At 61.2% G+C, this 115343-nt stretch carries 91 protein-coding genes, 1 tRNA gene, 1 pseudogene and 2 riboswitches (1 of these 95 running past the window's edge); of the genes and pseudogenes, 47 read left to right on the top strand and 46 right to left on the bottom strand.

All coding sequences use genetic code 11. The annotated features are described in order from the left end of the window. The 8 genes from BGC09_RS05255 to BGC09_RS05220 all read left to right on the top strand — a co-directional run. Positions 1 to 85, top strand: the 3' end of a protein-coding gene (locus tag BGC09_RS05255; protein WP_069802816.1) for a class I SAM-dependent methyltransferase. 848 nt of this gene lie to the left of the window's left edge; 85 of the gene's 933 nt are visible here — the last part of the coding sequence; the start codon falls outside the window, past its left edge; the stop codon is at positions 83 to 85. A 65-nt stretch (positions 86 to 150) separates the two neighbouring features. Beyond that, complete coding sequence (locus tag BGC09_RS05250) at positions 151 to 1089, top strand: class I SAM-dependent methyltransferase (protein ID WP_069802814.1); 939 nt, start codon at positions 151 to 153, stop codon at positions 1087 to 1089. Between the two features lie 69 nt (positions 1090 to 1158). Beyond that, the gene (locus BGC09_RS05245) at positions 1159 to 2088 is read left to right on the top strand and encodes a class I SAM-dependent methyltransferase (RefSeq protein WP_069802812.1); all 930 of its coding nucleotides are present in this window, start codon (positions 1159 to 1161) and stop codon (positions 2086 to 2088) included. A 77-nt stretch (positions 2089 to 2165) separates the two neighbouring features. Further along, positions 2166 to 3086: a class I SAM-dependent methyltransferase gene (locus BGC09_RS05240; protein ID WP_069802810.1), complete on the top strand. Its 921-nt coding sequence runs from the start codon at positions 2166 to 2168 to the stop codon at positions 3084 to 3086. 47 nt (positions 3087 to 3133) lie between these two features. Further along, positions 3134 to 3700: a class I SAM-dependent methyltransferase gene (locus BGC09_RS22495; RefSeq protein ID WP_141727649.1), complete on the top strand. Its 567-nt coding sequence runs from the start codon at positions 3134 to 3136 to the stop codon at positions 3698 to 3700. Continuing rightward, a complete protein-coding gene (locus BGC09_RS05230) occupies positions 3652 to 3933 on the top strand; it encodes a hypothetical protein (protein WP_141727648.1) in 282 nt (93 codons plus the stop codon). Before BGC09_RS22495 ends, BGC09_RS05230 begins: the two co-directional genes overlap by 49 nt. 508 nt (positions 3934 to 4441) lie before the next feature. After that, positions 4442 to 5389, top strand: a complete 948-nt coding sequence (locus BGC09_RS05225; protein ID WP_069802805.1) for a class I SAM-dependent methyltransferase — start codon at positions 4442 to 4444, stop codon at positions 5387 to 5389. Positions 5390 to 5494: 105 nt separating this feature from the next. Then, entirely contained in the window at positions 5495 to 5914 is a 420-nt protein-coding gene (locus tag BGC09_RS05220; protein ID WP_069802803.1) for a hypothetical protein, read from the top strand. Between the two features lie 218 nt (positions 5915 to 6132). On the opposite strand, the gene BGC09_RS05215 is transcribed toward BGC09_RS05220, so the two are convergent. Then, the gene (locus BGC09_RS05215; protein WP_069802801.1) at positions 6133 to 6315 is read right to left on the bottom strand and encodes a hypothetical protein; all 183 of its coding nucleotides are present in this window, start codon (positions 6313 to 6315) and stop codon (positions 6133 to 6135) included. Positions 6316 to 7917: 1602 nt separating this feature from the next. Between BGC09_RS05215 and BGC09_RS23370 the strand changes: the two genes are divergently transcribed. Next, positions 7918 to 8046: a hypothetical protein gene (locus tag BGC09_RS23370; protein ID WP_275935491.1), complete on the top strand. Its 129-nt coding sequence runs from the start codon at positions 7918 to 7920 to the stop codon at positions 8044 to 8046. Between the two features lie 52 nt (positions 8047 to 8098). On the opposite strand, the gene BGC09_RS05210 is transcribed toward BGC09_RS23370, so the two are convergent. After that, positions 8099 to 10825, bottom strand: a complete 2727-nt coding sequence (locus tag BGC09_RS05210; protein ID WP_069802799.1) for a tetratricopeptide repeat protein — start codon at positions 10823 to 10825, stop codon at positions 8099 to 8101. A 493-nt stretch (positions 10826 to 11318) separates the two neighbouring features. Here BGC09_RS05210 and BGC09_RS05205 point away from each other — a divergent pair, with 493 nt between their 5' ends. Next, positions 11319 to 11846 carry a hypothetical protein gene (locus tag BGC09_RS05205; protein WP_218103966.1) on the top strand — a complete coding sequence of 176 codons (528 nt, stop codon included), beginning with the start codon at positions 11319 to 11321 and terminating at the stop codon, positions 11844 to 11846. Positions 11847 to 12156: 310 nt separating this feature from the next. Here the strand turns inward: BGC09_RS05205 and BGC09_RS05200 are convergent, their stop codons facing one another. Both BGC09_RS05200 and BGC09_RS05195 read right to left on the bottom strand, forming a co-directional pair. Continuing rightward, positions 12157 to 12642, bottom strand: coding sequence for an NUDIX hydrolase (locus tag BGC09_RS05200; RefSeq protein WP_069802795.1), 486 nt, complete (start codon positions 12640 to 12642; stop codon positions 12157 to 12159). A gap of 160 nt (positions 12643 to 12802) precedes the next feature. Next, complete coding sequence (locus BGC09_RS05195) at positions 12803 to 13390, bottom strand: hypothetical protein (RefSeq protein WP_141727647.1); 588 nt, start codon at positions 13388 to 13390, stop codon at positions 12803 to 12805. A 513-nt stretch (positions 13391 to 13903) separates the two neighbouring features. Between BGC09_RS05195 and BGC09_RS05190 the strand changes: the two genes are divergently transcribed. Further along, on the top strand, positions 13904 to 14590 hold the full coding sequence (locus tag BGC09_RS05190) for a sigma-70 RNA polymerase sigma factor region 4 domain-containing protein (protein ID WP_069802791.1): 687 nt from the start codon (positions 13904 to 13906) through the stop codon (positions 14588 to 14590). A 192-nt stretch (positions 14591 to 14782) separates the two neighbouring features. Here the strand turns inward: BGC09_RS05190 and BGC09_RS05185 are convergent, their stop codons facing one another. The 3 genes from BGC09_RS05185 to BGC09_RS05170 all read right to left on the bottom strand — a co-directional run bounded on the left by BGC09_RS05185 (position 14783) and on the right by BGC09_RS05170 (position 17349). Further along, positions 14783 to 14980 (bottom strand): hypothetical protein, encoded by a 198-nt coding sequence (locus BGC09_RS05185; RefSeq protein WP_052890818.1) that lies wholly within the window; start codon positions 14978 to 14980, stop codon positions 14783 to 14785. A 398-nt stretch (positions 14981 to 15378) separates the two neighbouring features. Next, on the bottom strand, positions 15379 to 15783 hold the full coding sequence (locus tag BGC09_RS05175) for a DUF488 domain-containing protein (RefSeq protein WP_069802787.1): 405 nt from the start codon (positions 15781 to 15783) through the stop codon (positions 15379 to 15381). A 45-nt stretch (positions 15784 to 15828) separates the two neighbouring features. Next, a complete protein-coding gene (locus tag BGC09_RS05170; RefSeq protein WP_069802785.1) occupies positions 15829 to 17349 on the bottom strand; it encodes a gluconokinase in 1521 nt (506 codons plus the stop codon). Between the two features lie 418 nt (positions 17350 to 17767). Between BGC09_RS05170 and BGC09_RS05165 the strand changes: the two genes are divergently transcribed. Beyond that, positions 17768 to 20122, top strand: a complete 2355-nt coding sequence (locus tag BGC09_RS05165; protein WP_069802783.1) for a xanthine dehydrogenase family protein molybdopterin-binding subunit — start codon at positions 17768 to 17770, stop codon at positions 20120 to 20122. 204 nt (positions 20123 to 20326) lie between these two features. On the opposite strand, the gene BGC09_RS05160 is transcribed toward BGC09_RS05165, so the two are convergent. Both BGC09_RS05160 and BGC09_RS05155 read right to left on the bottom strand, forming a co-directional pair. Next, positions 20327 to 20902: a thiamine pyrophosphate-dependent enzyme gene (locus BGC09_RS05160; protein WP_069802781.1), complete on the bottom strand. Its 576-nt coding sequence runs from the start codon at positions 20900 to 20902 to the stop codon at positions 20327 to 20329. A 93-nt stretch (positions 20903 to 20995) separates the two neighbouring features. Further along, on the bottom strand, positions 20996 to 21517 hold the full coding sequence (locus BGC09_RS05155) for a thiamine pyrophosphate-binding protein (RefSeq protein ID WP_069802779.1): 522 nt from the start codon (positions 21515 to 21517) through the stop codon (positions 20996 to 20998). Between the two features lie 503 nt (positions 21518 to 22020). Between BGC09_RS05155 and BGC09_RS05145 the strand changes: the two genes are divergently transcribed. Beyond that, the gene (locus tag BGC09_RS05145; RefSeq protein WP_069802776.1) at positions 22021 to 22818 is read left to right on the top strand and encodes an SDR family NAD(P)-dependent oxidoreductase; all 798 of its coding nucleotides are present in this window, start codon (positions 22021 to 22023) and stop codon (positions 22816 to 22818) included. Between the two features lie 203 nt (positions 22819 to 23021). Then, a complete protein-coding gene (locus BGC09_RS05140) occupies positions 23022 to 24371 on the top strand; it encodes a hypothetical protein (protein ID WP_069802774.1) in 1350 nt (449 codons plus the stop codon). 73 nt (positions 24372 to 24444) lie between these two features. Here BGC09_RS05140 and BGC09_RS05135 read toward each other — a convergent pair whose 3' ends face one another. The 6 genes from BGC09_RS05135 to BGC09_RS05105 form a co-directional block, all read right to left on the bottom strand. Then, positions 24445 to 25662, bottom strand: a complete 1218-nt coding sequence (locus BGC09_RS05135) for an acyl-CoA dehydrogenase family protein (protein WP_069802772.1) — start codon at positions 25660 to 25662, stop codon at positions 24445 to 24447. 99 nt (positions 25663 to 25761) lie between these two features. Next, positions 25762 to 26484 carry a dienelactone hydrolase family protein gene (locus BGC09_RS05130; protein ID WP_084657964.1) on the bottom strand — a complete coding sequence of 241 codons (723 nt, stop codon included), beginning with the start codon at positions 26482 to 26484 and terminating at the stop codon, positions 25762 to 25764. Positions 26485 to 26954: 470 nt separating this feature from the next. Further along, the gene (locus BGC09_RS05125; RefSeq protein ID WP_069802770.1) at positions 26955 to 27308 is read right to left on the bottom strand and encodes a MauE/DoxX family redox-associated membrane protein; all 354 of its coding nucleotides are present in this window, start codon (positions 27306 to 27308) and stop codon (positions 26955 to 26957) included. An 85-nt stretch (positions 27309 to 27393) separates the two neighbouring features. Continuing rightward, positions 27394 to 27690: a hypothetical protein gene (locus tag BGC09_RS05120; RefSeq protein ID WP_069802768.1), complete on the bottom strand. Its 297-nt coding sequence runs from the start codon at positions 27688 to 27690 to the stop codon at positions 27394 to 27396. 739 nt (positions 27691 to 28429) lie between these two features. Further along, positions 28430 to 28795 carry a TlpA family protein disulfide reductase gene (locus BGC09_RS22765; protein ID WP_176728847.1) on the bottom strand — a complete coding sequence of 122 codons (366 nt, stop codon included), beginning with the start codon at positions 28793 to 28795 and terminating at the stop codon, positions 28430 to 28432. 246 nt (positions 28796 to 29041) lie between these two features. Further along, positions 29042 to 29257, bottom strand: coding sequence for a hypothetical protein (locus BGC09_RS05105; RefSeq protein ID WP_069802762.1), 216 nt, complete (start codon positions 29255 to 29257; stop codon positions 29042 to 29044). Between the two features lie 220 nt (positions 29258 to 29477). On the opposite strand from BGC09_RS05105, the gene BGC09_RS05100 reads away from it, so the two are divergent. Next, the gene (locus BGC09_RS05100) at positions 29478 to 30686 is read left to right on the top strand and encodes a helix-turn-helix domain-containing protein (RefSeq protein ID WP_069802760.1); all 1209 of its coding nucleotides are present in this window, start codon (positions 29478 to 29480) and stop codon (positions 30684 to 30686) included. 196 nt (positions 30687 to 30882) lie between these two features. Here the strand turns inward: BGC09_RS05100 and BGC09_RS05095 are convergent, their stop codons facing one another. Continuing rightward, entirely contained in the window at positions 30883 to 33441 is a 2559-nt protein-coding gene (locus tag BGC09_RS05095) for a DNA polymerase domain-containing protein (RefSeq protein ID WP_218103965.1), read from the bottom strand. A 473-nt stretch (positions 33442 to 33914) separates the two neighbouring features. Beyond that, positions 33915 to 35408, bottom strand: coding sequence for a hypothetical protein (locus BGC09_RS05090; RefSeq protein ID WP_176728846.1), 1494 nt, complete (start codon positions 35406 to 35408; stop codon positions 33915 to 33917). Between the two features lie 920 nt (positions 35409 to 36328). On the opposite strand from BGC09_RS05090, the pseudogene BGC09_RS05085 reads away from it, so the two are divergent. After that, a pseudogene (locus tag BGC09_RS05085) lies at positions 36329 to 36634 on the top strand (zinc-ribbon domain containing protein); the annotation flags it as partial. 560 nt (positions 36635 to 37194) lie between these two features. On the opposite strand, the gene BGC09_RS05080 reads toward BGC09_RS05085, so the two are convergent. Further along, positions 37195 to 38289 carry a phospholipase D-like domain-containing protein gene (locus BGC09_RS05080; protein WP_069802751.1) on the bottom strand — a complete coding sequence of 365 codons (1095 nt, stop codon included), beginning with the start codon at positions 38287 to 38289 and terminating at the stop codon, positions 37195 to 37197. A gap of 314 nt (positions 38290 to 38603) precedes the next feature. Beyond that, a complete protein-coding gene (locus tag BGC09_RS05075) occupies positions 38604 to 40889 on the bottom strand; it encodes a protease pro-enzyme activation domain-containing protein (RefSeq protein ID WP_069802749.1) in 2286 nt (761 codons plus the stop codon). 626 nt (positions 40890 to 41515) lie between these two features. On the opposite strand from BGC09_RS05075, the gene BGC09_RS05070 reads away from it, so the two are divergent. Beyond that, positions 41516 to 42829: an MFS transporter gene (locus tag BGC09_RS05070; RefSeq protein WP_084657961.1), complete on the top strand. Its 1314-nt coding sequence runs from the start codon at positions 41516 to 41518 to the stop codon at positions 42827 to 42829. Positions 42830 to 42866: 37 nt separating this feature from the next. On the opposite strand, the gene BGC09_RS05065 is transcribed toward BGC09_RS05070, so the two are convergent. Then, the gene (locus BGC09_RS05065; RefSeq protein ID WP_069802747.1) at positions 42867 to 45038 is read right to left on the bottom strand and encodes a BACON domain-containing protein; all 2172 of its coding nucleotides are present in this window, start codon (positions 45036 to 45038) and stop codon (positions 42867 to 42869) included. Positions 45039 to 46144: 1106 nt separating this feature from the next. Between BGC09_RS05065 and BGC09_RS05055 the strand changes: the two genes are divergently transcribed. Then, complete coding sequence (locus tag BGC09_RS05055; protein ID WP_069802743.1) at positions 46145 to 48169, top strand: serine/threonine protein kinase; 2025 nt, start codon at positions 46145 to 46147, stop codon at positions 48167 to 48169. 106 nt (positions 48170 to 48275) lie between these two features. Here the strand turns inward: BGC09_RS05055 and BGC09_RS05050 are convergent, their stop codons facing one another. The 8 genes from BGC09_RS05050 to BGC09_RS22490 form a co-directional block, all read right to left on the bottom strand. Continuing rightward, on the bottom strand, positions 48276 to 51527 hold the full coding sequence (locus BGC09_RS05050; protein WP_069802741.1) for an ABC transporter permease: 3252 nt from the start codon (positions 51525 to 51527) through the stop codon (positions 48276 to 48278). Positions 51528 to 51673: 146 nt separating this feature from the next. Beyond that, positions 51674 to 52363 carry an SGNH/GDSL hydrolase family protein gene (locus BGC09_RS05045; RefSeq protein WP_069802739.1) on the bottom strand — a complete coding sequence of 230 codons (690 nt, stop codon included), beginning with the start codon at positions 52361 to 52363 and terminating at the stop codon, positions 51674 to 51676. A gap of 470 nt (positions 52364 to 52833) precedes the next feature. Continuing rightward, positions 52834 to 53196 carry a 4a-hydroxytetrahydrobiopterin dehydratase gene (locus tag BGC09_RS05040; RefSeq protein ID WP_069802737.1) on the bottom strand — a complete coding sequence of 121 codons (363 nt, stop codon included), beginning with the start codon at positions 53194 to 53196 and terminating at the stop codon, positions 52834 to 52836. 356 nt (positions 53197 to 53552) lie between these two features. Then, positions 53553 to 53978, bottom strand: coding sequence for a flagellar biosynthesis anti-sigma factor FlgM (locus BGC09_RS05035; RefSeq protein WP_069802736.1), 426 nt, complete (start codon positions 53976 to 53978; stop codon positions 53553 to 53555). 269 nt (positions 53979 to 54247) lie between these two features. Further along, positions 54248 to 55231, bottom strand: a complete 984-nt coding sequence (locus BGC09_RS05030) for an ABC transporter substrate-binding protein (protein WP_069802734.1) — start codon at positions 55229 to 55231, stop codon at positions 54248 to 54250. A gap of 147 nt (positions 55232 to 55378) precedes the next feature. After that, positions 55379 to 55667, bottom strand: a riboswitch (cobalamin riboswitch). A 100-nt stretch (positions 55668 to 55767) separates the two neighbouring features. Then, positions 55768 to 56535: a DUF72 domain-containing protein gene (locus tag BGC09_RS05025; RefSeq protein WP_069802732.1), complete on the bottom strand. Its 768-nt coding sequence runs from the start codon at positions 56533 to 56535 to the stop codon at positions 55768 to 55770. A gap of 350 nt (positions 56536 to 56885) precedes the next feature. Further along, positions 56886 to 58439 (bottom strand): PP2C family protein-serine/threonine phosphatase, encoded by a 1554-nt coding sequence (locus BGC09_RS05020; protein ID WP_069802730.1) that lies wholly within the window; start codon positions 58437 to 58439, stop codon positions 56886 to 56888. Between the two features lie 88 nt (positions 58440 to 58527). Next, positions 58528 to 58725 carry a hypothetical protein gene (locus BGC09_RS22490; RefSeq protein WP_141727646.1) on the bottom strand — a complete coding sequence of 66 codons (198 nt, stop codon included), beginning with the start codon at positions 58723 to 58725 and terminating at the stop codon, positions 58528 to 58530. 53 nt (positions 58726 to 58778) lie between these two features. Between BGC09_RS22490 and BGC09_RS05015 the strand changes: the two genes are divergently transcribed. From BGC09_RS05015 to acpP, 9 genes are all read left to right on the top strand, one after another. Further along, positions 58779 to 58866: transfer RNA gene (locus tag BGC09_RS05015), tRNA-Ser, on the top strand. A gap of 1137 nt (positions 58867 to 60003) precedes the next feature. Continuing rightward, positions 60004 to 60519 (top strand): pantetheine-phosphate adenylyltransferase, encoded by a 516-nt coding sequence (gene coaD / locus BGC09_RS05010; protein ID WP_069802728.1) that lies wholly within the window; start codon positions 60004 to 60006, stop codon positions 60517 to 60519. 310 nt (positions 60520 to 60829) lie between these two features. After that, a complete protein-coding gene (locus BGC09_RS05005) occupies positions 60830 to 61507 on the top strand; it encodes an ATP synthase subunit B family protein (RefSeq protein ID WP_069802726.1) in 678 nt (225 codons plus the stop codon). A gap of 162 nt (positions 61508 to 61669) precedes the next feature. Beyond that, positions 61670 to 62209, top strand: a complete 540-nt coding sequence (locus BGC09_RS05000; RefSeq protein WP_069802723.1) for a YceD family protein — start codon at positions 61670 to 61672, stop codon at positions 62207 to 62209. A gap of 80 nt (positions 62210 to 62289) precedes the next feature. Beyond that, positions 62290 to 62481, top strand: coding sequence for a 50S ribosomal protein L32 (rpmF, locus tag BGC09_RS23460; RefSeq protein WP_081839034.1), 192 nt, complete (start codon positions 62290 to 62292; stop codon positions 62479 to 62481). A gap of 234 nt (positions 62482 to 62715) precedes the next feature. Next, complete coding sequence (fabD, locus tag BGC09_RS04995) at positions 62716 to 63762, top strand: ACP S-malonyltransferase (RefSeq protein ID WP_069802721.1); 1047 nt, start codon at positions 62716 to 62718, stop codon at positions 63760 to 63762. A gap of 105 nt (positions 63763 to 63867) precedes the next feature. Then, the gene (locus BGC09_RS04990) at positions 63868 to 64200 is read left to right on the top strand and encodes an Asp23/Gls24 family envelope stress response protein (protein WP_069802719.1); all 333 of its coding nucleotides are present in this window, start codon (positions 63868 to 63870) and stop codon (positions 64198 to 64200) included. A 211-nt stretch (positions 64201 to 64411) separates the two neighbouring features. Then, positions 64412 to 64864, top strand: coding sequence for a transcription antitermination factor NusB (gene nusB, locus BGC09_RS04985; RefSeq protein WP_069802717.1), 453 nt, complete (start codon positions 64412 to 64414; stop codon positions 64862 to 64864). Beyond that, on the top strand, positions 64864 to 65124 hold the full coding sequence (gene acpP, locus BGC09_RS04980) for an acyl carrier protein (RefSeq protein ID WP_069802715.1): 261 nt from the start codon (positions 64864 to 64866) through the stop codon (positions 65122 to 65124). The genes nusB and acpP overlap by 1 nt, the downstream gene beginning before the upstream one ends. Before the next feature lie 323 nt (positions 65125 to 65447). On the opposite strand, the gene BGC09_RS22760 is transcribed toward acpP, so the two are convergent. Then, entirely contained in the window at positions 65448 to 65606 is a 159-nt protein-coding gene (locus tag BGC09_RS22760; protein ID WP_176728844.1) for a hypothetical protein, read from the bottom strand. Between the two features lie 105 nt (positions 65607 to 65711). On the opposite strand from BGC09_RS22760, the gene BGC09_RS04975 reads away from it, so the two are divergent. The 4 genes from BGC09_RS04975 (at position 65712) to tatC (ending at position 68352) form a co-directional block, all read left to right on the top strand. Next, on the top strand, positions 65712 to 66533 hold the full coding sequence (locus BGC09_RS04975) for an RNA polymerase sigma factor (protein ID WP_069802713.1): 822 nt from the start codon (positions 65712 to 65714) through the stop codon (positions 66531 to 66533). Beyond that, positions 66511 to 66813, top strand: a complete 303-nt coding sequence (locus BGC09_RS04970; protein ID WP_069802711.1) for a hypothetical protein — start codon at positions 66511 to 66513, stop codon at positions 66811 to 66813. Before BGC09_RS04975 ends, BGC09_RS04970 begins: the two co-directional genes overlap by 23 nt. Before the next feature lie 207 nt (positions 66814 to 67020). Next, complete coding sequence (locus tag BGC09_RS23455; protein WP_069802708.1) at positions 67021 to 67398, top strand: Sec-independent protein translocase subunit TatA/TatB; 378 nt, start codon at positions 67021 to 67023, stop codon at positions 67396 to 67398. 117 nt (positions 67399 to 67515) lie between these two features. Beyond that, positions 67516 to 68352, top strand: coding sequence for a twin-arginine translocase subunit TatC (gene tatC, locus BGC09_RS04960; RefSeq protein WP_084657957.1), 837 nt, complete (start codon positions 67516 to 67518; stop codon positions 68350 to 68352). 178 nt (positions 68353 to 68530) lie between these two features. Here the strand turns inward: tatC and BGC09_RS04955 are convergent, their stop codons facing one another. The 3 genes from BGC09_RS04955 to BGC09_RS04945 are packed head-to-tail and all read right to left on the bottom strand — an operon-like array spanning position 68531 to position 71089. Next, positions 68531 to 69946, bottom strand: a complete 1416-nt coding sequence (locus BGC09_RS04955) for an MFS transporter (protein WP_069802705.1) — start codon at positions 69944 to 69946, stop codon at positions 68531 to 68533. Continuing rightward, positions 69930 to 70604, bottom strand: a complete 675-nt coding sequence (locus tag BGC09_RS04950) for a hypothetical protein (RefSeq protein WP_069802703.1) — start codon at positions 70602 to 70604, stop codon at positions 69930 to 69932. The genes BGC09_RS04955 and BGC09_RS04950 overlap by 17 nt, the downstream gene beginning before the upstream one ends. A 2-nt stretch (positions 70605 to 70606) precedes the next feature. Beyond that, positions 70607 to 71089 (bottom strand): hypothetical protein, encoded by a 483-nt coding sequence (locus tag BGC09_RS04945; protein WP_069802700.1) that lies wholly within the window; start codon positions 71087 to 71089, stop codon positions 70607 to 70609. Positions 71090 to 71443: 354 nt separating this feature from the next. Between BGC09_RS04945 and BGC09_RS04940 the strand changes: the two genes are divergently transcribed. The 3 genes from BGC09_RS04940 (at position 71444) to BGC09_RS04930 (ending at position 74417) form a co-directional block, all read left to right on the top strand. Then, on the top strand, positions 71444 to 71827 hold the full coding sequence (locus BGC09_RS04940) for a hypothetical protein (protein ID WP_218103963.1): 384 nt from the start codon (positions 71444 to 71446) through the stop codon (positions 71825 to 71827). Between the two features lie 192 nt (positions 71828 to 72019). Beyond that, on the top strand, positions 72020 to 72655 hold the full coding sequence (locus BGC09_RS04935; protein WP_069802699.1) for a MarC family protein: 636 nt from the start codon (positions 72020 to 72022) through the stop codon (positions 72653 to 72655). Positions 72656 to 73202: 547 nt separating this feature from the next. Further along, positions 73203 to 74417, top strand: coding sequence for a rhomboid family protein (locus tag BGC09_RS04930; protein WP_069802696.1), 1215 nt, complete (start codon positions 73203 to 73205; stop codon positions 74415 to 74417). Positions 74418 to 74951: 534 nt separating this feature from the next. Here BGC09_RS04930 and BGC09_RS04925 read toward each other — a convergent pair. Further along, complete coding sequence (locus BGC09_RS04925; protein WP_141727645.1) at positions 74952 to 76394, bottom strand: hypothetical protein; 1443 nt, start codon at positions 76392 to 76394, stop codon at positions 74952 to 74954. 88 nt (positions 76395 to 76482) lie between these two features. Further along, positions 76483 to 77496 carry an alpha/beta hydrolase gene (locus tag BGC09_RS04920; protein WP_069802692.1) on the bottom strand — a complete coding sequence of 338 codons (1014 nt, stop codon included), beginning with the start codon at positions 77494 to 77496 and terminating at the stop codon, positions 76483 to 76485. A 334-nt stretch (positions 77497 to 77830) separates the two neighbouring features. Here BGC09_RS04920 and BGC09_RS04915 point away from each other — a divergent pair, with 334 nt between their 5' ends. The 7 genes from BGC09_RS04915 (at position 77831) to BGC09_RS04885 (ending at position 87514) form a co-directional block, all read left to right on the top strand. Continuing rightward, on the top strand, positions 77831 to 78970 hold the full coding sequence (locus tag BGC09_RS04915; RefSeq protein WP_069802690.1) for a cystathionine gamma-synthase: 1140 nt from the start codon (positions 77831 to 77833) through the stop codon (positions 78968 to 78970). Between the two features lie 444 nt (positions 78971 to 79414). Continuing rightward, positions 79415 to 80929, top strand: coding sequence for a L,D-transpeptidase (locus BGC09_RS04910; RefSeq protein WP_176728843.1), 1515 nt, complete (start codon positions 79415 to 79417; stop codon positions 80927 to 80929). A 687-nt stretch (positions 80930 to 81616) separates the two neighbouring features. Then, the gene (gene rpsT / locus BGC09_RS04905; RefSeq protein WP_052890862.1) at positions 81617 to 81892 is read left to right on the top strand and encodes a 30S ribosomal protein S20; all 276 of its coding nucleotides are present in this window, start codon (positions 81617 to 81619) and stop codon (positions 81890 to 81892) included. Positions 81893 to 82303: 411 nt separating this feature from the next. Then, positions 82304 to 82768, top strand: coding sequence for a 50S ribosomal protein L19 (rplS, locus tag BGC09_RS04900; RefSeq protein ID WP_069802685.1), 465 nt, complete (start codon positions 82304 to 82306; stop codon positions 82766 to 82768). 194 nt (positions 82769 to 82962) lie between these two features. Then, on the top strand, positions 82963 to 83736 hold the full coding sequence (gene rnhB, locus BGC09_RS04895) for a ribonuclease HII (RefSeq protein WP_069802683.1): 774 nt from the start codon (positions 82963 to 82965) through the stop codon (positions 83734 to 83736). Positions 83737 to 83929: 193 nt separating this feature from the next. After that, entirely contained in the window at positions 83930 to 84685 is a 756-nt protein-coding gene (gene rlmB / locus BGC09_RS04890; protein ID WP_069802681.1) for a 23S rRNA (guanosine(2251)-2'-O)-methyltransferase RlmB, read from the top strand. A 240-nt stretch (positions 84686 to 84925) separates the two neighbouring features. Then, positions 84926 to 87514, top strand: coding sequence for an ArnT family glycosyltransferase (locus BGC09_RS04885; RefSeq protein WP_069802679.1), 2589 nt, complete (start codon positions 84926 to 84928; stop codon positions 87512 to 87514). A 12-nt stretch (positions 87515 to 87526) separates the two neighbouring features. Here the strand turns inward: BGC09_RS04885 and BGC09_RS04880 are convergent, their stop codons facing one another. Together BGC09_RS04880 and BGC09_RS04875 are read right to left on the bottom strand one after the other, a co-directional pair. Further along, complete coding sequence (locus BGC09_RS04880; RefSeq protein WP_069802848.1) at positions 87527 to 88264, bottom strand: SDR family oxidoreductase; 738 nt, start codon at positions 88262 to 88264, stop codon at positions 87527 to 87529. 8 nt (positions 88265 to 88272) lie between these two features. Next, complete coding sequence (locus BGC09_RS04875) at positions 88273 to 89634, bottom strand: FAD-binding oxidoreductase (protein WP_069802677.1); 1362 nt, start codon at positions 89632 to 89634, stop codon at positions 88273 to 88275. Between the two features lie 360 nt (positions 89635 to 89994). Here BGC09_RS04875 and BGC09_RS04870 point away from each other — a divergent pair, with 360 nt between their 5' ends. Further along, positions 89995 to 90642, top strand: a complete 648-nt coding sequence (locus BGC09_RS04870) for a thiamine diphosphokinase (RefSeq protein WP_069802675.1) — start codon at positions 89995 to 89997, stop codon at positions 90640 to 90642. A gap of 70 nt (positions 90643 to 90712) precedes the next feature. Here BGC09_RS04870 and BGC09_RS04865 read toward each other — a convergent pair whose 3' ends face one another. From BGC09_RS04865 to BGC09_RS04850, 4 genes are all read right to left on the bottom strand, one after another. Continuing rightward, positions 90713 to 92959, bottom strand: coding sequence for a WD40 repeat domain-containing serine/threonine protein kinase (locus tag BGC09_RS04865; RefSeq protein ID WP_069802672.1), 2247 nt, complete (start codon positions 92957 to 92959; stop codon positions 90713 to 90715). 282 nt (positions 92960 to 93241) lie between these two features. Next, complete coding sequence (locus BGC09_RS04860; RefSeq protein WP_069802670.1) at positions 93242 to 94315, bottom strand: ABC transporter substrate-binding protein; 1074 nt, start codon at positions 94313 to 94315, stop codon at positions 93242 to 93244. A gap of 46 nt (positions 94316 to 94361) precedes the next feature. Next, the gene (locus BGC09_RS04855) at positions 94362 to 95153 is read right to left on the bottom strand and encodes an ABC transporter permease (protein ID WP_069802669.1); all 792 of its coding nucleotides are present in this window, start codon (positions 95151 to 95153) and stop codon (positions 94362 to 94364) included. Then, positions 95150 to 95920, bottom strand: a complete 771-nt coding sequence (locus tag BGC09_RS04850; RefSeq protein ID WP_069802667.1) for an ABC transporter ATP-binding protein — start codon at positions 95918 to 95920, stop codon at positions 95150 to 95152. Before BGC09_RS04850 ends, BGC09_RS04855 begins: the two co-directional genes overlap by 4 nt. Before the next feature lie 431 nt (positions 95921 to 96351). Then, positions 96352 to 96466, bottom strand: a riboswitch (TPP riboswitch). A gap of 487 nt (positions 96467 to 96953) precedes the next feature. Here BGC09_RS04850 and BGC09_RS04845 point away from each other — a divergent pair. Beyond that, entirely contained in the window at positions 96954 to 98300 is a 1347-nt protein-coding gene (locus BGC09_RS04845) for a hemolysin family protein (RefSeq protein WP_069802665.1), read from the top strand. 198 nt (positions 98301 to 98498) lie between these two features. Here BGC09_RS04845 and BGC09_RS04840 read toward each other — a convergent pair whose 3' ends face one another. Next, positions 98499 to 99476: an NAD(P)H-quinone oxidoreductase gene (locus BGC09_RS04840; RefSeq protein WP_069802663.1), complete on the bottom strand. Its 978-nt coding sequence runs from the start codon at positions 99474 to 99476 to the stop codon at positions 98499 to 98501. A gap of 295 nt (positions 99477 to 99771) precedes the next feature. On the opposite strand from BGC09_RS04840, the gene BGC09_RS04835 reads away from it, so the two are divergent. The 3 genes from BGC09_RS04835 (at position 99772) to BGC09_RS04825 (ending at position 103642) form a co-directional block, all read left to right on the top strand. After that, positions 99772 to 101241: a UDP-N-acetylmuramoyl-tripeptide--D-alanyl-D-alanine ligase gene (locus BGC09_RS04835; RefSeq protein WP_084657954.1), complete on the top strand. Its 1470-nt coding sequence runs from the start codon at positions 99772 to 99774 to the stop codon at positions 101239 to 101241. Between the two features lie 29 nt (positions 101242 to 101270). Then, positions 101271 to 102428 (top strand): D-alanine--D-alanine ligase family protein, encoded by a 1158-nt coding sequence (locus BGC09_RS04830; protein WP_069802661.1) that lies wholly within the window; start codon positions 101271 to 101273, stop codon positions 102426 to 102428. A gap of 113 nt (positions 102429 to 102541) precedes the next feature. Further along, the gene (locus BGC09_RS04825) at positions 102542 to 103642 is read left to right on the top strand and encodes a dipeptide epimerase (RefSeq protein ID WP_069802659.1); all 1101 of its coding nucleotides are present in this window, start codon (positions 102542 to 102544) and stop codon (positions 103640 to 103642) included. Positions 103643 to 103707: 65 nt separating this feature from the next. Here the strand turns inward: BGC09_RS04825 and BGC09_RS04820 are convergent, their stop codons facing one another. From BGC09_RS04820 to BGC09_RS04810, 3 genes are all read right to left on the bottom strand, one after another. Continuing rightward, on the bottom strand, positions 103708 to 105510 hold the full coding sequence (locus BGC09_RS04820; RefSeq protein ID WP_176728842.1) for an ABC transporter ATP-binding protein: 1803 nt from the start codon (positions 105508 to 105510) through the stop codon (positions 103708 to 103710). A 105-nt stretch (positions 105511 to 105615) separates the two neighbouring features. After that, positions 105616 to 107676 carry a GMC family oxidoreductase gene (locus tag BGC09_RS04815; protein WP_069802655.1) on the bottom strand — a complete coding sequence of 687 codons (2061 nt, stop codon included), beginning with the start codon at positions 107674 to 107676 and terminating at the stop codon, positions 105616 to 105618. 496 nt (positions 107677 to 108172) lie between these two features. Then, complete coding sequence (locus tag BGC09_RS04810; RefSeq protein WP_069802653.1) at positions 108173 to 108748, bottom strand: ribonuclease FAU-1 family protein; 576 nt, start codon at positions 108746 to 108748, stop codon at positions 108173 to 108175. A gap of 296 nt (positions 108749 to 109044) precedes the next feature. Between BGC09_RS04810 and BGC09_RS04805 the strand changes: the two genes are divergently transcribed. Further along, positions 109045 to 113082, top strand: a complete 4038-nt coding sequence (locus BGC09_RS04805; RefSeq protein ID WP_069802652.1) for an adenylate/guanylate cyclase domain-containing protein — start codon at positions 109045 to 109047, stop codon at positions 113080 to 113082. A 32-nt stretch (positions 113083 to 113114) separates the two neighbouring features. On the opposite strand, the gene BGC09_RS04800 is transcribed toward BGC09_RS04805, so the two are convergent. Both BGC09_RS04800 and BGC09_RS04795 read right to left on the bottom strand, forming a co-directional pair. Beyond that, positions 113115 to 114104, bottom strand: a complete 990-nt coding sequence (locus BGC09_RS04800; protein WP_069802650.1) for an MBL fold metallo-hydrolase — start codon at positions 114102 to 114104, stop codon at positions 113115 to 113117. A 111-nt stretch (positions 114105 to 114215) separates the two neighbouring features. Beyond that, positions 114216 to 115073, bottom strand: coding sequence for an amidohydrolase family protein (locus tag BGC09_RS04795; RefSeq protein WP_069802844.1), 858 nt, complete (start codon positions 115071 to 115073; stop codon positions 114216 to 114218). Positions 115074 to 115343: the final 270 nt, after the last annotated feature.

The following is a 115343-nucleotide window of genomic DNA, read 5'->3' as shown; positions in this document are numbered from 1 at the left end:
CGAACGGGCTAGCCAGGAGTGGAATGAGTTCCGAACAAAATGGCCTTTTGCCATAGCCTATGGTCAGAAACTCTTGACGCATTGAGACCGCCTGCACTCAGGCTTTCGGCCCCTCGACTGCCCAATCGACTAGCAAGGAGGATCGTGATTATGCCCTGGTGGTTCTTCCGTCGCCGCTCCCGCGACATCGCTCCCGCAGCGACCTCGGCCCCACCCTCTTCTGGCTGGCGCCTGGGCGAGGTCGCCCTCCCCCGCCTGCAGGGGTCCCGCCGCTACCTGCAGGAACAGCCCTACCTGCTCCCCAAGGATCTGGGCGAAGTTAACCGCCTCGACTTCCAACACTATATCTTGCGTGCCGCCCTACACGGCAACTACCTGGCCCCCATCGAGCAGCCGCGCCGCATCCTCGATGTCGGCTGCGGCACCGGCCAGTGGGCCTTCGAACTCGCCCACCAGTTCCCTCACGCCGAGGTCGTCGGCCTCGACCTCGAACAGGTCAAACCCTCGGCTTCCCCACCTCCCAACTACCGCTTCGTCCAGGGAGATATTTTGCAGGGCCTCCCTTTCGACAACAACTCCTTCGACTTCGTCCATCAGCGCCTGCTCATAGCTGCTATCCCGCAGCCCGCCTGGCCGGGCGCCGTCCAGGAACTCGCCCGCGTCACCGCCCCCGGCGGCTGGGTCGAACTCGTCGAGACTGGCACCGCCTTGGAGGATTGGCTCCCCTCTGGCCCTGCCACCCAAGAGATCTACACCCTCTCAGCCCAGCTCGGTGCTCTCAGAGGCCTCGATGCAGAGGGTCTTGTGATGCGCTCCCTAGCCCGCTATCTGGAAGAGGCTGGCCTCGTCAACACTCATTATTACCCCTTTGCCGTTCCTCTGGGCGAATGGGGCGGACGTATCGGCTCCCTGATGGCCCTAAATGTGTATGAAGGCTGGAAGGGCATCAGTGCCCCTATCGCCGCCCGCTTCGGTCGCTCTGAGCAGGAAATCTTACAGCTCATTGAGCAAGCCTATCAGGAGTGGACCCAGTTCCGCACACAACTTCACTTCGCCGTCGCCTATGGCCAGAAGCCCTTGTCACACTGACGCTGCCTGCTTCCAGCACTCAGCCTGGCCGGCTGCTTTCATCGACAACAGAGAAAGGAGGTTTTGCATATGCCCTGGTGGTTCTTCCGCCGCCGCTCTCGCAATACTCCCCCTGCTGGTACCTCTGCCCAGTCCTCTTCTGGCTGGCTGCCCGGTGAGGTCGCCCTCCCCAACCTGCAAGGCTCCCGCCGCTACCTGCAGGAACAGCCCTACCTGCTCCCCAAGGACCTGGGTGAGGTCAACCGCCTCGACTTCCAACACTATATCTTGCGTGCCGCCCTGCACGGCAACTACCTGGCCCCCATCGAGCAGCCACGCCGCATCCTCGATGTTGGCTGTGGCACCGGCCAGTGGGCCTTCGAACTCGCCCACCAGTTCCCTCACGCCGAGGTCGTCGGCCTCGACCTCGAACAGGTCAAACCCTCGGCTTCCCCACCTCCCAACTACCGCTTCGTCCAGGGGGACATCCTGCAAGGCCTCCCTTTCGATGACAACTCCTTCGACTTCGTTCATCAACGTCTCCTTGTTCTGGCGATTCCTCAAGCAGCCTGGCCGGCGGCTGTTCAGGAGCTGGCCCGGGTCACCGCTCCCGGCGGCTGGGTCGAACTCGTCGAGACAAGCATCCATATCAGCAACCTTACTCCCTCTGGGCCAGCCAACCAGCAAGTGGCATCTCTCATAGGTCAGCTCGCTGCTCTGCGAGGCTTGGATAGCGAGGGCGTCGTCGCACGTTCCCTCGATCACTATCTGGCCCAGGCTCGTCTGAAGCAGATCCAATGTCATCCCATCAAGATCCCTGTAGGCGAATGGGGGGGCCGCATCGGCTCTCTACTCGCTCTTGACTTCCGCACGATGTGGACAGCAATCAGTACCCCGCTGGCGGCTCGCTTCCAGATCCCTGAGCAGGAGATTCTCCAACTCATTGACAGGGCCTGCCAGGAATGGAATGAGCTACATTCCAGCTGCTCTTTCACAGTGGCTTACGGTCAGAAGCCTTGACCCGCTGACGCTGCCTGCTCCCAGCACTCAGCCTGGTCAGCTGCTTTCACCGACAACAGAGAAAGGAGGTTTTGCATATGCCCTGGTGGTTCTTCCGCCGCCGCTCTCGCAATACTACCCCTGCCCAGTCCTCTTCTGGCTGGCTGCCCGGTGAGGTCGCCCTCCCCCGCCTGCAAGGCTCCCGCCGCTACCTGCAGGAACAGCCCTACCTGCTCCCCAAGGACCTGGGCGAGGTCAATCGCCTCGACTTCCAACACTATATCTTGCGTGCCGCCCTGCACGGCAATTATTTAGCTCCCCTCCAGCAGCCGCGCCGCATCCTCGACGTCGGCTGCGGCACCGGTCAGTGGGCCTTCGAACTCGCCCACCAGTTCCCCCAGGCCGAGGTCGTCGGCCTCGACCTCGAACAGGTCAAAGCTACTACCTCTCCCCCTCCCAACTACCGCTTCGTCCAGGGGGACATCTTGCAGGGCCTCCCCTTCGACAACAACTCCTTCGACTTCGTTCATCAGCGCCTGCTCTTCCTGGCCATTCCTCAAGCAGCCTGGCCAACAGCTGTTCAGGAGCTGGCCCGGGTCACCGCTCCCGGCGGCTGGGTCGAACTCGTCGAAGCCAGTATTGCACCAAAAGACCTCACTCCCTCGGGTGCTGTTACTCAGCGACTCTTCACATTGGGAGGACAGTTAGCAGCTCTGCGAGGGATCGATAGCGAAGGAGTGGTAGCCAGCTCACTGGACCACTATCTCTCAGCAACTGGCCTCATCCACATCGAGCGTCGTCAGATCGAAGTCCCAGTCGGTGAATGGGGTGGACGTCTCGGCTCTTTAATGGCACTGAATTTCCGGGAAGGAGCGAAAGCACTCAGCGCGCCAATTGCTCATCGGTTCACTATCACAGAGCAGGAGGTTGCTACAGCTATCGAGGAAATGCTGCAAGAATTCAACAGGTATCACACAAAATACAGCTACATCGTAGCTTATGGTCAGAAACCGTACTAACTAACCCAACTAGAGTGATTTGACAAGACTAGAAGGAGCCATGTTTCATGCCCTGGTGGTTCTTCCGCCTCTGCGCAACGAACGCTTCCGCCAATGCCACCGCTCCCAAACCGTCCGTGGTCAGCCCGTCTCACGATGAGACAACCCTGCCATCCTTTGCTGCCTCCCGTCACTACCTTGACGAGCAGCCCTATCTGCTCCCCAAGGACCTGGGCGAGGTCAACCGCCTCGACTTCCAACACTATATCTTGCGTGCCGCCCTGCACGGCAACTACCTGGCCCCCATCGAGCAGCCGCGCCGCATCCTCGATGTCGGCTGCGGCACCGGCCAGTGGGCCTTCGAACTCGCCCACCACAGCAGTTCCCCCACGCCGAGGTCGTCGACCTCGACCTCGAACAGGTCAAAGCTACTACCTCTCCTCCTCCCAACTACCGCTTCGTTCGGGGAGATATTTTGCAGGGCCTCCCCTTCGACAACAACTCCTTCGACTTCGTCCATCAGCGCCTGCTCTTCCTGGCCGGGCAACTGGCAGCCCAGCGCGGCCTTGATACCGAGGGAGTCATCATGCGTTCCCTCGACCGCTATCTGCGCGATGCCAGACTGGCCAGGGTAGAATACCAATGCTTCGAGGTGCCTCTGAGCCAGCGGGGTGAACGCCTCGGTTCCTTGCTGACCCTCGATTTCCGGGAGAGTTCAAAGGGACTCAGCAGCGCCATAGTCGCCTGCCTCCAGATCCCAGAGCAGGAAGATCCTGATTTGATTGAAGAAGCAACAAGAGAATTAATGAATTTTGATACGCGCTACCGGCTTGCCGTTGCTTATGGAAGAAAACCACCGACCACCTAGACCCATGCTCATCAGAGGGCAGTGGGGACTGATCGGCGCCTCCTCGACAGAATCACATACGCTCAGGTCGCAGGACCTGAGCGCCTGCCCTGGTGATGCAAGACCCAGCTCCCTGCTTGTGCAGGTACAGCCAGCCAGTGGGAGGGGAGCACACACACTCTCTCATCCCCTGGCTCGCCCCCAGAGGCAACACAGCCGGCTTCACAGGGGAGCTTGTTCTACTCTCCTGAAGCAAGTCGGGAATGCCTCAGTTTCTTGACAGCTTTCGCCTGGAGTAGTGAAGCCCGAGAGGTAATCAGAGCTTCCGTGTGGCTCGTTTCGAGAGGTCTGAGCAGGAAGTGCTAGCCATCATTGACCATGCCCGTCAGGTCTGAAAGCCCTGCTGGACACGCCGTGACTTCGCTGTGACCTAGGGCCCAGGGCCATTCACGCGATGAACAAGCCATTGCCCAATGCTGTACTATTTAGCTCGTATGAGCATTAACTTGCCCGCAAGGAGGAATCTCTCATGCCCTGGTGGTTCTTTCGCCAGCGCCGCGAGACAAACGCATCTATCACACCTGCTGACTCTGTTCGGCCTGCGCCTCGTCCAGCAGTCAGCGAGCCACCCCAGCCAGGTTCACCAGCCTCGCGCCGCTATCTGGACGAGCAGCCCTATCTGCTCCCCAAAGACCTGGGCGAGGTCAACCGCCTGGACTTTCAGCATTATGTCCTGCGTTCCGCACTGCGTGGTAACTATTTAGCGCCCATCGTCCAGCCGCGCAGCATCCTCGACGTTGGCTGTGGCACCGGCCAGTGGGCCATTGAACTCGCTCAGCAATTCCCCCAGGCCGAGGTCATCGGCCTCGATCTGGAGCCTGCCAAAGCTAAAGCTACTACTCCACCAGCTAACTACCGCTTCGTCCAGGGCGATGCCCTGAAGGGCCTCCCCTTTGAGAACGAGACCTTCGATTTTGTCCATCAACGCCTGCTCGTGCTGGCTATTCCTCTCGCGGCCTGGCCGAATGTTGTGCGAGAACTCGTGCGCGTCACCGTCCCCGGCGGCTGGGTCGAGTTGGTCGAGGCGGGCACCCATGTCAGTCATTTCAATCCAGCCGGACCAGCTACCCAGCAATTTCTCTATCTCATGGGCCAGCTAGGTGCCCTCCGTGGCCTCGACAACGAGGGTGGGGTCCTCCGCTCCCTGGACTCTTTCCTGCATCAGGCCGGGCTGATACAGGTCAATCGCCAGGACATCGATATTCCACTGGGCGATTGGGGCGGGCGCGTTGGCTCCCTGCTCTCCCTGGATTTGCGCGAGGCCGGTAAAGCGATCAGCTCCCTCATTGCCGCCCGCTTCCAGATGTCGGAGCAGGAGGTCCTGGCCCTCATCGAACAGGCCGGACAGGAGTGGAACACCCTGCAGACGCGCTACCACGTCGTCGCCGCCTACGGCCAGAAGCCTTATAGCAGCTGAGGGAGGCTCGCAACTGGCTCTACCTCTTGCTTCAGCAGCTCTCATGCCAGAGCCTGACTGAGCGAGCGCTTGCCCTATTTCACCAGAAAGGAGTGAGTAGCCCTTATGCGCTGGTGGTTCTTTCGACGCCGCTCGTGTCCGGCATCTATCCGCCGAACAGGCCTCGAGGAGAGTGTACTCCCATCTCGGACAAGCTCGCGTCGCTATCTGGGCCAACAGCCCTACCTGCTTCCCAAGGACCTGGGCGAGGTCAACCGCCTCGACTTCCAGCATTATGTGCTGCGCGCTGTCCTGAACGTCGAGCGCCACATGATCGATGCCCCAATCAGCGCATGGGCGGGTCGCCTCGGCTCCCTCTTCTCTCTGGACATCCGCGAGGGCTGGAAGGCTATGACGCCTCCCATCGCTGCCTATTTCAAAATGCAGGAGCAAGAGATCCATAACATTATAGAGCAGGCTGGTAAAGAATGGGATGCTCTAAATACTTGCTACTGCTTTGTGGCAGCCTATGGGCAAAAATTATGAAGTCAGGCCACGAGCGAACAGGGCTGGCGGGTCGCTCACCGCTGCCCGTGCCCGGGACCTCTCCGGCAAGCTTACAAGGTGAGACCGCACGATGCAGGAGAAGGGAACAGAGGACGGGGGAGCTTCCTGCAAAGAAGCTTTCCCGTCCTCTCCAGTCATCCCTATGCGCGAGAGGAGCCGAAGAACCAGAATACGTGGCTGGCTACGACCATCCGTACTCAGCGTGGCAAGTTGAAAAGTGTCTTGATACTGTTAGTGGTAATGGTCACTCGCTGATCAGTGGCGACATCGTCACGCACAAGATGATCGTGGAAAGCCGGGGTCTGCGACTGACCCTCGTCATAGATGTAGACAAGGCTCTGGTGGCTCCCAGAGGCAACAGGCGCATGATCGCAGCCCATGTGCCAGGGGGATTGCTGGGCAAGACACTGGGACAGGAGGTCTGGATCACTGGCACGGGTACGCTTCGCCGCGGTGCAGTCGCAGTCGTGGGTGGGAACCGACGAGTGTGTCCACGAGGGAGGGGTTACTGCCGCCTGGCCCGGTCTAGCGCCTCCTCCGCCTTCGGCGCTGATGAGTACAGTGCAGGCAGTCGGTATAAGACAGAGAACAATCGCTAGCCAGCGGCTTCGTCTGACTATGCCCCGGCGATGACGCGCATTGCTTCACCTCTGGAATGCTACTCAGATCACAGCTTTGTCCCTGTGAGAGTCAGCACCCTGGCCCGCTCTCTCTTTGCATCTACTAGCAGCTCCCAGAGGGAGCCGGCAATGAGCCGGTTCACGGCGAGACTGTCGCCTCATTCATAGCTGATTGGGCCAGACCGCCGGCTTTTTGCCGGGGTGCAAGCAACCTCCTTTGAGGTCACACCTCCTCGACTCCTCCCGCGCCTCTCTCGTTCAGCCTGGCAGGCCAAAGGAGCGGGCAGTGATACCAGGCTGTCTTCTTCAAGACTCTTCGTGAAGACGATAGTACTTTCGATGGATTCTTTGAGGGAGTTCCTGAAGGTTGGCGAATCTTCGGGTAATCTTCCCGAGTGTGAGAGATGTGCGTATCGGGAAAACGATACGCCAAGGTTGTCAGGAAGGACTGAGCGGCCCGGATCTACCGGTGGGGAGGAGAAGGACCGCTCGTGCTGGTCGGTCAGGGCCAGCTATCCAGGGTGCAGCGCTTGTAGCACTGCCCCACCCGCTCGGGATGGCCGGCTCGCTCGGACCAGGGTACCTTGAACAAGATTAGACGATTGCATCGCTGTGGCTCAGTTTGCAGGTCGGTCGTCGGTGGCGCGGCGGCTAGCTCCCCTCGCAGGGGCGGTCGGTCGTCAGCAACTCGCGCCGTGGCGGCACAGGACCCCATCCCAGCGGCCCAGGAGCAGCCAAAGGGCAGCTCAGATCAGGTTCACCGTAAAGGGCCTGGTCAGCCAGCTGAACAAACGGGGTGAGCAGGTCAGTCGGTTCTCATTCGCGACTGCAGCCACGTCTGTCAGGCCATCACGTAACCAGGGGCTTGCCGTAAGTTAGTTCGTTGGTTGGTTAATCAGTCGGTCGAGTCGCCTGAACCAGTCAGTTGTAAGCCAGCGCCAGTGCATCATTACCACAGAATGGCCCGAAGGTTACGGAAAGCAGTAGGATGCGTCTCGACAGCATGACAGGGCAGTTTGGATGGTCGCCGTCAATGGCAGCTACCTCCTCTTCTGCCCGCCCCGGCTCAGCTTAGCTCAATTGATCTGCCCATCCAGCTCCGTTCGCCAAAGGGGCCGAGAGCCTGGGACGTGGGACGAACCAGGCCGGGCTGGACGCTATCCACCGCTGCGAGGAGGGCTATCTGCGCGCGCCACCGCCGCCGACCCGGGCCAGTGCCTGGATCAGGCAGGCCAGTCATAGCTCGCTTACTCACTAGGTACGCCTGTTTGCCATACTCCTCACCTCGCCTTTCGGCGAGGGTTCGCAGTTCACTTTGCCGAGGCTCACTTATTTGATGATTTCGATTGGGGAGGTTTCACAATGCTGAAGAAGAATCTGCGCTGGATCGTTCCACTGGTCGTCCTGCTGGCCGTCGTCGCTCTGGCTCTGACGATTACTCCACTGGCCACCCACGCGGCTAGCCCGAATATTTACTGGTGGCCTCTCTAAAGCAAGCTTGAAAGATCTGTAAGGGGCTTGAGAAACCGGTGACAGAAGCTGCTTATTGTTCACCTGTCTCGATAGCCCCTTCGCCATTATCTTCCAGATGCACAAGCCAATCTTCTATTTCCGCTATAGATCGATGTCCTATAGATCGCAAGATTACTGAACTTTTTCGAGCCATTTCCTTAGCCTCATCTTTCTTTCCCTCTAATGCCGCTATTCTAGCCAGTCCATACTGAGCAAGGGCTACCAAATCTTGTGCCCCTCCTGGTATGGTATTCATCATATCCTGAAAAGTTTTTCTAGCATCTTCAATCTGATTTCTTTGTATATATATATTGCCATATTCATTTAAGACATGACAAATAAAATAAGGAACTCCTAGTTCTTGTGCTAGTATCAAACCCTCTTTCAGAAGCATTTCAGCCTTTTGAAGCTGAAATCTTCTCCTATTAATTATAGCCTCATTAATAAATATAGCGCACATTAATTCCTTGTGATCTATATTTCTTGCAAGCATCAATGCTTCATCGAAATACGCATCAGCCAATTCATAGTTTCCTAACTCAGTTTCAGCTTCCCCTAAATTGATAAGCAATAGGCTCATCCATTCGAAGTGGCTCATGAGCCTGGCCAATGACAAGGCTTCCTGAGCGTACTCCTTGGCCAGAAGATGCTTCCCCTGCTCTCCGGCAGAAGCACCCAAGCTAGCCAGCATCAAGCAGATACGCTCACGATCTCCAATTTCCCTGGCCAGAGCCAGCCCCTCCTGGAGATAGGCATCGGCTTGGCCATAGTCTCCAAGGCGAGCAGCAATCTCCCCAAGCTTGCCCAGTAGCTCGCAAATCTGCTCCTTATGACCGATCTGCCGCGCTATCTGCAGCCCTTCTTGCAGATAGACTCCAGCCTGCACATAAATTCCACGCCTTGAAAAGACCGTTCCCAAATCCGTCAGCAGGGCACAGATACGCTCGGGATCGCCCAGGGCGCGGGCCAGCTGCAGCCCCTCCTGAGAATAGCCCTCGGCAGCGGCATAATCCCCCTGGCGCAGTGCGATCTGCCCGCGGTAGAGCAGCACCCCTGTCATCCCGTGCTGATCGCCCAGGGCCTGGGCCGCCGCCTGAGCACGCTGCAGCCACAGCTCGGCCACCCCATACGAGGCCCGCACCAGCAAGAACGGCGCAAACGTCACCGCCCCGCGCACCAGCTCCGCCTGTCGTCCCAGCATATAGGCCGCCTCCAGACCGGCCACAATCACCGCACTCTCCCGCTCCAGCAGCTCGTAATCCGTCCGATGCTCCTCAGCATAATCGATTGCATACTCCATCAGGCGGGCAAAAGGGGCCTGCACCGCCTCCTCACCCTGGGCCTCCAGGCGCGTCCGCGCATAATCCGCAATCACCTGATGCAACAAATAGCGATCGCCGCCATTGCTCTCCAGCAAACCCGCATCCACCAGCGCATCCAACTCATCCGTCGAACAGGCCGCCACCGCCAGGGCCGCCTCCTCCGAAAAGCTCGCCGGCTTCGGCGGAAAAACCGAGAGCGCATACAACGCCGACCGCGCCGCCTGGCTCAGCTGCTCATCCGAGACTGCAATCACCGACTGCAGCGACAGCACCGGCTCGCCTGGCAGGCTCGAATGCACCTCCACCGGGCCCCGCGACTCCGTCAAACCCAGCCTCACCCGCGCATCGCTCAGCCGCTGCAGCGCCGCCCGAATACGGCGCACCTGACCTGCATAGCTCTCCTTACGCAAATAATTCCCAATTAACGTCAAGGCCAACGGCAACCCGCCAACCGCCCGCACCAAAACCCGCACGCGCTCCGGCTCCTGCTCCACCGCCGTCGGCGCCAGCAAGCGCAAGAGCTGCACACTATCCTCCTCGCCCAACTCCGTGATCGCCGCCGCCCCCTCCACCGCAAACTCCGTCGCCACATGTGCAAAGCGCGTCGTCAACAAATGAGCGCACTGGGCGCCGCCCACCTTCAACGCCAGCGCCTCCTCAATCCGCCAGGCGTCATCAATGACCAGCAGCATCCGCCGCGGCCCGATCGCCGTACGCAAAGCCCTGGCCCAGGCCTCCAGACTCGTCAGCCCGGCCACCTCCGTCGCCGGCAAGCCCAACAAAGCCCCCCAACGGCTCAAGAGACCCGTCATATGAGGACGTGGCCCCAGCGCCGCCCAGAGAATGCCATCCTTGAAATAGGCCCGCACCTCGGGATCATGCGCCAGGGCCACCGCCAACGAAGTCTTGCCCACCCCAGGCAACCCATTCAAAGCGCTCAGAGCCACCGCCTCACCGGCAAAAAGACGCCCCTTAATACGCTGCAACTCAGCATCGCGTCCCACCAGGCGCACCGGCGGCGGCAAAGGAATCATCGGATCAATAATCGTCTCAGCCGGACGCCCGCCCGTCACCTCCCCCAGCGGACCAGAGTCACGGCCACCTCGCAGCAGCTCCTGCTCGCCCTGCTCCGGCCCACCACCGCCAGCCATCCCCTCCGCTCCACCCCCCACTCCTGCCTGCGCCTCCCGCCCCGACGCCTCGCTCACAGCGGGCGCCAGGTCCAGCTCCTCCTCTGTCAACCCAAACAGCCGACACAACTTGCGTCGAAAATACGGATTGGGCTTCGTCACCCCGCGCTCCCAGCGGCTCACATTGACATGCGTCGTCCCCAGTCGCTCAGCCACCTCCTGCTGCGACCAGCCACGGCTCATGCGAGCCTCCACGAGACGCACGCGGGGCCGCGGTGGCTCCTCCACCGATCGGTTGCTGCTCATGGATAGGCCTCCCCCGACGCCCAAAAGAAGAGAACCCCTCGAAATGATAAAGATGTCTAGGGAAATGATAACATAAGTACTTTCTGATGTACATGGTCACTCGGCATAATAAAGTAAAGAACACGTAGGGAAACGGTGGAGGCCCTTTCAGGGACGGGGCCCCCGCCGCCAGGTGAGGCCAATGCCACCCGCCGCAGGACCACGGCGCGTCTCACCCCAGGGACCCTACCATTGACCTCGCCCCCTGCGTGCTCTTCTTTTCTCGTGCTTACTTACTTGTCCGCTTGCTTATTTGCTTGCATTCTGGCGCAGCCCAGCAACCTGGCGGCTCGCCAGTCACCAGGAGCAGAAGCGGATCGTACCCGTAAGCATGGCCACACGCCGTGGCCCAGTGTTCGGCCAGCCACCAACGCGAGGGATCGCCGCCGCCGCCACACCAACCATGCAACGGCCCGGCCCGCGCGTCCACCGGTCAGGGAGCACTGTCAGTCATATGCAGCAACGCACAAGGAGAATCGCCATGCAAATGATCGCCTGCCGAGAAGAGGCCCGCGTCGCACGCAAACTGATTCACGATCGCGAGCACATCAAGCACTATACGCTGCATGGCGTGCTCCCAGAAGGGTATGTCCTCGCCCTCAATACGGCCTTCGGCACCCTCTCCTGCCTCACTTATCTTGACAAACAACCAGCCCTGGTACTCCAGCAGCAATTTACCAATAACGAAATGAACGTCCTCCGCCCGCTGCTGGACTCCTACCCCTACTACTGCCCATACGAGGTGCTCTTCGCCCACTTCTATCACGGCGAGGTTACCGAGCGTACCATCGAGCGCTGTCGTGCCAACCTGCTCAAGGCCCTTGAAGACGGCACCTGGGAGCAGGCCACGCGCCCTATCCGCAACGTACTCTCGCGCGTGCGTATCAAGCTGCGCATCTTTGGTATCAACATCGTCTCGATCTTGGAGACTGGCTATATTCTCAAAGCGGCCCCAGCACCGGTCTCTAGTACCGTTGCCTGAGCGGCCCCACTCGTTCACTACCCAGCTAACAGCAGCGCCAGCTCCGCTGGCCACCCTGGGGAGAGAAGAGCGATAAGGCACCAGCCAGAAGAGGAACGAAGTTCCTCCAGGTGCCCAGCAGATACTTCTCCCTTCTCCCCCGACGACCCGAGGCAGAAGGCTGCTCACCTCGCGTTCGGCCCCCCGCCGAACCGATGGGGAAGGTGAGCAGCCTTCTGTTGGCTCTTTCCGGCTCTCCTCCAGCTACACCAGCCCGCCGAGAGCACCAGCCTGACCCACACAGCAGAACAGCACAAGGCCAGACGAGAGACTAGACCCGCACATACGACCAGCTCTGCGGCTGACCGCTGGCATAAGGCATGCAGCCATGAAACGGACGCGGATCATCATCAAAAACCATCGACAGGAAGTAGCGGTCGCCAGGCCAGAGCGGCACCTTCTCCAGCTCGGCCAGCGGCACCCAGACCAGCGTCCCCTCATGGTTGCCAGCATGCGGCTGCCCAGACCAGCGCTCAATGCGGAAAATAAAGCCAAACCAATCCTCGCCGTTCTTCCCAAACCCCGGCCAGGAGATCGTTCCCCGCAGGACCAGCTCCTCCGCTTCCAGCCCAGACTCCTCGCGGATCTCACGCCGCATGCCGCTCACAATGTCCTCATGCGGCTCCAGCCGCCCACCCAGGCCATTGTACTTACCAAAATGCAGGTCGTCAGGACGCTTGTTGCGCTGAATCATCAGCACCTGCTGACGATCCGGCGACAGAATATAGCCGAGCGTTGCCAAAACCGGTCGAAACAAGGTCAGCTAGCTCCTTTACTAGAGAGAATCTGGGCAGCGAGCGCCCCACTCAGCCAGCCAGCCGGCCCTTGCTTTGCTCTGCTTCCATCCCTACCTGCTCCCCCGAGGCCAGCAGCGCCTGAGTCCTAGCAATGAATACCAGCAGCGACGCCACCCCGGCTTAGATTCTATCAAGCGAGGCAATCTTCCAACTCCCACCCAAATCCTTGAACACCAAATGCGAATGATAGGCCGCCAGATTGCTGCGGGAAATCGTCATGATAATGAGCGCAGGGCTGCCGGCATCGACCTCAGCCGAAAAAGCCGTGACCTTGCCCATCGTCTCGTCAAGCGAGCGCGCCGTCTGAACAAAGAGATCCCTGGTCAGGGGCTGAGGGCGATCACCGGTGGGATTAATGGTCACATCGTTCGCCAGATAACCATAGGCCCGAGCATAGTCTTGGGCCTGGACAGCAGCGTAGAAGCTGAGAGCCACACTGACAATCGAGGTCTGCACCGGCCTGGTCGGCGCCACTGTCGCCGTTGGCGAGGCCCCAGGAGCCGCAATCGGGGCCGCAGTCGGCGTCGACTCCTCTCCCCCCCCAGGAGCAGAGGTCACAATCTTCGGCCTCATGCCCACACCCGCCGTCGGCGACACTCCCCCCCCAGATCCACGCAAGGCAGGCAGCGCCGCACTACCACAACCACTCAAGAGCACAAGACTCGCTACCCAGCAGAAAAGCACCAGGCACAGGTTCCACCATCGCATCGCTCTTTTCCACCCTTCTTTCCTTCCTCAGAATCACCAAACCAGATTGACGCTCCCCGACTCAGTTCCAAGAGCGCCAGACACTTCCAACCATAATACGATTTTCTCACAAAATACTGCTAAAGTACAATATCCTACCAAGGCCCGGTAGTCCCCAAATAGCTCCAGGCAAGAAAAGCGTTATTTCCTGCAGACAGCCCTCGCTTGACAAGCTCTTGCACATTCGGTTATTCTCGAAGAAAGCTCTGTCGCTACCTTGCCGAATACCAGAGCAGGACCGGGGGCGCCGCCTCGTTCTATCTTTCCTCAAAACCTGGGGTGAGTACTATTATGCTTGCTTGTAAAGGATGAGCTATTGTCTCCTGGAAATTGTCATCTTCGAAGATCTCTATATGTAGATGTTTATTAACGGTATGTCCTCCAACTTTACCGAACCAGCCAGGAAGAAACTGCTGGCCCGGGAAGCACATCGTACCGTAGGGCTGCTGAGCGAGAACAGCGGGGACAACAAACATGGAAGAAACGCTAAGCGAACTCAATCTTACAGTGCTGGCCAACTACTGCATTCTCGAATTGCAGCGCTCGCGCCGGCACGAGCCAGTCGATGGAGGCTACTGCCTGGAGCTATTTCGCCGCGCAGTTGAGCAACAAACCGATCAGGCCTGGACCCTGCTACAGCAATGTCTGAGCGAGACCATTCGCCTCTGGCTGCGTACCCACCCCGGCATGAGCCAGGCACTCCAGCACGATTCCGAAGAAAACTATATCGCCTTGACCTTCAGTCGCTTCTGGCAGGCAGTACAGGAACATCCCCCCGAGTTCCCAAGTCTGAAGGCCGTGCTGAGCTACTTGCACGCCACACTCCACGGCGTCATCATCGACGTGCTGCGCAGCTATCAACGCCGGCAGGAGATTTCCCTGACCCCCTTCGAGACCCCGTCCCTGCACAAGGAAGCCGAGGAACCTGGCGATCAGGAAGACGACTATACCTGGGAATCGATCGAGAGTCTACTGCCACACGCACGCGAGCGGCGCCTTGCTTACTTACTCTACTATTGCGGCCTGAAGCCTCGCGAGATCGTCCTGCGCTGCGCCGATGAGTTCAGCGATATCAAGGAGATCTACCGCCTGAATCATAATCTGGTCGACCGCCTCCGCCGCAACCGCGAGCGCCTGCGCTGGCTGTTAAGGGTCGAATAGGTGCAGTCAGACAGACCCGGCAATGGAGGCACCGCCAGCGGACGCAGACAGAAAAGAGACGCGCAGGGCCGGACGCTCAGCCCTGCGCATCGGCTGTGTGGCCAGAAGTGGGTGTGGTGTGGCGTCTGTAATGGGTGAGAGATGAGTCTTCTTGGCCCTTGCCCTGCTGCTGTAGACCTGAAAACCTGGGCTTTACTCGTCATCCAGGAGGCTCTGCATGATCAGCCCATTCATATCGGAAGAAAATACGTGCTGTCCTCCCATGCAATAATAGAGTACATTCCCACGCTCATCGGTGACCGGAATCGACTCGGTCTCTGGATCAACTAGAATAATGCCTTCCTCATGATCCTCTGAGCAGTGGAGGTACTTGAATTGCTGGATTTTCATAATTTTCTCCCTTTCGTGCTGTTGCTTCACCAGTGCATCAACCACATTCTCTCTGGCGCCACTCGTGAGTCTACCGAGAGAAATTCCAGAATCCAACATCTGACCGGTCAGAGGGATAACAGTACTATCTCTCTCTAAGAAGGACGTCGTCACCACCCCACCACGCCAATCTTCACACCGAAGGAGCAGGCCCTTTGGAGCAGCGGCCAAAACAAAAGAAAAGCCTTACCCTGGTGGCAAGACAGCAGAGGAGCACAAAGGCCCAGATCAAAGAGCCAGCAATCACCCTCTCGTCCCTTGGCGAGCTCGAGCACCGCCATACTACGCTGCTCCGGCTGCGCGCCTCGGTTCAGGATCAGGCATCGGCAGCCAGCCGCTCAGCTGGCCAGGACTTGTCTTCAGCCGCGCTGAGCTGAGCTCGGCGAGGCGAATCCGCCACGCCCTAAGAGATCGCGCAGCACGACCGCATTGTTATGCTCACGATCTCGCGCCGAGTAGACAAGGGTCAGCGGCCCTTGCCGGGCCAGTTCCAGAAGACGGGCCAGCGCGGCACGAGCCGTCTCCTGGTCGCGCAGTTCCTGCTCATAGCGCCGACGAAACTCGGGGAACTTCTGGGGATCATGGGCAAACCAGCGGCGCAGTTCATCACTGGGAGCCACATCTTTGAGCCAGAGATCGATCCGCGCCCGCTCCCGAGAGAGGCCACGCGGCCAGAGTCGCTCGACAAGCACCCGCGTTCCATCGCTCTCCAGCGGCTCCTCGTAGACACGCTTGAGCTGAACCCGCAGCGTCTCTCCAGACATGGCAGGACCCTCCTTTCCTCGAAGCAAGTCAGGGCTGTGCCAGGGTCAGGCTGGGCCACCGCCGGCCAGGAGGAGATCATAGAGCTGCTGCTGGCGTGCGATGGCCTGACGATAGCGCTCGCCGCGCGCACGATCGGGAAGCACGGGGGAGGCCAGGGGTGGCGCGATCTGAGCTACGTCGGGGACAAGCCCCAGGGATTCGAGGGCCAACAGGGCCACACCGCGCACGGCGGCCTCGCGCACACGTAAAGGATAGAGCGGTTCGCCCAGCACATCAGCAATGATCTGTTGCAGCGTCGGAGAGCGCAGGAGCGCCCCCCCACTGCCAATGATTTGCGTTCCTCCCTCACGTAGCTGCGGCTGGGTATTGAGGCGCTCGTAGACAACCGCCAGGCGATAGGCCAGGGCCTCCATCGCCGCTCGCAGCAGATCTACAGGACGCAGCTTCAGATGCAGACCGCCTATGGTCATGCGCGCCTCAGCATGCCAGCCAGGGCTGCGCTCGCCCGCCACAAAGGGCAAGATGGTGAGGCCGTGACTATCAGGCGGCACCGCCGAGACCAGCGGCTCTACTTCGTCCAGCGGCGGCAGACGTAGCAGCTCCGTCAACCAGGACAACAGGTTACCACCCTCGCTCAGCGCCCCTCCCAGCAAGGCCCGGCGCGCATCAAGTAAATAGAGCCAGAGGCCAGGCGGCGGCTCAAGGCCGTCCGCCGGCACCGTCACCCGCAGCGCGCTGGAGGTACCAATGGTCAGAGCATAGCGCGCACTCACGACACAGCCCGAACCAACATTCGCCGCCGCTCCATCTCCAACGGCAGGGAACCAGAGCACATCTTTGAGCAGCGGCCAGCGCTGAGCATAGGCAGGACGCAGCCCCTGCAAGGCATTGCGCAGATCAGCAAGCACCGGAAACTGTTCCCGACGCACCCCGAGGGCCTGCAGCAGATCCTCATCCCAGCTGAGGCTCCGCAGATTCAGCAGGCCCGTTCCCGAGGCCATCGAGAGACTGCAAACCGAGCGCCCCAGTAAGCGCCGATGTAGAAACTCGCCAAAGGAAAGCCATTGGACGCTTTCTTGCAGGAGCGCAGGGCGCAGCTGCGCCAGCCAGCGTAGCCGGGCCGGCCAGTAGCTGTTTTGCAGCGGGGCCCCTGTGCGACGATGAATAGCTCGCTCGTCAAGTAGCGCACGTAGCTCAGCCGCCGCCGCATGCGCGCGCGTGTCCTCCCAGGTAATGAGCGGTAGCAACGGCCGCCCCTGGGCATCAATGGCAATCAGACTGTGCCAGAAGGTGTCGGTCGCCACCGCAGCAATGGTCTGTGCAATCACTCCCGCCGCTTCGAGTACCCCATCGATGGTCCTGGCCACCAGCTCAACAAGCCTGTCACCGTCGATCGTGGCTTCCCCTTCGGCTGAAGTGTTGAGCTGGTAACGATACTGGGTCAGGGTTCCCGGTACCGCTTCACCTCGCGCATCAACAAGCATGGCTCGTACAGAAGAGGTTCCCACATCAATGGCCAGTACTGTCGGCTCGACCAGCGTATCTCTCGATCCGGCACCTTTCACGCTTCCTACGCTCCTTTTGCTGTTCTATTCCCTTTTCTGAATGCTGCTTTTACAAACAGTGAGCAGGTCTCGACTCGGCCTCACGCCACAGAGAAGCGGGAGGATGGACAAAAGGCTGCTCCTTCTCTCGCGGCTCCTGCGGTGGCACCTCCACAGGAGTAGCCCCTATGCTGACACGTTGCAGTGGCCGAAAGATGTGTCAGGATTCCTGTTCTTCCCGTGGATCAGTTCGATCATATCATACGTTTCAAGATGCAGTACCCCGCTACCACCAGGCGGCGCGGCGGCAGGGAGCAGAGGGTCCCGCCCAGGCGGGTCGCAGCGAAGAAGGAAGCGAGCTGATATCTTATAATAGACTACAGCCCCTGGATGGATTCCACCTCTGGCCAGAGAATCATCACGCAGAAGGACTATTTGCATGAGCACGACCATGAAACAGCCGGCAGAAATCCGACGCCGCGTAGAGGACTACGACCTGATTACCGGGCGGGCGCGCTTTGTAGATGACATCAGGCTGAATGGACGCCCTCCCATCCTGCACGCCGTTTTTGTTCGCAGTCCTTACGCCCATGCAACCATCGAGGGCCTCCAGCTCGACGAAGTGCGTGGTCTGCCGGGCGTGGTAGCGGCTTTCAGCGCCGCTGATCTGACAGAGCTGCCGCCGATCTTTGCTGTACCTGTACCTGGCGTCAAGCGCCCGGAGAAGCACCCACTGGCCAGGGACAGGGTACGCTACGTTGGTGAGCCGGTGGCGGTCATCGTCGCCGAGAGCCTGGCTGTCGCCACCGATGCCCTTGACCTGGTCGAGGTCGACTACGAGCCGCTACCGGCGGTCAGCGATCCCGAAGCCGCTCTGGCTCCCGATGCACCCGTATTGTACCCTGAGTTTGGCAGCAATGTGGCCTTCGAAATGCCGCTGAAGGCCGGCAACGTTGAGGAGGTCTTTGCCCGCGCCAGCCATGTCACCCAGCTGCGCCTGGAGAACCAGCGTCTGGCCCCTTCCTCACTAGAGAACCGCGCCTGCCTCTTCGACTACGATCCAGAGACAGGCCAGCTGAGCGCCTGGCTCTCTTCGCAGGCGGTTTATCAGGCTCACCAGGTTCTGGCGGAAGCCCTGGGCCTGGATCACCGTCAGGTTCATGTGCACAACGCCATGAGCGGCGGCGGCTTCGGAGCGAAAACACGCCTCGGCGGAGAAGAGCTGGTCTGCGCCGTCCTCGCTCACCGACTGGGCCGCCCGGTGAAATGGATTGAAACGCGGCGCGAGAATCTGCAAGCTCAGACCCACGGGCGAGGCCAGATCAACTATGTGGAGGCGGCCTATCAGGACGATGGGCGGCTGCTGGCCCTGCGTCTGCGCAACATCGCTGACCTTGGCGCCTTCCTGCTGGGGATCACGGCCCTTGTGCCGATCCGCACGCCGCGCCTGGTCTGCGGTGCCTATCAGCTAGAGGCTGTCGAGAGCACGGTGATCGGCGTCTTCACTAACAAGGTCCCCACGATGGCCTACCGCGGCGCGGGTCGCCCCGAGGCAACCTATATCATCGAGCGCGTCATCGACCGCATCGCTGCTGAGCTGGGCCTCGACCCCGTCGAGGTGCGACGGCGCAACATGATCCCATCCGGGTCCTTCCCTTACGAGACCGTCACTGGCCAGCGCTACGATAGCGGCAATTACCAGGCTGCCTTCGACCGCCTGCTGGAGCTGGCGGACTACGAGGGCTGGCGGGCCCGCCAGCGCGAGCGCCGCGCCTCCGGCGACCCGCGCTTGCTCGGCATTGGGCTGGCGACCTTCACCGAAATCTCTGGCGATGAGGGAGCGCAGCCGCGCGAGGCAGCCACGGTGCGCATCCGATCCGACGGCACCGTTGTGGTGGAAAGCGGCGTCTCCTCAACCGGCCAGGGCCACGTGACCGCCTTTACACAGATCGCCGCCGAGGTCCTGCAGGTTGCGCCCGAGCACGTCGAGGTACGCCTCAACGATAGCCGATTGCCGGCCTTCAGCATCGGCACCTTTGCCAGCCGCGTGACACAGATGGGCGGCTCCGTCGTGCTGCTGGCCGCGCAGGCTGTGCGTGAAAAGGTCCTGCGTCTGGCCGCGCAGGCCCTGGAGGCGGCCCCCGCCGATCTGGTCCTCCAGAATGAGCGGGTGATGGTCCAGGGGGCGCCCACGCGCGCCGTGACCCTGGGAGAGCTGGCGCGCCTGGCCGAGGAGCAGCCCACCCTGCTTGAGCCAGAGCCTCCCGACCCGCTGACCGGTCAGCTAATCACGGGCCTGGCCGCTCGCCGTGACTTCGCTTCCGGTCCCACTTTCTCTTTCGGAGCCCATATGGCCGTCGTCGAGGTCGACAGCGAGACCGGCGAGGCGCACCTGCTGAGCTACGTGGCCGTCGACGATGCGGGCCGCATTCTCAACCATACGCTGGCCGAGGGCCAGCTCCACGGCGGCCTGGCTCAGGGTATCGGCCAGGCTCTGTATGAGCAGGTCCTCTACGATGAGCATGGCCAGCTCATTAGCGGGACCCTCCAGGATTATGCGCTACCGCTGGCAACGATGGTCCCCTCCTTTACCAGCGATTTTGTGGAATCGCCTTCGCCGAATAATCCGCTCGGAGCCAAGGGTATCGGCGAATCGGGGACGATCGGCGCCCCACCGGCCATTGTGAACGCGGTCCTCGATGCCCTGGCCCCGCTCGGCATCAAGGAGATCGATATGCCTCTCACGCCAGAAAAGATCTGGCGCACGCTGCAGACGGCGCGCTCGTCAACCTGAGCCGGCCCCCGCTCCCAGGTCACCCGTGAGAATACGGGGCACCAGGGCGGGCGCGCTCACACGTGGTCATCAGAACGGCACGCGCGGGCGCGCCCCTTTCCTTCTGGCCTGGCGCCACTGCCACTGCCTCCTTTCTCCCGGCCTTCGCCTGAACCCCTTCCTCAACGATCTCAACCCAACGGATGGCGCAGACAGTCGGCCCGGTCAAGAGGAAGAGCGCAGCGAGTCGAGATAGCGCTTGAACTGAAAGCGGTTCTCCAACAAGTCCAGGTCGAGACGATAGGAGGCCGGGCCGCTCGCCTCCACTTTGGCCACCAGGGTGGTCATTACCCGGCGTGTCAGGGCCTCAGTCACCGCCCGGCGGAACTGGGCGGGCGTCTCCGCCTCCATCACGAGCGGCATGCCCGCCGCCCGCGCCATCGCCGCCAGATCGGCCCCGCTGGCGGTCGCCGTGGGGAAGCCCCCTATGGAGACCAGGCTGCTGTTGTCAAAGACAATGTGAAGCAAATTGGAGGGCCGATAACGGGCCAGCGTCGTCAGGGTGCCGAGATTCATCAGCAGGGAGCCATCACCGTCAAGGACAATCACCTGCTGCTCCGGGAGCGAAAGGGCCAGCCCCAGGCCCAAGGACGAGGCCAACCCCATCGAATGCTCCATATAGAAAAAGTTGGGTCGGTGGCCAAGCGCATACAGCTCGGCAGCGACCGCCCCCATAATCGTGACCACAATATGCTGCTCTAGCTCGGGATAAATCTCCCGCAGGGCGTCCGCGCGCAACATGCTCTTCGCTTCCCCTCCTTCTGCACATCATCTGAAAGAAAAGATTGCTGACCCAGGTTGTGCCTCAGTACGCCTCAGTAAGAAGGACGCTGCTCAGGCTTCCTCATCGTCCCAGAGCACTTCACGGGTCAACAGGACCGCCACCGGATGTAGGGCCGAGAGCGCCAGCGTCTGGGCCTCCTTGAGACGTCGGGCCAGATCATCTTCACGGCGCAGGCAGTAGTAAGGGATCGTTAGCGCTCGCAGCACCGGCTCCGTGACCAGTCCTCCCTGCGTCTGCCAGGGGTCCCTTTCGCCCCAGGAGCCACGATAGCTGACGAGCAGTAACACAGGAATTTTGTACAGCATGGCCAGTGAGACCAGTGGATTAATGGCCGCCAGCAAGCCGTGGTTCTGCATCACATGAACCGAAGGCAGGCCAGCAAAGTAGGCCCCTGCCGCAATGCCGATCGACTCCTCCTCTCTCGCCACCTGTACCAGGCGCATCTCCTGATCCGCCTCTACCAGACGCAGCAAAGGAACAAGCCAGGTCTCAGGCAAAGCCGAAACCAGCCTGATATCGCAAGCCTTGAGGGCCTCGTGGAGGCGGCGCGCCCCCTCCAGAGAGACTGGCATCGTGCTTATCCTCCTCTCTGACATTCAAGCCTGAGTGAGCAGAGAGTCTGCGAGCGAGCTGCATGCATAAAGGATAGAAAGGAACATCAGCTTTCAGCTCTCGCTTTCTCTCAGGCTAGTATAGAACATCGGCGAATGAGCCTGCAGTGTAGGAGACACAGCGTCCAACCAGAGCCAGGCGCCAACTGGAAAAGCAGCGATCCCTGTGGCATACTGCAAGAGGAGCAACCGCGAGCGCCGCCACAGAGACAGAGGAGGAACTGGCCTGCCTGACATGGCCCTCCTCTCCCCAAGCTCACCTGGCCAGCAGACAGGACGCGCAGCGCAGGCGGCTCCCCGCACTTTTGTCCGGTTCGGTTCGGTTCGGTTCCCTACCTCGCCCCGCATCGCCAGCGGGCAAGACCAACGAGCCGAACCGAACCAGCCCTAGCTAGTCCAGAGTGCCTGCTTCGTCGAGGCACATCACAGCGACTACCCATTGGACAGGAGAGGTTCAGCCAACGATGACTGAGTTACTGCAGCACCTTCCACTGGCCGGCAAGCGAGCCGTTGTCACAGGAGCCAGCAAAGGCATCGGGCGCGCCACCGCTCTGGCCCTCGCTGAGGCTGGGGCCGACGTGGGCATCTGCGCGCGCAATAGCAGCGAGCTAGAAGAGCTCGCGGCTCAGATTGAAGCCCAAGGTCGGCGCTGCGTCTTTACGACCTGCGACGTCACCGACCCGGCCCAGGTTGAGCGCATGGCCAACGAGCTGCGCACAGGTCTGGGCGGCGTCCATATTCTGGTCAACAACGCCGGCATCGCCGGCAGTCACAAATTCCTGAACCACCCCGATGAACTCTGGCATCGGCTGCTCGCCGTCAACTTGACCGGGGTCTACTACGTCTGCAAAGCCTTTGTGCCAACGCTCGTCGAGCAGCGCTACGGGCGCATCATCAATATCGCCTCCATCGCCTCGCGCGTCGGCGGACGCTACATCGCCGCTTACACGGCCTCCAAGCATGGTGTTCTTGGCCTGACCCGCGCCCTCGCCGTCGAGCTGCTCCCCTACAACATCACGGTGAACGCCATCTGCCCCAGCTACGTCAATACGCCAATGACAGACGCCAGCGTCAGCAACATCGTGGCCCACACCGGCATGAGCGAGGAGCAGGCCCGTCAGAGCCTGGCGCGCAGTAGCCCCCAGAACCGCCTCATCGAGCCAGAGGAAGTGGCAGCAATCGCCGTCTTTCTGGCTCTGGACAGCAGCAAGGGCATCAACGGGCAGGCCATCAACATCGACGGCGGCGGCGTTATGTCCTGAGAGACGCCAGCTCCCCGGGCAGGCATCCCCAGAGGTCTCAGCCCTTGGGGATACCTGCCCTCTGAGGCCCTGACCCGCCCGGCGCCTTGCAGTGAAGCAACCAACCGCCACAGAGCACGCACAGCCAGACAATCCATCATCCTGCGAGCGATGTCATCCCACTCTGCCAGCTAGCTAGCTAGCTAGAGAAGCAAGGAGTCATCATGAGACATCTTGCAGCAGTGCTGGCCGCCTGCAGCCGGGTTCTGATCGCAGGCATCCTCTGGGTAGGTGTCCGGCTCTTTCACAAGATCGAATTTCACGGCCTGGAGCACCTCCCTGGGCGTGGGCGACCAGTCTACTTTGCAATGGCCCACAAACGCGACGTTGACCCGATGATCGAGGTTCCTACCATCCTGGCGCGCTGGAGTTGGCGAGCCATCACCCGAGACGTCCTCTTTGCCATTCGCAGCGACGCCTTCGCGCCGTGCTTTCTCAGCCGCATTCTTCCAGAGCCAGGCTGGTTCTCGCGCCTGCTGGGGCTGCTCCCGCTGGGGAGCCTCCTGCGCTTCATCGGCCTGCGTCCGATCGAAAACATCCACTTGCGTCCGATCGAACTCTGGCTGCGCAACGCCCTTCAGAGCGAGGGAGACCGTCCGGCGAGCGAGATTCTCAGCCCGGCCTTCCTCCAGCAATGGGCGCACAGCGCCGGCGAGCAGGCGCAGCGTCTTGCCAGCGTCCCCTTATCGCGGCTGCTTTCCTGGCATTATCGAACCATCTTGCGCCGTCTCAGCGGAGCTGAAATCTTCCAGCCGGCGGTCTACCTACGTGTCAAGAACCTGGTTCTGGAGGAACTGAGGCAACAGCTCAACGTTCTTTCAGCCTGGCTCGCCCGCGGTGGCTCGCTCTGGGGAGCGCCGGAAGGTCAGCTCACACCTGATGGCCGCGTTGGTCCAATTACTGCGGCCCCTCAGCGCCTTCTACGTGGGGGCAGGCCCGAAACCTGCGTGGTGCCCATTGCTATCATGTATGATTTTATGACCGTGCGCCGCCGCAAGCGGGTCTTCGTCAGCCTGGCCCCAAGCATCGAGCGTGCCCCCCAGCTGCCGCAGCGCGAGCTGCACGAGCGGCTGCGCCGTGCCTGGCTCTTGAGCGCGCACTTCACCTGCACCCAGCTCGCCAGCGGCTTCCTCGTTCAGCGCAGCAAGGAAGGCCACCCCTCCTTTACCCTGGATGAGCTGGTCGTGGCAATTAACCGCCAGGCGCAGCAGCTGAAGCGAGCAGGCAGACAGGTCGACCGGCGCCTGCTCAAAGCTCGCAGTGTGCGCCGGCTCGCTCGCCGCTATCTCAAGTATGCCGCACGCCGCCAGCTCGTGCGCCGGACTGGGCGGCGTACCTGGAAGGCCACCATCGGGAGCCTCTCCATCCAGGTGGGACGCGGCGAACCCGGCTATCGTCAGGCCCCCCTGGCCTACGCCTGGAACGAGCTACAGGATCTGCTTAGCGTCGGCCTGGCCAGCCCGCCCTCGGTCTCCGCAGCCAGTGCCGCCCGCCAAAGTGGCCAGGCCAGCTGAGATCGGTGGAGGCACCAGGCGCAGCACCAGCAGGAGTGTCGCTAGCGGCTCCGGGCGCCTCCGGTCAGCTCAACTAGTCCTGCGGAAGACGCTGTTCGCGCAGGAGCAGGCGCGCCAGTGAGCGCTTGTGGACCTCATCGGGACCGTCGACAATATGCAGGGTACGCCCGTGGGCCCACATGGAGGCCAGCGGGAAGTCATCGCACAGCCCCGCCGCGCCAAAAACCTGCATCGCGCGATTGACGACGTTGGTCATGACAGCAGGAGCGACAATTTTGATCATGGCGATCTCTTTCTGGGCCGCTTTCTTGCCCAGGGTATCCATCATCCAGGCCGCCTTGAGCGTCAGCAGGCGCGCCTGCTCAATCTCCAGGTGCGACTGGGCGATCCATTCTTGAATGACGCCCTGCTCCGCCAGCGGCTTGCCAAAGGCAACCCGCGCCTGGGCCCGGCGACACATCAACTCTAGGGCATACTGGGCCGCTCCGATGGCCCGCATACAGTGATGGATGCGCCCCGGCCCCAGGCGCGCCTGAGCGATGGCAAAGCCGCTGCCCTCCTCGCCCAGGAGATTGCTCGCTGGCACACGCACGTTCTCAAAACGGACCTCGCAATGGCTCTCGTTATCGAGATAGCCCATCACCGGCAGGCTGCGCACAATGGTCACTCCCGGCGTGTCGCGCGGCACCAGGATCATGCTCTGCTGACGGTGACGGTCGGGATGATGAGGATCGGTCTTGCCCATGACAATGAAGATCTTGCAGCGCGGGCGCGCCGCCCCCGAGATCCACCATTTGCGCCCATTGAGGACATACTCGTCTCCCTGGCGCTCAATGGTCAATTGGATGTTGGTGGCGTCCGAGCTGGCAACGTCCGGCTCGGTCATGGCAAAGGCCGAGCGAATCTCTCCCTCTAGCAGCGGTTTGAGCCATTGCTCCTTCTGCTCCGGCGTGCCGAATTCCGCCAGGATCTCCATGTTGCCAGTGTCAGGCGCCGCACAGTTGAAGACTTCCGAGGCCCAACTGACGCGCCCCATGATCTCGGCCAGCGGGGCATATTCGAGGTTGCTCAGGCCCGGCCCGTAGCGCGGATCGGTCATGAACAGGTTCCAGAGACCCTCGGCCTTCGCCTTCTGCTTGAGTTCATCGACGATCTCGGCATGGTGATGGGGATTACCCGAGGCCTCTATCTGCCTTCGATAGGTCTCTTGATTGGGATAAATAGAGCGCTCCATGAAGTCAAGGAGTCGCTGCCGTAGCTCATTGACTCGCTCAGAGTAGGTGAAATCCATCGCTTTCTCTCCTTCGTTGGGGATGACAGAAACAGACCTATCCAGTCCGCAGACGCACGCTTCGATCCAGGTCTGATCAGCCGTTCGCCGTTAGAGCGTTCAGGCCCCCGGCGCCAGAACATGCTCACGGAAGAAGGCTAGCACACGCTGCCAGGAGTCCTGCGCCGCTTCGGGGTGATAGTTGGGGCCACGATCGTTAAAGAAGGAGTGTCTGGCCCCCGGATAAATTTTGATGTCGTGCGGAATCTGGTAGGTGTCCAGGACAGCATCAAGCTTGCGACCAGCCCCGGCAGTGAAGTCTTGCTCGGGATAGGAGCCAACCACCGGACAGGCGCGCTTGACAGCTTCCAGAGGCCGCGGATTCATGCCATAGAAAGGAGCAATGGCCCGCAGACGTCTGTCAGCGCAGGCCCAGGCAATGGCCAGACTCCCCCCCATGCAAAAGCCAATGGCCCCAAGCCGCTCACTGTCAACCGCCGGTTGCTGGGCCAGGAAATCAAGGGCATGGCGCAGATCACGCACTCCTCGATGGTTGAGCGAGTTGAAGACGAGACCGCTCATCATACGAAACATGCAGACGGTGCGGTTCCCGGTCGAGAAGAGGTCGACGGCCAGGGCCGCATAGCCCTCGGCAGCCAGACGCAGGGCGATGTCTTTGATGTTGTCGTTGAGACCATAGATCTCGTGGATCACCACGACACCGGGATAGGGTCCCTTCCCTTCCTCGCTTTGCTCGCTGCCGGCGGTCGGCAAGGCCAGAAATGCAGCGAGCTGCCTCCCTTCCGAGGGGAATGTGACCATCTGCGTCACAGGTTGAGCCATCTGGGGTCTCCTTTGCGTGGCCGTGTACTTCTTTGCCTGCTCAAATTATAGTCTCTTCCCGCTGACCGGCTTCAAGCCCGATGGCAGTGCTTGCTTGTTATAAGCATCAGGGAGAAGAAGAGTAGAAAGAGCAGGAGAAAGTTGGACCAGGCCGCCAGTGAGACCAGAGAGCTTCCGGCTAGCGTGATACGCGGCTGCTGCGTCCATCAGGCAGGCAGTCAAGTAGGTCAGCGCAGCCGCTTGAGCGTGGTCCGTGTGGCGCTAACCAGGCTGCTAATGATTACCAGGCTCAGGACCAGTAGAGCGATGGGAAGGGCGCCGTCCTGCCAGAGCTGGCCCTCTGCCAGAGCCTCGCCTGCCAGGAGTCTATCCAGGCTAAAGGGATCAGCAGGCGTGAGGTACAGGAAGAGAAGAAAAGAGTACCAGGAATAAATTGCGTGCGATTGCTGACCAGGAAAGAGGCCGATCTCCTAGAGGACCGCCACAATGGCAGCTAAGATCACGGCGTCCACGGAAGAGATTGGACTGAAGAGCAGCAGCAGACCAGCAGCGCTGCAGGATACTGGCATGCTCCAGACACCCGCGAGCAATAGCAGCGCCAGGCAGCACTCTGCCAGAGCAATGGTGAGCGCCAATAGCCCGATTAAGGATTTCCGGGTCTCCAGCCAGGCAGGCAGTACCTGATAGGCCCGGAGGCCTTCGCGAAAGGCAGACAGATCTCTCAGCTTCTGGGAGCCGGTCAGTAGGAGCAGGACACCAATGACCAGGCGCCAAAAGAGACGCAGCTCAGCCCTAGCCAGGACTGTGCTCATCCCCTGGCTCATAGCTGCTCACCTTGCCAGGACTGTCAGCGCTAGCGGCAGGCAGAAGAGAAGGCTTGAACCCTCTTCCTTACTTCACTTCTTGACTTCACTTCTTGCGACGGCGCTCCAGCTCCGTATTCATAGCCCGCGTTGCGCGAAGCAACAACTCGTCATTGGAGACTCCGCGGGCCGGACTAATAATATAGGCCATCTCCTCGGGATGCTTGCCTGCTCGGAGCGGCTCCCAAACCTCAAGCACAATGCGCCCCAGATAACGCTGATTAGGGGTGCTGCCAATGATCGGTTTCCCTTCCAGGCCGCGAAAGAGGTCGTAGCCGCGCGTAAGATAGGCGGTCGGTCGTGGTCTCTGCGACTCAGGCTCGGGCTGTTGCTGATTGGACATACGGCCTTCTCCTTTCACATAACTCGCTCGTGAGCCTTACCAGCCTGCGGCCTGCCAACTGGCTCAGCCACAGGGTGAGCCAGGCCGGGCGACGGGGCCTGCGCGCTGGGTGTCCGTCACTAGCCTTCTCTTTTTGATTGAAGAGGGGCGTGTTACGTGACAGCGTCTCTGTCTAGCAGGCCTCGCATACACAGTTCGGAATATAGCCAAGAATCCACAGAAGATGCGAGCGAAAAGCGACTGGAATGCAGGCAGCGCAACCCGCCAGACAGGTACAGACACAGCCCGTATCGCAAGGACAGCAACAGGCGGAGAAGCACGGGTCACAGATACCTGTACATTCGGGACAGCCGAGATCTGGCGTTACCGCGCCAGGCTGAGCATAGGCCAGTGCTACGGCGGCAGATGCCGGTTGCAGCCACTCAAGCTCAAGACCAAGGAGGGTGCCTACGAGAAGAAGCCCAAGACGAGACAGCCCCCCTAAAAAGCCCCGCCGAGACTGCCGCATCAGTCCCTCGATCAGGCGGTCATTGAGCCGCCGCCTCTCGCGAGGCGCTTGCCGCTCTTCAGACATATCACGGTCTCCTTTCGCCTGGTCTTATCTCTCTCCCTGTTCATTGGATCTGCGCTATCGGTATGCGTGGAAGGAGCGAGTGATCAGGCGGTGCGACCTGCAAGGTCAAGTACAGCCAGTTCGGTCCAGGATTGCGCGACTGATCCAGTACGCGCCCATTCTCATCTAATGCCAGGCCAATGGGAATGGAGGCCACCAGATAGCTCCCGCCACCAGGGCCTCACTATCAACAAGTACCACTATGCCTTCGCGCTCTCGCAACGTCTCGGCCATCAGCCGCACCTCAGCCGGCTGGCCATAAATCACAGCGACAACCATCCACCCCAGCGCCGGCACCCCTCCAGGACGGCTGGCCAGCTCATCGAGCTGAGCCACAATAGCCCGACAGGTAGTGCAGGAGGCTGAGAGCAATAGTAAGAGGACCTTGCGCCCACGCTGGAGCAATTGCCCTAGAGAGGTTGCTTGACCAGCCACATCGCTCAGCGTAAAATCACTGACTTTGTCGCCAACCTCGAAACGGGTCACACGCACGCTCGCCTGTCCTAGACGGCCCTGGAGGGAGCCTAGATAACGCAGGATGGCGAAGACGATGCAGGGGAACAGGTGGGGATCACCGCTAGCGCCCGGCTTGTGGTGTGCACCTATTGTGAGCCGTGAGAGGCAGGTGATCCCCTGCGTTTGCCGCTTGTCGCCAGCGCTGGCAATGGTTATGAAATACGAGAATGAGTGAAAAGAACAACAATAAGAGCACGTCGCGGAGGGACAACCTTGCGTCAGCTATCTAGCGCGCCAGACCTCCAGAGCGATGGCAGTCGCACGCTCCTCCCCAACCAGGCGAGCCAGGCGTTTATGGCAGCGCTCCATATTGCGAATGCGAGCCGTAATAAACCGATGCTGAGCGGCACCTGCTGCCAGTCCTGTCAGGCCCCAGCGAGCGGCCTCATACTCGTCCTCCAGGCGCTTTCTTAGTCGCGCGATCTCGCTCTCGCACATATTTTTGCCTCCTGTTACACAAGATGACACGTAGAAAGCGTAACTTTTTTATCGTCTCCAACTATGCTACAATCCTCATAGGGACATGCGATGGCTTCTATTCAGAAGCATAGAATCCCTTTACATCTTTGCATACAAACAGACTAGTTAGTACGGAGAAGGCCCCTGGGGAAGTGCGAACCTGCTATCTGGTCAAGCGAGCACAAGAAAGGAGGCTCCTATGAGCGCGGGTGGCTATCATCATGGGAAAATCATCCGAAAATATCGCGAGCGGCGCGGCCTGACGCAGCAAGAACTGGCGGAGCGCTGGCCGCGTTCCCGGGGAGGAGCGGGTGTTGACTGGCGTTATGTCCAGGCCATTGAATATGGCAAGAAGCGGATCGCCGACCCGGGCACCCTGCGCCGTCTTTGTGAGTTGCTAGAGATTCCTCCCTGGGAATTCGGGCTGTCCTCCTACGATCCCTTCAATCCCCAGGCTGCTCTCCCCAGCAAAAACTATCTCTTCGAGGAAACCCTGGCAGTGGCTGAAGCGCTACTCAGGCAGACCCTGGCCATGAGGCGGTTGGCCCCTCTCCCGGAAATAGAGCAGCAGGTGCAGCGCCTCGGTCGCTTTCTGGAGACCTGCCGCAGCGAGCTGCCGCCACCCTTGCGCCAGGAGCGTCGCCTGCAGATCCTGGCCATCCAGTACCAGAGCCTTGTCGGACTCATGCACTACGAGCATCGCCGCTACGACCGTGCCAGAGGAACTTTTCAGGAGATGCTGACTGCGGCGCGGCAGGTGAGAGACCCAGTCTTGACCGCCCATGCCCTCCAAAAGCTCGGCGTCGAACTCAAACGCATCGGACGCTTCACTGAGGCCATCAGTGCCCTGGAGGAAGCGCGTGATCTCTCGCTCAAGATCAGCAAACCGCTGGCGGCCTTCACCAGCGCTTATCTCAGCCAGATGTACGCCATCGCAGGCGACGCCCTGCGCTTCGAACGCACTATTGAACAGGCTATTGCCCTGGCCGAGCCTCTCAAAGGAGCTTACGGCAATGGGAGCGACTTTGTTTTCCACAAACTCAGCGGCATCTTCCTCCTGCGCTCTCGCGGCTACCTCTACACCAACCAGCCCCAGAAAGTCTTAGAGAGGTACGAAGAACTACGCCGTCAGATCTCTCTTGACAGGAACCTCTGGCTTGATTACCGCCTTCACCTTTACCGGGCGCAGGCGCTTCTACGCCTGCGCGAAGTCGAGGCCTGCATCGAAGAGGCTCGTGCCTTCCTGCAGGCAGTCGCCGGCTGGCAATCGCCCCACCGGCTGACCAAAGGCTCTGAGCTGCTCAGCGAGATAGAGCGCGCCGGCTACGGCGACCTGGCCATCGTGCGCGCCTTCCGCCAGGAGCTGCAGGAGCACCTGCAGCAAGCTCGCAACGAGACGCCCCAGTGAAGTGGGCCAGAGCAGATCGGCTTGCCAGTACAATACGCTAGCCTGTCCGCCAGCGCCCACGAGAGGGAGCCAAAGACGAGACTCAGCCAGGAGCAAACCCTACCACCACCACCAGCACAACACAACGACGGCGCCAACCTGGTCCGGTCCAGATTGGTGCCGTCGCCCTTCTCCCTCGCCTGACCAGTGCGGCGCCTCACGCGCCATCCTGTTGATCTCGCGCCAGCTGACAGCGAATCCAGCGCGGCTGAATCTGCTCCAGCGGCTTCGCCTCCATAAACAGCGAGAGCTGACGATCCTCACGAAACAGCGCCTCAAAATCCTCGGGAGCAAAGGCTTTCCGCAGGCGCGCGGCGTAGGAGCTGGTCAGCAAGCGGATATAGTACTCAACATCGTAGTCACGGCGCTCGGCCAGCTCCCTGCTACTCTGGCGGACGCGCTCCACCGTCGTCAGCGGCGCCTCTCCCTCAGCCAAAGCCGGTGCCTGCCCCACCAGCCACTCCCGACCAGCGGGCGCCTCCTCTGTATTCTCATCGGGCAACCAGACATACTGCTTCTCGGCGGCCCGATAGAAGCGCACCCGCTCGCCGGGAAACCAATGGCTCCGTCCCGCCCTGATCAGCGCCTCATAAGCGGGTTCCTGATGCAGCTGGCGTGTAGCAAAATAGGCTTCTGGTGTCTTTGTCAGCCGCACCTGAGTCGCCACCTCTGCGGCTGGCAGCCGTCGTGTGCGCAGGGCCTCGACTGTCTCCAGATAAGCAGACCGCACCTCATGGACCCTCCCCAGCATCGTCGCCAGCAGAGCACGCCGCAAGAAGCGTTCGCCGAACGGTTCTGCGCGGCTGGAGCGGAGAGCCACCCCGTGGACGATCAAGCGACCATCGTAAGTCAACAGGGCATAATTCTTCACCTCATGGCTGAACATAGCCCGATAGCGTCCCTCATACTCCAGACGAATCCCCGAGGGCAAGCCCGCCCCAATCTCGGCCACCAGGGTCCGCTCTTGTTCCTCGCCCCACGTGGGGGGGACCGCCACATAGACGCCATCGGTATCGGCCTCAATCAAAGCCAGGCCGCGAGCCCGCAGCGCCTCCACCACCTGATCCAGAATGGCGCGCCCCCGGCGCGTCACCTCAGCCGCGGCCTGGGCATCGGCGAAGAGCGCCATCTTGCCAGCGCCCATATAGCCATAGGCCGCATTGATCAAAATCTTCATCGCGGCCTGAGTCGCGGCATGGTGATTGGCCTCGACCGAGCCAGGGGGAGCCTGACGGGCAGCCTCCTTATGCCGCAGGCGCAGATCCGTCAGACGTCCCAGGATACTCAAAAGCACCCCCAGCCGATCGCAGCGCGGACCAATCGCGAAGGAGCGCATCAACGAAGGATAAAGCGAAGCCACATCCGCCTTGACCACATGCTCCGCTACCCCCGTCGCAAAGAGATGCACTGCGCCACCCTCGTGCGAGCCGTCACCCTCAGCCTCCTGCTCTGAAGGGCGCGGCAGCGCCGCCCCCGCGCGTAGATAGCTGCGCACCAGAATCGGCTCCAGGATTCCCATCGCCGGACCCGCCGAGACCAGGCGCTCGTAGCGACGTGGCGCCATGCCCGCCAGAGCGAAAGGGGCCCCCAGCAAGCGACGCGACAGGCCATCGACCTCCTCCACATCATCTAAGGCATAGCGACGCACCCGCTCAGGATCGTGCCGATAGGTCTCCACAATATCCATCCCGGCAATGTAGGTGCGCTCCGCCGAGGCAATGCCGAAGTAGCGCGCCACATCCTTTAAGGCGTAGCTCGGCATATCGCGCACCACAAAATCATGGCGGCGCACGGCATCCAGCGTATCGACCAGCTCCCGGCCCGCCACACTATAGCGCAGGCGCCGCCGCGCCTCCGGCCCAATCGCCAGCGTCTCCTGATAGCGACGCAGGCGGCGCGCCGCCTCCGGTACTCCCTGCCGCCCGAGGATCAGAGGCACCCCCAGCGCACGCGCACGCTCTTCTAAGAATGGCAGATCAAAGCCGAACAGATTATGATTCTCAATGACATCAGGATCGCGCTGGCAGATCAAATCACACAGCTCGCGAATCAGACGCGGCTCATCCTCCTCACGCGGCGCCTCTAGCGTCATCGCCAGGCCGCGACTATCGCGCACCGCCGCCAGGAAAATGCGCCCTCGATGGGGATCAAGCGCCGTTGTCTCCAGATCAAACTGCAGGCGATGGAGATCCTCATAGGCCAGGCCCCGAAAGTAGACCTGGCCCGTCTGCATCAAATACTGCTCCACCGGCCCAACTGCATAGTAATCCTCCAGCTCGCTCAGCGAAGCCAGCCGCCGCCCCAGACGACGCGCGGCCCTCTGCAACAGCAAGCGTTCCAGGCGGCTCTGATCAGCGCAGAATAGCAGGAAACGATAGGCTCTCTCCGGCCCATCCAGCTCGCGATAGTAGACCAGCCCTGGGGGCGCCTCTGACGGCGGAGGAGGCAGCACGGTGACCCGCGACAGACGCCCGCCCAGCGTGGCCAGATCCGTCAGAGAAGTTGCCAGCACCCACGGCCAGAAACGCTCATGCGCACAGTGAACACGCTCACCCTCGCGGCACCAGACCACGGCCTCGCCCTGACGATTCGCCCAGACAGAAACAATGCCCGGTGTCGGCTTCCAGCCAAAGAGGTAGGCATCTTCCTGCTCCTGCGAGCAGAGCGAGACCATCTCCCTGTTGCCGGCAGCTCCCTCAGCAGAAGCTATAACCATCGCTCTTCTCACTGCTAGCTGACGAGAGTGAAGGACAAACAAACGACTTTAACTTTTGTTCTAAGCTTAACACGTTCAGGTCACCGAGCGCAAGGGAGCTAAACGTCCAATAAGGCCCTTGGTTGGTAGTTCGTCTGGGAGAAGAAAAAACCTGAGCGAGCAGTGTCAGGCGTAACGCTCACGAGAGTAGACCAGGAAAGCGCCGGGGAAGCCGGAGCAGAAGACTCACAGCAGGTGTGAGTAACCTTCTACTCCGGCAGTGGAGAGGGAGGCAGACCGCCGGGAAACCAGTGAAAGGAGTAAGAAATCTGCTTACGGCCCGAGGCCGTCGCTAGCTCTAGCCATCTCAGCGACTGAGCTGACAGCCTGTCGACCTGTCTTCCACCCCCAAAGGCGGTCTGCCCTATGGCTCAAGAAATCTGCTTTGCCTGAGTCCTGAGTGAAAGGCTCAGCTCAGTCCGGTCAGTGCGGCGCTACTGCGGTTGAACCGTGCCGCGGCGCGTACACTGGATCACCACCTGATGATTGGCCTGATCCAGCTTTAACGTACACGGAGCACCATTGATTGTCACCGTGCCAGAGCAACCCTGAATGACTCGCCCATTGACCGAGCAATCGACGGTTGTTCCCTGGCCATTGCCGTTACCGTTGCCTCCACCATTGCCGCCCCCATTGGGGACATTAATGGTCGCATCCACCGCGACACCATTGGCATCGGTCGTTACCGTAATCGGATCGGGCAGGTTGATCAGCGCCTGACAGTTCAGCTCCTGATAGGTCGTCACAAAGCGCTGGGCCAGGAAGGTAAAGAGCGAATTAGCCGCTCCCGCATCGGGCGAAGGGTTGGCCTGAGTAAACTGCTGGTCAAGCTTCAGCCGTGCCGGCGCCACATTGACCAGATTCTGACAGTAGGTCGCCGTGCTGGCCTGATTGAGCGAACCCACAGGAGCCTGATCGACTCCAACGCGATAGGCATTCAGCTTGCGCAGATCGAGCTGATCATTGTTGAGCACCATCGGATCGCCGGCAGGCACGAGGGCCACAGGTTGCTTCTGATAGAGGGCCGCCTGCAGCTCATTGAGCGGCAAGGCCGCAACCGTATGACCGGGATCGGCCAGATCGGGCGCCATCCAGGGTGTGCAACCAAGGGCGCTATCGAGGCCGATCGATAGCAGCCGCTCATCGCTGCCGTTGGTTTGCACCTGCGCTCCCTGCAGAGCAGCCACATTGGCAGCAGTCATCTGAGCAATACGCCCATCAGCGGTCACCAAATACTCAGTCACCACATTGTCACTCTGATCCTGATCAACCAGGCTGAAATCCCGCGTCGTCGGGCAAGGCTGGCCGTCTTTGGCCGTACCGATCGGAGGAACCTTCAGCCGCCCACTGCGAATGGCGTAATTGGCAGCGGCAAAGAAGGCCGGGGCATTGCAATACGCAAACTGACCAAAGATACTGCCATTGACTCCGTTGACGCAGCGTCCCTGTCTCAGGCTGCCATTGTTATCAACCAGGGTCAGATTGTCGCCGTTGAAGCCGAACCAGAGCCCGACCACCGCCCCTTGTGGCAGCTTGGGCGGGGTTGGCTGGATCGCCGGCTGCGTGCCCTGGTCGACAACAAGCGGATTATAGATAGAGATCTGCCCAGTACGGGGGTCCAGAATGGCCCCCTGGACAAAGGCCGCCTGCGCCGGGTTGGCCTCATGACATGGCCCATTGGCGGGATTGGTGGCAACCAGTTGGTAGGGCGTCGCCAGCCCCTGGGCGCTCAGTGGATTAGGCGGCACGATGAGCGAACAATCGGTATTGTCGTCAGCCGCCCGCGAGGTCAGGTGGGGCAGCACCAAGACCCCCGCCGCAATCAGCAGCAGGAGCAAGGGAATGCTTACCCCCACCAGAATCGGCCAGCGGCGACGTGCTCTCCGTGATCCCTCGTACATCGATAACGGTGCTTGCTTCCGGGACATAGTAGCTGGTTACCTTTCCTTTCCACAGGATGATGCCGCCCCTCAGCGGATATCACCAGTGCCATCCAGACAACTGGTAGGCAAATACAAAAGGGGAAGAGCTACGAGAAAAAACCTTCACTGCGCCCACCCTCTGCCGCGCCCCCACCCCCCGCCCGCTATCCCTCCAGTCTTCAAGTTCGCCTCCCTGCTCACTCGTCTGCCTCTCCCCGTCCACAACTACTCCCTGACCCGGCAGAGGGCACTACGACACAGTCTGGTTCCTGTTCAGCTAGCCCTATACAAGCATAGAGCAGGTGATATGATCTATATGCATCTACCAATCTGAGGCTAATAAAAAAGTACCGGTACAGAGTTGAGAAATCTCAACCTCCGCCTCCGCTTTTTCAGGAAATCAGTACCAGGGAAAAATCTCCTGTAAAGGCCCTACAACTTGAACGTGTAAAGAGGGCTGTCCTCGGGCAGCGCGCGCATGGGGAGAGATGACCGCCGATACAGGTCGAACGGTGGGGAGTAGTGCCTTGCCTGGGCAGATCGGGATCGGCTGCGCGTGCGGCAGAGACGGAGCCGGCCTCATCATCCTGGCAGGAGCAGAGGCTCGCCCCGGCTGGCCTGACGGCGCTCCGCTCAAGCGGCGAGGCAACTCGCGAACTTCACGAAAAGTTAACGCCCTGGCTGATTGTATTTTAGGATGGGCGTGGTATAATGTGAGTGTGATCGGGGATCTACCAATCCTTCAGTAGCAGTTCAGGTGCTCCTCACCTGCCGCTCAGGACTTCCCCATTGCGATCACCACAGGCAGACCTTCTGGCGGGAACCAGGCGAATTATAACTGCAGCCGGACCGTAACAGTCGGTTCATTCAGCCCAGTGTGTTCAGAGGAGCGAACACAGAGTACAGAAGAGGTTTTTTTACCCATGATGTCTTACGAGGATTACCAGGATCGTGTTCTTACCTGCCGTGATTGTGGTCAGGACTTTGTCTTCTCTGCCGGCGAGCAGGCCTTCTTCGCCAGCAAAGGGTTAACCAATCCCCCGGCGCGCTGCCCTGACTGCCGCGCCGCCCGCCGCAATGGCTCCCGAAGTCAGTCTTCGCCCCGTTCCTCTCGGGAGCAGTACGAGGCTGTCTGCTCCAACTGTGGACGACAAACGACCGTTCCTTTCCTCCCTCGCGAGGATCGTCCCGTCTACTGCAGCGATTGTTACCAGGAGATTCGCTCCTCCCGTGGCGGGCGTCGCGATGAGAGCCGGAGCTATAGCTACTCGGGCAGCTATGAGGGAAGCCACGGACGCGGGCGTGAGCGCCGCGGTGGACGCCGCTGGTAGGCGTTGTTCCCGCCTTTTCCGCTGTCTGACTGAGGCTCTGTCTCTTCGACGACAGCCGGTACTTGCTTCAGCCTTCCCGGCCTGACGCCATCCGGCTTCGTCCGTCACTAGCAGTCCCTCAACCTCCACAGCAGGCAGGATCGAGCTTCCAACGGAGCAGGTTGATCCGCTCACAGCAGAACTCAAGAGGCAGGATGGAGGCCAGACCCCTTCGTCCTGCCTCGATTTTCCCCAATCTGCCGTTCAGTCCGACCCCCTCTCTTACGAAGGTCACACGTTCAAAACGTCCTCGCTGGCCGCAGCGGCCCTTGCCTGGATCACCTCGTCCTCTCCTCCCTCCGGCTACCTGTCTACCAGCCCGCTCCTCCGCTTCGCCACGCAGAGCTGAGTCAAGACAGCTCAAGACTGTCAGACCCAGACACGCCGCCCCAGCCAGATCTTGACTGGCCCACTCTGACGCTCTATGAGACCGCCTGTGCCGCATCCCAGTCGGTCCAAAAGGTCGTCTGCAGCGTCGCCAGTACTTCCTCATCGGCTATCAGGATGCCCACTTCGCGATTGCTCTCAAGGCCGGGCGGCGAGCAGTTCTCTGAGCCGACAAAGGCCTCTCGCCCGTCCACGACGAGCATTTTGGCATGTATATAAAGCTGGCCATCTTCGCGCACCGCTACTCCGCCTTGCAGTAGCGTGGCAATGCCCTCAGCGTTCGGATCATTTCCCGCACGCGGGGCTGGCAAAATGACCTGCACCCTCACCCCCCGGCGCTCCGCCGCTACCAGCGCGGCTTCAACCTGCTGGTCCCGCATTTCTTCCTCTTCAACGAGCAATGTCCTCTGCGCCTCACCGATCAGTCCCTGGAGAGCAGCCCGCGCATTGCCCGGGCTAATGACGAGATTAGCATCGTTGATCGCGGCTCCAGCAGTCGTGCGCCGCCAGTCGGCCTCGAAGAGGGCGCTCAGGTTGCTTACATCCCCAGGCCAGGGATCAACGATCCCATACTCACGGTTGGCGACGCTGCGGTTCCCCCCCAGGGCTGCCCGGCTGAAGTTGCCTGTCATGATATAGGCGCGTGCTCCATCCACAATCATCAGTTTGGCATGGGTGAGTGGGAATGCAGGATTGGCATAACGCGCCTCGACGCCAGCGGCGCGCAGTTGCTGCATGGTACCAGCGGGCGAGCCACCACCGTAGGGATGAGGCTCCAGCATCACACGCACGGTCAGGCCCCGTTTGGCCGCTTTCTCCAGGGCCTGAATGACGCTGCGGTCGGTGAGTAGGTAGATCTCAACAGCTAGCGAGTGTCGAGCCTCAGCAATGGCCTGCAGAACAACCTGCTCGCCAGCTTGCGGCTCCACAAAGAGCTGAACGCCCTTGACCCCCGGTCCGGGGGGCACAGCAACCGGGCGAGCGGCGAGACTGACAAGAGGGGACTGCGGCGCCGTCAGGGCTGTGATCCCCGGTCCCGACAGCAGTAAGGGCCAGAGGAGGACCCAGAGCGTCAGCGAGAAGAGGATAGCGGGCGGCCATTGCCGGCTTCTACTCTGAAGATGTGACATCGCCATGCCTCCTGGCTTTCAGGGATAGGTTTGTGGTATTCACTGCCTTCGCGGCTGGCTCCGCAGATTGCCCATCATCAGGAGTGCCATCCGCTCGATGAACTACAGCCAGTATAGTTGGTCGTCCCAAGGCCAAAGGAGAGGCTGCAGGCGGCGCTTCTCATCGCTGAGAGCCAGGTGGCAGCCCGGCATAGCAGGAGGGAGCATCAGGAATGGAACCGAAAATAAAACGGAGGGCGGAGCGCCATTGCTCCGCCCTCACCTCTTGGAGGCAAGGCAGGCTCACGACGAGCCACCACTACCGATCAGGAGGCTCAGGAATGGGTATCGTTCAAGGCAACATCGTCCACGAAGAAGTTGGTGACCAGCGACGAATCGGTCGTCCCCTGGAAGTAGACCTGGATCTGCTGGCCGTAGTAGCTGCTCAGCGCCGAGGTCAGATCAAAGGTGTATTGCGTCCAGCCAGAGGCATTGGCATTACACCTGGTCTGTACGGTTGTGATCGTCGAGCCACTGGAGTTGCGGATACGCACGTAGAAGTAGTCGTAGCAGGTGCTGCCGGACTCCTGCGTGCTGATGTAGAGCCAGTAGCTCAGAACCACCTTGGTCGTTGTGCTGGGCAAGGTGACCGTCTGCCAGATCTGATCATTACAGCCGTTATAGCCGCAGAGGTAGGCGCTGTAACTGCCCGTGTGCGGGTTCGTCGAGTCAACGATCTCATAGCCTCCCGAGGAAGATTCCTGCCAGGGGGTGCGACCACTCTCGAAGCCAGCGTTGCTCAGCAGCTGGGTGGTAGTGCCACCGCCGCCACCGCCGCCGCCACCACCACCGCCACCGCCGCCGGAGGTGCCAGCGACGTCACGAGCAAAGTTCCACACATCGGGCGAGCCGATACCCGTGGCCAGATCGTAGCCCGTGGTGGCCGAGTAGTAGAGGTTATTACCGCTGGTGATATCGTGGTAGGCGCTATAGGTCTGTGTTGTATTGTAGAGGCGGTAGATGGTAGCACTGGCCGAGCCGAGGGTGGCTTTGCCCTGCGAGGTCAGGTACTGGTTGACATCAGCCGCCACGCCGGCCCAGAGAGGAGCCGCTGCGCTGGTACCACCAACGGTCAACCAGCCAGAGCTGGAACAGCCCGCCGCGGTGACAGTACAGTAGACCGAGTAGCCCGTGGCCGGGTCGGCATCAGCCGAGACATCTGGCACCATTCGATTGGCGTTGGTCAGATTTGGACCGGTCTGGTAGGAGGGACGGGCGAAGTAGGAGCTGATGCCACCACCGCCGCCCGAGCCATGCGGACTGCGCTGCGTATCGCTGGGATTCGACCAGGCTGACTCACTGCTGTAGGTGCCGCCGCTACCAGTGACCAGATGCGTTCCGCCCACGCCGACAACATAAGGATCATCGGCAGGCGAGTCCACAGCCAGGCTGTTGTTATCACAGTCATAGGCCCCCGAGTCACCAGAGGCAGCAAAGAAAGCCTGGCCCTGGGCCGCTCCCTGCTTGAAGATGTTGTCAAGGGTGGCCAGCTCCGAGGTTCCCGCCGCCGCTTCGCATTCACCCCAGCTGATGCTGACGACTTTGGCCAGGTTGTCTGTCACGATACGATTGTAGGTGTCGTTGACTCCCGTGACAGTGTTGGGTCCAATGTAGATCTTCTGGTTGGCACCAGGCGCGATGGCCGAGACGACTTCCATATCCAGCTCGACTTCGATCGCTCCTGAGCCCGCGGTGTTGGTCGCCCCATCTACCAGAACATTGGAATATTTCGCCGATCCGAGGCCATAATAGCTCAGGTAGGCGTTGACGTCGGCAGCCCGGTAACCATCCAGTTCAAAGATGGCTACGGTCTGACCGCTGCCGTTGCTTCCCCCATTGATGAGCGAGTTCATGTCATACGCAGTGCGCAGCTCGCTCGGGGTATAGCCACCACCCGGGCCAGTGTGCGGCACCTGGCTGCTGCTGAGACGCTGCAGGCCCAGGGGATGGTAGTGGGCAACGTTGTCGAGACCCGCAATGTTGAGGATCAGGCCGCCAAGCTCCGCCGGCACAGATGGCTCACCGGTCGGCGCATAGACGGTGCGATTCCCGATTTGATAATCGGCCAGCGTGATGGCAAAAGCCTGCTCCACCTGGGCAACACTACCGCTGGCGTTGATGAGTGTGCGGTTGGGCGAGACGCTGCTGACGCGCAACCCCTGGGCACGCAGGTAGGCTACCACGCGGTTGACGGTCTCAGGCGTCGGCCCAAATTGCTCGGCAAACTGCTGCGGGGTGAGGTAGTGATGATACAGTGGAGACTGCGGGTCATTCTGCGCCGCTAGCAACGCATCAAGTTGGGCTTCGTTGCGAAGCTTGAGCGCTATCGATAACTGCAGGGTGCGGTTGGCACTCTCGTTGTGGAGTGGCTTGTGACTCCTGAGCAGTGGCACCATGTGCCCACGGATCAGACTCCGATTGGTCGGGGCCTCTCCATGAAGCTGGGCATAGGCAGTGGATGGTACGATGAGAAGGAGTAGGGCCGCCACACTACTGGCGCTGAGCGCAAGCAGGACAATAGCCAGGCGGCGCGCAGATCGGAAGAATGTTGCGATGTTCATCGGCACCTCTAGCTTGTAAGGTCGGTACGGCTGTGTACCGCTAGACTTGGCCGGACAACATGGTCAGAGACAGCCTATCATCAGGTAGTACAGGCAAAAGGTGGATCGGCTAAGAGGTCAACCTTCGAGTAACCTCTACCAGGACAGGAACATTGCTGGGGGTTGAGAAAGACACCTCCTTTGCTTGCAGAACACTTATCTCAGCTCGTCAGACAGCTGAAGATCTGTAGCAGAAGAGGCCACAGACACAGGAGAAGCGTTACTCGTGGTCCACGTGCAGGAAGCAGCTGGCACCGGGGAGTCAGACATCCCCGCTTGCTTCCTTTATACAAGACGAGCCTATAGTTAATAATACCGATGCAGATCACGTCTGTCAAGTATATAGGACCGGGACAGAGATACCGTCATCTCTTCCGTTTGCACAGAAACGCTAAAAAAGCGCAAGGAGACCAGGAGAAGGAAGAGCATGCAGTCGATCTCAGCCGCGAGCCGGGTCCTCGGCCCCAAGAAACAGGGTCGCACGCAGGTTCCAGCTCAAGGGTCAGGAAGGAGAGTCCGAAGACGTATAATTATTAGCAGATGCAGAGATATACCAGTGAGTACGAAAGAAAGAACGTCCCACGTCCGTGAACAGATCGTCGAGCACAGCAACACCAGAGGGCAGCGTGCCCGCCAGCCATCGCCAGCGGCTCAACACCTTCCGCGCCCTGCGTCATCGCAACTACCGCCTGCTCTGGATCAGCCTGGTTGTCTCCTCTGTCGGGACCTGGATGCAGATTGTTGCCCAGAGCCTGCTTGTTCTCAAGCTGACCCATAATTCGGCCCTCGCCCTGGGGGGGGTCTCTCTGGCTCAAGCCAGCGCTTTCCTTCTCTTCGCGCTCATTGGGGGAGGAGTAGCCGACCGTATCGACCGTCGTCGGCTGCTTCTTTGCACGCAGAGCGCTTCAATGGGGCTGGCTTTTCTGCTTGGGGTGCTGACCCACTTGGGAGTTATCCAGGTCTGGATGATTGTTCTGATTGCCTTTTGCAACAGCATCGTCCTGAGTTTCGATCAGCCGGCGCGCTCTGCCCTCATCCCCCAACTGGTGCCGCGGGAAGACCTCATGAACGCCATTTCGCTCCAATCCGCCGTTTTTAACGGAGCGGCGGTCATTGGTCCTTCGCTGGCCGGCCTGACCATTGGCCTCATCCACTATGCGGGCAATTTCTTCCTCAATGCGGTCAGCTACCTGGGCGTGCTGATCGTCCTCTTTCTCATGCGCATCCCGGCAGGCGAGGGGCAGATTGCGGCACCTGGTGCGAGCGCTGGCAATCTACTGGGATCGATCCGTGCAGCGCTGGAGGTCATCGGGCGCGACGCCGTTCTGCCCTGGGTGATCGCGGCCTACGGCGCCTTGCTGTTCTTCAATCCCTCGGCGGCCATTATCCTGCCCTATTTCTCCGTGCAGGTGCTCCATCTGACGCCGTTCCAGCTCGGTCTCCTCTTCTCGGCCTCTGGCGTCGGCACTGTAGTGGGGGCGCTGGGACTGGCTTCTCTTGGGGAAGTCAAGCGCAAGGGACGGCTCCTTATTCTGGCCTTCAGTCTCTGGGCTCTGGCCCTGCTTTTGTTCGCCCTGAGCCGTCTTTTCTGGCTCTCGCTGCTGACCCTCTTCCTGGTTGGAGCCATGCAGAACGTGATTGCTGCCACTATAATCACGCTGATGCAGACCCGTGTTCCTGCCCAGATGCGAGGGCGTGTCATGAGCCTCAACACGCTGATGATCATGGCGATCAGGCCACTGGGAGATTTCTGTGCCAGTGGCCTGATCGCGCTCATCGGTGGTCCCCCGACCGTGGCCTTAGCCGCGGGCATTGTCGGCCTGCTTAGTCTTGTGCTCGTCAGTGGGCGCCCAGCCGTGCGTCATCTCGCAGAGCCGGGCGCCCGCCCACACCAATCCTGATGAGCGACTCCGCAGAGGGCCGCGCCGCGGCCCAACCTCAGCCTGGACTGACGGTAACGGTGATGACCTGGGGACTGCTCTGCAGTGGGTTCTGTCCGCCATCGCTGGCCGTAATGGTAATCTGACCCCGCAGCGTCTTCAGCAGCAGGCGCGGAGGCGTGACATAGACCGCGATGGTCGTTCCAGCACCGCTCTCGCTACCGCTGGCCTGACTCAGATGGAGCCAGGAGGCGCTATCGTTATCGACGCTGGCAGCCCAGGCCACTGGGCGGGGACAGCCGCCGTCGATGCGTAGGGAAAGCATCTGCGGGGGCGGATTGGGCTGCAACAGCGAACTGTTGAAGCTCAAGCTACTGGGGGTGACCTCGAGGACGCAGGGAGCCAGAACCGTTAAGGTCACAACCACCACCTGCACCAGCTGGCTGGGATTGACTGGCATGCCATCGGCGGGCCCCAGCGAGACACTGAACTGGCCGTTATAGGTCCCCGGCGTCAGGTTGGCCGCGTTGACACTGACACTCAGCTGCGCCGTCTGGCCAGCCGCCAGCGTGCCGCCGAGAGGGGCCACATTCAGCCAGGGAGTAGCGCCCGTGTTGAGTGTCACCGACCACAGCAGCGGATGCTGGCCAGCGCTCAGCAGGACAGAGCGCGCCGCCGGTGGCCGGCCTCCCTGCTCGATCGTAAAGCTGAGGCTGCTGGGCGAAAGGGTTGCCCCCAGAGGAGTGCGACCAGCACCGCCGGTGGCCGCCGTTGTCGTGGCACTGCCACTGGTACCGCCTGGAGCCGCCGAGGTTAGCAAGTTCAAGAGAACCGCCACCGTTTGGGTCCGTTGCTGCATGGAGAAGAGGATAAAACCACTATAGGTACCGGCGCTTAGCTCGCTGAGGGCCACGCTGACATGCACGCTCATTCCGTGGGTTGCATCGACCCGACCGCTGGCCGGATCAACCTTGAGCCAACTCGCCGAGGTAAACGCCTGCCAGCTCAGGCTGGAGACGCAGCCCGCTGCTAATCCCAACTCAAGCGACTGATCGCTGGCACTATTCTGCCCTGAGCCGATCGTGAAGGTCAGGCTCTGGGAGCTTAAGGTCAGGCGGCAGGCAGGCAGGACCGTGAGCGAGACCGCCAGCACCTGGGTTGCTGTCGCTGCTGGAGCCGAAGAGCGGGCGTTGCTCACCCGGACGATGGCCAGGTAGAGGCCAGGCAGCAGATGGGTACCCCGGGCCGTTATCTCTAAAGAGAGACTCTCACCAGCGGCCAGCCTTCCCTGGTCCGGCTTGAGCTGGAGCCAATCGGCGCGAGCCGGCAGCGGCGCATCCTGGCTAGCCTCGGGCGGTACCAGCAGGCGGCTGGACCAGGTCATCGCCTCATGCTCGGGATTAGCCAGCGTGACAAATTGGGCGGCGGGCGCCGGACCACCATCGCTGAGCGAGAAAGCTAGAGCCGCCGGCGTTAGCGTAAGCGGCAAGGTCTGCCGACCGTTGTCTGTGGTAGGGAGCGCATCGACCCGCATCGTCACCTGGACATGCAATGAAGGGCCGCTATCAGCGCTAAAGGTAATGGTCCCGTGATAGAGGCCTGGCCGCAGATTGGCGCGTGACCCTGCGATTAAGATCGCCTGACGCTCGCTGAGCACACCTTGTGTCGGAGTGGTCAGAAGCCACGGCTGATCGCTGCTCGCCGTCCAGGAGAGGCTCCCATCGCCTCCGTTGCTTAACCACAGGGGCGCCACGCTATTGAAACCTTGCAGCGCCTCCCCCAGATCCAGGCTGCGACGATTGACCTCCAAAACTGGAGAGCGCAGCGGACCACTGGCCAACACCTGAACAGTCGTACTGGCCGTATAGTGGGTGGCGACATCTTCGGCCTGAATGGTATGGCCGCCGGGACTCCAGTCGCGCCCAATGGTGACGGTCACATCGGCGCTGCCTGCCGCTCCCAGGTGCACAATGGAGGCCATACCCACAGGCGCCAGGGCCTGACCAACGTCGTAGCTGAAATAGACCTGTGCAAAAGCCGGAAAATGATCCAGATGGAGATGCACAGCCTGGCCAGCATGGACCAGCGTCGGCGTCGCCGTCAAGAACGGTGGCTGTCCTACTGGCGTAGTCGGCTGACGGACCCCTGCGAAACGTGAGCGGATCAGCCACCCATTCAGGCTAATGAGCAGGAGCGCCAGAATCGCCAGCCCGACAAAAAGCCAGCGCAACCAGGCTTTGCGTCCTGGCCGTCTCCGCCACAACACCCAATCCCGGCCTTCTAAGAGCCTGGGCCCTGTCTGGGCCTCCCTGAAGCGGCAGGGATTGGGGCCAGATGGCGATCCACCAGGTCGCGCCCAATTCCCTCCCTTGGAAGCGGGCAGGCTTGTTACCGACGTCGCCCGCACCGGCTCTGCTCCTCTAGCTGACTCGCCATCGCGCTGCGGAGGCCTCCAGCTCCAGGCTTCCGGCTCCTCTGCAGCAGAAGCAGCAGAGACCAGCTCCTCAGACCAGGCCTGGCGCCGGGCCATCCTCGACCAGCGCCAGGCTGGCCAGCCCTGATTCGCCTCACCTTGCTCAAGTGGGGGAAAACTGCCCTGAGTTCCTCCCTCCCGCCCCGTTCTCCGCTCTTCTGATCCCGGCTCCAGTATGGAGCGCGCTCGTGGATCAGCACCACCTTCCTCTTCCCAAACCCCATCAGCGGCACTCATCGGCACCGTCGGGAAGCCACGCAGCGAGGGCGGCGGCCAGCCATCACTATCCGAAGAAAACCCAGCCACCCGCCGTCCTTCATCTCTCGGGGGAAAAAGCTTCTCTTGCTCAGCGAGGGCATGACGTTGCAACAGCAGTGCCCGACACTCGTCGCAAAACACCACCCCTTGCTCACATGGCCTGTTGCAGTAGAGGCACCGATTCATTATCACCAGACCCTTCCTACACTCTCAAGCCGCATCCTATGATCCTACGACCAACTCAGTCCAAATGGGCAGCTCTGGTACTGCTATGAATAGATAACGAAGAATTCACGAGTGAGTCACTCTAGAAGAGGCTGCAGCCCATTCGTCTTGATATTATCAGGCGCAGGGAGCTATTGTCATCCCCCATTTCTCTCTTTCATTGACACCATGCAGAAGTGCCAGTTATACTCTCCTTGCTCTGGAATGAGATAGTCCCGTGAGCGCGCGCCAAAAGCAAGCAAGCGAGAAAAGAAGAGGGGGAAGCAAGATGTGGCAAGAGGTAGAAACAGCACCCCTGGTCAAATGGAGCAGTGACCGACAGGACAGAAGCAGTAATGGTCACCTGCGGATGACAGTCCTCATGCCCCGGTGGAGGAGCTATGCGCGAGCGCAATCGCTATATCGATAGAGTGATTGGCCACTATCGGATCATTGCCGGCCTCGGCAATCGACCAGCAAGTAGCGCCTATCTGGCTCAGCATCTGACAGCCCCCGGCCACACAGTGGTGATCAAGTTCTTCCACCCACCTTTTCCTCGCAATCGCGAGCAGTATTTCCGCGAAGTGCGCCTGCTGAGGATGCTGCGCCATCCGCATCTGCTTCCTCCGCTAGAGAGCGGGGTCGACCAGGACGAAGCCTATTTGATGAGCGAATACGCGCTGCGTGGCTCGCTGCGCCAGCGGCTGGCACGCCAGGGGATGACCCCGCTGAGCCTCTCCGAGGCGGGGACCTTATTGCAGCAGGTCGCTGAGGCTCTGGCTTACGCCCATCACTTCAACGTGATGCATGGCAACCTGAAGCCGGAGAACATCCTCTTCAATACCAAAGGAGAGCTGTGGCTCACCGACTTCAGCTGGGCCACCGCCACCGACGGTGAGCCGCAGCTGCGCCCTGGCAGTTGGCCTTACATGGCCCCTGAGCAGTTCGAAGGGATGGCGAGCCGCGCCAGCGATCAGTATGCTCTGGCCTGCCTCGCCTATGAGCTGCTGACTGGGCGACCTCCTTTCAGCGGCACCGATTTTGCAACGTTAGCCCGGCAGCATACCCATGAGCAGCCGGTAGCTCCGACGCAGCTCAACTTGCTGCTGCCGCGCCGGGTAGATGAGGTGCTTCTGCAAGCCCTGTCCAAAGACAGCAACCAACGCTTCCCCACCGTCAAGGAGTTCATGGCAGCGCTCTTCCCGGCAGCTGGCACCACTCCTGCCCCTAGCCTACCCGCACCAGCCAGCGAGACACGTTTGCTATCAGCGGGGCGAGCCAGACCATCCCCCCTCGAGTTCTCACCGGCGAGCGGCGAACTGTTCCGCCCCAGCGAGGCCAGCCGTGTCCCCGAGGCCGAGGGTTCCAGCCCCAATCTCGACCAGCCCATCGCCCCCGGAGGGACTCAGCCTGGCATACCCGAGGCTCCGGCAGCAAGTAGCGCCAGCAGCGAGGCCAGCAGTACTCAAAGGCAGGCAGGGATTTTCACCAGCAATGCATTGACAGAGAGAGAGATCTCAATCTACGAGCAGGAGACCATACCACAGCTCGCCCTGCCCAACCAGAGCCAGGGGGCAGCCTTCCCCCCAGGCGAGGGAGAGGCACCTGCCAGCTCATCGCCTGCCTCAAGCCCGTCTCCAGCTCCAGACGCGAGCGGAAGCGCCCTGGAACAAGCAGGAGAGCTGCATCAGCAGGCCAGCGAGCTGGAGGAGGTAGAAGCCTCAGCCACGCCCGCTCTTCTCTGGAACGAGCAGCCTACGTTAGTGAGCGAGAGCGTCAGGCCAGCATCCGGCAGCCCAGCCGCTCTTCGCGGTAGTCAGGGCGTGAGCTATTGGCGCGAGGCCAGTCAGGGACGCTGGATTCTCATGGGGGCGGTCAGCCTCCTGGTCATCCTGAGCCTGCTCATCATCCTGCTCCTGCCACTGCTCTCAGCCGGCCTGTGGCGCCAAACAGCCCAACAGACTCCCACGATCTCCACAAGCACCGCCATTGTCACGGTGACCTCAACGCCGTCGCCCCTGCCCAGTCCGACACCTTCACCCTCACCTACAGCGACACCCACGCCCACACCCAGCCCTACGCCCAGCCCGACCCCGCGTCCCACGCCCACACCCACCCCTACGCCCACCCCTCCGCTGCTGGCCGTCAGTCCAGCCCAGCTCAACGGACCAAACAGCTGCAGCCATGAGAGCTTCACCTTCCGCTGCCAGGTCACGCTCTCGCTCTCCTCCGCAGCCAGCGATACCACCCAGTGGTCGGCCAGCAGCTCAAACGTCCGCGCCTTCTTCGCGCCACAGCAAGGCTGGCTAGAGCCTGGCAGTCAACAGCAAGTCACGATCTACATCTACGCCTCCTGCCCGCGTCAGGGCCTGCTGCTCTTTCGCACCCAGGATGGCACCTCGGCGCAGGTCACCTGGACCTGCTAGCGCCAGCCAGGAGATCCCCGGCTGTCCCCGGCAGAGCCAACAGTAAAGCGCCGCCAGGCTGCTGCCCCTGCGCCATCCGCCGCTCCTCCAGGGGGAAGCGCCTCCCTTACTGATAACGCAAGGCCTCGATCGGCGTGACCCGCCCCGCCTGCCAGGCCGGCAGGAGCGCCGCCACCAGCGAGGCCATCAGAGCCAGACCGATGATGAAGGCCAGTTGGCCCCAGGGAATGACAAAGACCAGGCCAGTCTGATAGCGCTCAAAGAAGTTGGCAGCGAACAGATTGCTCGCCAGCAGCAAACCCAGCACGAGACCGATCAAACTGCCGAGCACCGCCACCAGAACGGACTCCCCCAGGAAGGCCGTCCTGATCAAACGACGGCTGCACCCGAGCGCGCGCAGCATCCCAATCTGTTGACGCCGCTCAATCACGGCGCGCGTCCCCGTAATGGCCAGGGCCGCTACCCCTAGCAAGAGGGCCAGCCCGACAATGCCGATCATGATATCGCTGAGAAGGATGCGCGGCCCACGCACTTCCCAGATGGCATCTTCCAAAACGGTCGTCTCAAGGCCCTCGTCGAGAAAGGCCGAGCCAAGCTGCAAGGCCAACGCTCGCTTATCCTGACCTGGCGCCACCTTAAAGTAATACGCCTGGACTTCGGGATTGTTCGGAGCGGGTGCAATTGAACCATAGAGTCGCTGCGATATGTAGAGTCCGAAATGATCTCCATTGCTATTATCAACCACACCAATAATGGTGAGCTTGGCGACCGAGGCATTGAGCAAGGCAGAAAGACCATCACCCCCCGGCGAGCGCGTCACCCAGAGGCTTTGCGGCGTGAAGCTCGTTTCTCCCAGCGAGATCCCACTGAGGGCAAAGGTATAGTAAGGATCGAGGCCGGGCGGCGTGAGCGGGGCTCCAGCCTCACTGGCCGTCGGCGCCGAGGGATCATAAACCCCAGGCGAACCACGGGCCCCCAGGCTGGCCGCCAGGGCACTGCTGTCAATCAAGGCGTAGTTCGGATGCTCTTGCAGCGCCTCCCAGACAGCGGCATCACTGTTGAAACCCCGCGCGCGCGCCACCAAATGCAAACCATAGCCCTGGAGAAAGCCCCCACTGATCACCTGAGCCGGATAGAGCCGCCAGGCCGGCTGAGAGGCTGTCGGCTGAATGACCCCCACCAGCGTCGTGGTGCGCACCCCGATGGCGCTGAAAGCCCCAGGATCAATGCCATGCCGCGCCAGCATGGCCCGCAATTGCTCATCAGGGGCCTCTTTTCCCTGACTGGACAACAAGGGCCGAAAGTAGGGAATGGCCTGAATATCGTAGCCGCCGGTCTGCAGATTAATGTCGGTGTAGCTGTGCTGCATGGCCGCCGTGATCACGGTCATCACGGTCAAAGCAAAAACAACCAGGCTGAACATCATCACGCTCAGCCCCATGCGAAAACGATAGTGCAGCGGATAGGAGGCCATCAGACGGGCCAATAGATGCAGACGTGGACACACGCGCGAGAGCGCCAGCAGCGGCTTGACCAGCAGCTCGCCGTTGGCAACAAGGGCCCAGACAATCCCCAGTGTCATCATAAAACCAGCCAGAAAGAAGACTTCGATGCTGGAGCGAAAACGCACCAGGCCCAAGGAGGCGAAGAGGTCGAAAGGAACAGCCCAGTAGGCACAGATGAGCAGGCCAGCAATGGCCGGCACCAGCCGCTCGCCGAGACGACGAACCTGCGGCTTGTACCTGGCAGGACTAAAAGCCACCATGCCGGTCTTGAGAAACAGACAGCCACCAATGACCAGGAGCGAGAGGCCCAGGGAGAAGGGAGCTACCAGGCGCTCTGTCAGACCATAGGAGAGCAGCCCGAGGCCCACCAGTAACGGAAGCAGGCCCGCGAGGACCAGGGCCCGCCCGCTCTCGATGAGCAGCTCGCTGAGATAGCTGAGCAGGCGACGACTGCGCTGACGCAGCGCCTTCCCCACCAGCCCAAATAGCTCCCTCAGCTCCGCCAGCGTGCGCGATCGCCGCTCGGGCTCCGGCAGATTGCGCAGAGCCTCCACCACGGTCATACGACTCACTAGCCAGGCAGAGACCGTCACAGCGCAGAAGGTGAAGATGGCACCAAGACAGTAGGCGATGAGCAGACTGCGCGGCTGAAAGGTCAGCTTGAGCGGAAAGTCGAAGCGCTCCAGCACCGGCCCGAGCAGCAGCACCAGCAAGGCCCCAATGGCCACGCCAAGCGCCAGGCCGATGAAGGAGGCCAGCAAATCGTAGATCGCCCCTTCGAAGAGGAAGGTCAAGACCAGATGACGACGCAGTACCCCAACAGCCCGGGCCATGCCCATCTCAACCCTCCGTTCCGCCGCCAACAGCACGAAGATGAGAAAGATGAGCAGCATCCCAATGGCCACAATAAAGAGGGTGAATAACACGAAGATGCGCGAGAAAATGTCTTGCGCCTTCTCCGAGTTGAGAATAGCGAGCTTCTTGACCTCAATGACATGGACGTTGCGCGGGATGAGCCGCTCTAGCTTCTCTTCGACGCGATCGGAGATGGCAATGCTATCAGGTCCATCGCTCCCGCGATTGGCCACGAAAATCTGCGTGATGGCCTCGCCGCACTGCTCAATTCGCCGAAAGAGCTGCACCTGACTGACAATGAAAGGCGTTTCGCCTATCATGCCGCTGCTATCGGCAATAGCACGCACACGCACCTCATAGCGCTGCCCTGGCCAGCGCTGTGAGTAGAGATAGAGGCGATCGCCCGCATGAGCGTTTAAAAGCTGCGCCAGTGTCCGATTCAGATAGACCTCGTTGCGACCCAGCGAGGTGAGATGTAAACGGCCCTTGCCATCCTCGGCCACAATCCCCCCAAATCCATCCTCGCTACCTGGCAGAGCAGCCAGAGCTGTTACAGCCGAGCGCACCTGACGCGAGGTCTGATCGGCCACCAGCAGGTCATGTTCCATAATGGCCGCCCCCAGGGCCGCAATGTCGGGGTCGTCACGCAGCTGCGCCCGCAGGCGATAATAGACTGCCTCGTCGAAGAAGCCCAGATCACCAGAGCCACCCTCGATCGTCTCATCAACGTTGCCCACATTGTAGGTCGCCACACTGCGCACCGCGCCTGTCATAACATCACCGGTTGCCAGGGCGCTAGAGAGCAGCGTAGTCGACAGCATGAGCGCGAAGATGATCAGCATCATCTGCGTGCGCCGCCGCGGGATGTTGCGCACACCGATCTTAAAAAAAAGCCGATTGCCCAGCGCCAGTACCAGAACCAGCGCCACAATCGCCAGGGTAATGGTCAGCAGGATTGTGCTGAGCGTATCTAGTGGGATGCCAAAAAGTTCCGTCATGCCACGTTCTTGCAAACTGACTGAGCCTGTCCGATACCTCCTGTCACAGCTGCCCTCCTCCGTGGCAGCCTGCCTTACTGCTTATCTGCCGGGTCACACACACTACCGGCCTCTGTCGCTCAAGCGGCGCCAGGCCGCGCCCTGTCTCAGCGCAAAGCCTGATAAAAGAGATCAGCCAGAGCTACGTAGCCGATGACGCTCGGATGGAGGCCATCGTCACTCACGTACTCGGGATGGCGGGCCAGATTGTAGCGCTGCTGCGACAGATCAACGAGGATCAGATGGTGCCTCCTGACATTATCAGCAATGGCAGCGTTATACAGCTGGATCTGAGAGCGTAGCCATTGCTGATCGAACGAGCGGAAGTGCGGAAGCAGCGTCAGGTCAGGCACATTGGCGATGGCGATCTTCGCTCGCGGCGCCCCTGCCTGCAGGCGCGAGAGGAGCAGATCCAGATCGCGCGCGTAGGCCGTCACCGGTACCTGATCGGCCAAATCGTTCACGGCCAGCCAGATCGTCACGATGTCAGGATGGACATCGAGCGCGATGGGCAGCTCCAGACGCAGGGCCTGATGGAGATGAATCCCAGGAATGCCGAGGTTGACCAGGTGAACGGAGGGGCCAAGCTTGTGAGCCAGGTCGATGGGCCAGTTATCGGCGTAGGGATCAGCCGTGCCAAAACCAAAAGAGTCGGAAGCGCCAATGGCGACGTAGATAAGACCTTTATGAAAGGTTCCCAGCTCGTCGGTAGCAACGGGCGCTTCACTCGTCGGGCCGCAGGCGCCAAGCAGGCAGAGGCCGCAGAGGAGGCTGACCAACAGCCACAGGTTGGCCATCGGTCGAGATAAACGACCCGACCACGATCCAGGCCACCAAGACCCTGCCGCTGGCCAGGGCCGCTGCAGTAGGCTATCCTTGCCTTTACTACTGTCAGACCTGGGCCGGCTGACGCCAGCCCAGCGAGTCCAATCCTTCGCTGTCATCCTCATGCCCAGGCACGGATCTTTGAGATTTCCTCTAGTGCAATGACAATCTGCCTCTCTATGCGGATTATATCATCTCTTTGAATATCATACTATGTCAAATTATCGACATCAACGGGCGTGTCGAGAGAGCAGCCAGGGGAAAAAGTATGCGGTGCAGGGGGAGAGAGGAAGGAAGCCCCGAGAGAGCGAAGAGAAAGGCCCCAACAGGGAGCCGTGAGATGGCTCCCTGGCCAGCCTTGAGTGGGCAAGCCCAAGTCGGGCCTCCCGCAGGCCGGTGTTGCAGACTGATGTTCAGGGCCTCTCAGCGCGGCTTCAGGCAGCTAAGATGGCTTGCGGCCTTCGGCCTGAGCAAAGGCCGCCTCCGTTTTAGCCGCCATAATGAAGTCATTTTGATGCAACCCGCCCACGGCGTGGGTCCAGAAGGCGACCTTCACCTGCCCCCATTCGGTCACCAGCTGCGGGTGATGATCCTGTTCTTCAGCAAGAGCGCCAACCCTATCCGTAAACGCGAGAGCGTGCGCGAAGTTATCAAAATGGAAAGTCTTTTCAATGCGCTTGATTCCATCCACCTCGGCCACCTGCCAGCCCGGGAGCTGAGCCAGCAAATTCTTGATCTCAGCATCGGACAAAGCTGGCTCGCCGCCGCGACAAGGGACACAGCGCATCTGAGCCAAATCCTGCATAGGTACCTCCCTCCCGTCTTTCCTTGTGGGGAACCTGACGAACAACAACACGCACGGAAACAAGGTCGAGCAAGCACATAAGCGAGGCCGCTCTCGCGAGAGACAGACCTGTCAGTGTTCAGTATAGCCGAGGAGGTCTCACTCCCGCCACTGCCAAAAAAGGAGAGCGTCCGAGCCATTCCACCTCTGCCTGCTGGCGGACCCACCTGCCCGCCCCCAGGACCGGTGGCTGGCCCGGCACGCTCCCCCAACATTCCCGACCACCCTTAACCTCCCTGAAGGATCGCGCCACACATACGGAAAGAGCTTCCCATTCCCGGCGCTGACTGCCACTCAGCCTCAGCGCTCAGCCGTCCCTAGTGATCCCCTAGCATCCTGCGGGCCAGCGCAACACTATCAACTTGGTACCTGCCCGCGGCCAGACGCACCCTCAGCGCCGCCACTCGCTCCGCGCGTTCCTGTTCGACCAGGGCCGCCAGCTCTGGCCCGGAGAGCGCTGTCTCGCCTGGGTGCAGCTGCGCCTCACCAGGTGCCCCGTGTCCGTCTGGCCCGCTACCAACAGGAGAGGAACGCCGCCTGCGAGGCAGCGCAGGCCGCAGATAGCGCTCATCGTCACGCTCGCGCTCGCCCAGCCAGGGCCGCCAACCGGCCCCTTTGTCCTGCAGAGATGTGGGCTGCCAGCTCTGCCCCGATGCACTGGCCTGGGCCGCGTCAACCCTTGAGAGCGCTGCCCGGCTGCGCCTCGACCCTCCGCCCGCCCGAGTCACTTGCCGAATGCGCATGGTGATCAGGACTCCTCTCTTTCTTCGATCACTGCGTCGCCAGCAATAGCCAACGGAGCGCTTGCCACGGGCACCGGCGACGGAACGCCTTCGCTCCCCAGCAGGGGGCCTATGCCTCTTTCCAGTGTAAAAGCCGGAACCCGCCCCAGGTAAGGGGTATTTGTCGCTAATTCGAGAGACCAGAAGTCCCTGATTCCTATCGCCTGCCCAGTGCCGTGGCCTGACCTGGCCTGGCCTTCCTTCTACTTTCGCTGCCCGCTTCCTCTCGCTTACTGGCAATAGGCTGGCAGGGAGCCGCTAAAGACTTGCGGGTGCAGCAGTTGGGCCAGGCACTGCAGACCATCGACGAGGCGCGGCCCCGGACGCTGCATCAGATCGGTATTGAGATGATAGACATGGCGTAGCTTGAGCGCAGTAATCTGGCCCCAATTGGAACGGCGATAGACCAGTTGCGGATCACCGCCATAGCGCGGGTCCTCGGTCAGAATAATGTATTGGGGATTGGCGCGGATCACCGCCTCATCGGTGACCTGGGGATAGCCGCCATTGCTCGTATTATCATGGAAGACATTGACTGCATTAGCCTCCTGCAGCAGCTCATCGCCAAACGTCCCACCGCCAAAGACATAGGGCTTGCCAGGCGTGCTATCATCGGCTTCCAGCATTACTGTGGGCGCCGTCGTTCCTTTCACCGCCTGGCGGATCTGAGCAATGCGCTGCTGCAGCTGCCTGACCAGCGCATCCGCGGCGCTCTCCGTGAAGGTCAGGCGCCCAACGGTCTGAATCTCAGCCAGCATCAGCGCAATCGTATTGTCTGGCAAATCAACCACATGCACGCCCAGACGCACCAGTTGCGCATCGTACTTCTCCGTGAGGCCACCGGAGCTGAGCACCAGGTCGGGATGCAGCGCCACAATCCGCTCTACATTATAGTTGCCGTTGGCATCCGAGATACGCGGGAGTTGGGTCAGTTGCGACGGGTAGTCCGTATAGTAGTCGACCGCCACAATCCGGCTCTCCAGGTGGAGTGCAGCCAGAATCTCGCTCATGTTGGGCACCAGGGAAATAAGGCGCTGCGGGGCCGTCTTCGGGAAGACCACCGGCGTGCCATAGATATCGCGTACCACTGTTGGCGTGGGGCTTGGCCGCGCCGCGCTGCCGCTACTCTGGCTCTGTCCACAGGCGGCAAGCAAGAGCAAGCCCACAACCAATAAACACGGGAACAGCCGTCGGGAGATGACAAGGATGCGCATAAAGCTCACTCCTCCACAGCAAAAGATAGCCGTCCATTGTCACCTCGCGTAGAGGGGGCGCAACCACAACACAAAAGGACCGGAGAAGCAGCGGGTCAGCTCGCTTTGGTGGTTGATAGTCCGCCTGCTCCTTTGACGCGAAGGAACATGGGCCACTGGCATCAGGCAGGTCTCCTGGCTTCTGGCTCAAACGCACCTTGACGCGCCTTCCCATTCCCTGGCCTGGCCCGCAGACGTAAAGATACAGGCTTACACAGGAACAGTGGCTTGCTTGCTTGTTATTTACCTGGTCGCACCCGCCCGCAGTGGGGAGCGAACGGGCCGTCAAAGTGCTCGCCAGTCACAGTAGCGCGACTGCGCCGGATTCTCACCGGCTTCCCTATTCTGCCGGAAATGAGCGCAAACATTTCCGGCCACCTGATGCATCGCACGTTTCACTGCTGGCAGAGGAAGTATATGCAAGAGGCTGCCTGGCTGTCAACCCAGGGCGGTCGCCGTTCCGGGACAAGAGCGCCCTCCTTCTCGCTGGGAGACCCTTAGAAGGCCACCGCTTCAGCTCCCAGGTGAGCCGCAACCAGCTCGCGCAGGCGTGCGGCATTGCGCAGCGCATACCCCTCGCTATCATTATTGAAATAGGCATAGCACTCGCGCCCCTTCCCGGCCTCTCTGCTCAACCACTCGGCCCAGAAAACCAGCTCCGTCTCGCCGAAGCAAGGACCGGCCTGCCCGCTGTGGAAGCGCACATAGCGAAAGGCCGCCGTTGCTGGCAGATCTACGGGCGTGGGCAGCTCTCCCCCAACTGCCAGCACCAGGGCGCAGCCCGCCCCCGCCAGCAGAGCACCCAAGCGCTCACCCTCGACCCCTCGTAACCAGGAAGGGTCACGAAACTCAAAAGCCACCGCCAGCCCGCGCGGTAGCAATCGAAGAAAGTCCGCCAGACGCCCCAGGTCGCTCCGCCAGCGGGGCGGAAGCTGATAAAGCAGCGGCCCCAGGCGCTGACCCAAACCGCGCACCGCCTCCAGCAAGCGCGCCTGCGGCTCAGCCGCATCGCGCAGCCTCTTCATGTGCGTCAGATAGCGACTGGCCTTGACCGCGAAGCGAAAACGGGGATGAAAGCCCACCTGCTCGGCCCACAGAGCAAACTGCGAAGGCGAGGGCAGGCGATAGAAGCTCCTATTAATCTCGACCGTGGCAAAATGTCGGGCATAATAGGGCAGATACTCCTGTGCAGGCAAATCAGGCGGATAGAAGCGGCCCACCCAGTGCGGATAGAGCCAGCCAGAGGTACCAATCCAGACTGTCATCGCTCGGCCTCCCTCTCGCCTCGCCAGGCTCCCCAACCAAAGGAGCACGGTCTTTCCTGCATCGCGACCGGCAGTCAGCGCCAGGATCAGCCGGCCAGACAGGGCAGCCAGATCGTGCCAGTCTGGCCGATTTGACGACTTCCCCGTTCATTCTACACCTTCGCTCGATCGCTTGCATCTCCCGATGACCGTTCTCCAAGAGCCAATGCGCCCACCGCAGGCGCCGAAAGACTCCGCGACGGAGGAAGCCAATAAGCAGAGGGAACATCAGGAAGATACCAGACAGCCAGACAGACAATAGAGGTACAGCCAGCTCATCCCGCCCCAGAAGGCCAGGGGTCGGTCCAGCTTCAGGCCGCGACCTGTAGCACCTCGACCACGATGACACTCACATTATCATCGCCGCCGCCGTCGAGTGCCGCCTGCAGCAGACACTGACAAATCGTCACAGGATCAGCATTGAGGCCCAGCAGATGCTCAATCTGAGGATCGCGCACCATCTCCCACAAGCCATCTGAACACAGGAGCAGCTTATCGCCCCTCAGCAAAGGCACGGCAAAGACATCGACCTCGACCGCCGCACGATCCCCCAGGCAGCGATAAATCTGATTGCGCTGCGGATGACGATAGACATCCTCACGCGAAATAGAGCCTGCACTCAGTAAGCGCGCCACGACCGAATGATCTTGCGTGACCTGGGTCAGGCCCGTTGCCGGACGATAGAGATATGTTCGACTATCGCCTACATTCAGCACGTAGGCCATCCTATCGAGCAGCAAGGCCGCCGTCACTGTTGTTCCCATATCGGCCTTCTCGGCGCGATTGCGCTGGTAGAGCTTCAGATTCGCGTGTTGCAGCGCATCAACCAGAACGCCAGTCAAGAAAGCCTCATCGTTCTCGATCGAATTCGTCAGCGCGGGCAGGGCCAGCTCGCAAAAGGTCTCGACCACCAGACGACTCGCCTCACGGCCATTGGAATGGCCACCCATTCCATCAGCCACCACACAGAGGCCGAAGGTCTGGCCACTATGGGTACGTTGCTGCTGAATAGCAACCAGGTTATCTTCATTGGGCTTATGCTTACGCTTGAGGCCGGGGTCGGTGATCGCCCCCATACGAATGACCAGCGCTCCTTTCGGCGGCAGGCCCGTCAGCGTCTCCGTACGTTGTCCACCAATACTCTTCTCCACTGAGGTTGGCCTATCAGTGGTGGGAGTCTCAAAGACCTGGGCCTCTGCAGCGGTGGGAAAGGCGAGCTGCTCCTCGGTGGGGGCCGCCATCAGCGCGGAGAGAGCAGGTGGGGACGAGAGAGAGAGATCGACCTGCGTAGGGAAATCGGCCCAAAGAGCGCGCCGCGACTCCAGAGAAGGGGCGACACTCGCCTCAACACCGGGAGAGGAAGCTGGGACGGAAACCGGCGGGTGTGAGAGCGAGTCAGAAGAGCCAGCCCAGGGAGTGTGGGAAGGAGGCGCTCCGCCGTAGGCCGATAACGGTTGCGAACGGGACCGTTCCCCGGCGCCGGGTTGATAGCGCCTCGCGGCCCGGGTCGCCTGGACCTCAGCTTCGCGCAACTGCTCAAGCTCCTGCTTGAGCAGCCGACGCTCCTGCCAGGAGGTCCAGCAGGTCCGCAGGAGACGCCAGCCAGCCAGCAATAGCCCTATCCAGGCCGCGACCAGCAGCAGGGCCAGGATAACCAATCCCACTAAAGGGGGAAGAAGAGCGGGACCGCGGGCCGCCCAGAGCACTGGCAGCTGCTGGAGCGTCTGCCAGAGCAGCAACCAGGCATGAGGCGGGAAGCCGCCCGAAACCCAAACCAGGATAGCCAGCGCACAGAACCAGGCTAGCGCCCGCGCGGGCAGCGGAATCTGGCGGACCCCGTAGCCGATGTTGAATTGCCCCAGCATCGCTTCGTTATCCTCTCTTTACCAGGTCGCGCCGGGCACTCACAATCAGCTCAGCATCGTGCGTTTCTTGCAATTCTTGCCAACAATATTAAGTATACTCACCACTTCGCACAGTGTGCAGCATGACCATCCAAAATTCCTGGTACATGCGCCCGCAAACGCCAGAGAGCGGACGCCAGCCCCCTCCCTCCCAGCGGGCGGGCAACCTGACCTCGAAGAGCCGGGCAGGATAGATCAGGACCCCCCAGCCTTGAGAGCCAACGAGGGAAGGGGCTTGACAATTCACAAGAAGTGGAGTATCCTTGTGATGACAATCGCAGAGGAACCCTGAACTCACAAGGAGAGGTCGCATAGAGGCCTAGTGCGGCGGTTTGCTAAACCGCTAGGGATCAAAAGTCCCTCGTGGGTTCGAATCCCACCCTCTCCGCCGAGCCGCTGACAAATCAAGTCCGGTGGCCCGTGTACAGGGGTGTAGCTCAATCGGTAGAGCAGCGGTCTCCAAAGCGCGCCCCTGTGGTGCTTCTGCTCTTGTTGCGGTAGCGCAACATCACTGAAGCGGGTGTGATTAAAGCACGACCTCACCTGGCCCCCGAAAGGGGGCGGGGACAACAGCATGGTCGAAAAGTCCGGTGACCTGCGCCACGAGCAACAGCTGGTGATACGCCCACCGGGCAGCTAGGCCGGGCATGGTGAAGGCTGGATTGCTTGAACCTCAGTCGCCCGCTTCGCTGGATTGCCAGTCGTAATTTGGAGGGCTGGCAACCGCTTCTCCAGCGAGGCTCTCGTCAGGCGCGCGGCGTCCAGGCGAGTGCGGCGGCGAACGAGGCACCTAAACCCGGAGCAGAGCAGAAGTGCAACTGGGGGATCACCTAAACACCGTAAGGTGCATGGTGACGGAGCATCCATAGTACTCAAACGCTCAGGGTAATGCCTGAGACATGGGGAAGGGATGCAGGAGGTCTGCCTCCCACGCGAGGCCGACGTAAGCCAGGTTGACGTCGAGACCCGTGGTTGGCTTCCGACCTCTGGAGAGCCGGATGCATCGAAAGGTGCACGTCCGGTTCGGGGAGACATCGCCTGCAGCCCGTCAGATACGGGTTGCGGTGGAGTAGCTCCACACCGCAGGTTGCGGGTTCAAGTCCTGCCGCCCCTGCCTATTGCCAGGTCGGTGCTCGTAACGAGCACCGACTTTTTTTAGCTCCGCACTCCTCCCTTAACAGTGCGTCCGGCTACCTGTCTGACTGACCACAGCCAACGCTCTTATACGCCGTCCGCCTGCTGTGGCGGCCAGCTCCGGCCCCAGCTTCACGCATTGCCCCATCTCCAGCAGGTATGGTATCATAGGCAACAGAGCAACATGCCAGACGGCAAGGAAGGGCAGCAGAAAAGGCCGGCGCGCAAGCCAGGCCAGAGCAGGCAGAGCCGTGCCGAACCGAACGCCGGCCCAGATTGGCTATCTGGCTGCCTGCAGAGAGCGCTCCTGGTTCCGCTGGCAGACGCAGCGGTCGGTCACTCAACAGAGAGATGGACAAGGGCCGCTTCAGCATCGTGAAGGGATGTTCGTGTGAGCAACGTAGAGAAACGTCAACGGATTGCCGTTTATCCGGGCAGCTTTGACCCGCTCACGCACGGCCACCTGGATATTGCGCGGCGCGGCGCCCGCCTTTTCGATACGCTGATCGTGGCAGTCTACGCTGTTCCCGATAAGAACCTGCTCTTCTCTGTCGACGAGCGGGTGCAGCTCTGGGAAGAGGTCATTGCCGCCGAGGGCCTCGCCAATGTCCGCGTCGAGAAATTCTACGGTCTTGTTGTTGAATTCGTGCGCTCGGTGGGAGGCTCCGTCATTGTCAAGGGCCTGCGCTCCCCCAATGACTTCGAGGCCGAGTTTCAGCAAGGGCTGATGAATCGCAAATTGGCTCCAGAAATCGAGACCGTCTGTTTGCTGACGAATCTGCAGCATCTTTTTGTCAGCTCCTCCTTGCTCAAGGAAGTAGCCCGCTTAGGAGGGAATGTCAGCGACATGTTGCCGCCAGCGGTCATTAAAGCCCTGCTGCGCAAATTCGGCCAGAGCGAGACTTGAGCGGAGCGCCACTCGGCCATCAATATATGATGAGGCGTGACGTCGTCAGCCTCGGCCAGGTCACCAGCACGCAGCCACCGGCAGAGAGCGGAAGGTCACAGGCCACAGCACAGCCCGTGACAGGCTTTCTGATCGAAGGCCCGAGGCCGATCGGTACAGGCAAGCAGGCAGGCAGGTAGCAGCAGGCTGGCTGGCCGGTATGCTGCGGGCAACATAGCGGAGTAGCCTGTAGGCGGAGCAACCGCTCATCGGTTCGTCAGTAGTGCTGTCAGCCAGCCGCAAGAGAGCACGAGGAAGAGGAAGGGTCAGTGTGGATATACTCTATCTGGTAGATCGCCTGGAAAACCTGATCGCCAGCAGCCGCAGGATGCCCCTTGTCAATCAGATCATGGTCAGGGAAGCCGAGATTCTGGCGATCCTTGATCAAATGCGGGCCGCCATTCCTGAAGAGGTCAAGCAGGCCAGACGCCTTCTGCAGGAGAGGGAGCGCATCCTGGCTCAGGCCCAGGCAGAGGCCGCCAGCATCCTGGCCAAGGCCCGCGAGGAGTCCGAGCGCGTCATGGACCGCGAGGGGCTGCTGCGCCAGGCTGAGGAGCGCTCAGAAGAGTTGGTACGCCTGGCCGAGGAACAGGCCCAGCAGCTCAAGAGCGAGGCCAACGCCTACGTCGCGGAGACCCTGCGCTCCCTGCATGAGCACCTGACAGCGATCGAGACGGAGGTCAGCCGCACCATTCTCAGCATCGAGAAGGGCCTGGAAAGCCTGGAGGCTTCCTCACCCTATGTTGAAGAAGAGAGTCAAGGCGAGGGGCAGGCCGCCGGAGAGCTGTCAGAGGACGACTACGCCCTCTACGCCGTTGAGGAGGAGGCGGAGGATGCTCTCCCCCCCCATCCTTCCCCTCGCCGCTCTTCCCTGGCCGCCGATACGATGGGCGGCCCCATGCTGGGGCGCCCAGGCGAGCCACCACGCCGCCCCGAGCCAAGGGCTTGACACACCTTCTCAGGGTCACCTATAATGAACCAGCGTACGTGAGAAGCTGAGTATCTTCCAGACTTGCGCCATCGACAGACAGCCTGACCTGTTCAGCTCTATTTGTAGCCCTTCTCCCGTTTAGTCGTCTACTCTGGGGCAAAAAGTGAGGTTCCGTTTCTTATGCAGTACAACGTGGCGCAACTGCTGAAGGCGTCCATCGGGACCGCCTTCCAGGCAGATATTCATGAAGAAGATGTTCAGCTGGATAGCGATCTCAAGGTACTCGGCGCTATCAACGGCCACGTCCGCATGCGACGCACCGACTACGGGTTGCTGGTCGATGGCTGGGTGGATCTGATCCTCCCGATGGTTTGCGACCGCTGCTTGAAGCCCTTTGAGCAGCCCATGCATATCACCTTCGAGGAGCTGTTTTATCCTACCATCGATGTCACCAGCGGTGTGCCTGTTCCCCCACCTCTGGGTGAGGACGAGGGCTTTCCGATTGACGAGCACCATCACCTTGACTTGAGCGAAGCCGTGCGCCAGCACCTGCTGCTGGAGCTGCCCATGCGCGCGCTCTGCCGCGAGGATTGCCCGGGCCTCTGCCCGCAGTGCGGCCACGATCTGAGTCTGGGACCCTGCCAGTGCCAGCCGGAGATCGATCCGCGCTGGGGCACGCTGGCCGAGCTGTTGCAACAGCGTCTACCGTCGCAGGCTTGACGTGCTCGCTGGTCACGCTGGCCATCCAGCCCGTTCCCGCCAGCCAGCCCGATTAGGAGATAGAGGAGGAGCTTTATTCTATGGGCGCATTACCAAAACAGCGAGTTTCCCATGCGCGTAAGGGCGAGAGGCGCGCGCATTTCCACTTGAAGCTGCCTCAGCTGGTGCTCTGCCCACAGTGCCGCTCGCCGCGGCTCGCCCACCACGCATGTCCTAAGTGCGGCACCTACCGCGGTCGCCAGGTCTTCTGGCCGAAGGAGCGCAAGCATTAGTGGTCGCCCTGCCACAGTGCGCACTGTGGTGCATGCCAGTATGCCAGCATGCCAGCAGACCTGCCCCCCACGGACGAGGTGGGCAGGCAACGCGAGACTACGACGAGAAGAGGAGAGAGCGCGAGGCCACACCCGCGGTCGGGCGAGGCACGGCCAGAGCAGATACGACGCTGAGTCAGTCGGCCCCAGTGCCTCGCTCGTGCCGCGTTTTCCCCTCGCGCGCAGTGTAACCCTATGACAGCACAAGGCATAGCTTTCCTCTTTCCTGGACAGGGCAGTCAGACGGTGGGCATGGGGGCCGATATTTATGAGCAGTCTCCTGCGGCCCGCCAGGTGTTTGAGCGGGCCGACCAGGCTCTGGGCCTGGCTCTCAGTACCCTCTGCTTCCAGGGACCGGAAGAGCAGCTACGTGAGACGATTAACGCCCAACCCGCAATTGTCACTGTCAGCCTCGCCCTCCTGGCCGCCCTGCAGGAGCGGCTTGCCCCCCAGTCTAGCCAGTCGTCCTGGTCGTCCCCTTTGACCCCCACCTTCACCGCCGGCCACAGCGTTGGAGAATATGCCGCCCTCGTCGCCGCTGGCGCCCTCGACCTGGAGGACGCCGTGCGCCTGGTGCGGGAGCGGGGACGTCTGATGCACCACGAAGGGGGCGCCTGCCCGGGCGGAATGGCGGCAGTGATCGGCCTGGATGAGGCCACGCTCCAGGAGATCTGCCAGGAGGCCAGTCAGGAGGCCACACGGCAAGGAGAAGCGGCCCAGTCTCAGGCCAGTCATCCCGGTTGGGGCAAGGTGAGCGTGGCCAACCTCAACGCCCCCGGCCAGATCGTCATCTCCGGTGAGCAGCACGCCCTCGCTTTGGCAATGGAGCGAGCTAAGGCGCGCGGCGCCAAACGGGTCATTCCCCTGGCAGTCAGTGGCGCCTTCCATTCCCCAGTCATGGAGCCCGCTGCCGCCGGTTTAGCTCAGGTACTGACCACGACTCCGCTGCACAACGCGGCCATTCCGATTATCAGCAATATCGAGGCGCGCCCGCTGACCGATGCAGAGGCCCTGCGCCAGGAGCTGGCGCGGCAGGTTGTCGCCCCCGTGCAGTGGATTCGCAGCATCGAGTACCTGGCCACTGCCGGAGTCAGCATCTATCTGGAGATCGGCCCCGGCTCGGTGCTGACCGGCCTGGTCAAACGCATCGTTCGCGACGCTACCACTGTGTCCATCAGTAACGCCAGCGAACTGGACAAAGCGGTGACCGCCTTGCGTGAGCAAGGGCTGCTCCAGCTCTGATACGGTATAATAATCACGGGTTCTTGCCCGCAAGTCCGCGGCAAGAGAGCCGCGAGCAACCAGCGTCCCGTCAGCATGCTGCACAGTCGAAGGGGAGTAAGCAATATGACCAATGAGCCTCCAGGCGTGGTGCGCGTCGCCCGCCAGGTTCTGACTACTATCGTCTCAAATGCCGCGCTAGGGGTGGCCGGCGTGGTCCGCCTGGCCCGCGGTAGTGAGCGCTGGCCGGCTTTTGCCGGTCGCGAGGTCCCGCGCCAGGGTGTGGCTCTGACGGTCAAGGACAATACCGTGAGCGTCGACCTTTACCTGGTCGTGGCCTCCGGCGTCAACGTCGTCGAGGTCGCCACCGCGGTCCAGGAAGAGGTGGCCGCCGCCTTGGAGCATATGGTCGGGATGCAGGTGCGTGAGATCAATGTCTACATCCAGGACGTGGCTTAACGCCTTGAGCAGAGGCAGGAAGACGTGAGAGACGCAGTTACACCAGGCAGGCAGGCAGGTAGGTTAGGTAGGTAGGTTAGGTAGTAGAGAGAGGAGATGTGGCATCCACGATGAGGCGTGTTCGACAGAAGCTAGCTTCCTGCTCGCGCGCAAGCGCACGCGGTCGGGCAAAGCCAGCAGCAAGCTAGACCAGCGATTGGGTGAAGACACTATGCCGCTAGGGATACGCAGACAGGCCCGAATGGTCGCGCTGCAGGCGCTCTATGAGTTCGATACAGTACAGCACCCCCCGGTCGAGGTGGTGCGGCGCCATGCCCAGGAGCGCAATCTGCATCCCCGGGTGGTGGATTATGCCCTTGAGCTGGTTGAGGGCACCTGCGCCCACCTGGAGACGATCGATGCGCAGATCCAGAGCGCTGCACGCGAATGGCCGCTTTCACAAATGGCTCGCATCGATAAAAATATCCTCAGACTTGCAATCTATGAGATTCTGTTTAATAATACGGTACCAGCAAAGGCAGCCATTAACGAGGCAGTCGAATTAGCCAAGCTGTTTGGCAGCGACTCATCAAGCCGCTTCGTCAATGGCGTCCTTGGCACAATATTTGCACGGGCACAGCAACAGCAGCCCACTCCAACAGCGGAAAGCGAGGTGACATCCTAATGGCTTCTGGCTCTGGCTCCGGCTCCGGCTCCGTCGCCGAGCGTTTGAAGCGGATCATCGTTGAGCAGCTCGGCGTCGATGAGAGCGAGGTGGTCCCCAGCGCCTCTTTCGTCGAGGATCTCAACGCGGACTCCCTGGATCTGGTGGAGCTGATCATGTCTCTGGAAGAGGAGTTTAAGCTCCAGATCTCAGATGAGGACGCCGAGAAGATCACGACGGTGGGTGAGGCCCAGGAATATATTGAGGAACATCTGCGCTAAGCTCCTTGGAGCTGCGCTGACCTGATCCGACCTTATTATTCACTGACCTGACTCGCTTCGATCTTCTTCTGCGAATACGAGAAGCAGGTGGGAGACAGGAGGCGGCGCGGTGGCCGCAGCTCTACGGCTCTATTTGTTTCCCCGTCCACCTTCCCTGGGGACTTCGGGACGCTCTCGGATCACGCCGTAGATGCGCTCGTCGCGTCGGCTTGTCTGTTGCCAGACAGCCGGTCAAACCGCCTCTCTGCTTTTTCCTGCTACGTTTGCCCATTCGTTTATGCGCTCAGTCAAGCGGTCGGTCACTCGGTCACCCGGTCACCCGGTCACCCGGTCGGATTGGTCAATTGGTCGGGTCGGCTGGTCGGCGAGCGCCGAGCACGACGCGCTTCTCCAGCCAGATTCGATGGCTTATGTGGCGTGGGATGGGTGGGGCGGTGGTCGCCGCTGATCTCGTCTTCCCCCCTCACCTTTCCCTCTGTCACATTTCTTCTCCCCCAGGCATCTCCTTAAGTAAGGAGAGATTTCCCTCCTCTGGCCGGCTACCTCCGGCTCCGGTTGACGTCAAGCGAGTGAGGATGTAGATAGCAATGGTACCCGCGGCCCAGGCCGTTGAGGCGCTGATCCAGCAGTACGGCAAGTTGGTCTTCCATACAATCTATGGCCTGACCGGCGATTGGGAGGAAAGCCAGGACCTCACTCAGGATACTTTTCAACAGGCGCTGAAAAGTATCGAGGCCGCCCGCGCTTCCAGCGGCCCCCACTTTAATGCCCGTGCCTGGCTGCTGAAGATCGCTCTCAATACGGTCCGTATGCAGGAGCGCCGCAAGCGCCTCTTCCGCTTTGTACCTTTCTCCTCGCTCGGCAACCAGAGCCGACGCGATCAGGAGTCAGAGGGCGAACGCTTAACAGAGGATCTCGCGGCCCAGGCGGCTCCCGTCCAGCCCGATGGCTATGGGGCCGCACCCGGCTCCGACCCTGGTGACCTGATCGCCGAACGCGATGCCGTCCAACGAACATTGCAGCGCCTGCCGGAGCCACTGCGGGTCTGCCTCCTGCTTTCAGTGGTGGGCGATTTCTCTAGCGCAGAGATCGCTCAGATGCTGGACGTGAGCGAGCCGGCGGTTCGTCAGCGCCTGGTACGCGCTCGCCGGCAGTTCCAGCAGCTCTACGCCCTGGAGCGCGCCGATGGCCCGCGTCGCCGACCCGATCTCGCTCCCGCTTGCCAGTCCGGCGACGCGCCCGGAGCACCAGCTCCCTCCCCGCGCGCAACCAGCGAGGAGGCGACGCCACTCCAGTCCGAGCAGACGCTTCACATAGGAGATGCTGCCAGTGAGGAGAGACCTGAGCGGCTGGCCTCCGGTCCTCCCTGGTACAATGGGAGACGCTATGCAGCCTTTGGACTCTGTTGAGGTGCTGCTCCTGCGCCACTACGGCGAGCAGGCCCCGACTCCGCCCGATCTGGAAACCCGCCTGCGCGCAGGCGTGACCAGAGAGGCGGCTTCTCTGGAAAGTGGTCAACGTATCGCTCGCTTGCTGGGCGAACGGCGCTTGAGCCGCCGCCGCGCCGCCGCCCTGGTGGCCCTTGGTGCCGCCGGGGCCGGTATGCTGAGCCTCGGCCTGGATTGTGTGCAGTCTCTGCTGACCCCCCACCAGCGAGAGCTGTCTTCCTATCCCGCTTACTCCGGCTAGAGGGAGAGCATGCCGCCGGCCACGCCAGCTCTCAGCCCGCTCCCCCAGAGCAGGAGTGTTCCTGGCAAGAACAGCAAGCGTGAGCTACAATAACTAATGGAAGAAGAAGAGTGTCGTCGCTTTCGGAGTGCATAAAGGAAGGCGCCACGCCTTGATCAGGCAAAGCAAGACAAGGCAAGACAAGACAAGAAAAGAGAGGGTGCAACTATGGTCCCCGGATTCCACGGTCTCGATCTGGTCGTCATTCTGATCGTCGCCCTGCTGATCTTCGGCCCCAAGCGCCTGCCCGAAATGGGTTCGGCCATCGGCAAGAGTATCAAGGAGTTTCGGAAGGGGATGAGCGATCTCACAAAGGACAAGGATGAGCATGATCCTCTAGATGAGCCTTTCTCCCCTTCCTACGCCGCGCGCAATAATTTGAACCGCCTGAGCAGCGGCAGTAGCCTGCGACAGGACCCGCTCTTTGAGCCAACTCCCGAGCTGGTTCACGAGATGCAGCCTCAGTCAGCCCAGGGCCAGGCTTCTCCCGCCAGTACCAGTAAGACGGAACCGGCCAGCAGCGAGAGCAGGCAGAAGGCTGAATGAGACGCCGCACTGGACAGACTGGAGCAGTACAAGGGAGTAAGATAGCAGCTATGCAGAGTAGATGCGTCCTATCGGTTCAGCCCGCCCTGTACCGCCGGGAGTGAGCAGAGGAAGAGCATGGCTACGGGGAACTTACCACAACCTGACCTGATGCCCGATCTGAATGAGACCTTCCGCTTTGAGGAGGAAGAGGACGATGGCGCCTCCATGACGCTCGTTGAGCATCTGGAGGAGCTGCGTTGGCGCATTTTTAAGTCGCTGATCGCGGTCGTCGTTGGAGCGGTCGTCGCCTTTATCTTCCGCGAACCGATTCTGCGTTTCCTGACCTTGCCGCTGCCAACGCTGACGGCTGGCCTGCGCCTCGGCCCTCACGGCGAGCTGGCAGGCAAGGGTTTGATCACTATCGGTCTGGCCGAGGGCTTCACGGTCTTTCTCAAGGTCTCGATCGCGGTTGGCATCTTGCTGGCGATGCCGGTGATCCTTTATCAAGCCTGGGCTTTTATCGCCCCCGGTCTCTATCGCCACGAGAAAAGGGCCGCCCTGCCTTTCTTGATCATGGGCAGCCTCCTCTTCGTGGCTGGTATTGCCCTCGGCTTCGTGGTCCTGCAGTACCCGGTTCAATGGTTGATCGCTTTCTCGTCCGGCGATTTTGTGGAGCTGGTTTCGGCAGACAGCTACTTTACGTTCGTGGCCTTCTTCTTGCTGGCCTTCGGGATCGTTTTTGAGATTCCTCTGGTGCTGACCTTCCTGGCCAAGCTCGGTCTGGTCAGCGCCGAAACGTTGAAGCGTCGCCGCGCTGCCTCCCACGTCGGACTGTGGATCGCCTCGACCTTTTTAACCCCCGGGGCCGACTTCTATAGCCCGATCATCCTGGGGGTGACAATGTCTTGTCTCTACGAGCTGACCATTCTACTGATCCGCTTTATGGTCCGTCCCAGTAAGGTTGGCGCCTGAGCGAGCTTGCGCGAGCCCTGGAGAAGATAGATTCGACTCGACTCGCCAGGCTCGCTCTCGTTCTCACCCGACACTCAGGCCATCGCCAGAGGTGCCCACACTTCAATCTCAAGCGAGAAACTCCCCCCCTCGCTGACAGGGGCGGGCACATCAGGGCGCATCAGAAGACGAGCCGGGCTCAGCGCAGCCGGGCCTCAGCTTCGGCTGCTCCCCGATCAGACGGATTCATCCCGGCCTCTCCTTCTGTTCTCTCTTGCGGGTCACGCCCAAAACCTTGCCAGAGGACGAGGATGGCAAGGGCATAGCTGATGGCCGCCAGCACAAAGATCGCCGAATAGCCCTGCTGAACGATGACAACCCCTCCGATGGGAGTCGACAAGGAGTAGGCGATCCAATAGGCAGCCTGGTAGCTGCTGTTGGCCAGCCCACGCCATTGCGCCGGCACAACCTCCATTGAGAAAGCCTGCAACACACCCATTGTCATGTCCATCGCCCCCTGACGCAGTGGATAGAGCAGGGCCGCCAGCAACAGGGAAGGACTGAAGCCCAGAACCAGCATGAGCGGCAGACTGAGCGCCTGCGTCGCGACTACGGCTCGCGCCTTGCCCAGGCGCGCCGCTAGCCAGGGGGCGAGAAGAGTGGCGCCCGCGGTGAGAGCGGTGGCCCCCCCATCGATGAGACCAAATTGCCAGGAACTGGCCCCCAGATGACGCACAAAAAAGAGATTGAAGTAGGGAATAAAGAGACCAGCCCCGAAGCCAATCAGCCCCTGCTCCAGCGTGAGCAGCACCAGGGCACTGCCCAACCAGCGCCTCCAGAGCTTCCAGTCGAGCCAGCGTCGCCAGCTGGACCTGACTCTACGAGGTACGAGACCGCCAACACCCCCGGTCAGCAGAGACCTGAGCCTTCCACCAGCGGCTGGCTTTGAGAGAGGCCGCGGATCAGGATCGAGCAGAAAGAGGGGGATGAGGCTGGGGATCGCCAGCAGGCCAGCCCCAATAAGGGCCAGCTGATAGGCTCGGGCCCCCGCTTGAGGCGCGAGCAGTCCATTGAGAGGGAACGGGAGCGGCCCCATGAACCAGGGTAGCTGACGAAACCAGACGGGCAGCGCTCCCCCGAGCAAACGCCCGGCGACCGAGGTCACCAGCGTCACGACCAGATTGAGGCTGAAGAGATGGGAGCGTTCTGCCGGCAAGCTGTTCTGAGTCAGATAGGGAGCATTGACGACGAGCAGGGCCGCGCTGACTATTCCCGCCAGGAAAGCGGTAATGAGCAAAGGCAGGGCCTGCCGAAAGAGGATCTGGCCAGCCCCCAGCAGACCAATCAGGAGACTGGCTACGATCAGGACTGTCTTGCCGCCTAAACGGTCAACACAGAGGCCAGCGGGAAAGATAGCCAGACCCGCCCCGACGGTAGCCGCAAATTGGACGGCCCCAATGAAGTCAGCGCGGTAGCCCAGGGCATCGAGATAGAGATTATATAGCAGCAGCAGAATGCCAAGCGAAACCCCGCTGAGCGCGTTGCTGATCAGATAGAGGCGAGCATTCCGCTGCAAACGGGTAAACTGACGTACGTAGTCAACGAGGAGAGACATGGCGCACGGATTGCACCGCCTGGTGAGCAGGCGCCTCCTCTCTGGTGGGAGCAAGCCCTCCCGCCTCGGCAGCCTGGCCAGTTCCCTGTTGGGCTTCGGACGCAACAACAGGCAGGTCAGCGGAGACACCACGGCCCGCTCTCAACGGTCCGATATCGGCATCGCGCGGCGCTCCTCGCAGCTCCTCACCTGCCTCCACAGCACGACGCAGCTCTCGCTCACGCACCTCGCGTCGCACCAACCCCGGCAAGAAGAAGGCCCTGGCCATTTCCTTGACCATCACCGTCCGCGCCCGGAACTCGATCACTGCCTCCGCCACCCGGTCGCTTCCCTCCTCGACACGTCGATCAACCGCCCGCACCCGCTCCGGCAGGCTGACCACACCCTGGACCAGCGGATGCTCTAACGCGCCTCCTTCAGCGGGTCGCTCGGCGGCACCGGCCTCCAGAGTCTGGTTGAGCTGATCGACCGCCGGGCGTAGACGCTTAATCAGCTCGCTCTTCTCCTGGACCCAGGCAAAGGCGAAGAATAAGCCGATGGACAGTCCCAGCGCCAACACGACAAAGACAAACAACTCGATAGCCAGCACAATCGCCGCAATCTGGCCCCAGGTCTCCAGTGGATTGGCAGCAAGAGCAGCCAGAACAGGGACGGACATCGTTACTTTCCTCCAACCTCTTGAGCACGGATGGCACGCATCTGCTGGCGCCGGCGCTCTTCGCTGCGGCGGGCGCGGCCCTTGCCCAGGAAGATACGTAGCACCTGCTGCCCCGCCAGCACAGTGGCCACGGCGCGAATCCCCGGCGCCAGGGCGAAATCACGCGCCAACTGGGCCGCGCTCCCCACCGTTGTCACCGTGTGACCAGCAGTACGCGCCGTCTCTTTGACCACGCCAACCGTCTCCTGCACCGAGGCCAGGAGTGGACGCATCTCGTTGCGCACTGTCGTAATTGCTCGCAGCAGGGCGAGAATAGTATAGATGAGAAGAGCAATAGCGATCAGCGTCGTTGCAGCCAGGATGATCAGAGCAATATAGAGCACTGCCAGCAAAACATGGAAGAGAGCAGCCAGGATAAAGCCTACAATGAGCAACACCAACACCCCAACCCCAATCACCAGCAAATAGCGCTTTGCGCTTTGCATAAGAAAGAGACCTCCCGGCAAAGATTTAGAGAAGCCTGTACTACCTGATTATAACGCATGGCCTTAAACAGCGACCACCAGCGCGGCAGTCGACCACTTCCGGCCTCGCCATAGACAAGGCTCTCATTACCTGTATACGCTGCTGAGTCCGCTCCGGCGACAGACCGCTCACGGCAGGCCATTTTCCCTTAGAAAGCTGAGCGTTAGCTGAGAAATTGCTGAATCTTTTATTGTTGACTTGCTCTCAGCCGCGTCCTGCGTGTATTGTCAAAGCAAGAGATCATGGATGAGGTGGCACGAGAGGGGACCGGCTCGGGCCATAAGGCCCGGTTCGAAGAGAAGGAGGGAACTTCTATGTTTGCTTCTGTGACGTCTGCAGCGATCGCTGCTCTTACCTCAGATTCGCCGCTCTTTACCATCAATATCGGAGATTTTCATTGGACGGTGACCGTCGGAACAGTCATCTACCTGGTGATTGCCGCTATTGCTGGCCTCCTGGCCGAGTTTATTGTCGGCTGGCGGCTGCCAGGGGGCATCATCGGAGCGATTATTGCAGGATTGATCGGCATCTGGCTGTTCACCCACCTGTTTCCTTTCACCATTACCGGTGACCCCACGGTCTACGGCGTCCCCATTTTCCGGGCGCTCATCGGCGCGATCCTGTTGGTGTTTCTCTGGCACCTGATCACTTTCGGCGCCTGGCGCCACCGCCGTCCATACTATCGTCGGGGCGACTAGCTCGCTCCTCTGCACACTGACTCACTCCCTTGTCGCCGGGCCTGCTTTCCTCGCGGGGCTAGCCGCTATCCGCAGATCAGGCCCTGGCAACCGCTCCTTCCCTCACTTGACGCAGGCTATCACGGCTACATTGCCAGCGAGCGCTTTCTCTCGTATACTACAGCAAGCCAGTCGAGTGAGGGAGGCGTTGCAGTGGTCTTTACAACACGTGCCTTTGTAACTTTTTTTACGATCATCGATCCTGTCGGGTTAGCACCCGTCTTCATTGCGCTGACGGCCCACCTCAATGAGGCCCAGCGCCGCATAGTGATCACCCGCGCCATCTTAATTAGCGCAGCCATCATTGCCTTTTTCGCATTTGTTGGCCGCTTCCTACTGGATAGATTAGGGATTACCCTCTACGCCTTCAACATGGCAGGAGGAGCCTTGCTCTTCCTCGTCGCAGTGGAGATGCTTTTTGGGCGATCTTCGGGAACACGCCGCACTGCCGCCGAAGAGGAAGAAGCCATGACGCGCGAGGACATTAGTGTCTTTCCTCTTGCCATTCCGATGATTGCCGGCCCGGGGACGATCGCCACCACCATTCTCTACGTCGATCAGGCGCTGCCCGACCCTTTCAAACTGTTCTCTGTGGCCGCCGCCATTGCCACCTCCTTGGTGGCGGCCTGGATTGTTATGCGTCACAGCGCCTGGATCATGGAGCACATTGGGCGAACCGGGATTCTGGTCCTTTCGCGCATCCTCGGCATCTTGCTGGCAGCGCTCGCCATCCAGTTCATCCTGAATGGAATGCTAACCTTCATCCACACCAGCGGTCTGCTGCGATGAGGGCCGCAGCAAGGCGGGAGCCTCCGCCTTAGAGTAGCGCTGCAAGAGGCACCACAAAAAAGAGGGGAGAGGCCTGTCACCTTTTGCCAGGCCATACGTAGTATTTCTTGAGCACGGAGGGTGTCAACAGCCCCAGCGACCTCGGGCCCGGGACCAGTTGTCGGCAGCCTCCCCCCTCGCGAAGCAGGACAGCAGCCAGGTGCCCTCTGCTCAGGAAGGAGAAACGGCTGCCCCCGAATCTCTCTCGGCCAGATCATGAGCCTGGCCGGGCAAGAGACAGGGACTTCTTTCACCGGGTTCACCCAGCGGCCCCTGGCAGCATGTCCCTATGATATCATGTAGGATGTGGTACCCAGAATACCAGCGAAGCAGTCAGACGCTCAGGACCTGGTAGCCCTTGCTTGCTGTCGCACACCTTACTGAAGGGAGTGGCTGAACGATCAGAAGCTCTTATTTTACTGCGATAGATCACACGGCCAGCCAGTCCAGCCAAGAGCAGGAGCATTGACGGTATAGTGTGGCACTACGCCTGAGTGGAGGAGACAATTTGGAAGCACAGACCGAGATTCAATCTTACCTGGAACGGGGCAAACAGGCCCTCGCCGAGGGACAACCGCGAGAGGCAGCCATTGCTTTTGCCCACGCCGCCCAGATTGATCCAGAGAACCCCAAGGTGCACCTGGGCCTGGCAGAGGCTAACCTGGGCCTGGGGGACTACCGGGTGGTAACTCTGGCTTGCAAGAAAGTCGAGGAGCTACAGCCGGAGGGCGGCCCGGAAAGCTTGTTAGCCCGAGCCTTGTTGGCGCTGCTGGAGAAGCGCTACGATCAGGCTCTGGCCCAGGTCGACCAGTATATCGCTCAAGACCCGGCCAATGCTTACGCCCACGCACTGCGCTCCTATCTGCTGCAGGCCCTGGGTCAATACTACGATGCCGGCCTGGCACGGTCACGCGCCGCGCGCCTTTCCTACGGAGGACGCTTCGAGCGGGCTTTTCCTCCTCTCGAGGAGAGCTTCGGTTTCGGCTATCGGGGGGTTCCTTCTTCACCCTCTTCACCCTCTTCACCCTCACCCAGCGCACCCACCAGCCCAAGTCAGCCGCTGCCACAGGAGCAGACTCCCTGGTCCCAGCGCAGTCAGTTCCAACGCCAGGTCACGCGCGGACGCTTTATCTTGAGCCGCTACCCACGCCTGGTAACGAATGCCCTGATCTCTATCAACGTCGCCGTTTTTCTTGTCGAGGTTTTCTTGAGCCAGAGCCTCTTTATCGACGAGAATGTACTCTACCAGCTGGGAGGAGAGGTCAGCCAGGTCGGGGACTACTGGCGCATCTTCACAGCGATGTTCTTGCACGCGAACATCCTCCATATCTTCTTAAATATGCTCTCACTGTTCTTGATTGGCAGTGCCACTGAGCTGTTCTATGGCAAGATACGCTACCTGATCATCTACCTCGCCTCGGGGATCGTCGGCGGCCTGGCTACCTACTTTCTGATGCCCACGACGGTGCTGAGTGTGGGCGCCTCGGGAGCGATCTTCGGCGTTTTCGGCGCACTTGGCGCCTTCTATATTATGAACCGGCGCGCGCTGGGACCTTTCGGCCAGGGGGCGATTATCAACTGGCTCTTCTGGCTGGGCCTCAATCTGGCCCTGGGTTTCGCTCCCGGCAGCAATATCGCCGTGTCTGACCACATCGGCGGCCTGATCACGGGTCTGGTGCTGGGCTTCCTGCTCGGTCGTCCGCTGGAGCGGCGCTTTCTCTAGCTCAGCCCGCCCCGCAGCGCTGGCCGGCCCGGGCTGAGCCAGGCTGCGGGGAGGAAGGAGAACCACGGCTTACCAGACAAGCGTAAGGAGTTGCCCGCCGCGAGTGCATCGCAGCCGATCGGGTCGAAGCGCCACAGCAGCTCAGATCGCGGAACTGGCTGAGCGCTTGGCCTGCGCAAGGGGGGGGAATTGTTTTCCACTCAGGCGCGGGTCTGCCCGCTGGCCTAACAGGCTGGCCCTTGCCTGCTGCCGTCCGCGCTCTCCTTTCGCCTGCCTTCTTTCTGCTCCCTTCTCAGTCCCCATAGCGCAAGAGCAAAGATGGCGGAGAAAAGAGGCTCTGCTCGCCCGCTGCCTGTTGGTAGACAGAGTAAACTAAATATAAGGAGCTGAGCCTGCAATCTCGCTGTGACCCGGCTGAGTCACATGATCCTATCCATGCCCTTTACCCCCCCGCTCAGCTCCCTTTTTCTTGTTCAGTTGAGCAAGAGAGGGAAGTCGTCGGCCCGACAAGCGCCAGGCCAGGGGTCCGTGCGCTCAGACACGGCCCGTGCCCACAACAGCCAGGGCACGCACATAGGTTCCCGCCTGGACCAGCGTTGCGATCGCTCCGCTGGTGAGATCGAGAGCAAAGATGTTCCCATCGGCATAGAAAGTCAGTGTGTGCCCGTTGAGCCAGGTGCCCAACTCAACCAAAGCAGCGGTGGAGGTCGCCAGGAGCACGGGTCTGGTCACACGCAGATGGCCATTGCCATCGCTCACCTGCACCGTGTAGAGGGCGCTGTGACGCCCATAGGGCGGCTGATCGTCACTGGAAAACTCTACATAGACCAGAGAGCGCTCATCAGGACTAAAAAGCGGCGTAGTCACCCAGTGATAATCAGCAATGCTACGCAGCGCCCGCTGCGCAGGGAGCACAACCTGGGCCTTTCCCAGCGCCGGCGGCGAACCTCCCAACGAAGCCAGACTCAAACTGTTGGCATAGGAGAGGGCCGCGATGTCCGCCGGGACACTATTATCGGTCGGATAGGGAACCTGCCCCTCGTTGGGCGAATAGAGGAGGAAGCGATCAGAGGGCGAGAGCAGCAGCGGCCCCTGCTGCGGATCTTCGTCGAGAATCTCCTGCGGCTGCCGTTGCTCCTGCCCAACTGTGCCGGTAATCGGCAGCACCCAAAGGCCATTTTGAATCGCTTCATGGCTGCCACGGCTGTCCGTGAGCAGGAGATAGGCAAGCACCTGCTTGTTGCTACTCGCCGGAAGCACGGCAAAAACCCGGAAACAGGGACAGTCGGCGGTCGATTGCTGATAGACGAGATGGGTGCTGGCCAGCGGCCCGGCGTAAATCTTGATCGTGCCCCGTCCATTGGAGGGTTCGCTACTCCAGGCGAGCCAGTGCCCATCGCTGCTCAGGGCCATTGAGGTCACCACCTCGTCGGCGTCGATGGTGGCGATTTGCGTGGCCTGCCCGCTAAAGATGTCGAGAAGCCAGAGACCATCGCCGCTGTAAAGCAGCTGGCCGGAGGGCGTGAGCAGAGGCCGTACCGCCTGGTTGTAGATGTAGCCCGGTGCATTGAGAACTTCCGGCTGGCCGCCTAAAGGAGCCAGGAAGAGATTGCCTTGCTGGCTGTTGGGGTTTTGACTGTTTTTGGGGTTGCTGGGTCGGTTCGGATTGTAGGGCTGCTCATAGAGCAAATAGCGACCCTGTGGCAACTGCAGCACAGCGTTGGATGCGCCGTTACTGGGCCAGAAAATCGGCGGATTGGGCGTCGGCGTCGCCGAGGGGTTTGGGGTCGGAGTTGGCGTTATGACAATCGGAGAGGCAACACGGGTTTCAAGAGCGCTCACGGTCGCCGTCGCCGAGCGTGCGGCTGCCTGTTGAGCCTGGGGGGTCAGACCATAGATGAGCAGGCCATTGAAGCAGGCCAGGAGCAGCCCGATCAGGCTCAGCATAGCCAGCAGGCCGATTCTCGATAGATGCATATAGCGACTCTGCGGACCGGGAGCAGAGTCAGCTGGGGCACGCGGTGGATCACTCACCTGATGAGCCAATGCTAGTTGTCGCCTCACATCATGGCTTCAATTTCTTCGCCGTCTGAGTATACACGAGAGTAGCCCAGGATGTGAAGCACTGGGTGAACTGGGCCACGCGCATACTCGTGAGCTGCCACTGCTGCTGACACCAGCGCCAGCAGCGCGTCTGCAGTCCCAGCACTGGCGGCGGATCAAAAGGCTTGCCGGCCTCCTGCCAGGCTCGTTGATGGTTCTTGCCCTGGATGATCACCCCACGCTGGCGCGCCTGCTCCTCGATAAAGGCCGCCGTCTTCTCAAAGACCTCCTCGCGGTCATAGTCCTTGGTAATCAGGTGGTAGGAGCGATGAAAGGTGACCAGATATTTCTCGCGCGAGCTGATCTGACGATAGATAGCCTGGCCATCGCGTGGGGGAACGACGTGATCGTAGCGCGCTACCATGATGAGAGTCGGAGCCGTTACCGCTGGTAGGGCCTGCCTCAGATGGGGAAGGAACTCGAGCAGGTTCTCAATGGCCACCAGCACCCGCCACTGTTGGCTCTGCTTGAAGCGCTCACGGCTGTAGGCATAGCGCGCCGCCGGATCGCGAATGTCTTCCCAGGCCCAGCGGATGCGCGGCATCAGCCGGCGCGCCAGCCGAATGAAAGGCAGGGTCCAGGAATAGAGGTGCAGCGGTGCACACATCGCCACAACACCATCCACCGCCTCCTGTGCAGCCACGTAGAGCACCAGGGCCCCACCCAGCGAGTGGCCCACCAGAAATACCGCTGCACAGCGACGTTTGAGCGCCTGCAGTTCCGAACGCACCGCCTCCACCCAGTCTCTCCAGCTCACCTCGACCAGCCGAGCGATGTCTTCCTCTCCATGTCCGGGCAGGAGCAAATTCACTACCTCCACACCCCGTGCTCTCAAATAGCTCTCCAGCTCCTGCATATCATACCGGCTGCCGTTGAGGCCATGCACTAGCACGACTCCCGCCTCTTCTCTGCGCCGCGTTGCCTCCGCTGCTCTTCCTTCGGACAAGCCAGCGCTGGTTGAGAACAGGGACGCCATCAGAGAGACCTCCTTACTATTACCTGAGCGTGTCGTGCAACATTCGCGGGAGCGGACCGTAGCGAATCGTGCCGAGAGCAGCATCAGGCCAGCTCTACTGGCGGAGAGCACCCGGCGTGACAGGCAAGAATGCACACCACAGGCCGGCCTACGCCCGCTTCCTTTCTCCGCTTCCTGTTGTATGGTAACGCGCCAGGGCCACACAGGTCAATGGCAGCGCTACCCTTGCCTGCTTGGAGAGAAGGGCTGGCCAAGCCACCGGCGGAAAGAGTACCATGATGAGCAATCCTCGAACTCTTTGAGGAGAGCCATTCTAAGAACAAGGAGCGCTGCGATGAAGTTTGCAACTCGGGCCATCCACGCTGGCCAGGAGCCTGATCCCTCCACCGGCGCGATCATGCCACCCATTTTTCAGACTTCGACCTACGCCCAGCAGGGACTGGGCGGCCACAAAGGCTTTGAGTATTCGCGTACCGGCAACCCAACGCGCCAGGCCCTGGAAACCTGCCTGGCGGCCCTCGAAGAGGGAAGCTACGGCCTGGCTTTCGCCTCGGGCATGGCCGCCGAGAGCGCCGTGCTGAGCTTGCTGAGCGCAGGCGACCACCTGATCGCCTGCGATGACCTCTACGGCGGTACCTATCGCCTCTTCGAGCGAATTTTGCGCCGCTATCAGATAAGCTGCGATTATGTGCCGCTGGGAAGCACGCCTGAGAGCTACGCCAGCCTCATCCGCCCAACCACGCGGCTGATCTGGCTAGAGAGTCCAACCAATCCCTTGCTGCGCCTGGTCGATATCGCTGCCGTTGCCGAGGTGGCCCACGCCCACGGCCTGCTCCTGGTCGTCGACAATACCTTTGCTACGCCTTATTTGCAGCAGCCGCTGAAGCTAGGAGCCGATATTGTGGTCCATAGCACCACCAAATACCTCAACGGGCATAGCGATGTCATCGGCGGCGCGGTGATCACCAGCCACGAAGAGGTCTATCAGCAGATCAAATTCTATCAGAACGCCGCCGGCGGCGTTCCTTCACCGTTCGACTGCTGGCTGACCCTGCGCGGACTCAAAACCCTGGCTGTGCGCATGCAGCAGCACCAGGAGAATGCCCGACGCCTGGCCCGCTTCCTGGCAGAGCACCCGCGCGTCGAGCACGTCTACTACCCCGGACTGAGTGAGCACCCCGATTACGCGCTGGCACAGCGCCAAATGCACGGCCCCGGCGGCATGGTCTCCTTCCAGCTCAGGGGAACACGCGAGGACGTCGATCGCCTGGTGCGCCGCTTCCAGGTTTTCACGCTGGCCGAAAGCTTGGGAGGCATCGAATCCCTGGTCTGCCACCCCGCTAGCATGACTCATGGCTCCATTCCTCGCGAGATGCGCGAGGCCCGCGGCATCACCGAGACGCTGCTCCGCCTCTCGGTGGGGATCGAGGATGGCGATGACCTGCTCGCCGACCTGGAGCAGGCTCTGGCTTGAACAGGCCACTCGCGCCAGCACAGCTAACTGCTCGGGAAAAAAGCAGCCCGAAGAAGGAATCTCAGGGAGAAAGCGAGGACAGCAGGCAGGCACTTTACCTGGCCTCCGCCTGGCCTCCGCCTGGCCTCCGCCTGGCCTCGCCCTTTCTCCCCTGTTACTTTTTGGGAGAGTGAGTAGTCCACCAGCAAAAAAGCGTTATCCTTAGTAAGGAAAATGATTTATTCCTATCCATCAATCTTCTTCTCTGCCTAAAAAGCAGGAGGCTGCTCTGAAATGAAGCTCTCAGAGAGGAAAGCGCGGCAGCGCTTCTGGAAAAGCTCAATTTTGCTTAGTATCTTTCTTTTATTTTTTACACTAAATGCATGCGGTGGAGGTTCTGCTCAGCAGCAAGCGTCAAACCAGGCCAAGGCCAGGCTTGACAGCCTGATCGCCCAGGCGCGCAGTGTGGGCGTGCCCCAAACGCTGCTTAGCTCTATTGAGGATCAGGAGGCACAGCTTGCCTCCAGCCACGCGCCCCTGAGCTTTTTTAACGATCAGCCCCTGGTCCAATACTACCAGAATCTGACACAGCGTTATCAGCAACTGTGCACTCAAGTCGAGGGGCTGACTTCCCAGGTCACCGACGAATTTGATTATCAGGCCTGGCAGGATCTGCAAAACTACGCCAGTCTGCTTTCCGAGCGCCAGGCCCAAGGCTTTGCCGAGGCCCAACCTTTCCAGAGTCGCCTGGCCAAGCTGCAGACGTCCTTTAGCCAGGCTAAATTGCCGCGAGACTACCAGCAGATCAGTAACCAGGCTCGCCAGGACACCCAGGCGTTACGCCTGATGGCGACTGCCGCCAGCCAAATGCAAACCTTTGATCAGGTCATTAGTCAGCTTCAGGCTTCGCGCCTGGATACTACGTCTCTCAAGCAGCTACTCCAGGCCGACCAACAGCGCTACCACTCGGCGCGGACCCCTGCGGACTTCCAGGGGTTGATCAATACGATCAATGCCCAGTTCACGCAAGCCGTGGTCATCTCCACGCAAGCCATCCCCTACGTGGGCGCAGCCAAGCTGAAACAGTTCAGCGACTATATTGCTCAGGCTCAGCAGTACGGTCAGGATGTGAGCACCTTCCAGCAGCGGCTGGCGGCTGACCAACACGCGCTTGACCAGGCCCAGACCATCGGCGACTATCTGCAGGTCTCTTCGCAGATCGATAACGATATCGGCGCAATCCAGCTCACGGTCTACCGCGGCAAAGCCAGTTACCTGCTCCAGCAGTTCCACACGGAGGTCAAAAACTGGGGCGCCACTCACAAGTACCACGGTTACGAGCTGGATTTCGAATATATGGACCAGGGCATTGGCTCGGATGCAGATTACCTGGTGCAAACGGCTCAGACCATCGACGACTACCAGGCTGCAATCGACTTCATCAATCGCGGCACAACCCTGCTCCAGGCTATGGAGGCCGACTACGACGATCAGACGCCCTATAACCAGGCGCACAGGACCGACCTGCAGCTGATGGAACGCTATGGCTTCATGCAGGGCGAGGTCATGGTGGTTTCGCTGGTAGAGCAGGTGCTGCGCCTCTACAATAATGGTCAGCTCGTACGCGCCTTCTATGTGACCACCGGGCAGTACATGCGGCCTTCGCCCCCGGGAATCTACCATATCTTCGATCGGGAGTCACCGACGGTCTTTAAATCGAGCGAGCCGAAAGGCTCGGCCTTCTGGTATCCCGACACGAAGATCAATTATGCAATGGCCTACCGCCAGGATGGCTACTTTATCCACGATAGCTGGTGGCGCGCCGACTATGGCCCAGGCACAGAGTTTCCGCATTACGATAGCGGCGGCGATGAGGAGTTCGCTGGCAATGGGAGCCACGGGTGCATCAATATGCCGACGGATGCGGCTGGCTGGCTCTATAACCATACCGCCTATGGAACCCCGTTGATTATCTACTAGCAGCTCCGACGCGACCAGCTTGATCAGCGCGATCTCTCTTCCGGCGAGAGAGAGGGGGCCTGGCCAGGCCCCCTCTCTTTGCTGCCTCCTCGCTCAGCTATCACCCCTCTTCGCCAGCTGCTTCCTGCTTCCCTTCCTCCTCGTCCTCGCGCATCACCAGACAGAAAGAGGCCAGGAGCAGGGTGACAAGGGACAAAGAGCGTTTGACAACCAGCGCCGGCTATGTTACAATCCTTGAGCACTCACCCTATCCGGCGCCAATGCGCCGGTCTTATCTTGCTTGCTTGCACGAATCAGGCAATCAAGTTAGTAGCCAGCCAGTTGATCCATAGACAGCAAGCAGACACCAGAGAGGCGCCCCCTGGCAAGGAGCGCAACACGGGATAGGACCGCCGACCAGGCCGGGCGGGCAAGGCCCGACCTCTAGTGAGCCAGTTGACCAGGTCGCTGGCGCCTCAACAGGGCGGCTGCGCTCTAACGTGCGTGACCCGAGATGATGGGAGGCGCCGCCCGCGCTGGACCCCACCGCCGAGGAGCACTCCTCAAGGAGAGCAGAGCGTAAGGCTATCAGGGGCGAGCTGCTACGGCCAGCAGAGCAGCCAGGCCCTCGTCGCGTGAGTGAAAGGCGCCAACGAGTAGCTGTCGTGTGATTATCGCTAAGGAAGCGGGGAGGTTCGATAAGCTTCTATGCCCAACACGAAGTCAGCGGAGAAACGCCTGCGTCAGGAGCGCAAGCGGCGTTTGTATAACCGCAGCGTGAAGTCGTCCGTTAAGACGGCGATTAAGAAAGCTCGCCTGGCGATTGCAAGTGGCCTTGATGCTGAGGCGGCGGTGCGCCAAGCCATCAGTACGCTGGACCGCGCCGTGAAGAAAGGTGTGCTGCATCCCAACAATGCCGCACGCCGCAAGTCGCGTTTGATGAAGCTCTTCAATAGCGCGAAAGCCGCGAGTTCCCCTCAGTAGGCCCAGATCGGTAGCTCGTCAGCCAGGTGCAGCCGGGCCGGGGCCTTATCAGCAACCAGCAAGAGATAGGGGGCGAGCGTCGGCCCGCGGCAGGTGAAGAGAGCCTTTGGCCTCTCTTCTGCACAAGTGGTCTTCTCTACGATAAAGAGCAGCGCAAGAGGCCGCTTTATTGGGAAGCTGGCTTATTGCCGCCTGCGTTTGTGTTGTCTCAATCCGTCTATCCAGGCGCTACCAGGATCAGAGCCAGCCGGACCGCACGGCCTGGCCACTGTCTGTCCGTCCGTCTCCGGCACGGCAGCAGCGAGCCAGTTGGTCAGCCAGAGAGAACACCCTTTGATCTTCAGAGAGCAGGCCCCTTCATGGTTGTCTGCCCTGGTGGCGTAACGGAGCGGAGTGGAGGTTTCTGGGAATATGGCCGAGAAACAGGAGATTCCAAAGCCCGCCGGGCGCGCCCTGCTGGAGGCAGTGGAGCGCTCGCAGATGCGTAAGGATGTGCCGGCAATTAAATCCGGCGATACGGTCCGCCTGCTTGTGCGCGTCGGTGAGGGCAAAGATGAGCGTGTTCAGCCCTTCGAGGGCGTTGTGATTCGCTTACACGGCGGCGGCATTAATCGGACCTTTACAGTGCGCCGTATCGCCGCACATGGGATCGGTGTCGAGCGTACTTTTCTGCTCCATTCGCCCCGCCTTGAGAAGATTGAGGTGCTCCGTCATGCGCGGGTGCGCCGTAAGCAGCTGTATTATCTGCGTGAGCGTTCCGGCAAGTCGGCCCGCCTGAAGGAGGTCCGTCCGATGCGCAAGGCCGAGATTGCCGCCCGAGAGGCTGCCGCCGCGGCTCGCGAGGCGCTGGCCGAGGAGCGCAAGGGCGAGGAGTAGCTTCCCCTTGCGGGCAGCCTTCTCTATGCTCTGTTGAGACGCTCCGCTGTTTCTCCTTTGCTCGCTCTCTCTTCATCGCTCGTTTGCCTGCTTGCTCACTCACTCGCTCGCTCGCTTTGCGGCTGGGACCTGGCAGCGGGCACGGGAAAGGAGAGGCACGGACGCGATACTGAGGCAGCAGACAGAGAGAGGACATGGAGCCAACCTTAGAGGAAGAGCTGGCGCTGCTTGCTCAGGGGTATCGTTTCGTTGCCGGACTGGACGAAGCTGGCCGTGGTTGCCTGGCCGGCCCAGTGGTGGCCGCTGCCGTCATCCTTCCTGTCGAGCGCCTGGCCCGGTTGACGTCGGCGTCTGAAACGCTCGAAAGCGGGTCCGATCAGGATGCGACGGCTCTGTTCTTACGTACGAAGCTGCGCGATTCAAAACAGATGACTCCCGCGCAGCGCGAGCGCATGTATGCGGTGATTCAGCAGCTGGCGCTCGCTGTGGGCGTGGGCATAGCCTCGGTGGAGTTGATCGACCAACGCAATATTTTGGAGGCCACCCGCTGGGCTATGCGCGAGGCTCTGGCCCAGCTACAGGTCCGGCCCGAGGCGTTGCTGCTGGACGCGCTGACGCTGCCCGGGGTTCCTCTGCCCCAGCGCCCTCTGATCAAGGGTGATGCGCGCTGCCTCTCCATTGCTGCCGCCTCTGTGGTCGCCAAGGTGACGCGCGATCACCTGATGGAGCGTCTTCACGAGGAGTTTCCTGTCTATGGCTTCGATCGCCATAAGGGTTATGGGACGGAGGCCCATCTTGCCGCCTTGCGCCGCTATGGCGTGAGTCCGCATCATCGTCAAAGTTTTGCCCCAGTACGCGAGCTGGTCGCTGGCCTCTTCAGTGCCCTGCCCGAGTCTGAGGGCGCTGTGCCCTCCCTTCCAGCCATGCCATTGGCGTCCCTGGAAGAGGGGGACGATAGCCGGCTCTAGCCAGAGGACAGCCTGCCAAAGAGAAGGAAAGCCAGGCTGTCCTTTCTTGTCCGCCCGCTGGCCAGCCAGATCTGACCTCATCAGTCCGGCAGGTTGGAGGGGTCCTTTGCTTGCTTTGCTTTGCTTTGCTTTGCTTTGCTTTGCCTTATCGACCAGGTCTGTTCCGTTACCTTTCGTCTGCTGAGGAAGTGCTATGCCCGATTATGTCTGGGGCCGCAATCCAGTGCTGGAGAGCCTGCGCTCGCCGCGCCGGGTCAAGCGCTTGCTTCTGGCTGAGGGATTGCGCGAGGCGCCAGCTCTCCGGGCCATCGTCGAGGAGGCGCAACGACGCTCGATCCCTATCGAGAGTGTGCCTCGTACCCGCCTCGATCAGTTAAGCAGCGGCTCCGTCCACCAGGGTTGTATTGCAGTGGTGGAGTCGCGACGCTATGTCAGCCTCGATGAGATCCTGGCCTATGCTGCCGAGCGCCAGGAAGATCCTTTTGTGCTGATTCTGGACTCCTTGCAGGACGTGACGAACCTGGGTTCTTTGCTGCGCACCGCTGAGGCCGCCGGCGTACACGGCGTTGTTATTCCAGAGCACCGCGCCGCGGATATTACGCCCGCTGTGGTCAAGACTTCCGCCGGCGCTACTGAGCATCTCTTGATCGCTCGCGAGACCAATTTGACACGCTGTATCGAGTTTTTGAAGCAACAAAATATATGGGTCATCGGTCTGGATGCCAGTGCCCGTCAGCGCTATACTGAGGCCGATCTGACGGGGCCGCTGGCGCTGGTGGTGGGCAGCGAGGCGAAGGGGCTGCACCGCCTTGTCCGCGAGCATTGCGACCTGTTGGTAAGCATCCCTATGCGCGGGCGTATCCAGTCGCTGAATGCAGCGGTCGCCGGAAGTATCGTTCTCTATGAGGCCCTGCGCCAGCAGGAGCAGGGCAAACGCCTCAAGCCATGAGCGCTACACAGGCCCCTTATACTTGAGGAGGGCTGACCGGCATTCTTGCTGTGGGCACCGCACCGGGCAGGAGCGATATCTTGCCTTCCTACAGATGGGTACAGATGGGACGGCAGAGAGCAGAGAGCGGGCGATGATGCTGGTAGTGGCTGGGACGAGTAAGTTTGTGAAGAGCAGACATAGTCGATGTCGCTGTGGGAAGCGTTCCTGGGGGGACGCAGGTCAGGCAGCAGGATGAGCATGAGAGGCAGTGCACAGATCCCACCCTCCACCAGGCCGACGCGGAAGCAACGCCGAGCGCTCTCCTGGCGCTGGCGCTGTTTACTACTGGCTGGCCTGCTGCTGCTCTTGCTGGGAGCCGATGCTTGCTGCTATCAGGTCGCTTTGCCGGTAGAGGTGCTGAGCCAGCCGGGAACGACGACCCTGCTCGTGGGAGGCCAGCGCCTCCCTTTAGGCCATCTGGCGCCTCTGATAGGGCTGCGTTTGCCGGCCCAGGACCCCGCGCTGCATGAGTACCAGATCGACGGTAGCGACAGTACCAATAACTTCACACTCGACCTCTCGTATATTCATAGTATTTCCTCGTCGTGGTACTATCGCTTTCAAAGCTGGATGCGCGACTTAGAGGGGAGCAGTCGCTGGCACAATTTGGAGGTCTGGAGCGGTCAGCATCTGATACGGGCTGTGGCCTGGCCTGCTCCCTCGACAACGGTGAGTCTGCCGGGGAGCACGACGCTGCGTCTGCATCTTGAGCTGCAACGACCGGAGACTCCGCGCTCGCTGATTTTGATGACCGCCAGCGGTGGCATGCTGCAGATTACGCTGGATCGTAACGATCGCAGCCTGAGCTTGATCTGGCTCACCCCTGAGCTGTCCTCTCAAGAGGGAACAGGATCAGCCCAGCCTATGAGGAGCGTCTTTTTTCCGCTGGATGCCGCGCCCTTCGGGGCCGAGGTCGTTGATACCCTGGTGCGCTCGCTGCTCTGGGCAACGGCCCTGCTGCTCCTGCAGACACTGGTCGCTGGCGCCTTGACGAGGATCAGCTTCTTCGGAGGTCAGAGGCTGGTTTTCGCCCGGCGGCCACCTCCCTCGCCGCCCGCTCACCAGGAGCGCGCAGGTGGCGCCCCCAGTCGGAAATGGCCCTGGTTTAGGTTCTGGGGGGCCAGCCGCAGCCAGGTTCTGCCTGGCTTTCTCACGGGCTGGTGGCGGCGCCTGACACTGGCGCTGCATCCGTTGGCTCTGTTCGCCCTGATCGGCTCTTTGGGCTATACGCTCTGGATTGCGCGCGTCGAATACAATGGTCAGCCCCATATCTATGACGCCGCCGCCTACGTCTTCGCTGCCAAGATGTATGCTCAGGGGCGGCTGGCGGTACCCCTGCCACCCACACCAGACCTTTTCCCCGGTCCTTTCATGGTTCAGTTCGCAGGTCGCTGGTTCGCCCAATATCCGCCCGGCACCGCCCTCACGCTGGTGCCCGGCTTCTGGCTGGGCCTCCCCTACGCCGTCGAGCCGGTCCTGGGGACGTTCGCCCTGCTGGGAATCGGTCTGATCGCCGCACGCCTCTACGATCGCACGGTCGCTACGCTGGCTGTGGTGCTCGGGGTGTTCTCGCCGTTTTACAGTTATCTGGCGGCCTCCTACCTCAGCCATACCATCACGCTCTTCTATCTTGTTTGGGGTTTCTGGTCGCTGCTGCGCTTCCAGCAAGAGGGCAAGCTCTGGGGGTTGCCTCTAGCGGCGCTCTGCTTCGGGCTGGCCTATCTGACGCGCGAGCAGGTGGCGCTGCTCTATATTGCGATGCTGAGCGGCGCCACCCTCTTTGTCGCCTGGCGGCGCTGGCGTCCCTGGCCGAGCTTCTGGCTGTGGGCCTTGCTCGCTTCCAGCCTGATCCTGTTGCTCTTCCTCGTCCTCGATCTGCTCTTTAACCTGGCCCTGACGGGTGATCCGCTGAACTCGCCGCGCGAGTTGTTTTTCGCCGGTGACCGCTGGGGCTTTGGCCAGGGGATCGGCTTCTATGGTGCCCACACTCTGGCCGCTGGCCTGGTCAATCTCGACGAGCAGCTGACCCTTCTGGCCATCGACCTCTTCGGCTGGCCTTTCTACCTCACGCTGGCCTTACCACTGCTGCCTTTCATCAGTGGCCGGAGCCGTGCCACAGATTGGCTGCTGCTGGCCGGGACGGCGGCCATTGCCCTGGCCTTTGTGGGCTACTTTTACCACGGCATCTATCTGGGGCCGCGCTATCTGTATGAGACGCTTCCCTTTTTGCTCCTGCTGAGCGCCCGCGGCCTGGTGGCGCTGGCCCAGAGCGAGCAGGCCATCATCCAGAGCGTGGGACAGGTGTTGCGGGTCCGTTCAGCCAGCCGGGCCGCTCAATCCCAGCAGGAGAGAGCTGCATCCGAGCCGACGACGACGAGGCAAAAGCCCACCGTTGGGCCATTCGTGGTCGGTCTGCCTGGACAATGCAGCCTGCTGACGGCCCTGCTCTTCACTGCTCTGCTGGCCTGCAACCTCGTGTACTATACTCCGCGACAGATCGGCCTCTATCACAACTACAGCGGGCTGCCAGCCGGAACGCAGATCGATCTGCAGGCCATCTACCAGCCCCCAGTACATCACGCCATTGTCGTCACCAGCGACCTGGCACTCTACGACTTCGTCCTCTTTCCCCTCAACGCTCCCCTCTTACAGCAGGGAGACATCATTTATGCCCGGGCCAGCGAGCCGGAGGAGTTCGCGCGCCTGCGCCGCGCCTTCCCGGGGCGTCCCCTCTACTTTTTGGAGATCGGCCCCAATGGCCAGGTCAACTACCTACCTCTGTCTTGAGCTGGAAGCAGGCTAGAGCGAGAGGCGCTGAAAGACCCGCTCCGGAATCAGGCGAATGATCAGCATCACCAGGCGCCAGTAGCCGGGCAAATAGGCCACCGGACGGCCCTGCTGCATGGCGCGGTAGACGCCGCGCCCAACGCGGCGCGCGCTAGAGAAGAGCAGCCCCTTGCGCAAGTGAGCCGTCATCGGCGTATCGACCAGTCCCGGCTTAATGGTCACAACGGCCACGCCGTGCCTGGCCAGGCGAGCGCGCAGGCCCTGCAAGAAGATCGAGACCGCCCCCTTGGCAGCGCCATAGACATAGTTGCTGGGGCGCCCGCGATCGCCTGCCACCGAAGAGAGCACCGCAATGCAGCCGCGCCCGCGCTGCTCAAAATAATTCGCGACCAGCGTTAGCAGGGCGATCACGCTGAGGGCATTGGTCTGGAACTCGCGCAGCGTCTCCTCAACGCTCAGCTCGCACTTGCGCTGATCGCCAAGCGTACCGTGGGCAATGAGCAGGCCATCCAGCCAGCCGAAGGCCGCCACGGCGGCGTCGAACATCTCCTGATGGCGCGCCACATCGTTAACATCCAGAACGAAGGTTTCGACCCGCTGAGCCCCACGCACCTGCAGATCGGCGGCTACCGTCTCCAGTTTTGCCGGGTTGCGCCCAACCAGAAACAACTCGGCGCCCCGGGCCGCCATGCACTTCGCCGCCTCGTAGGCGATGGCCGAGGTCGCTCCAACAATCACAACTTTCTGCAACACCATAGTCAAACCTCTACCGTGGCAGACTGCTCCCGCGAAGGAACAAGGGCCATCCGTCTCCAGAAACTGGATGAGAACTTTGGATCAACCGAGCGCATAAACTCCTCCCAGCGCGGGAAGAAGCGCTTGAAATCCTCGCCGTGCATACGCGCATCTTTGGCCGGGTACAGCGCCCCGCCGCTCTCGCGTACCAGGGCATCCAGCTCATCAAAGAGGCGCAGCGTCTTCGGCCCCTGGTTGGCAAAATCCAGAGCCAGGGTCAGGCCCGGACGCGGGAAGGAGAGCAGACCAGGCGAGCGCACGTCTCCAAACTTCTTCAGGACCGCCAGGAAGGAACCCTGACCAGAACGGCTGATGCGCTGCAGAATCTCCTTCATGACATCGTAGCCCTGATCGTAAGGCACGACACACTGATACTGGAAGAAGCCGCGCGGTCCATACATGCGGTTCCAGTCATGGATAGAGTCGAGAGGATAAAAGAAGGGTTCATAGGGGACGACTTTAAAGACACGCTTCTGCAGCTGTGAGTGATCATAGAGCGTATTGAAGGCTTTCAGTGTCAGCGTATTCAAGGTAAAGGACGGTAGATCAACGGGCACAGCCAGCGGTAGCTTACGCGGCAATGGCTTGTGAGCATATTCGGGCGACTGATTATTATTGCCGCGCATGAAGATCCCCCGTCCGAGCTTACTGCCACTCGCCAGGCAATCGACCCAGGCCACTGTATACTCATACTGCTCGTCGGATTCGGCACACAGCTCCATAAACTCTTCGAGCGAATCGTAGCGGATACGCTCCATATCAATATAGGGATTGTGAATGCGCTTCAGGCGAAACTCGGCCCAGAGGATCAGGCCCGTCAGGCCGAGGCCGCCAATGGTCGCCTCAAACAGCTCACGATTCTCAGTCGGCGAGCAGATCAGGCGCTCGCCATTCGAGCGCAGCAACTCGAAGCGCGTAACGTGGCAGCCGAAGGTTCCCGCCTTGTGATGGTTCTTACCGTGAATATCGTTGGCGATGGCGCCACCCACCGATACAAATTTCGTGCCTGGGGAGACCGGGAGGAACCAGCCCCGAGGCACAACCAGGTCCAGAATCTCGGCCAGCGAGACCCCGGCCTCGCAGCGTAACAGCCCCTGTTCCTCATCAAAGGCCAGAAAACGCCGCAGGTGACTGACCGCCAGCACTGTTCCATTTTCGTTGAGGCAGCTATCGCCATAGCTGCGGCCATAGCCGTAGGCCAGCAGCGGGCCGGGCAGGGTCCGCAGATCGGGCAGTTGATCACGCCAGTAGATCGGTATGACGCGCGCTGGCTTGACGCGCGGATAGCGCCCCCATGATTGCGGTATCGCTTGCGTGGAAAGCATCGCTTGTTTCCCCCACGTGGCGAAGTGAAGACTTCCACCTGTAGAACGGACAACGCTCCAAGAGAGCTACACATTGGCTTGTTGGCAAGCTGGCAGGCTGACAGCAAGAGGTCGCTCACTCACTGCACTGATGGGGTAGCCAGGGAGAAGCAGCTGCGGACAGCCAGAAGCCTTCCAGCCAACCAGGGCCATTGTACGTCATTATTCGCCGCTTTGCACGTCTCTGCCCCTTTCTGGCCCTCGTTTGCTATGTCGACGAGATGGTACAATGCTCTCCAGTCAAGAGCTGTCCGCCCGCCGTCCTGAACGGACCAGGACGGGCGGCGACAACAATTGGCAGAAAGGAGTCGACATGCAGAGATGCAGGCGGTAATCTTCGCCGGTGGAACGCTGCACCCGAGCGTTCTGGTTGAGGAGGTCCTGCGCCAGGCAGACCTGGTTCTGGCGGCAGATGGTGGGGCCGAGAGCGCTCTTCGCCTGGGCCGGCTGCCAGCTGTCGTACTGGGCGACCTGGATTCGCTCGCGCCTGCCCTGGCGGCTCAAATTGAGGCCGCTGGCTGCCGTTTTGTGCAAACGCCTGTCGAGAAGAACGAGACCGATAGCGAGCTGGCGCTCCAATATGCCATTGAGCAGGGAGCAACGGCTGTGACCATTCTGGGAGCCTGGGGTGGGGCCCGCTGCGACCACGCCCTGGCTAACGTGCTGCTGCTGGCAGCTTATGATCAAGTGACGGTGCGCCTCGTCGACGGGCCATCCATCTGCTGGCTGCTGCGCGGTCCCGGCGTCACGCAGGTCCGTGGTCAGACCGGCGACCTGGTCTCGCTGCTGCCGCTGGCGGGCGATGCGCAGGGCGTCTCTACCCAGGGACTGTACTACCCGCTGCACGGGGAGAGGCTCGTCTTTGGCCGGCCCCGTGGCGTCAGCAATCAGCTGATCCAGCCGGAGGCCAGCATCTCCCTGGTCAGCGGCCAGCTATTGATCATCCACACGCGCAGCGACCTCCTCTGATCCGCTCCAGGCCACTGTCGGCAGCAGCTCGCTCGTCCTCTCGCCCGGTCATTTCCAGCTCCTGCGTGGATTAGCTGCTGCTGCTGCTGCTCACACTCCAGACACGCACGCTCTTCCCGCCCGTGGAAGCGAGCAGCCCGCCATTCAGCGACCAATCCACTGCCGCCACACTCCCGTCCTGCTCTTCATAGGTGTAGAGTGGACTGTAAGCGGTTGTACTGGCCAGCCAGATGGTAGCCTGATTGCCGCTGCCAACCAGCAGCAGGCGACTATCTGGCGACCAGGCCAGAGCGGTGCAGGGGGACGATGAGACGACCTGGCCGCCCAGAAAGGCGCTGCCCTGTAGACTGATCAAGACAACCTGGCCGTCGGCTCCGGCACCTGCCAGCTGCGAGCCATCGGGCGACCAGGCCAGTGCTAGCAGGGCCACAGGTTGCCCGCTCACAGCGTCGAGTACCCTCTGACGCGCGCTCAGCGCCGCATTACGGGTCTCCCACAGCAACACGTTGCCTTGCTCATCGGCAGAGGCCAGGATGGTAGTCGCCGGTGACCAGCTCAGAGCGCTGATCGGAGCACGGCTCTCGTCCAGGAGCAGCAAGCTGCGCGCGCCAGTGCTGGCATCCCAGACCTGCACGCTGCCGTCGACTCCTCCCGAGGCGAACAAACCTATTGTGCTCCCCTTGACCGCTCGCACAGCTCCCCGATGGCCCCGATACACAAGCAGGCGCCGCTGTTGAGCCACATCCCAGACCTGGACTGTGCCATCCTCGCTGCTCGAAGCCAGCACGCTGGTGCCAGGGAGCCAGGCGAGGGAGGTAATGGCCGCGCGATGATCATCATAGCGCAGCAGCAGCTCGCCAGAGAGCGGCTCCCAGATGTGAACCGCATGCGCCAGGTCACCAGAAGCCAGATACTGCCCGTCGCTGGAGAAGGCCAGGGCGCGAACTGGGGCTTGATGGCCGCGGTAGCTCAGGGCCAGGCTCACGCTCACACGCGGGAGTGAGAGCAGATTGGCTGCCGGCGTGCGAGCGAAGACGGTCGGCGTCTGGAGGTTGGCCGAGGCCGGGATCAGGGGCAGGTCCAGCTCGCGCGCTCCAAAGATGCCCACCACGGCCCCCAGAACGAAAGGTCCAGCAATGAGCAGCAGACGACGCGGTAGCGCTGGGGCCGAAGGAGCAGCGGCGGCAGACGGTCCAGCAGATGAAGGCTGGGCCCCTGGCTGCCTGCGCTTTCCCGGGGCTGGAGATGGTTGCTGGCTTTGCCCGCGGCTGCTGGCTCGTCGGGTGCGTGGAAGACGGTGGCGGATCGACTCAAGCTGGCGGCGCACTTCTGCCGCGCTGGCTGGCCGTTTCTGGGGGGAAATCTCTACCATATGCGCCACCAGCTCATCGAGCTCAGGAGGGAGGGCCGGATCAAAGGAGCGCAGTGGGACAAAGTGCAAAGGGGCCTCTGAGGGATCAACGCCTGTGAGCATCTGGTGGAGCGTGGCCCCCAGCCCGTAGATATCGGCCTGGGGCGTGCTCTGCGCCCTGCCATACTGCTCAGGGGCCGCATAGCCAGGTGAACCCAGGGCGAGCGTATCGCGGCTCTGGCCTGGCTTGAAACGGCGCGCAATGCCAAAGTCAATCAGGCAGACCCGTCCGGCGACACTATCGAGCATGATATTGGCCGGCTTCAGGTCGCGGAAAATAATAGGCACCGGGCGCGAATGCAAGTATTCAAGGACCGTGCAGAGCTGAACGGCAATCTCCAGGGCCTCATCGAGAGGAAGGCGACCACCCTGACTGCGCTGCAGACGCTCCTCCAGCGTCTCACCCTGGATGAATTCCATGACCAGATAGCAGCAATCCTGCTCGGTAAAATACTCGTAGACCTCCGGCAGGCTGGGATGGCGCAAGGTCGCCAGCAGCGAGGCCTCGCTGTAGAAGGAGGCGATCGTCTCAGCAGCCACTCGTGGCTCTAGGTGGAAGGCCACGATCTCTTTGATAGCCACACGGCGCTCACCTTCGTGCAGGTCGCTGGCCTCATAGACCGCCCCAGAGCCACCACGTCCCAAGATACGCAGAATGTGATAGCGCTCGCGCAAAACCATCCCGGGCCAGAGCGGCACGAGCGAACGGCTGTCTACCGGTTGCGCTTCCACATCAGACTCGATCTTGATAATGATCGGCGCTCCCTGGGTCGACGAAGGGTCGGCAGTAGCTGCAGGATCAGCAGCAGGCGAGAGAGAGGCTTGACAGTACTGGCAGACCTGGGTTTCCAAACTGTTGGCGGCCCCACATGTCGGGCAAAAGGTGTAGCGGTCGGATGTTTGCATAACGGTGGTTCTTCGCACCAAGGCTAGAGCAGCTTATCGAGCAGATAGATCCAGCATGGCAGGATATCCATCTATTTGATGAAACGAAGAGAGTGCGCCGAGGTATCGGCCTCCGCCTGCCTTGCCTGCTCAGCCGCTCTGTCTGGCTGGTTGAGGAGAGCAGCACTCCCGTCCAGCCTCCGCCCAAAAGCCCAACGGCCAACGGAGGAGTCGACCGGGCATGCTCTTCCGTTGGCCGCCACCTATCCTGCTCGGGCCAGGCCAGTAGCGCCAGGCGCTCAATTACTGAGACTGAGGCAGGAAGGCATTCGTATAGAGCGAGTCGAAATTGAGCGAGCGCACGACCTGACCGGCACTATTCTTAATCTGGCCCGTATCCAGGATGAACTGAGGATACCCATGCCAGGGGGCGGAGTCCTGCCAGCCCCACTGGCGAGCTGGGTCAGCGTAGCGCGGACTCAAGAACTCCTGGCTGGCGTAGACCAGGCCGGGATCAGGAAAGGTGCCCTTGGGAGCCATATTGAGCAGCATCTGCGCCGCCTCACGCGGATGCTGGCGCGCATACTCATAGCCTCGCGCCGTCGCCGCCATGAAGCGACGCAGTACATCCGGCTCCTCCTTGATCTGGCCTGGCCCCGTAATCAAGGTGGGGGTATAGTAATCGGCAATGCCATAGCTGGTCACCGGGAAGACATTCAGCTGCACCCCCTGGCGCTGAGCCTGGATGACTTCCCAACCTTCAAAGACCCAGACAAAGTCGACACGCCCCGTCTCCAGCGCCTGCATACTATCGACATCCAGTGTCACACTGCGAAACACCCCTTTGCCACCGTCGTGCTTGATAATGGCGCTCACCACCGCCGTCTCGTAAGGCGCGCCGAAAGCTGCATAGACCTTGCCATCGAGATCGCGCGGACGCTTCAGGCCGGACTTGGCCAGCGTCACCAGCGCTGAAGTATTATGCTGGATAATAGCAGCGATCGAGACCACCGGCTGGCCGAGGGCTGCATCGGTGACCACGCCCTCGGTCGAGCTAATGCCCACATCGGCCTTGCCAGTACTGACCAGCACGTCGGGCGAGACATTCGAAGAATACGGCAGAATCTCCAACCTGATCCCTTCCTGGGCATACCATCCCTGGGCCAGGGCCACATAAATACCCGTGTGATTGGTATTAGGCGTCCAGTCGAGGGCCAGCTTGACCGTCGTCAGGGGCCGGGCTGTGCCGGTACCGGTGGGGCTGGTGCTGGTTCCAGAGCCGGCTCCATGCTGCTGCCAGAGGAAAGCCCCCACGACCACCACAATGACCAGCAGCGGGATCACAATGCTTACTGTCAAGCGCGTTCTGTTGCTCATAGGCGAGGCATCCTTTCAAGTCAAGCAAAGGCTAAAGCGCGGCGTTTCAGCGCTGCGTGCGTGCCTGGGTAAAATACCAGGGAAGGGCCAGACGCTCACAGAGGGCCACCAGGCCAAAGAGCAGGATGGTCAAGACGACAGTAATCAGGACCGCCGCCAACACATTGGCCATCGCAAAGGAGTTGGCCGAGGTCTCCATATAGAGGCCCAGGCCCTTCTCGGCACCGACGTACTCGCCGACAATGGCCCCCGTAACGCTGTAGGTGACGGCAATGCGCAAGCCGGAGAAGAAGGCCGGTAAGGCCCCTGGCAGACGCACCAACCAGAGGATCTGCCAGCGCGAGGCGTGCATGCTCCGCAGGACCTTGATCAGCTCCGGCTCGACGCTCAGCAGCCCATCGGCACAGGCCACGGCAATAGGAAAAAAGCAGTAGAGAATCACCAGCAAGACCTTGGGCAGCAGGCCGTAGCCGAACCAGACCAGCAGCAACGGCGCCAGCGCCACCATTGGGATGGTCTGCGAGGTCAGTAGCAGCGGGTAAAGCGCGCGCCGTACCCAGGGAGAGAGGTCGAGCAGCACGGCAATAAGCAGACCCAGGACTACCGAGATAGCCAGGCCGATCAGGGTCTCGACCAGCGTCTGTAAGGTGTGCTCGTAGAGGAGGTCCCAATTGGTCACTAGCGCCTGCAGCATAGCCGTGGGAGCTGGCAGAATGAACGGACTCACCCGGGCAAGGCGCACATAGCTCTCCCAGAGTACGAGGAGCAGCGTGGCGAGCATAATGGCCGGTCCATAGCTGGCCAGCCTGCGCAGAGTAGTGGAGGCACTGCCGTTCATGCCGTCTGCTCCTTTAGCAGCAAGCTGATCAATTCTTGTTCGAGACTGGCCGCCGCGGGCGTGGCTAGCTGCTCTGGGCGCCGCGGGCGCGGCAGCTCCACCTCGACGACGCGCAGCACACGGGCCGGGCGAGCACTGAAGATGTAGATGCGGTCCGAGAGCAGGATGGCCTCCCGAACATCATGGGTAATAAAGAGAATGCTGGCCTGGAGACTCTGCCAGAGTTCCTGCAGCCACATCTGTAAAGAGAGGCGCGTCAGGGCATCGAGAGCGCCAAAAGGCTCGTCTAACAGGAGAAAAGAGGGATGAAAAAGCACGGTGCGCAGTAGAGCCACGCGCTGGCTCATTCCGCCGGAGAGCGAGGCCGGGTAGTGATTGGCGAACTCGCTCAGACCAAAGCGCTTGAGCAGCTCGCGGGCCTGTTCCCGCGCCAGCTGGCGCGGGACCCGGCGAATGTCCAGGCCCAACATGACATTCTCTTCGACGGTTCGCCAGGGCAAGAGCAGCGGCTGCTGCGGCATGTAGCCCGTCTTGCCGGCGCGCTCGCCATTCACTGCGCCGTCAAGCATAATGGTGCCGCCGGTCGGTTCCTCGACTCCGGCAATGATATTAAACAGGGTACTTTTGCCGCAGCCGCTGGGGCCAACAATGGTCACAAACTCGCCCACGTTCACCGTCAGATCGATGCCAGCCAGTGCCTCTACGCTCTGTCTCCCGGCGCGGTAGCAGTGCGTGACTCCCGTCAGCTGCAATTTGGGCGAAGGCATTGCTGTTGCTCCACGATCGGTCACTAACAAGGCTAAGTCTGCGCGCCTGGTAGCCGCGCAGAACAGAGTGGCGCGCTGAAAGGGGACCGAAACAGCCACTCTCAGGAGAGGAACCCAAAGCAAAGGTATGAAGCGCAAAGTAGAGCAGAACGAGCCTCATTGCAATGGCTCGCGCCTTGCCCTCCGGCTCAGTTCGGAGTTGGCAGCGAGCAGTCTATGCAGCGGGGGAAGAGGCCGCCACGCGCCACCAACCTAGCTGCAGCACCGCGCAGCAGGCACCGTGGTAGCTTTTGCACCTGTATCGACAATCGGCGGGCGCTCATGCATGGGCTTCTGGTGTGTGGCGATGAGGCAGAGATTGCTGCTCATACGCATCCCCCTCGCTGGGCTGGCTCGCTCAGGACCGGTGCACCTCTTGCGAGCGCCGAGGGCGAATGCGCTCGCCGCTTCCCTCCGCTGGTATTACCCAGATCAGGTTTTCAGGGTCGGCAAACCATCTGTCGATGGTCGCCCTCTCAGCCTGGAACGGCTCCCCTAGCAGCGCCATTAGATAGAATGACAGTACAGAACAGAAAATGCTGTGTTTGACGCTTCCTCAGATCAGGAAACTGCAGGAGCCGCGCCGCACGCCGGTTTGACCGCTCGCTCGCCAGCCCCTGCACCGCTATTATAGCCCATAAGCGCGACCGCTGTGAAGTGAGTGCGTTCCAGAGCAGAGAGGCAGAGCACCCTCGGAAGCAGAGCAGGCCGGCCTGGACCGGGTCCGTGCGCCCCCACCTCTACCAGGCAGCTTTTGCCAGACACTCACTCCGGCAGTGACGGACGTGTTAGAATAAGACTACCCCTGCCGGGCGCTAGCCGAGCGTGCGAGCCTGACCCAGTACCGTGGTGCCACGCGAGCAGGCACTCTGGCCTGGGCAAGGCGTCAGCCACAATCACGCACCACTACCATACGATCAGTCAGGCTGCTGGTAGAGTTGCCCGAGCGAGATCACGGTCCAGAGAAGAGGACAGAAGAGAGGAGAGCGGAGGCATGTCTGGTAGACTCGGCCTTGAATTGCTCATTATTTTTCTGTTAATGGTCGCCAACGGTTTCTTCGCGGCTTCAGAGATTGCCACCGTTTCGGCGCGGCGTGGCAGGCTTCAGCAGCAGGCCCAGGCTGGGAAGAAACGGGCCCGACAGGCCCTGGAGCTGGCCGAGGAACCGGACCGCTTTCTCGCGACCGTCCAGGTAGGCATTACTCTCATCAGCACCCTGGCAGCGGCCTTCAGCGGCGCCAGCCTGAGTGGTCCACTGGCAGCCTGGCTGCGCACGCTGCCCCTCGTCGGCGCTTACGCCGATAGCCTGGCGCTGGCCATCGACGTCCTGCTGATCACCTACTTCACGCTGGTCATCGGCGAGCTGGCCCCCAAGCGCCTGGCATTGCAGCACGCCGAAAGTGTGGCCAGCGCCGCCGCCCCCGTCATGAGTCTACTGTCGCGCCTTGCCCGCCCCATCGTCGGCCTGCTCACGCTCTCCACAAACCTCCTGCTACGCCTGCTCGGCCAACGGACCGAGGCGCAGCCAGAGGTCACAGAAGAAGACATTGTCTACCTGACCCATGAAGGTTTCACCAGTGGAGCAGTCGAGCGCGAAGAAGAGGAATTTATTCGCCGCGCCCTCCACTTTGCAGATCGCACTGTGCGCGAGGTGATGCGCCCACGCAGCGAAGTTGTGGCCATTGAAGCCAGCGCTCCTCTCGAAGAGGTAGCGCGTGTCTTCCGCGAGAGCGGCTACAGCCGCCTACCGGTCTACCGAGACACGATCGACAACGTTCTCGGTATCCTGCACGCCAAAGACCTGCTCTACATGTTGACTGGCAGCGCCAGCCGAGACTATCTACGCCTGTTGCGCACACCGATCTTTGCTCTGGAGCAGCAGCACCTGGACGATTTGCTGCGCCGCTTCAAGCGCGAGCGGGCCCAGATTGCTATGGTCATCGACGAATACAGCCAAGTGAGCGGCCTGGTAACTATGGAGGATCTGCTAGAGGAGCTGGTGGGCGAGATCCAGGATGAGTACGATGTGGACGAGGAGCGCAGCATCGTCCAGCGAGAAGATGGCTCGTGGCTGGTCGATGGCCTGGAGAGCTACGAGACCGTCCGTGAACAGATTGGGCTGCCGCCCATCCCCGAGGAAGAGCGCGGGCAGTACAACAGCATCGCCGGCCTGGTGCAGGCTCACCTCGATCGTATTCCCCACGAAGGGGACCGGCTGACCCTGGGCAATTTTGAGCTGGAAGTGATTGATATGGATGGCCGGCGCGTCGATAAGGTCCTGATCCGCCGGCGGCAGCCAGGCGAGCAGGCTCACGAAGACGAACAAGAGACCTCCGCCTGAAGCGGTCTCCTGATCCCACCAGGGATCTCCGCCGCCCCAGGGCGCTCCGCGCCGGCGAGTTGCAGCTCTTGAACCGGCGGCGATCACCGCCACACAGCCACACAGCCACACAGCCAACCAATCAGAGAGAGCGCGCCAGCCACCACTGGCTCGCCGGCGCTTGCGAGAGCTGGTCAGCGTACAAAAACACGGGATCAGCTAGCTGAGGGAGAGCACCAGTTTCCCGAAGTTACGATTCTCTCCCATCTGGCGATGGGCCTCGGCAATCTCCTCCAGTGGATAAACCCGCTCAATGACTGGCCTGACCCTGCCGCTCGCCAACAAAGGCAGGACCGAGGTGGCAAAGCGGCGCGTGACGGTCAGCTTCTCCTCCAGACTGCGTGCGCGCAAGGTTGAGCCGCGAATTTGCAAGCGTTTGGCCATCAGCAGCCCGAGATTGATCTCAGCCTGGGCCCCGCCCATTGTGGCCAGAATGACCATGCGCCCCCAGGGAGCGAGGGCCTCCATATTCTGGGCCAGGTAGGCGGAGCCAACGAAGTCCAGCACCACATGCACGCCCTGCCCTCCAGTCAAACGCTGCACCTCAGCGGCGAAATGCTGAGCAGAGAGGGCATGGTCCAGCCCCAGCTCACGGGCCTGCTCCAGCTTGGCCGCGGTGCGCGCAGTGCCGAAAGTCATGGCTCCAGCAGCATGGGCCAGCTGAATGGCCGCCGTGCCCACGCCGCTGCCGGCGGCATGGATCAGTACACGCTCGCCCATCTGCAGGCCCGCCTGCGTAAAGAGGGCATCGTGAGCGGTCATGAAAACCTCGGGAACACCTGCCGCCTGCACAAAGTCGAGATTGTCGGGGATTTCTACCAGCAACCCTTCATGAACGACGAGGTACTCGGCCTGGGCCCCTCCTCCGGCCAGGCCCATCACGCGCTGCCCTGGACGCCAACGGCGGGCCAGCGGCCCCAACGCATCAACGGTTCCCGCAAACTCCAGCCCGGGAATATCGGGAGGCGCATCAGGAGGCGGCGGATAGCCACCCGCCCGCTGCAGCAAATCGGCCCGATTGAGGCCAGCAGCATGGACACGCACACGCACCTGATCGCCCTGGGGCTCTGGCGTCGGCACCTCGCGAACGGCCAGGACCTCGGGTCCTCCCGGATGAGTGATCACCACTGCTCGCATCGAAACTGTTCCTCCATTCCATCAACAGATTCCATTTCAGACCGCAGGCTGCTTACAGCCCGTGCTCTCTTCCTTCCTTCCTTTAACCTTATCACATTTCTCCCCAGGCCGCGGCGGTCAGGTACGGGTACGACCCGCCCAGCCAGCCAGGAGCGTAGGCGCGCTGTAGAGGCTATGGTATAATGGCCCCAAGAATCGGTAGTCTGCCCAGCCCGCCAATCGGTCTAGACCAGAGAGAAAGAGATCGCCCACTTGAGGTAGGAGATATATAGGCAGAGGAGAGGACGCAGCTTCTATGTTCACCCTTAGCGACATTCGTCAGGCTTGCGGCGACAGTGCTCGCTTCTACGGTCTGGCCTCCGAGGAAACGGAGCGCCTCTTCCCAGCAGCCCATCACGATAGCCGTCAGATCGCCCCCGGGGACCTGTTCATCGCCCTCAAGGGTCAGCACGTCGACGGCCATCGCTTCATTCCCGATGTCGCCCGCCAGGGGGCCGGCGGTGCCCTTTGCAGCCAACCCGCCGAGGACGTCCCCCCCTCCTTCTTGCAGATCGTCGTCCCCGACGTCCTTCAGGCCCTGCACGCCATCGCCCGCCAGCGCGCCCAACGCCAGCAGGGCACAATCTTCATCGGTATCACCGGCAGCAATGGCAAAACCAGCACAAAGGAAGCTATCGCCACTGTTCTCAGCAGGCAGGCGCCGACCCTCAAAACCTTCGCCTCCTATAATAACGAGATCGGCTATCCCCTGACGCTGCTGCGTCTGGAGCCGCAGCACCGCTACGCCGTGCTCGAAATGGGGGCCCAGTGGGTAGGAGAGCTGGCCTGGCTCTGCAGAACCATCGCCCGCCCACAGTGGTCGGTCATTACCAACGTCGGCAGCGCTCATCTCGAATTCTTCAAATCGGTCGAGGGCATTGTCCAGGCCAAAGGCGAACTTGTTGAGGCCCTGCCTCCCGATGGTATCGCCTTCCTCAACGACGATGATCCCCGCGTACGCGGCATGGCTGCCCGCACCCAGGCGCGCGTTGTCTACTACGGCACCGGCGAGCAGGCCGAGGTGCGAGCCATTCCTGATGGAGGTGACCCACTACGCGGGCGGCGCTTTCTCCTGAGCTACCACGGCGAGCAGTGTCCAGTTCAGCTGCACATTCCTGGTGACCACGGCATCTACATCGCCCTCGCAGCGGCGGCGGTTGGCTGTGCCGCGGGCCTGCCCCTGGCCGAAATTCGCGCCGCCCTGGAATCGCTGGCGCCGGTCAAAGGACGCGGCGAAATCAAGCCAGGGCCAAACGGCAGCACCCTTATCGACGACAGCTACAACGCCAGCGCCGAATCGATCATCGCCATCGCACGCGCCATGCAGGCCACGCCAGTCGAGGAAGGAGGACGGCGCTGGGCCGTGCTGGGCGACATCTTCGAGCTAGGACCCTACGCTGAGCGCGAGCACCGGCGTGCCGGCGAGGCCCTCGGCAGCCTTGTGGACTATCTCGTAGCCATTGGTGATCAGGCCCGCCACTACGTCGAAGGAGCCAGAGCTGCCGGTCTACCACCGGAGTGCGCCCATTATTTCCCCGCTGACCCGCAGGACCGTAGCGCTCTGGAAGAGGCCAAGCGCGCCGCGGCAGCCCTGCTGATGGCGGAGGTCTACCCTGCCGACCTGGTTCTCCTCAAAGGCTCGCGCGGCATGGCGATGGAAACCATGCTCAAACTGTGGTCAGCAGAGCCAGGGGCCCCTGCCGGGCGGACAGGCGGCCCACAATAAGAGGGAAGAGAGGAAGGAGAGAGCAAAGCATGCAGAGCGAGCAGCATTCCCAACCAGAGGCACGCAAACTACGCATCGGGGTCATCTTCGGTGGTCGCTCGGGCGAACACGAAGTCTCCATCGCCTCCGCCACCTCCATTATCGAGCACCTCGACCCCAACAAATACGAGGTCGTCCCCATTGCCATCACCCAGGAAGGGCGCTGGCTGCTTGGAGCCGATCCACAGCGTCTGCTCGCAGCCGAAAGAGGGCAAGGGGAGCAGGTTCTCAAAGAGAGTCTGGCAGTGACCTTGCCAGGCGATCCGACTGTGGGGCACCTGGTGCCGCTGAGCCAGCCTGAGAACGTCGGGCAGATCCTGGAAGCAGGCCGGGTAGACGTCATCTTTCCGGTGTTGCACGGCACCTACGGCGAAGACGGCACCCTGCAGGGTCTGCTCGACATGGCCGGTGTGCCCTACGTTGGCTGTGGTGTCCTTGGCTCCGCCCTGGGCATGGACAAAGAAAAAATGAAAATGATCTTCCAGGCCGTTGGCCTTCCCATCGTCGACTACCTGGTCTACCGTCGCCACGACTGGGAGCGTGACCCCGGCCCCATCCTCGAAGCCGTGGAGGCCCGGCTGGGCTATCCCTGCTTCATCAAGCCGGTTAACCTCGGCTCCAGCGTCGGCATCAGCAAAGCCCACAACCGCAAGGAGCTGGAACAGGCCATTGCCTTCGCCGCCGAATACGACCGCAAAATCATCGTTGAGCGCGGCATCGACTGCCGTGAGCTGGAGTGCGCTGTTCTGGGGAACGACGAGCCGCTGGCCTCAGTGGTAGGCGAAATCATCCCGAGCAACGAATTCTACGACTATCGCGCCAAGTACATTGACAACCGCTCCCAGATCGTCATACCCGCTGACCTCCCACAGGAGACCGCCGAGCAGGTGCGGCGCCAGGCCGTTCAGGCCTTTCTGGCCCTTGACCTGAGCGGCCTGGCGCGCGTCGACTTCTTCCTGGAGAAAGCCAGTGGACAGCTTTACATCAACGAAGTTAACACCATGCCCGGCTTCACCACCATCAGCATGTACCCGAAGCTCTGGCAGGCCAGCGGCCTTCCCTACGAGCAGCTCCTCGATCGCCTGATCGAGCTAGCCCTGGAGCGCCACACCGACCGGCAGCGCAACCGCACCCAGCTCCAGCTCTAGCCTGTCCGCCAGCCAGTCAGACAGACAAGCAGCCAGGGAGCCAGAGAGCACACAGGTCAGCATCAGCACAGCAGCAAGCAGAGCAGAAAAAAGCAGGAGACAGAGAAAGCACTATGGCCCACATCCATCAGCGACGTACCACACGCACCACCATCGCCGCCATCAGCGTTGAGCCGCTCAACATTCCCCTGTTGGAGCCATTCACCATTGCCACCGGTAGCACCAGCGAGGCGCGCAACGTCCTCATCACTGTCACGCTGGAAGATGGCAGCGTTGGCTATGGTGAGGCCGCGCCCTTCCTGCCCAGTCTAGGCGAAGACCAGAACACGGCGCTGGCTGCCGCCCAGAGCTGCGTCGCCCTGCTGCAGGGCAAAGACGCCGCCCACTGGCGCAGCCTGGCCCGTCTCTTACGCAGCCTCTATTTCAGCCAGTCTTCCGTCTGCGCCGGCTTCGAAATGGCCCTCCTCGACGCCCTGACCCATTCCTACGGCCTACCGCTCTATGCCTTCTTTGGCGGAGCCAGCAATGCTGTCGAGACCGACATCAGCATTCCTCTAGTCGAACCTGAGCACGCCTACGAGCTGGCGCGGGCCGCCGTCGGACGTGGCATTCACACCATCAAGATCAAAGTCGGCAGCGACGTCCGTGAAGATGTGGCACGAGTCGAGGCGGTGCGCGAGGCCGCGCCCAACGTGGGCCTGACCCTGGACGCCAACCAGGGCTATACACCCGCCGAAGCCCTGCTCTGCCTGGAAGCTCTCGACGAGCGCGACATCCGCCCGCTGCTGCTCGAACAGCCGGTCCCCAAAGACGACTACGAAGGACTGCGCTACGTCACCCAGCACAGCCGCGTCCCGGTCGCTGCGGACGAGAGCGCTTACAGTGCCGCCAACGTCGCCCACCTGATCGCGATGGGCGCAGTCAACGTGGTCAACATCAAGCTCATGAAAAGCGGCATCGTCGAAGCCCTCGACATCGCCGCTGTCTGTCGCGCCACCCACACGCAGCTGATGATCGGCGCCATGATGGAGTCGCGCCTGGCTATCAGCGCCGCTGCTCATTTCGTTGCTGGCCTGGGCGGCTTCCGCTTCATCGACCTCGACACTCCGATGCTGCTGGCCGCCGACCCGTTCACCGGTGGCTACGAACAACGCGGTGCTATCTATGATCTCTCGGGCATCGAGAGCGGCCTGGGCATCAGCCGGCGCCAGTGAGGCGGCGACCCGCTGCCCGCTGGCTCGCTGGTGCTGGCCAGTGGCCACAGGAGCGCCGGAAACTGCTAGCGATAGGAAGCCGCCTGCAGATTGAACAGTTCCGCATAGCGTCCTCCGTGCGCCATCAGCTCCTCATGGCTGCCCTGCTCAATCACCTCACCCCGCTCCAGTACCAGAATATGGTCGGCCACACGTACCGTCGAGAAGCGGTGGGAGATAAAGATGGCAATGCGCCCACGGGTCAATTCGCGCATGCGCGCAAACAGCTCATGCTCGGCCTGAGCGTCGAGGGCCGAAGTCGGCTCATCGAGAATGAGAATCTGAGCATCGCGCATGAAGCCGCGGGCCAGGGCCATCTTCTGCCACTCGCCGCCCGAGAGATGGTGACCCTCCTCAAACCAGCGCCCGAGCATCGTCTCGTAGCCCTGGGGCAGGCGAGCAATCACCTCGTCGGCCCCACTCTTCTGGGCTGCCGCCGTGATCCGTGCTCGATCCTCAATGAAGTCAACCTGGCTAATGCCGATGTTCTCGCGAGCCAGCAGCTGGTATTGCACGAAGTCCTGGAAAATGATGCCGATCTCGCGGCGTAGCTCGTCGGGATCGTATTCGCGGATATCGTGGCCATTGATGAGGATCTGGCCCTCCTGGGGATCGTAGAGACGCGCCAGCAACTTGACCAGGGTGGTCTTGCCGGCCCCATTGCGCCCAACAATGGCCAGCGTCTGGCCGGCCTCCAACTTAAAGCTTACGTTGCGCAGCGCCGGCTCCTGCCGTCCCTCGTAGCAGAAAGTCACGTTGCGGAACTCGATGCCGCGCGTAAATGGGCGCTCCAGTGGTACAGGATTGGCCGGACGCGGCATCTCGGGGCGCAGGGCCAGGACCTCAAAGAGCGTGCTCAGGTACAAATTATGTTCATACATCGATGAGAAGCCGCCCAGAATACTTTGAAAGTTATTCTGCACCGAGTTAGCGGCCTGGGTATAGAGCGTCAAGTCGCCGATCGAGACGCGCCCATAGATGGCCTGAATGGCCACATAGAGAAAGGTGCCGCTGCTCACCAGCGTCGTCAGTGTCCCCCAGCCGAAGCCGGCCAGGTAGCGCCGTACCACCAGTCGGCGTTCTTCGCTGAGGAAGCGCTCAGCGAACTGCTTAAAGCGCTCAATGAAGAACAGCCCCAGGTTGAAGATCTTGATCTCCTTCTGATAGGAGTCGGTGGTTAGCAGGTTGACCAGATAGGCTTGCATGCGCCGCTCTTGAGACTGGCGCCGCCTGAGCTGAAAGCCGCGCCAGCCGTAGCGCGCATCGGCGATAAAGGCAGGCACTGGAGCCACGAGGGCGATGACGGCCAGCCACCACTCCAGCCGCACCAGCAAGACGATCATCGAGCTAAAGGTGAGAGCGTTGCGCAGCAGGGAAAAGGTGCCGCCGATCATCATCACCGGGCGCAGCATAGCCTCTTGCTGCACTTGTTGCAGCTTATCATAGAATTCGGAGCGTTCGAAAAAGGCCATATCGAGCGTATGAGCGTGCTCGATCAGCAGGTACTGGACGCGGCTGGCCGTTTCATCCTGCAGGATCTGCTGAAACGTATTGCTCAACGTACTTAGCAGGCTCATCAAGAGGTTGAGCAACAGCTGCAGCCCGGCCAGGATGACAATCACGCGCAGATAAGAGCCGGCGCGCGCGCTCTCCCTGACGGCCATGACAACAGCATCTAGCAGGAGCTTGTTGAGATAAATCGTTGAGGCTGGTACGAAGGCCAGCAGCAGAGTATTGAGAGCCAGGCCCAGGGTCAGCCAGGGATTGGTCTCCCAGACCAGGCGCAGAGAGCGTGCCAGGCCGGTCAAGGCCCCTGGCACGCTCCGCACAAAGCGAAGGAGACGTTCTCGCCATGAGAGGTTTTCGTCCTTTTCGCTCTGTCGCCTGAAAGGTGATGGTCTGCTCCTTATATTCGATTGATAGAGCATATTCCCCTACAGCGTTGATTTGATGTATTGCGCTGCTCGGTGAGCCAGCGCCATGATCGAGAGCATCGGATTGACGCCGGAGGGCGAGGGGAAGACGCTACCATCGCAGACAAAGAGGCCGCGCACACCATGCACCTCATGATTGCCATCGACCACGGCCTGCCGTGGATCGTTGCCCATACGACAGGTCCCCATCTGGTGGGCGGTGAAGACCATGAGGCGATTGGGGGCCAGGCCGTGGCGCTCAAGCTGGCGTTCGAACGCGCGAAACTTTCCTTCATCGAGAGTGCCGTTGGCGGCGCGATCGATGCGGGTGCGCCGTGTATGCAGCGAGAGCACGGCACGGGCTCCGGCGGCGAAATGCACGCGCGCGGCCTGGGCCATGCCGTGGAGCAGATGGCGGCGATCGTAGACCGAGACCACGTAATCGATGACCGGCTCGCCATCTTTGTCGAGGGAGACGCGGCCCTCGCCGCGATCGCGGGTCAGCACGATGAAGGCCGCCACGTAGGGTGCCTGCAGCAGCTCGCGGCGATAGTCGCGAGCTGACCACCAGGGCAGAGCCACGCCGAGCATCCCCGGATGCACGGGAGCGGTCTCCAGCTTGTAGCCGTAGGTGCCGTCCAGATGGCCGAACTGGTTACTGTAGGCTGACTGCAGGACCCCCTTCCAGGGGTAGATCTTGTCAGGATAGAGGCCAGCTATCACCGCCGTTGGGTGCAGATAGAGATGGCGCCCAATGTGTGGATTGCTCAGGCCGGAGCGCAGTAAGAGAGCCGGCGAGTGAATGGAGCCCGCTGCCACAATAACCGCCCGCGCTCGCACGGTCAGGCGACTGAGGCGCCCACTCAGAGGATCGCGCACGCTCGCCACGACGCCAACGGCGCGCCCCTGCTCGATCAGCACGCGATCAGCGCTGCAGTTCACAATGATGCGGGCGCCAGCCTCAAAAGCATCTTGCAAATAGGTGGTGAGCGTCGATCGCTTGCAGCCATAGCGGCAGCCGAAACAACAGGTGCCACAGCGCTGATTACAGCCGACAGCATTGCGCCGCAGCACGCCCGCATGGTAGCCCAAGGCGGCGCAGCCATCGGCCAGAACCTGATTCTGCCGATTGTGAGCGCTGTTCTCCAGATTGACGCTGATGCGCTCCTCCACGGCAGCGAAACTGTCCTGCAGGCTCTTGCCCGTCAGCTCGGTCACGCCCGATTGCCTCGCCCACTCGTCCAGGATGTCCTCCGGAGTCCTGAAGGAGGTCATCCAGTTGACGACCGTCCCTCCGCCAAGCGTGCTGCCAGCGAGGACGGTGATGCCGAGGTCGCGCGAGGTCAAGAGGCCCCGCTGCAGGTAGAGTTCGGTCATCCCTCGCCCTTCCTCAACAGGAAAGGTCTCTTCATTATAACATCCCCCTTTCTCAAGGACCACCACGCTCTTGCCGGCACGGGCCAGCTCCCCGGCGACGACTCCCCCACCAGCCCCGGAACCGATGACGACGGCGTCGGCCTCCAGAGTGGTATCGTTTTCGATAGGGAAAGGCTGCAGGGAACGTGCGACGGTCGCTGGCGGGTCCTGGGGCGGCGTGTAATCCAGCACCTCCCAGTTGGGATTGCGACCCCGCTCATCGAGAGCCGCAAAGAAGATAAAGCCGGCCAGTCGCTTCATGGCCTGGAAGCCCTGGCGTAGCAGACCAAGTGGACTGTTGGCCAGAGCCAGGAGATAGCGCTCGCGCAGCTCCTGGGACAGACTTGTGAAGGACTGCGGCCTGCCAACCAGGAGCAGGGAGGTAAGTGGACTGCTCAGGAGGGCGAGAAGCTGGCGAATCTGCCCTTTGCGCTCTTCTCCTTCCAGGGCCAACATCTCGGCCATGCGCTGAGCAACCTGGAGGTCAGCGGCCCGCCGTCGATAGTAGGCGGCTTCTTCGGCGCTCACTCCCGCGGGCGGCTCCAGCGAGGGAAGCAGGGTATCACAGATGGCTTCCAGAACGGCAAACTCGGCAGGCGAGAGCCACGCCGCTCCCTGACTCTGACGCTGCACGATGGGTGATAGCACAGTGGAGGAGATGGTCATTGAGTGTACCTCCTTCCTTTCGCTCAATACACTGGATCATGCCAACGTCGCATGATTTTGGGCAAAGCAATGCAGCCACAGTGAAGAGCCGACATATCTCTATAGTGTAGGTAAGTATAGCATAATCCGACTCGCTCTTCAGGCATGCCTTCGGCGCCCCGTGCCACTTCCCAAGCGCCTTCAGGGCCTCTGAGAAAATCTGACTGACAGTCAGTCAAGATCTCCTTGGCCCGAGGAGAGAGGGGAGGGGGCAGAGCTGTCACGCCGCCAGTAGTGAGCAGCTGACCGCTGGCGGGGAGCACAGGGGGAGGGGCTGGTGGCGTGGCATGTGAGCGAGCCAGGCCAGGCAGGCAGGCTGTGGAGTGAGAATGACGCTGAGGATAGCGGCCTGGCTGGTTGGGTTGGCTGGCTGGTGCTGAGTGGAGTCTCCCGCCCTGGCTGCGCTGGCACGGCGGGAGAGCAGCGGTCGGTCGGTAGTGGGCGACCGGCCACTCACTCAGCTCAGGCCATGCTGCTGCGATAGACAGTCATGGCGCTGGAAATCGGTTTGGAGGAGGCGCTGAGGGATCAGGCGAAAGAGGCCCGTTCCGATTTGGGCCGCATTCGTCAGGGTGCGCAGGGCCAGCAAGGCCCCAATGCGCGTCTCCTCGCTATAGTCGAGCAGCTCAACCATATGATCGAACTCGGCCTGCGTCAGCACCTCGTAGGACAGGTCAGGGCGCACCAGCATTGTCAAGTCGAGGTCGACGTAGCGCACACCTGCCACCTCGATTGTTGGTGGCAAGATGATGGTCGCATACGTATAGAGCAGATCGCAGCCATTGTAGAAGGCGCTCAACATATACCAGCGCTCCGGCCAGAAGAACTGGAGACAATGATGGCGCAGTGGGCGTGTTCCGGTGGTCCACTCCATCAGCGTTCCTGCGGGCAGCCAGAGACGCAGGCAGTCGGCACCTGGCGAGGCCGTTGGAGGATCGCTCAGCTGCACCTCTGGAGAGAGGCGCCAGGCACGCCAGGTGCCGCGCAGCACTCCATCATAACTGCGACTCTCGACACGAAAATCCGCTTGCATACGTATACTTCTCCCTTCCATCCGCCTCATAGTACGCAAATCTGCCCGGTTCGTCAAGCTGGGCGGGAGGAGTATGCGGGTCCAGGTTCACCTTCTACTGTTGGTGGTGAGCAGCTCTTGCTTTGCCGGCAGGCTCCAGTGCTTACTCAAAAACTGCTATCTCTCAGTCAGCGAAATATAGTAGAATACAGCGAGAGATTTGCCTTACGCCATCGTCAGAGCAAGCCTGAGAGCGAGAAAGAGTCTCCTGTGCTAGCGAGAGCAACGAGCAGGAGTTTAGAAAGAGTACAGAGATCATGCTGCGCTGTCCGCGCTGTCAGACGCAGAATCCGTCGCATGCCAAATTCTGCTTTGCCTGCGGCCTTCGCTTCCTGATCTGCCCATACTGTGGTACGGCCAACCCTCCAGTGGCTCGCTTCTGCATCGAATGTGGACGGCTTCAGAGCCAGAAGGGGCATGAGCAGGAGCCAGCGGAGACCTCGCCCTGGCCGGTGCCAGCCTTTCGCAGTGGAGGAGAGGGGTGGCCGGGGTCCGAGGCGTTACCTCAGCTGCCGGCACCGATGTCCGCGCTGGAGCCGACTGTGGAGCAGGCGTCTACGCCGCGGCCCGCCTTGAGGACGCCCGAAGAGCGGCGTGTGGTGACGGTGATGTTCGCTGACATTATCGGTTCGACGCCGCTGGCCGATCGCCTTGATCCAGAGGATCTACGGGCCATCCTTGCCGGCTATTTCACCTTGATGACAGAGCAGATTCGCCGCCACGGCGGTACTGTCGAGAAATATATCGGGGATGCCGTCATGGCTGTCTTTGGCCTGCCGCTGGCGCACGAAGATGATCCCGACCGGGCCATTCGGGCCGCACTCGACATGCAAGCGGCGCTGGTGCGCTTCAACCAGGAGCGTCGCCAGCGCGACCCAGAGGCTGTGCTTCTCCAGATGCGTATCGGAATCAATACCGGCGAGGTAGCCACGCCTGGGCCTGATGGTAGCCTCAGCAGCCGCCGTGATTTTCTGGTGACAGGCGAGGCGGTCAATCTCGCCGCGCGCCTGCAGCAGGTGGCCAGTCCCGACACTATCCTGGTAGGAGAGCGCACCTATCTGGCCACGCGTGAGGTCTTCCGCTTTCGCCCGCTGGCCCCCTTGCAGCTCAAGGGGAAGGCGGAGCCAAGCCGGGCCTGGGTAGTGCTGGGCCTGGCGGACGAGCAGCCTGCCAGTTCACTGGTAGCACGCGCCCGCCGCGGTCTGCTGGCCCCGTTGATTGGGCGCTCGTTGGAACTGACCTTGATGCATGCAACTTATGCTCGTGTATTGGCCGAGTGTCAGCCTCATTTGATCACGTTGCTGGGTCCCTCGGGCATTGGCAAGTCGCGCCTGGTGCACGAGTTCATCGAACGCGAGCAGGAGAAAGCTCGCAGTACGACAGGCACGGATCAAGTGCCGGCGCCTCTGGTGATGCATGGGCGCTGCCCTCCTTACGGAGAGGGTATCACCTACTGGCCGCTGATCGAGATTCTTCGGGCCTTGCTCCAGGTGCAATATAACGAGAGCGATGAGGATATCCATCGACGTTTCACGGCCTTCGTCAGCGAAGTATTGGAGAGGACCGGGCACAAAGAAGATGCTGCGGATGTGGCTGAGGCTATCCTGCTGAGTGTCGGGCGCCACCTCGGGCGGTCGATAACGTTGCCGGGCGGTGAGCGGCGCGAGCGGCAGCGCATGGCCCATACGCGCAATCTGGAGCAGAGTGGCACTCAGATGACCTTACTGCGTTCCTGGCGCATCTTCCTGGCCGCGCTGGCTCAGCAGCAGCCGCTCATCCTCGTCATCGATGATCTCCAATGGGCGGATGAGGCTTTGCTCGATCTGCTGGAGCACCTGATGGGGCGGCTGAGCAACGTTCCGCTTCTCTTGCTCTGCCCCGCACGGCCCGAGTTTCTGGAGCGGCGCCAGGATTGGGGTGGGGGACAGCGCAATTTTACGACGATTGTGCTGGAGGCTCTCTCCGCCGAGGAAAGCAAGGAGCTGGTGCGCGCTTTGCTGAAGAACACCGAGCTGCCAGAGGCTCTCTGTCACACGATCCTGTCCCGGGCTGAAGGCAATCCTTTCTTTGTGGAGGAGCTGATCCGCATGTTCATTGACCAGGAGATTCTGGTCTATGAGCAGGATAGCTGGCGCGTGGCCCGCGAGAAGGAGCATCTTCTCAGCGAATTGGCCAGCCCGGCAGGGCCTCCCGATGATGCTCTGCTGGACCTCCATTATACGCTGCCCTTGCCGCGGGTTCCCGATACTATCCAGGGGGTGCTGGCGGCGCGCATCGATTTGCTCAGTCCGGTCGAAAAGCATGTCTTACAAAAGGCGGCGATCATCGGGCGCACCTTCTGGCTCTCGGGCTTGCGCGAGCTGACCGCTGACCTGGATGAGGAGACGCTCCTGCAGACGCTGGAGTCGCTGATCACGCGCGACTTCATCTCTGAGTCGGAGCGGCGCGATCGTAGCCCTGTTGAGAACGATCGGGTCTTTAGCTTCAAGCATATTCTGACGCGCGATGTGGTCTATCACACGCTTTCGCGGGCGCATCGTGCTCTGAGTCATGCCCAGCTGGCACGCTGGCTGGAAGAGCAGGTCGACGGGCGCACTGATCGCTTCGTTGAGCTGCTGGCTTATCATTACCAGCAGGCAGCCGCTAACTGGACGCCCAGTCTGCTGGCCGGTCTGGCCGAGGAAACAGAGCCAGCGCTGACGCTGCAGGAGCTGCGTCAGCGAGCGACGGCTTACTTGACGAGCGCTGGCGATCAGGCGCTGCGCAGCTACTATACGATTCGGGCCATCCAGGCTTACAGCGATGCCTTGGAGCTGTTGAATGAGAGTGGAGCAGACCGCCGTGCACTGGCGCGCATGCATGAGAAGCTAGGCGATGCCTTCACACAGCGCGCCAATCTCAAGGAAGCCTGGCAGGCTTACCGGCTGGCACTCCAGCTGCTGGAAGCCGAAGCTGAGCCGCCTTCGGCTGATCTCCTTTATCTTTACGATAGTCTGGCCGAGCTGGCAACACGCTGGGGGCCGTGGCACGACGCTCCCCCCGATATGGATGAGGTGCGTGCCTACATCGATGCCGGTCTGGCCCTCGCAGAAGATCAGGGTGACCGCTCCGTCTTTCTGACTTATCTGGCTCTGTGGTATATGTGCCAACGGGAGGATGACCCCAATGACGTCGACGAGCGAGCCAGGCAGGCGGAGCAAGCCCTCACGAGCGCCCGCGAGGCGCGGCGCCTGGCCGAGGAGGCTCAGGATGTGGAAGCGCTTTGGCTGTCTCTCGATGCGCTCGGGGGGATCTATATGAAGCTCTGCGACTATGCGGAAGCTCATCGCACTCAGCACCAGCGTCAGCAGCTTCAGGCCCAGATTACTCGTCAGCAGGGGCGTCAGGATCGACAGGAGCTGCACGATCTCTACTATTCTCTGGGATGGGTGCACTTTTTTATCTGTGACTATCCAACGGCGGCGCGCTGGTTCGGTGAGTCGTGGCAGGTTGCCCAGACGATGGAAAGCCCGTCGTTGCTCCTGCTGAGTATGCTGGGGCGCATCCACGTCTGGTACGAATGGGAGCGCTGGGATGATGCGCGTGAGGCGGCGCAGAAGGCGCTGCAACTGATCGAGCAATACCAGCTTGAAGAGATGTGGGAGATCGACGCCCTGAAGCATCTGGTGATGATTGCCTACCAGACGGGTGACTACGGGAGTGGGGAGCGCTACCTGCGTCGCCTGAAGCTTCTCGGTGAGCAGGCAAGCTCTCGTCTGCTGCGCCTGGATCTGGAATTAGTTCTGCAGCTTGCGCACGAAGACTGGGGCGGGGCAGCGGAGACGCTCAGGGAGGAGATTCGACGTCACGAGCCTTTCGTGCGACCAGAGCAGCAGGCCCTCCTGGCCGAGCTTCTGGTTCAGATTGGCGCCTCGGCTGAGGAGCAGGCCACGTGGTGTCAGCGTGCGCTGGCGGCAGCCCGCCGGTCGCAGGCGGCGAAGGCCGAGGGCCGAGCCTGGCGCGCACAGGGCCGTATGGCCCTGGCTCTGCAGCGCTGGGAGGAGGCGCGGACCTCTCTGCAGCAAGCCTTAGCGCTTTTTGAGCGTCTCGACCTCCCCTGGGAACGTGGCCAGACCCTCTACTACCTGGGCGAGCTGCATCGGAGACAGGCGGCCAGCGCTCAGCTCCCCGATGCCGCGAGACGGTGGCGCGAGCTGGCCCGTCGCTACTTTACGCAGGCGCTGGGCTTCTTTACGGCCTTGCACGCTGTACGCGATAGGGAGCGAGTCAACAATGCTCTGCAAGAGCTGCGATAGCGACTCGCGCACAGTGGGTGGTAGAAGATCGCTTATCGCTCACCCAGGGTTTCGCAGCGCCACCAGTATTCATCGTGCCAGAGGCGGGTCGAATCCCAGGCCGCTCCCATTGCGCGGGGCAGCGTCGCCAGGTGGACCTGCTGTAAGGTGGCGCCGGCCTCCGCCAGGTAACGCTGGACGCTACGTAAAGCCAGGTGCGGCGTATTGTTGACCTGGCTCAGATGAGCCAGCCAGATCCAGCGCAGGCCATCGGCACGCCAGGTTTGCAGGATCGCCTGGGCTGCCTGCTCGTTAGAGAGATGACCAGTAGGGCTGAGAATACGCATCTTGAGGGCATAGGAGTAGGGACCACGCAGGAGCCTTTCGCGATCGTGATTGGCCTCTAGAATCAGCAGGTCGGCCTGACGCATGGCCTCTAGCATGATTGGGGTGACGGAGCCGCTATCTACTACCACACAGACTCGACATCCTCCGGCAGAGAGCAAGTAGCCACAGGGAGCCGCGGCATCGTGAGGGACCGGGAAGGAAACGATCTCGATATCGCCAAGCAGGCAGGAGCTGCCAGCGGGCAATGCCAGTGTTCGTCGCAAGGGCTGCGATGAGGCTCTCCCTCTCTCTACACGAGCACGCTGTTGCTCATCCTGTCCTTGTCTGACAGGGTATTCTTCTCCTGGACGGTGAAAGCGAGGTTGTGCTGCGTCAGGTCGGCTGCCAGCTGTCGTGTTCGGTTCCTGCCCCTGCCGCGAGTTGTCCACCAGAGCTGCCAGAGTGGCAGGGTCAGCGATGACGAGAGGATCGTAGCGCCTCAGCAGCGTGGGAAGGGCCATTGTGTGGTCATCATGTTCGTGAGTGAGGAGAACAGCAAGTATCTGGGCGGGAGAAACGCCAGCCAGATGGAGACGGTTGATCAGTGTGCGACAGGGCAAGCCAGCATCGATCAGGAGCCTGGTTCGTCCGTTAGGGCCTGCCTCGATGAGCAAGGCGTTGCCACTGCTCCCACTCCCCAGAGAAATGACGCGCATAGACTCTCTACCAGACCTGTTCTGATATCTCTTGCTTTTGCTGTATCTTTTCTAGTTCTTGCTATCAACTGACAGGTAGGCTGGCTGGCTGGCTGGCCTCCTCTTGCGGCATCAGCGGGCAGGTTGCTCAGGCAGGCCGAGCAGGAGGCGTGCGTTTTCGCCCAGGATTTTGGTCAGCTCATCGGCGCGGAGGCCGGCCTGCTGAATATGCTCGATGACGCGGCGCTGGCGCAGCAAGGCATAATCGCTGGCAAAGAGAATGTGCTCGGCACCTACCAGTCTGGCCACCGTCGGGAAGATAGCTGGACGGTAGAGGAAGACCGTTGCAGCAGTATCATACCACACCAGGGAACAGGCTTGCTGCACCTCTGGCATCAACGTATAAAAGGGTAGGCCCCCACCCCAATGGGCTGCGACGAAGCGGACGTCAGGAAAAGCCGTCAGAAAGGCGACCACGTCGGCTACAGAGACATCGCCTTTGCCAGGATAGAGGTGGCCCACTGGCTCGCTGCAGTGGGAGAGGACCAGCAAGCGATAGTGGCGCACTACCTCAATGAGAGGGGCCAGCAAATGAGTGTCGCTCAGGCGATAGCCCTGGCCGTGGGGCATGAGTTCGCCCATGCCGATCATGCCCGCCTGGGCGCAGCGTGCCAACTCATGCACTGCCCTCCTCCCTGCTGTAGGCAAGATGACCGCCATGCCATAGATGCGGCCCGGATAGCGCCGCATAGCATCGAGAACGTAGCTGTTCCCTTCTTCAATCAGGCCCGGATCGGTCCAGCCGAAGGAGAAGGCCACAGAAGCATCCACGCCTGCCTCATCCATTTCCGCGATCAGGTCCTCAGCTGTGGCCAGCTGAGCGCGAGGATTGGCATAGAGTGTCCGGAACCAGGGGTCGCGCTCGCAGTAGCGCTCACGTTGCTGACAAATATGAGGAGGGAAGAGGTGGGTATGGAAATCAATGATCATGCTCTGCTGCGCTTCTAGAAGGGTGACCGAAGCTACAAAAAAAGGGCGTTGCCCACGCGGCACGCCCCTCTTCCTGCTTCTCTGACGCTCTTTCTTACCCACTTGCTTGTGCGGAAAGCAACAGCGAAACAGGGAGAACCTTACAACTGGGTGGTGTCTTGCCTCAATTTTGCTGAGGGAGAAGTGCCGTCGCGACAGCGGGGAAGCGTCGCGCGTTCCATCTTTGACGATAGCAGGCGGTCAGCGATCTTTTGCAGTATCATAAGGGAA

This window comes from Thermogemmatispora onikobensis (assembly GCF_001748285.1).
Classification (GTDB): Bacteria; Chloroflexota; Ktedonobacteria; order Ktedonobacterales; family Ktedonobacteraceae; genus Thermogemmatispora; species Thermogemmatispora onikobensis.
Note: the sequence above shows the minus strand (reverse complement) of the source record. Positions and strands in the feature narration are given on the sequence as shown.

Bases quoted from the DNA above. Each gene is read 5' to 3' on its own strand.
- BGC09_RS05250 (WP_069802814.1), top strand. From the start codon at position 151: ATGCCCTGGTGGTTCTTCCGTCGCCGCTCCCGCGACATCGCTCCCGCA.
- BGC09_RS05245 (WP_069802812.1), top strand. From the start codon at position 1,159: ATGCCCTGGTGGTTCTTCCGCCGCCGCTCTCGCAATACTCCCCCTGCT.
- BGC09_RS05240 (WP_069802810.1), top strand. From the start codon at position 2,166: ATGCCCTGGTGGTTCTTCCGCCGCCGCTCTCGCAATACTACCCCTGCC.
- BGC09_RS22495 (WP_141727649.1), top strand. From the start codon at position 3,134: ATGCCCTGGTGGTTCTTCCGCCTCTGCGCAACGAACGCTTCCGCCAAT.
- BGC09_RS05230 (WP_141727648.1), top strand. From the start codon at position 3,652: ATGCGTTCCCTCGACCGCTATCTGCGCGATGCCAGACTGGCCAGGGTA.
- BGC09_RS05225 (WP_069802805.1), top strand. From the start codon at position 4,442: ATGCCCTGGTGGTTCTTTCGCCAGCGCCGCGAGACAAACGCATCTATC.
- BGC09_RS05220 (WP_069802803.1), top strand. From the start codon at position 5,495: ATGCGCTGGTGGTTCTTTCGACGCCGCTCGTGTCCGGCATCTATCCGC.
- BGC09_RS05215 (WP_069802801.1), bottom strand. From the start codon at position 6,315: ATGGGCTGCGATCATGCGCCTGTTGCCTCTGGGAGCCACCAGAGCCTT.
- BGC09_RS23370 (WP_275935491.1), top strand. From the start codon at position 7,918: ATGCTGAAGAAGAATCTGCGCTGGATCGTTCCACTGGTCGTCCTGCTG.
- BGC09_RS05210 (WP_069802799.1), bottom strand. From the start codon at position 10,825: ATGAGCAGCAACCGATCGGTGGAGGAGCCACCGCGGCCCCGCGTGCGT.
- BGC09_RS05205 (WP_218103966.1), top strand. From the start codon at position 11,319: ATGCAGCAACGCACAAGGAGAATCGCCATGCAAATGATCGCCTGCCGA.
- BGC09_RS05195 (WP_141727647.1), bottom strand. From the start codon at position 13,390: ATGCGATGGTGGAACCTGTGCCTGGTGCTTTTCTGCTGGGTAGCGAGT.
- BGC09_RS05190 (WP_069802791.1), top strand. From the start codon at position 13,904: ATGGAAGAAACGCTAAGCGAACTCAATCTTACAGTGCTGGCCAACTAC.
- BGC09_RS05185 (WP_052890818.1), bottom strand. From the start codon at position 14,980: ATGAAAATCCAGCAATTCAAGTACCTCCACTGCTCAGAGGATCATGAG.
- BGC09_RS05175 (WP_069802787.1), bottom strand. From the start codon at position 15,783: ATGTCTGGAGAGACGCTGCGGGTTCAGCTCAAGCGTGTCTACGAGGAG.
- BGC09_RS05165 (WP_069802783.1), top strand. From the start codon at position 17,768: ATGAGCACGACCATGAAACAGCCGGCAGAAATCCGACGCCGCGTAGAG.
- BGC09_RS05160 (WP_069802781.1), bottom strand. From the start codon at position 20,902: ATGTTGCGCGCGGACGCCCTGCGGGAGATTTATCCCGAGCTAGAGCAG.
- BGC09_RS05155 (WP_069802779.1), bottom strand. From the start codon at position 21,517: ATGCCAGTCTCTCTGGAGGGGGCGCGCCGCCTCCACGAGGCCCTCAAG.
- BGC09_RS05145 (WP_069802776.1), top strand. From the start codon at position 22,021: ATGACTGAGTTACTGCAGCACCTTCCACTGGCCGGCAAGCGAGCCGTT.
- BGC09_RS05140 (WP_069802774.1), top strand. From the start codon at position 23,022: ATGAGACATCTTGCAGCAGTGCTGGCCGCCTGCAGCCGGGTTCTGATC.
- BGC09_RS05135 (WP_069802772.1), bottom strand. From the start codon at position 25,662: ATGGATTTCACCTACTCTGAGCGAGTCAATGAGCTACGGCAGCGACTC.
- BGC09_RS05130 (WP_084657964.1), bottom strand. From the start codon at position 26,484: ATGGCTCAACCTGTGACGCAGATGGTCACATTCCCCTCGGAAGGGAGG.
- BGC09_RS05125 (WP_069802770.1), bottom strand. From the start codon at position 27,308: ATGAGCCAGGGGATGAGCACAGTCCTGGCTAGGGCTGAGCTGCGTCTC.
- BGC09_RS05120 (WP_069802768.1), bottom strand. From the start codon at position 27,690: ATGTCCAATCAGCAACAGCCCGAGCCTGAGTCGCAGAGACCACGACCG.
- BGC09_RS05105 (WP_069802762.1), bottom strand. From the start codon at position 29,257: ATGTGCGAGAGCGAGATCGCGCGACTAAGAAAGCGCCTGGAGGACGAG.
- BGC09_RS05100 (WP_069802760.1), top strand. From the start codon at position 29,478: ATGAGCGCGGGTGGCTATCATCATGGGAAAATCATCCGAAAATATCGC.
- BGC09_RS05095 (WP_218103965.1), bottom strand. From the start codon at position 33,441: ATGGTTATAGCTTCTGCTGAGGGAGCTGCCGGCAACAGGGAGATGGTC.
- BGC09_RS05090 (WP_176728846.1), bottom strand. From the start codon at position 35,408: ATGTCCCGGAAGCAAGCACCGTTATCGATGTACGAGGGATCACGGAGA.
- BGC09_RS05080 (WP_069802751.1), bottom strand. From the start codon at position 38,289: ATGTCACATCTTCAGAGTAGAAGCCGGCAATGGCCGCCCGCTATCCTC.
- BGC09_RS05075 (WP_069802749.1), bottom strand. From the start codon at position 40,889: ATGAACATCGCAACATTCTTCCGATCTGCGCGCCGCCTGGCTATTGTC.
- BGC09_RS05055 (WP_069802743.1), top strand. From the start codon at position 46,145: ATGCGCGAGCGCAATCGCTATATCGATAGAGTGATTGGCCACTATCGG.
- BGC09_RS05050 (WP_069802741.1), bottom strand. From the start codon at position 51,527: ATGACGGAACTTTTTGGCATCCCACTAGATACGCTCAGCACAATCCTG.
- BGC09_RS05045 (WP_069802739.1), bottom strand. From the start codon at position 52,363: ATGGCCAACCTGTGGCTGTTGGTCAGCCTCCTCTGCGGCCTCTGCCTG.
- BGC09_RS05040 (WP_069802737.1), bottom strand. From the start codon at position 53,196: ATGCAGGATTTGGCTCAGATGCGCTGTGTCCCTTGTCGCGGCGGCGAG.
- BGC09_RS05035 (WP_069802736.1), bottom strand. From the start codon at position 53,978: ATGCGCATTCGGCAAGTGACTCGGGCGGGCGGAGGGTCGAGGCGCAGC.
- BGC09_RS05030 (WP_069802734.1), bottom strand. From the start codon at position 55,231: ATGCGCATCCTTGTCATCTCCCGACGGCTGTTCCCGTGTTTATTGGTT.
- BGC09_RS05025 (WP_069802732.1), bottom strand. From the start codon at position 56,535: ATGACAGTCTGGATTGGTACCTCTGGCTGGCTCTATCCGCACTGGGTG.
- BGC09_RS05020 (WP_069802730.1), bottom strand. From the start codon at position 58,439: ATGCTGGGGCAATTCAACATCGGCTACGGGGTCCGCCAGATTCCGCTG.
- BGC09_RS05000 (WP_069802723.1), top strand. From the start codon at position 61,670: ATGCAGTACAACGTGGCGCAACTGCTGAAGGCGTCCATCGGGACCGCC.
- rpmF (WP_081839034.1), top strand. From the start codon at position 62,290: ATGGGCGCATTACCAAAACAGCGAGTTTCCCATGCGCGTAAGGGCGAG.
- fabD (WP_069802721.1), top strand. From the start codon at position 62,716: ATGACAGCACAAGGCATAGCTTTCCTCTTTCCTGGACAGGGCAGTCAG.
- BGC09_RS04990 (WP_069802719.1), top strand. From the start codon at position 63,868: ATGACCAATGAGCCTCCAGGCGTGGTGCGCGTCGCCCGCCAGGTTCTG.
- nusB (WP_069802717.1), top strand. From the start codon at position 64,412: ATGCCGCTAGGGATACGCAGACAGGCCCGAATGGTCGCGCTGCAGGCG.
- acpP (WP_069802715.1), top strand. From the start codon at position 64,864: ATGGCTTCTGGCTCTGGCTCCGGCTCCGGCTCCGTCGCCGAGCGTTTG.
- BGC09_RS04975 (WP_069802713.1), top strand. From the start codon at position 65,712: ATGGTACCCGCGGCCCAGGCCGTTGAGGCGCTGATCCAGCAGTACGGC.
- BGC09_RS04970 (WP_069802711.1), top strand. From the start codon at position 66,511: ATGCAGCCTTTGGACTCTGTTGAGGTGCTGCTCCTGCGCCACTACGGC.
- BGC09_RS23455 (WP_069802708.1), top strand. From the start codon at position 67,021: ATGGTCCCCGGATTCCACGGTCTCGATCTGGTCGTCATTCTGATCGTC.
- tatC (WP_084657957.1), top strand. From the start codon at position 67,516: ATGGCTACGGGGAACTTACCACAACCTGACCTGATGCCCGATCTGAAT.
- BGC09_RS04955 (WP_069802705.1), bottom strand. From the start codon at position 69,946: ATGTCTCTCCTCGTTGACTACGTACGTCAGTTTACCCGTTTGCAGCGG.
- BGC09_RS04950 (WP_069802703.1), bottom strand. From the start codon at position 70,604: ATGTCCGTCCCTGTTCTGGCTGCTCTTGCTGCCAATCCACTGGAGACC.
- BGC09_RS04945 (WP_069802700.1), bottom strand. From the start codon at position 71,089: ATGCAAAGCGCAAAGCGCTATTTGCTGGTGATTGGGGTTGGGGTGTTG.
- BGC09_RS04940 (WP_218103963.1), top strand. From the start codon at position 71,444: ATGTTTGCTTCTGTGACGTCTGCAGCGATCGCTGCTCTTACCTCAGAT.
- BGC09_RS04925 (WP_141727645.1), bottom strand. From the start codon at position 76,394: ATGCATCTATCGAGAATCGGCCTGCTGGCTATGCTGAGCCTGATCGGG.
- BGC09_RS04920 (WP_069802692.1), bottom strand. From the start codon at position 77,496: ATGGCGTCCCTGTTCTCAACCAGCGCTGGCTTGTCCGAAGGAAGAGCA.
- BGC09_RS04915 (WP_069802690.1), top strand. From the start codon at position 77,831: ATGAAGTTTGCAACTCGGGCCATCCACGCTGGCCAGGAGCCTGATCCC.
- rpsT (WP_052890862.1), top strand. From the start codon at position 81,617: ATGCCCAACACGAAGTCAGCGGAGAAACGCCTGCGTCAGGAGCGCAAG.
- rplS (WP_069802685.1), top strand. From the start codon at position 82,304: ATGGCCGAGAAACAGGAGATTCCAAAGCCCGCCGGGCGCGCCCTGCTG.
- rnhB (WP_069802683.1), top strand. From the start codon at position 82,963: ATGGAGCCAACCTTAGAGGAAGAGCTGGCGCTGCTTGCTCAGGGGTAT.
- rlmB (WP_069802681.1), top strand. From the start codon at position 83,930: ATGCCCGATTATGTCTGGGGCCGCAATCCAGTGCTGGAGAGCCTGCGC.
- BGC09_RS04885 (WP_069802679.1), top strand. From the start codon at position 84,926: ATGAGAGGCAGTGCACAGATCCCACCCTCCACCAGGCCGACGCGGAAG.
- BGC09_RS04875 (WP_069802677.1), bottom strand. From the start codon at position 89,634: ATGCTTTCCACGCAAGCGATACCGCAATCATGGGGGCGCTATCCGCGC.
- BGC09_RS04870 (WP_069802675.1), top strand. From the start codon at position 89,995: ATGCAGGCGGTAATCTTCGCCGGTGGAACGCTGCACCCGAGCGTTCTG.
- BGC09_RS04865 (WP_069802672.1), bottom strand. From the start codon at position 92,959: ATGCAAACATCCGACCGCTACACCTTTTGCCCGACATGTGGGGCCGCC.
- BGC09_RS04860 (WP_069802670.1), bottom strand. From the start codon at position 94,315: ATGAGCAACAGAACGCGCTTGACAGTAAGCATTGTGATCCCGCTGCTG.
- BGC09_RS04855 (WP_069802669.1), bottom strand. From the start codon at position 95,153: ATGAACGGCAGTGCCTCCACTACTCTGCGCAGGCTGGCCAGCTATGGA.
- BGC09_RS04850 (WP_069802667.1), bottom strand. From the start codon at position 95,920: ATGCCTTCGCCCAAATTGCAGCTGACGGGAGTCACGCACTGCTACCGC.
- BGC09_RS04845 (WP_069802665.1), top strand. From the start codon at position 96,954: ATGTCTGGTAGACTCGGCCTTGAATTGCTCATTATTTTTCTGTTAATG.
- BGC09_RS04840 (WP_069802663.1), bottom strand. From the start codon at position 99,476: ATGCGAGCAGTGGTGATCACTCATCCGGGAGGACCCGAGGTCCTGGCC.
- BGC09_RS04835 (WP_084657954.1), top strand. From the start codon at position 99,772: ATGTTCACCCTTAGCGACATTCGTCAGGCTTGCGGCGACAGTGCTCGC.
- BGC09_RS04830 (WP_069802661.1), top strand. From the start codon at position 101,271: ATGCAGAGCGAGCAGCATTCCCAACCAGAGGCACGCAAACTACGCATC.
- BGC09_RS04825 (WP_069802659.1), top strand. From the start codon at position 102,542: ATGGCCCACATCCATCAGCGACGTACCACACGCACCACCATCGCCGCC.
- BGC09_RS04815 (WP_069802655.1), bottom strand. From the start codon at position 107,676: ATGACCATCTCCTCCACTGTGCTATCACCCATCGTGCAGCGTCAGAGT.
- BGC09_RS04810 (WP_069802653.1), bottom strand. From the start codon at position 108,748: ATGCAAGCGGATTTTCGTGTCGAGAGTCGCAGTTATGATGGAGTGCTG.
- BGC09_RS04805 (WP_069802652.1), top strand. From the start codon at position 109,045: ATGCTGCGCTGTCCGCGCTGTCAGACGCAGAATCCGTCGCATGCCAAA.
- BGC09_RS04800 (WP_069802650.1), bottom strand. From the start codon at position 114,104: ATGCGCGTCATTTCTCTGGGGAGTGGGAGCAGTGGCAACGCCTTGCTC.
- BGC09_RS04795 (WP_069802844.1), bottom strand. From the start codon at position 115,073: ATGATCATTGATTTCCATACCCACCTCTTCCCTCCTCATATTTGTCAG.